At 58.2% G+C, this 113,408-nt stretch carries 106 protein-coding genes, 5 tRNA genes and 1 riboswitch (2 of these 112 running past the window's edge); of the genes, 68 read left to right on the forward strand and 43 right to left on the reverse strand.

Annotated elements, in window-relative coordinates:
• From RCI20_RS04655 to RCI20_RS04665, 3 genes are all read right to left on the reverse strand, one after another.
• Positions 1–845: the 5' portion of a bifunctional diguanylate cyclase/phosphodiesterase gene (locus RCI20_RS04655; RefSeq protein ID WP_306603400.1), read on the reverse strand. 970 nt of this gene lie to the left of the window's left edge; 845 of the gene's 1,815 nt are visible here — the first part of the coding sequence; the start codon lies at positions 843–845; its stop codon lies beyond the left edge, outside the window.
• 91 nt (positions 846–936) lie between these two features.
• The gene (moaA, locus tag RCI20_RS04660; RefSeq protein WP_306603401.1) at positions 937–2,001 is read right to left on the reverse strand and encodes a GTP 3',8-cyclase MoaA; all 1,065 of its coding nucleotides are present in this window, start codon (positions 1,999–2,001) and stop codon (positions 937–939) included.
• Positions 2,002–2,134: 133 nt separating this feature from the next.
• Positions 2,135–2,210: transfer RNA gene (locus RCI20_RS04665), tRNA-Asn, on the reverse strand.
• Between the two features lie 77 nt (positions 2,211–2,287).
• Between RCI20_RS04665 and RCI20_RS04670 the strand changes: the two genes are divergently transcribed.
• Entirely contained in the window at positions 2,288–3,955 is a 1,668-nt protein-coding gene (locus RCI20_RS04670; RefSeq protein WP_306603402.1) for an AsmA-like C-terminal region-containing protein, read from the forward strand.
• 45 nt (positions 3,956–4,000) lie between these two features.
• Here the strand turns inward: RCI20_RS04670 and RCI20_RS04675 are convergent, their stop codons facing one another.
• Positions 4,001–5,206, reverse strand: a complete 1,206-nt coding sequence (locus RCI20_RS04675) for an amino acid aminotransferase (protein WP_306603403.1) — start codon at positions 5,204–5,206, stop codon at positions 4,001–4,003.
• 83 nt (positions 5,207–5,289) lie between these two features.
• Between RCI20_RS04675 and uvrB the strand changes: the two genes are divergently transcribed.
• Together uvrB and RCI20_RS04685 are read left to right on the forward strand one after the other, a co-directional pair.
• The gene (gene uvrB / locus RCI20_RS04680; protein WP_306603404.1) at positions 5,290–7,362 is read left to right on the forward strand and encodes an excinuclease ABC subunit UvrB; all 2,073 of its coding nucleotides are present in this window, start codon (positions 5,290–5,292) and stop codon (positions 7,360–7,362) included.
• A complete protein-coding gene (locus RCI20_RS04685; RefSeq protein ID WP_306603405.1) occupies positions 7,359–7,841 on the forward strand; it encodes a low molecular weight protein-tyrosine-phosphatase in 483 nt (160 codons plus the stop codon). The genes uvrB and RCI20_RS04685 overlap by 4 nt, the downstream gene beginning before the upstream one ends.
• 68 nt (positions 7,842–7,909) lie before the next feature.
• On the opposite strand, the gene RCI20_RS04690 is transcribed toward RCI20_RS04685, so the two are convergent.
• Positions 7,910–10,705 carry an Rne/Rng family ribonuclease gene (locus tag RCI20_RS04690; RefSeq protein WP_306603406.1) on the reverse strand — a complete coding sequence of 932 codons (2,796 nt, stop codon included), beginning with the start codon at positions 10,703–10,705 and terminating at the stop codon, positions 7,910–7,912.
• A 395-nt stretch (positions 10,706–11,100) separates the two neighbouring features.
• On the opposite strand from RCI20_RS04690, the gene RCI20_RS04695 reads away from it, so the two are divergent.
• The 4 genes from RCI20_RS04695 to RCI20_RS04710 are packed head-to-tail and all read left to right on the forward strand — an operon-like array spanning position 11,101 to position 14,042.
• Positions 11,101–12,105: an RluA family pseudouridine synthase gene (locus RCI20_RS04695; protein WP_306603407.1), complete on the forward strand. Its 1,005-nt coding sequence runs from the start codon at positions 11,101–11,103 to the stop codon at positions 12,103–12,105.
• The gene (locus RCI20_RS04700; protein ID WP_306603408.1) at positions 12,102–12,752 is read left to right on the forward strand and encodes an HAD family hydrolase; all 651 of its coding nucleotides are present in this window, start codon (positions 12,102–12,104) and stop codon (positions 12,750–12,752) included. The genes RCI20_RS04695 and RCI20_RS04700 overlap by 4 nt, the downstream gene beginning before the upstream one ends.
• Positions 12,731–13,096: a Rieske 2Fe-2S domain-containing protein gene (locus RCI20_RS04705; protein ID WP_306603409.1), complete on the forward strand. Its 366-nt coding sequence runs from the start codon at positions 12,731–12,733 to the stop codon at positions 13,094–13,096. The genes RCI20_RS04700 and RCI20_RS04705 overlap by 22 nt, the downstream gene beginning before the upstream one ends.
• Complete coding sequence (locus RCI20_RS04710) at positions 13,083–14,042, forward strand: S49 family peptidase (protein ID WP_306603410.1); 960 nt, start codon at positions 13,083–13,085, stop codon at positions 14,040–14,042. The genes RCI20_RS04705 and RCI20_RS04710 overlap by 14 nt, the downstream gene beginning before the upstream one ends.
• Here RCI20_RS04710 and RCI20_RS04715 read toward each other — a convergent pair whose 3' ends face one another.
• Both RCI20_RS04715 and RCI20_RS04720 read right to left on the reverse strand, forming a co-directional pair.
• Positions 14,043–14,750 (reverse strand): SAM-dependent methyltransferase, encoded by a 708-nt coding sequence (locus tag RCI20_RS04715; RefSeq protein ID WP_306603411.1) that lies wholly within the window; start codon positions 14,748–14,750, stop codon positions 14,043–14,045.
• Positions 14,750–15,328, reverse strand: coding sequence for a Maf family nucleotide pyrophosphatase (locus RCI20_RS04720; protein ID WP_306603412.1), 579 nt, complete (start codon positions 15,326–15,328; stop codon positions 14,750–14,752). The genes RCI20_RS04715 and RCI20_RS04720 overlap by 1 nt, the downstream gene beginning before the upstream one ends.
• Positions 15,329–15,366: 38 nt before the next feature.
• On the opposite strand from RCI20_RS04720, the gene RCI20_RS04725 reads away from it, so the two are divergent.
• From RCI20_RS04725 to RCI20_RS04765, 9 genes are all read left to right on the forward strand, one after another.
• Positions 15,367–15,930 (forward strand): DUF177 domain-containing protein, encoded by a 564-nt coding sequence (locus RCI20_RS04725; protein WP_306603413.1) that lies wholly within the window; start codon positions 15,367–15,369, stop codon positions 15,928–15,930.
• A gap of 19 nt (positions 15,931–15,949) precedes the next feature.
• Complete coding sequence (rpmF, locus tag RCI20_RS04730) at positions 15,950–16,129, forward strand: 50S ribosomal protein L32 (RefSeq protein WP_306603414.1); 180 nt, start codon at positions 15,950–15,952, stop codon at positions 16,127–16,129.
• 56 nt (positions 16,130–16,185) lie between these two features.
• The gene (plsX, locus tag RCI20_RS04735) at positions 16,186–17,214 is read left to right on the forward strand and encodes a phosphate acyltransferase PlsX (protein ID WP_306603415.1); all 1,029 of its coding nucleotides are present in this window, start codon (positions 16,186–16,188) and stop codon (positions 17,212–17,214) included.
• Positions 17,215–18,174: a beta-ketoacyl-ACP synthase III gene (locus RCI20_RS04740; protein WP_306603416.1), complete on the forward strand. Its 960-nt coding sequence runs from the start codon at positions 17,215–17,217 to the stop codon at positions 18,172–18,174.
• A gap of 17 nt (positions 18,175–18,191) precedes the next feature.
• Positions 18,192–19,118: an ACP S-malonyltransferase gene (gene fabD, locus RCI20_RS04745; RefSeq protein ID WP_306603417.1), complete on the forward strand. Its 927-nt coding sequence runs from the start codon at positions 18,192–18,194 to the stop codon at positions 19,116–19,118.
• Positions 19,119–19,120: 2 nt separating this feature from the next.
• On the forward strand, positions 19,121–19,861 hold the full coding sequence (fabG, locus tag RCI20_RS04750) for a 3-oxoacyl-ACP reductase FabG (RefSeq protein ID WP_306603418.1): 741 nt from the start codon (positions 19,121–19,123) through the stop codon (positions 19,859–19,861).
• 72 nt (positions 19,862–19,933) lie between these two features.
• Complete coding sequence (gene acpP / locus RCI20_RS04755) at positions 19,934–20,170, forward strand: acyl carrier protein (protein ID WP_028995618.1); 237 nt, start codon at positions 19,934–19,936, stop codon at positions 20,168–20,170.
• Between the two features lie 75 nt (positions 20,171–20,245).
• A complete protein-coding gene (gene fabF, locus RCI20_RS04760) occupies positions 20,246–21,481 on the forward strand; it encodes a beta-ketoacyl-ACP synthase II (protein WP_306603420.1) in 1,236 nt (411 codons plus the stop codon).
• A 24-nt stretch (positions 21,482–21,505) separates the two neighbouring features.
• Positions 21,506–21,946, forward strand: coding sequence for a protein YgfX (locus RCI20_RS04765; RefSeq protein ID WP_306603421.1), 441 nt, complete (start codon positions 21,506–21,508; stop codon positions 21,944–21,946).
• Here the strand turns inward: RCI20_RS04765 and nadB are convergent.
• Positions 21,933–23,501 (reverse strand): L-aspartate oxidase, encoded by a 1,569-nt coding sequence (gene nadB, locus RCI20_RS04770; protein ID WP_306603422.1) that lies wholly within the window; start codon positions 23,499–23,501, stop codon positions 21,933–21,935. The two genes, RCI20_RS04765 and nadB, sit on opposite strands and share 14 nt — an antisense overlap.
• A 162-nt stretch (positions 23,502–23,663) precedes the next feature.
• Between nadB and rpoE the strand changes: the two genes are divergently transcribed.
• Genes rpoE through recO form a run of 10 tightly spaced genes read left to right on the forward strand, consistent with a single transcriptional unit; the run spans position 23,664 to position 31,715 of the window.
• Complete coding sequence (gene rpoE / locus RCI20_RS04775) at positions 23,664–24,263, forward strand: RNA polymerase sigma factor RpoE (protein WP_306603423.1); 600 nt, start codon at positions 23,664–23,666, stop codon at positions 24,261–24,263.
• Between the two features lie 12 nt (positions 24,264–24,275).
• Positions 24,276–24,737: a SoxR reducing system RseC family protein gene (locus RCI20_RS04780; protein ID WP_306603424.1), complete on the forward strand. Its 462-nt coding sequence runs from the start codon at positions 24,276–24,278 to the stop codon at positions 24,735–24,737.
• Positions 24,734–26,155, forward strand: a complete 1,422-nt coding sequence (locus RCI20_RS04785) for a DegQ family serine endoprotease (protein WP_306603425.1) — start codon at positions 24,734–24,736, stop codon at positions 26,153–26,155. The genes RCI20_RS04780 and RCI20_RS04785 overlap by 4 nt, the downstream gene beginning before the upstream one ends.
• A gap of 10 nt (positions 26,156–26,165) precedes the next feature.
• Positions 26,166–26,390, forward strand: a complete 225-nt coding sequence (locus RCI20_RS04790; RefSeq protein ID WP_306603553.1) for a glutaredoxin family protein — start codon at positions 26,166–26,168, stop codon at positions 26,388–26,390.
• A 57-nt stretch (positions 26,391–26,447) separates the two neighbouring features.
• Entirely contained in the window at positions 26,448–28,238 is a 1,791-nt protein-coding gene (lepA, locus tag RCI20_RS04795; protein WP_306603426.1) for a translation elongation factor 4, read from the forward strand.
• 16 nt (positions 28,239–28,254) lie between these two features.
• Positions 28,255–29,067, forward strand: coding sequence for a signal peptidase I (lepB, locus tag RCI20_RS04800; protein ID WP_306603427.1), 813 nt, complete (start codon positions 28,255–28,257; stop codon positions 29,065–29,067).
• 10 nt (positions 29,068–29,077) lie between these two features.
• On the forward strand, positions 29,078–29,428 hold the full coding sequence (locus RCI20_RS04805) for a DUF4845 domain-containing protein (protein WP_306603428.1): 351 nt from the start codon (positions 29,078–29,080) through the stop codon (positions 29,426–29,428).
• A gap of 2 nt (positions 29,429–29,430) precedes the next feature.
• A complete protein-coding gene (rnc, locus tag RCI20_RS04810; protein ID WP_306603429.1) occupies positions 29,431–30,099 on the forward strand; it encodes a ribonuclease III in 669 nt (222 codons plus the stop codon).
• Positions 30,096–30,980, forward strand: a complete 885-nt coding sequence (gene era, locus RCI20_RS04815) for a GTPase Era (protein WP_306603430.1) — start codon at positions 30,096–30,098, stop codon at positions 30,978–30,980. The genes rnc and era overlap by 4 nt, the downstream gene beginning before the upstream one ends.
• A 3-nt stretch (positions 30,981–30,983) precedes the next feature.
• On the forward strand, positions 30,984–31,715 hold the full coding sequence (recO, locus tag RCI20_RS04820) for a DNA repair protein RecO (RefSeq protein WP_306603431.1): 732 nt from the start codon (positions 30,984–30,986) through the stop codon (positions 31,713–31,715).
• Here the strand turns inward: recO and RCI20_RS04825 are convergent, their stop codons facing one another.
• Positions 31,716–32,453: a serine protease gene (locus tag RCI20_RS04825; RefSeq protein WP_306603432.1), complete on the reverse strand. Its 738-nt coding sequence runs from the start codon at positions 32,451–32,453 to the stop codon at positions 31,716–31,718.
• 253 nt (positions 32,454–32,706) lie between these two features.
• On the opposite strand from RCI20_RS04825, the gene RCI20_RS04830 reads away from it, so the two are divergent.
• Genes RCI20_RS04830 through nagZ form a run of 3 tightly spaced genes read left to right on the forward strand, consistent with a single transcriptional unit; the run spans position 32,707 to position 34,876 of the window.
• Entirely contained in the window at positions 32,707–33,474 is a 768-nt protein-coding gene (locus RCI20_RS04830) for a pyridoxine 5'-phosphate synthase (RefSeq protein WP_306603433.1), read from the forward strand.
• Positions 33,471–33,848: a holo-ACP synthase gene (gene acpS / locus RCI20_RS04835; RefSeq protein ID WP_306603434.1), complete on the forward strand. Its 378-nt coding sequence runs from the start codon at positions 33,471–33,473 to the stop codon at positions 33,846–33,848. Before RCI20_RS04830 ends, acpS begins: the two co-directional genes overlap by 4 nt.
• The gene (nagZ, locus tag RCI20_RS04840; protein WP_306603435.1) at positions 33,845–34,876 is read left to right on the forward strand and encodes a beta-N-acetylhexosaminidase; all 1,032 of its coding nucleotides are present in this window, start codon (positions 33,845–33,847) and stop codon (positions 34,874–34,876) included. The genes acpS and nagZ overlap by 4 nt, the downstream gene beginning before the upstream one ends.
• Positions 34,877–34,927: 51 nt before the next feature.
• Here nagZ and arfB read toward each other — a convergent pair whose 3' ends face one another.
• The gene (gene arfB / locus RCI20_RS04845) at positions 34,928–35,332 is read right to left on the reverse strand and encodes an alternative ribosome rescue aminoacyl-tRNA hydrolase ArfB (protein ID WP_306603436.1); all 405 of its coding nucleotides are present in this window, start codon (positions 35,330–35,332) and stop codon (positions 34,928–34,930) included.
• A 47-nt stretch (positions 35,333–35,379) separates the two neighbouring features.
• Positions 35,380–36,282: a LysR family transcriptional regulator gene (locus RCI20_RS04850; protein ID WP_306603437.1), complete on the reverse strand. Its 903-nt coding sequence runs from the start codon at positions 36,280–36,282 to the stop codon at positions 35,380–35,382.
• Positions 36,283–36,383: 101 nt separating this feature from the next.
• On the opposite strand from RCI20_RS04850, the gene RCI20_RS04855 reads away from it, so the two are divergent.
• Positions 36,384–36,983 (forward strand): FMN-dependent NADH-azoreductase, encoded by a 600-nt coding sequence (locus RCI20_RS04855; RefSeq protein WP_306603438.1) that lies wholly within the window; start codon positions 36,384–36,386, stop codon positions 36,981–36,983.
• Positions 36,984–37,031: 48 nt separating this feature from the next.
• The gene (locus RCI20_RS04860) at positions 37,032–37,910 is read left to right on the forward strand and encodes a pirin family protein (protein WP_306603439.1); all 879 of its coding nucleotides are present in this window, start codon (positions 37,032–37,034) and stop codon (positions 37,908–37,910) included.
• 52 nt (positions 37,911–37,962) lie between these two features.
• Here RCI20_RS04860 and RCI20_RS04865 read toward each other — a convergent pair whose 3' ends face one another.
• A complete protein-coding gene (locus tag RCI20_RS04865; RefSeq protein WP_306603440.1) occupies positions 37,963–38,094 on the reverse strand; it encodes a type II toxin-antitoxin system YafQ family toxin in 132 nt (43 codons plus the stop codon).
• A 205-nt stretch (positions 38,095–38,299) separates the two neighbouring features.
• Between RCI20_RS04865 and RCI20_RS04870 the strand changes: the two genes are divergently transcribed.
• On the forward strand, positions 38,300–38,656 hold the full coding sequence (locus RCI20_RS04870; protein WP_306603441.1) for a hypothetical protein: 357 nt from the start codon (positions 38,300–38,302) through the stop codon (positions 38,654–38,656).
• Here the strand turns inward: RCI20_RS04870 and RCI20_RS04875 are convergent.
• The 5 genes from RCI20_RS04875 to earP all read right to left on the reverse strand — a co-directional run bounded on the left by RCI20_RS04875 (position 38,653) and on the right by earP (position 44,098).
• A complete protein-coding gene (locus tag RCI20_RS04875; RefSeq protein ID WP_306603442.1) occupies positions 38,653–39,537 on the reverse strand; it encodes a putative RNA methyltransferase in 885 nt (294 codons plus the stop codon). The two genes, RCI20_RS04870 and RCI20_RS04875, sit on opposite strands and share 4 nt — an antisense overlap.
• An 8-nt stretch (positions 39,538–39,545) precedes the next feature.
• Positions 39,546–41,219, reverse strand: a complete 1,674-nt coding sequence (locus RCI20_RS04880; protein ID WP_306603443.1) for an ABC-F family ATP-binding cassette domain-containing protein — start codon at positions 41,217–41,219, stop codon at positions 39,546–39,548.
• A gap of 52 nt (positions 41,220–41,271) precedes the next feature.
• The gene (argC, locus tag RCI20_RS04885) at positions 41,272–42,222 is read right to left on the reverse strand and encodes an N-acetyl-gamma-glutamyl-phosphate reductase (protein ID WP_306603444.1); all 951 of its coding nucleotides are present in this window, start codon (positions 42,220–42,222) and stop codon (positions 41,272–41,274) included.
• Between the two features lie 171 nt (positions 42,223–42,393).
• Entirely contained in the window at positions 42,394–42,951 is a 558-nt protein-coding gene (gene efp, locus RCI20_RS04890) for an elongation factor P (protein ID WP_306603445.1), read from the reverse strand.
• Between the two features lie 40 nt (positions 42,952–42,991).
• Positions 42,992–44,098 (reverse strand): elongation factor P maturation arginine rhamnosyltransferase EarP, encoded by a 1,107-nt coding sequence (gene earP, locus RCI20_RS04895; RefSeq protein WP_306603446.1) that lies wholly within the window; start codon positions 44,096–44,098, stop codon positions 42,992–42,994.
• Here earP and RCI20_RS04900 point away from each other — a divergent pair.
• From RCI20_RS04900 to RCI20_RS04935, 8 genes are all read left to right on the forward strand, one after another.
• Positions 44,097–44,756: a uracil-DNA glycosylase gene (locus RCI20_RS04900; RefSeq protein ID WP_306603447.1), complete on the forward strand. Its 660-nt coding sequence runs from the start codon at positions 44,097–44,099 to the stop codon at positions 44,754–44,756. The genes earP and RCI20_RS04900 overlap by 2 nt on opposite strands.
• Positions 44,757–44,771: 15 nt before the next feature.
• Entirely contained in the window at positions 44,772–46,583 is a 1,812-nt protein-coding gene (uvrC, locus tag RCI20_RS04905; RefSeq protein ID WP_306603448.1) for an excinuclease ABC subunit UvrC, read from the forward strand.
• A gap of 5 nt (positions 46,584–46,588) precedes the next feature.
• The gene (pgsA, locus tag RCI20_RS04910; protein WP_306603449.1) at positions 46,589–47,167 is read left to right on the forward strand and encodes a CDP-diacylglycerol--glycerol-3-phosphate 3-phosphatidyltransferase; all 579 of its coding nucleotides are present in this window, start codon (positions 46,589–46,591) and stop codon (positions 47,165–47,167) included.
• Between the two features lie 54 nt (positions 47,168–47,221).
• Positions 47,222–47,297 (forward strand) — tRNA-Gly (locus RCI20_RS04915).
• A gap of 51 nt (positions 47,298–47,348) precedes the next feature.
• Positions 47,349–47,422: transfer RNA gene (locus RCI20_RS04920), tRNA-Cys, on the forward strand.
• Between the two features lie 8 nt (positions 47,423–47,430).
• A tRNA-Gly gene (locus RCI20_RS04925) sits at positions 47,431–47,506 on the forward strand.
• 69 nt (positions 47,507–47,575) lie between these two features.
• A tRNA-Leu gene (locus RCI20_RS04930) sits at positions 47,576–47,661 on the forward strand.
• A 9-nt stretch (positions 47,662–47,670) separates the two neighbouring features.
• Positions 47,671–48,135, forward strand: a complete 465-nt coding sequence (locus RCI20_RS04935; RefSeq protein WP_306603450.1) for a DUF1178 family protein — start codon at positions 47,671–47,673, stop codon at positions 48,133–48,135.
• Positions 48,136–48,181: 46 nt separating this feature from the next.
• On the opposite strand, the gene RCI20_RS04940 is transcribed toward RCI20_RS04935, so the two are convergent.
• From RCI20_RS04940 to RCI20_RS04985, 10 genes are all read right to left on the reverse strand, one after another.
• Complete coding sequence (locus RCI20_RS04940) at positions 48,182–48,589, reverse strand: hypothetical protein (RefSeq protein WP_306603451.1); 408 nt, start codon at positions 48,587–48,589, stop codon at positions 48,182–48,184.
• Entirely contained in the window at positions 48,586–49,098 is a 513-nt protein-coding gene (locus RCI20_RS04945) for a chemotaxis protein CheW (RefSeq protein ID WP_306603452.1), read from the reverse strand. The genes RCI20_RS04940 and RCI20_RS04945 overlap by 4 nt, the downstream gene beginning before the upstream one ends.
• Before the next feature lie 10 nt (positions 49,099–49,108).
• On the reverse strand, positions 49,109–50,788 hold the full coding sequence (locus tag RCI20_RS04950) for a diguanylate cyclase (protein ID WP_306603453.1): 1,680 nt from the start codon (positions 50,786–50,788) through the stop codon (positions 49,109–49,111).
• Between the two features lie 16 nt (positions 50,789–50,804).
• Positions 50,805–51,173 (reverse strand): response regulator, encoded by a 369-nt coding sequence (locus tag RCI20_RS04955; protein WP_306603454.1) that lies wholly within the window; start codon positions 51,171–51,173, stop codon positions 50,805–50,807.
• Positions 51,174–51,196: 23 nt separating this feature from the next.
• Entirely contained in the window at positions 51,197–53,437 is a 2,241-nt protein-coding gene (locus RCI20_RS04960) for a hybrid sensor histidine kinase/response regulator (RefSeq protein WP_306603455.1), read from the reverse strand.
• 3 nt (positions 53,438–53,440) lie between these two features.
• Positions 53,441–54,913, reverse strand: coding sequence for a CheR family methyltransferase (locus RCI20_RS04965; protein ID WP_306603456.1), 1,473 nt, complete (start codon positions 54,911–54,913; stop codon positions 53,441–53,443).
• A complete protein-coding gene (cheB, locus tag RCI20_RS04970; RefSeq protein WP_306603457.1) occupies positions 54,910–55,998 on the reverse strand; it encodes a chemotaxis-specific protein-glutamate methyltransferase CheB in 1,089 nt (362 codons plus the stop codon). The genes RCI20_RS04965 and cheB overlap by 4 nt, the downstream gene beginning before the upstream one ends.
• Positions 55,999–56,009: 11 nt before the next feature.
• Positions 56,010–57,926 (reverse strand): methyl-accepting chemotaxis protein, encoded by a 1,917-nt coding sequence (locus tag RCI20_RS04975; RefSeq protein WP_306603458.1) that lies wholly within the window; start codon positions 57,924–57,926, stop codon positions 56,010–56,012.
• Between the two features lie 21 nt (positions 57,927–57,947).
• The gene (gene lplT, locus RCI20_RS04980) at positions 57,948–59,210 is read right to left on the reverse strand and encodes a lysophospholipid transporter LplT (RefSeq protein WP_306603459.1); all 1,263 of its coding nucleotides are present in this window, start codon (positions 59,208–59,210) and stop codon (positions 57,948–57,950) included.
• A gap of 157 nt (positions 59,211–59,367) precedes the next feature.
• On the reverse strand, positions 59,368–59,853 hold the full coding sequence (locus tag RCI20_RS04985; RefSeq protein WP_306603460.1) for a MarR family winged helix-turn-helix transcriptional regulator: 486 nt from the start codon (positions 59,851–59,853) through the stop codon (positions 59,368–59,370).
• Positions 59,854–59,908: 55 nt separating this feature from the next.
• On the opposite strand from RCI20_RS04985, the gene RCI20_RS04990 reads away from it, so the two are divergent.
• The 8 genes from RCI20_RS04990 (at position 59,909) to alr (ending at position 68,703) form a co-directional block, all read left to right on the forward strand.
• Positions 59,909–61,192, forward strand: coding sequence for a cation:proton antiporter (locus RCI20_RS04990; protein ID WP_306603461.1), 1,284 nt, complete (start codon positions 59,909–59,911; stop codon positions 61,190–61,192).
• Positions 61,189–61,971 (forward strand): gamma-glutamyl-gamma-aminobutyrate hydrolase family protein, encoded by a 783-nt coding sequence (locus RCI20_RS04995; protein ID WP_306603462.1) that lies wholly within the window; start codon positions 61,189–61,191, stop codon positions 61,969–61,971. Before RCI20_RS04990 ends, RCI20_RS04995 begins: the two co-directional genes overlap by 4 nt.
• A gap of 121 nt (positions 61,972–62,092) precedes the next feature.
• Positions 62,093–62,848, forward strand: coding sequence for a 4-hydroxy-tetrahydrodipicolinate reductase (locus RCI20_RS05000; RefSeq protein ID WP_306603463.1), 756 nt, complete (start codon positions 62,093–62,095; stop codon positions 62,846–62,848).
• Positions 62,820–64,115, forward strand: coding sequence for a cation:proton antiporter (locus tag RCI20_RS05005; protein WP_306603464.1), 1,296 nt, complete (start codon positions 62,820–62,822; stop codon positions 64,113–64,115). The genes RCI20_RS05000 and RCI20_RS05005 overlap by 29 nt, the downstream gene beginning before the upstream one ends.
• Positions 64,112–65,266 carry a YbdK family carboxylate-amine ligase gene (locus RCI20_RS05010; RefSeq protein ID WP_306603465.1) on the forward strand — a complete coding sequence of 385 codons (1,155 nt, stop codon included), beginning with the start codon at positions 64,112–64,114 and terminating at the stop codon, positions 65,264–65,266. The genes RCI20_RS05005 and RCI20_RS05010 overlap by 4 nt, the downstream gene beginning before the upstream one ends.
• Positions 65,263–66,525, forward strand: a complete 1,263-nt coding sequence (locus tag RCI20_RS05015) for a hypothetical protein (protein WP_306603466.1) — start codon at positions 65,263–65,265, stop codon at positions 66,523–66,525. The genes RCI20_RS05010 and RCI20_RS05015 overlap by 4 nt, the downstream gene beginning before the upstream one ends.
• 187 nt (positions 66,526–66,712) lie before the next feature.
• Entirely contained in the window at positions 66,713–67,615 is a 903-nt protein-coding gene (locus RCI20_RS05020) for a LysR family transcriptional regulator (protein WP_306603467.1), read from the forward strand.
• Positions 67,612–68,703: an alanine racemase gene (alr, locus tag RCI20_RS05025; RefSeq protein WP_306603468.1), complete on the forward strand. Its 1,092-nt coding sequence runs from the start codon at positions 67,612–67,614 to the stop codon at positions 68,701–68,703. Before RCI20_RS05020 ends, alr begins: the two co-directional genes overlap by 4 nt.
• Here the strand turns inward: alr and RCI20_RS05030 are convergent.
• Positions 68,700–69,194, reverse strand: a complete 495-nt coding sequence (locus RCI20_RS05030) for a cyclic nucleotide-binding domain-containing protein (protein WP_306603469.1) — start codon at positions 69,192–69,194, stop codon at positions 68,700–68,702. The genes alr and RCI20_RS05030 overlap by 4 nt on opposite strands.
• A 47-nt stretch (positions 69,195–69,241) precedes the next feature.
• On the opposite strand from RCI20_RS05030, the gene radA reads away from it, so the two are divergent.
• Positions 69,242–70,600, forward strand: a complete 1,359-nt coding sequence (gene radA, locus RCI20_RS05035; RefSeq protein ID WP_306603470.1) for a DNA repair protein RadA — start codon at positions 69,242–69,244, stop codon at positions 70,598–70,600.
• Positions 70,597–73,122 carry an ABC transporter permease gene (locus tag RCI20_RS05040; protein ID WP_306603471.1) on the forward strand — a complete coding sequence of 842 codons (2,526 nt, stop codon included), beginning with the start codon at positions 70,597–70,599 and terminating at the stop codon, positions 73,120–73,122. Before radA ends, RCI20_RS05040 begins: the two co-directional genes overlap by 4 nt.
• Before the next feature lie 24 nt (positions 73,123–73,146).
• Here the strand turns inward: RCI20_RS05040 and RCI20_RS05045 are convergent, their stop codons facing one another.
• Positions 73,147–74,280 (reverse strand): response regulator, encoded by a 1,134-nt coding sequence (locus tag RCI20_RS05045; RefSeq protein ID WP_306603472.1) that lies wholly within the window; start codon positions 74,278–74,280, stop codon positions 73,147–73,149.
• Positions 74,281–74,307: 27 nt separating this feature from the next.
• Entirely contained in the window at positions 74,308–76,878 is a 2,571-nt protein-coding gene (locus tag RCI20_RS05050) for a PAS domain S-box protein (RefSeq protein WP_306603473.1), read from the reverse strand.
• Between the two features lie 259 nt (positions 76,879–77,137).
• On the opposite strand from RCI20_RS05050, the gene RCI20_RS05055 reads away from it, so the two are divergent.
• Together RCI20_RS05055 and RCI20_RS05060 are read left to right on the forward strand one after the other, a co-directional pair.
• Positions 77,138–79,423 (forward strand): YgiQ family radical SAM protein, encoded by a 2,286-nt coding sequence (locus RCI20_RS05055; RefSeq protein WP_306603554.1) that lies wholly within the window; start codon positions 77,138–77,140, stop codon positions 79,421–79,423.
• 26 nt (positions 79,424–79,449) lie between these two features.
• Positions 79,450–79,842 (forward strand): group II truncated hemoglobin, encoded by a 393-nt coding sequence (locus RCI20_RS05060; protein ID WP_306603474.1) that lies wholly within the window; start codon positions 79,450–79,452, stop codon positions 79,840–79,842.
• Positions 79,843–79,869: 27 nt separating this feature from the next.
• Here the strand turns inward: RCI20_RS05060 and RCI20_RS05065 are convergent, their stop codons facing one another.
• On the reverse strand, positions 79,870–81,774 hold the full coding sequence (locus RCI20_RS05065) for a FimV family protein (protein WP_306603475.1): 1,905 nt from the start codon (positions 81,772–81,774) through the stop codon (positions 79,870–79,872).
• Positions 81,775–82,101: 327 nt separating this feature from the next.
• Positions 82,102–82,302, forward strand: a riboswitch (cobalamin riboswitch).
• A gap of 160 nt (positions 82,303–82,462) precedes the next feature.
• On the opposite strand from RCI20_RS05065, the gene RCI20_RS05070 reads away from it, so the two are divergent.
• Genes RCI20_RS05070 through RCI20_RS05085 form a run of 4 tightly spaced genes read left to right on the forward strand, consistent with a single transcriptional unit; the run spans position 82,463 to position 88,909 of the window.
• On the forward strand, positions 82,463–85,273 hold the full coding sequence (locus tag RCI20_RS05070; protein WP_306603476.1) for a ribonucleoside-diphosphate reductase subunit alpha: 2,811 nt from the start codon (positions 82,463–82,465) through the stop codon (positions 85,271–85,273).
• 30 nt (positions 85,274–85,303) lie between these two features.
• Entirely contained in the window at positions 85,304–86,929 is a 1,626-nt protein-coding gene (locus tag RCI20_RS05075; protein WP_306603477.1) for an adenosylcobinamide amidohydrolase, read from the forward strand.
• Between the two features lie 27 nt (positions 86,930–86,956).
• The gene (locus RCI20_RS05080) at positions 86,957–87,760 is read left to right on the forward strand and encodes an ABC transporter substrate-binding protein (protein ID WP_306603478.1); all 804 of its coding nucleotides are present in this window, start codon (positions 86,957–86,959) and stop codon (positions 87,758–87,760) included.
• 15 nt (positions 87,761–87,775) lie between these two features.
• Positions 87,776–88,909: a ribonucleotide-diphosphate reductase subunit beta gene (locus RCI20_RS05085; protein ID WP_306603479.1), complete on the forward strand. Its 1,134-nt coding sequence runs from the start codon at positions 87,776–87,778 to the stop codon at positions 88,907–88,909.
• 9 nt (positions 88,910–88,918) lie between these two features.
• Here the strand turns inward: RCI20_RS05085 and RCI20_RS05090 are convergent, their stop codons facing one another.
• Together RCI20_RS05090 and RCI20_RS05095 are read right to left on the reverse strand one after the other, a co-directional pair.
• Positions 88,919–89,887, reverse strand: coding sequence for a DUF533 domain-containing protein (locus tag RCI20_RS05090; RefSeq protein WP_306603480.1), 969 nt, complete (start codon positions 89,885–89,887; stop codon positions 88,919–88,921).
• Positions 89,888–89,983: 96 nt separating this feature from the next.
• A complete protein-coding gene (locus RCI20_RS05095; protein WP_306603481.1) occupies positions 89,984–90,445 on the reverse strand; it encodes a PaaI family thioesterase in 462 nt (153 codons plus the stop codon).
• A gap of 204 nt (positions 90,446–90,649) precedes the next feature.
• Between RCI20_RS05095 and RCI20_RS05100 the strand changes: the two genes are divergently transcribed.
• A complete protein-coding gene (locus RCI20_RS05100; RefSeq protein ID WP_306603482.1) occupies positions 90,650–91,345 on the forward strand; it encodes a c-type cytochrome in 696 nt (231 codons plus the stop codon).
• A gap of 47 nt (positions 91,346–91,392) precedes the next feature.
• Positions 91,393–92,742, forward strand: coding sequence for a malonyl-CoA decarboxylase (locus tag RCI20_RS05105; protein WP_306603483.1), 1,350 nt, complete (start codon positions 91,393–91,395; stop codon positions 92,740–92,742).
• Positions 92,743–92,818: 76 nt separating this feature from the next.
• Here the strand turns inward: RCI20_RS05105 and RCI20_RS05110 are convergent, their stop codons facing one another.
• The 3 genes from RCI20_RS05110 to RCI20_RS05120 all read right to left on the reverse strand — a co-directional run bounded on the left by RCI20_RS05110 (position 92,819) and on the right by RCI20_RS05120 (position 93,904).
• On the reverse strand, positions 92,819–93,037 hold the full coding sequence (locus tag RCI20_RS05110; RefSeq protein ID WP_306603484.1) for a Nif11-like leader peptide family natural product precursor: 219 nt from the start codon (positions 93,035–93,037) through the stop codon (positions 92,819–92,821).
• Positions 93,038–93,077: 40 nt separating this feature from the next.
• Positions 93,078–93,362 carry a DUF6156 family protein gene (locus RCI20_RS05115; protein ID WP_306603485.1) on the reverse strand — a complete coding sequence of 95 codons (285 nt, stop codon included), beginning with the start codon at positions 93,360–93,362 and terminating at the stop codon, positions 93,078–93,080.
• Between the two features lie 209 nt (positions 93,363–93,571).
• Positions 93,572–93,904, reverse strand: a complete 333-nt coding sequence (locus RCI20_RS05120) for a DUF2917 domain-containing protein (protein ID WP_306603486.1) — start codon at positions 93,902–93,904, stop codon at positions 93,572–93,574.
• A gap of 147 nt (positions 93,905–94,051) precedes the next feature.
• Between RCI20_RS05120 and RCI20_RS05125 the strand changes: the two genes are divergently transcribed.
• Entirely contained in the window at positions 94,052–95,488 is a 1,437-nt protein-coding gene (locus tag RCI20_RS05125; protein ID WP_306603487.1) for a PLP-dependent aminotransferase family protein, read from the forward strand.
• Positions 95,489–95,566: 78 nt separating this feature from the next.
• Positions 95,567–97,444 carry a SurA N-terminal domain-containing protein gene (locus tag RCI20_RS05130; protein ID WP_306603488.1) on the forward strand — a complete coding sequence of 626 codons (1,878 nt, stop codon included), beginning with the start codon at positions 95,567–95,569 and terminating at the stop codon, positions 97,442–97,444.
• 83 nt (positions 97,445–97,527) lie between these two features.
• Here the strand turns inward: RCI20_RS05130 and RCI20_RS05135 are convergent, their stop codons facing one another.
• The 6 genes from RCI20_RS05135 to RCI20_RS05160 all read right to left on the reverse strand — a co-directional run bounded on the left by RCI20_RS05135 (position 97,528) and on the right by RCI20_RS05160 (position 105,818).
• The gene (locus RCI20_RS05135) at positions 97,528–98,982 is read right to left on the reverse strand and encodes a TrkH family potassium uptake protein (RefSeq protein ID WP_306603489.1); all 1,455 of its coding nucleotides are present in this window, start codon (positions 98,980–98,982) and stop codon (positions 97,528–97,530) included.
• A 14-nt stretch (positions 98,983–98,996) separates the two neighbouring features.
• Entirely contained in the window at positions 98,997–99,674 is a 678-nt protein-coding gene (gene kdpE, locus RCI20_RS05140) for a two-component system response regulator KdpE (protein WP_306603490.1), read from the reverse strand.
• 20 nt (positions 99,675–99,694) lie between these two features.
• The gene (locus tag RCI20_RS05145) at positions 99,695–101,311 is read right to left on the reverse strand and encodes a DUF4118 domain-containing protein (protein ID WP_306603491.1); all 1,617 of its coding nucleotides are present in this window, start codon (positions 101,309–101,311) and stop codon (positions 99,695–99,697) included.
• Positions 101,312–101,420: 109 nt separating this feature from the next.
• Positions 101,421–103,157: a SulP family inorganic anion transporter gene (locus RCI20_RS05150; RefSeq protein WP_306603492.1), complete on the reverse strand. Its 1,737-nt coding sequence runs from the start codon at positions 103,155–103,157 to the stop codon at positions 101,421–101,423.
• A 138-nt stretch (positions 103,158–103,295) separates the two neighbouring features.
• A complete protein-coding gene (gene fabI / locus RCI20_RS05155) occupies positions 103,296–104,093 on the reverse strand; it encodes an enoyl-ACP reductase FabI (protein WP_306603493.1) in 798 nt (265 codons plus the stop codon).
• Positions 104,094–104,171: 78 nt separating this feature from the next.
• Entirely contained in the window at positions 104,172–105,818 is a 1,647-nt protein-coding gene (locus tag RCI20_RS05160; RefSeq protein ID WP_306603494.1) for an electron transfer flavoprotein-ubiquinone oxidoreductase, read from the reverse strand.
• Positions 105,819–105,903: 85 nt separating this feature from the next.
• Between RCI20_RS05160 and RCI20_RS05165 the strand changes: the two genes are divergently transcribed.
• Positions 105,904–106,314, forward strand: coding sequence for a thioesterase family protein (locus tag RCI20_RS05165; RefSeq protein ID WP_306603495.1), 411 nt, complete (start codon positions 105,904–105,906; stop codon positions 106,312–106,314).
• 50 nt (positions 106,315–106,364) lie between these two features.
• On the forward strand, positions 106,365–107,717 hold the full coding sequence (gene dgt, locus RCI20_RS05170; protein ID WP_306603496.1) for a dGTP triphosphohydrolase: 1,353 nt from the start codon (positions 106,365–106,367) through the stop codon (positions 107,715–107,717).
• On the opposite strand, the gene RCI20_RS05175 is transcribed toward dgt, so the two are convergent.
• A complete protein-coding gene (locus tag RCI20_RS05175; protein ID WP_306603497.1) occupies positions 107,718–108,023 on the reverse strand; it encodes a hypothetical protein in 306 nt (101 codons plus the stop codon).
• Between the two features lie 126 nt (positions 108,024–108,149).
• Between RCI20_RS05175 and lexA the strand changes: the two genes are divergently transcribed.
• From lexA to RCI20_RS05205, 6 genes are all read left to right on the forward strand, one after another.
• Positions 108,150–108,752 carry a transcriptional repressor LexA gene (gene lexA, locus RCI20_RS05180; protein WP_306603498.1) on the forward strand — a complete coding sequence of 201 codons (603 nt, stop codon included), beginning with the start codon at positions 108,150–108,152 and terminating at the stop codon, positions 108,750–108,752.
• Between the two features lie 28 nt (positions 108,753–108,780).
• A complete protein-coding gene (gene imuA / locus RCI20_RS05185; RefSeq protein WP_306603499.1) occupies positions 108,781–109,509 on the forward strand; it encodes a translesion DNA synthesis-associated protein ImuA in 729 nt (242 codons plus the stop codon).
• A complete protein-coding gene (locus RCI20_RS05190) occupies positions 109,442–110,950 on the forward strand; it encodes a DNA polymerase Y family protein (RefSeq protein WP_306603500.1) in 1,509 nt (502 codons plus the stop codon). Before imuA ends, RCI20_RS05190 begins: the two co-directional genes overlap by 68 nt.
• A gap of 42 nt (positions 110,951–110,992) precedes the next feature.
• The gene (locus RCI20_RS05195) at positions 110,993–111,622 is read left to right on the forward strand and encodes a GDSL-type esterase/lipase family protein (protein WP_306603501.1); all 630 of its coding nucleotides are present in this window, start codon (positions 110,993–110,995) and stop codon (positions 111,620–111,622) included.
• Between the two features lie 234 nt (positions 111,623–111,856).
• The gene (locus RCI20_RS05200) at positions 111,857–113,026 is read left to right on the forward strand and encodes a DUF262 domain-containing protein (protein ID WP_306603502.1); all 1,170 of its coding nucleotides are present in this window, start codon (positions 111,857–111,859) and stop codon (positions 113,024–113,026) included.
• A gap of 9 nt (positions 113,027–113,035) precedes the next feature.
• Positions 113,036–113,408: the 5' portion of a HEPN domain-containing protein gene (locus RCI20_RS05205; RefSeq protein ID WP_306603503.1), read on the forward strand. It continues 176 nt past the right edge of the window; only the first 373 of its 549 coding nucleotides appear in the window; the start codon lies at positions 113,036–113,038; the stop codon falls past the right edge of the window.

A 113,408-nucleotide genomic window follows, 5' to 3' on the forward strand; every position in this document is an offset into this window, starting at 1 on the left:
CCGTTTAGCGGTTCTGCGATGCTTTCCTTGATTGACTGGGCAACTGCCATTGCATCGGCGGAGTCGATCATCGGGTTGAGCAATACGATGAATTCATCGCCCCCTTGGCGGTACAGGCAGCTATTGGCTGGCAAGTTTTGTTTCAGTCTCAGGGAAACAGCTTGCAGCATTTGATCGCCGGCGCGATGGCCAAGCGTGTCGTTAATGTTCTTGAAGCGATCAAGATCAATGAAGAGTACAGCCAGGCGCTGATCATTTTCATATCCATCATTGATCGCGCTTTGCAGATGTTCGGCAAATAGAAGCCGGTTTGGCAAGCCGGTAAGTGCATCGTGTTGGGCAAGAAACTCCAGTTCTTCCTGATGATTTTTGCGTTCGGTAATGTCGGTTACCGATCCGACCATCTGGTAGGCCGTTCCTTGCTGGTCGCGGACCGCCAGCCCACGAGATGCGATCCAGAGATATCTGCCATCGCTGGCCAATACGCGATACTCACAATAAAAATGGTCGGTTTCGCCTTTTATGTGGCGGGATACTGCCCGGTTGTAGTCGGCGACATCGTCAGGGTGTACCAGTTTTAACCAGGCATGAGTGTCGGGAAGGAAGTCTTCCCTGTAGCCGAGTATCTGCAACAGGCGTGTGCCAACCAGCAATTGTTTGGTGACCGGGTTCCATTCCCAGAATCCGTCGTGTGCTGCCAGCATGGCCAGGTTATAGGCGCGTTTGATGGAGCGAAAGTGGCGATATTCCAGATAGCCAAGTCCGGCAAGCGAAAGGCCTGTCAAGGCTAGTGCCAGGCCGGAAATCATGCCCGGTTGGAAAAAATTGAAAATCAGGCTGGCCAATACGGCTGCCAAAGCAAAAGTTGCCAGAAACGGGTGCTGGAGTGATGAGTTCCAGGGAAGGCGTGTGTTTGGCATCGGCTTGTGGCGGTTTTCAGCCGCCTGTCATCGACATGAAGCGGACAACTTGTGGGGCATCCATTTGTTGCGTGAAATCATGCCCAAAGGGTTTGATTCCCATGCTGTCTACGATCGCCTGACGTAGTGCCGCATCATCTGTGCCGGTGCGCAATACGGGCAACAGGTTGAGTGCATCATTTTGCCCCAGACAAGGATAGAGCTCCCCCTTGGCGGTGACACGGACACGGTTGCAGGTGTCGCAAAAGTTGTGACTGTGTGGGGAAATGAAGCCGATACGCGACTCGCTGCCAGGAATTCGCCAATAGCGAGCAGGGCCCCCTGAACTCTCGGTCGATGGAAGCAATTCGAAATGTCGGCCAAGCAGTGCAAGGGTTTCCTCGGACGAGATATATGTGTTGTTCCGGCCATGGATTTCGCCAAGGGGCATTTCTTCAATGAAGGATATATCCAGTTCTTTGGTCATGGCAAAACGGACCAGATCGACGAATTCATCGTCATTGGTACCCCGCATCATGACAGTATTGAGTTTTGTCCGTCGAAATCCAGCGTTTGTCGCCGCATCAATGCCGCGCAATACTTTATCTAGGTCACCAATCCGGGTGATTTCCTTGAATCGTTCAGGCTTGAGTGTGTCGAGACTGATGTTGAGTCGCCGGACACCCGCGGCTTTCAATGGTGCCGCAAAGCGCTCCAGTTGGGAGCCGTTGGTGGTTAGCACTAGATTTTCCAGGCCAGCCAAGGCTCCTAGCCGCTCAATCAGCCACATGACGTTCTTGCGTACCAGAGGTTCTCCGCCGGTAATGCGTAATTTCGTGACACCTAGATCGACGAAGGTTTTTGCGACTTGAAGTGACTCTTCCAGACTCATGACTTCCTGGCGCGGCAAAAAAGTCATTTCTTCAGCCATGCAATAAGTGCATCGAAAATCACAGCGATCAGTAATCGACAGGCGAACGTAGGTTACATGGCGCCCATATTTGTCGACCAGCGTTCCCGTCGCATGGCTGGCATTGCCGACTATTGGCGAGGAAGCAAGCGAGGCCGGGGAGAGTTCTGTATGGGGAGTTTCGTTACGCATGCTGCAGATTATCATTACTCGGCTGGAAGCCAACAAGTGGGTAAATCAAAAATGCTTGCAGGTCGCAGTGTGTTAAACCATATTCTGAAAAGCAAAAAACCCAGTCATCGACTGGGTTTTTTGCTTGAAACTATGGCTCCCCGACCTGGGCTCGAACCAGGGACCTACGGATTAACAGTCCGGCGCTCTACCGACTGAGCTATCGAGGAACAGAAGCGCGCATTATAAGAGTAGAATCCAGCTTCGTCAAACGTTTTTGGTCGATTACGGAATTGGAAATTAGTCGATGAATGCCGGTGTGGTCTATGCGAAAACCCCAATCGGAGAGGAGGCCGTTCGTCAGAGTACGCGGGTTGTTCAGCGTAACCTGAGAATGGTTCTGGTCCAGGTGGATGGAAAGCTCAGCGTCGGTGAGCTCTCGGCCAAAATCGGCAATGCCAATCTGGTTGAAGGTGCGATTTGTGAATTGGAAAAGGGAGGCTATATTGTTCCCTTGGCACAAGCTGAATCGGCTTGGGAGATGGGCTTGCAGGTTGTACGCAAGGAGCAGCTCTCGGCCAGTTCCCAGTTTTCAACTTTCGGTTCCGCCAAAGGACCGGCAAGTCTTGCATCGGCGCATAGTCAGTCGAGTAAATTCTCTTCATTTGGTAAGCCTGTACTTCCAGCGCCGGAAAGTAGCAACAAAAAGTCTGAGAGAGTCAAGGTTGCTGCGCTTAAAGAGTCCAACGATCTTGCGCCATCCGGGAATCATCGTTCCCTAATCGCCATGATTTTTGCTGGCTTGATGGCAATATTGCTGCTTTGTATTGTCGTTGCGGCGTTTTATCCGTATCAACGTCATAAGCTTGGTCTTGAGCAAACGCTTTCTGCTGCCTTGCAGATTCCCGTAAAAATCGATGATGTATCTCTGAAACTGCTGCCACGTCCGCATCTTTCTCTCCAAGGAATTCGTCTGGGGGAGGGGCAGGGCCGGCTTGCGGTGATTCAGATACATGAACCATGGAAGCTCATATTGGGTGGTATGGGTACAGCAGAAGAGATCTCCGTTGTTGATCCTGTGCTTCCCGTTCATTATTTGCTTGCTTTTGCAAACCTGACTACGGCTAAACCCTTTTCATCAAGTATGTTGCGTCGGATTGCCGTAAGTAATCTTGCGGTCAACACGGGGGCGTCGATTATTTTTGGCCCGTTGAATGGGAACCTGGATTTTGTTTCCGGAAAATTTTCCAGTGCAACATTGGAAACACCGGAGCGTAGTTTGCTGCTCAAAGCGCTGCCTGACGCTGCGGGTATTGCGCTTTCGATTGAAGGACGTGCCTGGCGCCCCGCAGGATTGCCGATCAATTTTGCATCGTTGCAGGCCAAGGGGCTTTTACGAGCGGATAAGTTGAGTGTTTCTGAAATTGATACCACGTTTCTTGGCGGCTTGCTCAAAGGGGACTGGACCTTGTCTTGGGGCAGCGAGTTGAGTATGAGTGGCATGGGGTTTCTGGCGCGTATTGATATGCGCAAGGTTTCTGCTGATCTGGCCCCATTGATGAACGTTGAAGGTGATTTGAGTGGAACTTTGCGTCTGCAGAGTCGAGGCGCTGATTGGGGGAGCCTGTGGCGTGCGGCAACAGCACAAATCGATGCAGAAATTGTCCGTGGCGTTATCCATGGGGTGAACTTGGGTGAAGCAGCGCGCGGGGCTGCGGGGACGACTGTACATGCCGGAATCACCAAGTTTGACAAGCTCAATGCTGGTATCAGCATTGATGCCAGCCATGTTGCTGTGCGAAACGTTCAACTGGATGCCGGCGTGATGACAGCAACAGGGCAATTCGTCGCAACCAGAGAGGGTAGTGTGGATGGTCGCTTGTTACTGATCGCCCGTTCTTCCGTTGCGAGTGCGCGTGTTCCGCTGGCCTTGAGTGGTCGTTTGCCAAACTTGACGCTTGTCACGGAAAAGTAAAAAGGGCGGGAAAACTCCCGCCCTTTTGGTTATTTCAGAAAGTTGTTACTTGGTTACAGTAGCGATGGCTTGGGCGACGTAACCGAGGTTCTTGGTATTCAGTGCCGCCAGGCAGATGCGTCCGGTCGACACGGCGTAGATACCAAATTCTTCCTTCATGCGTTCAACTTGAGCGGCGGTCAGGCCGGTGTAGGAGAACATGCCGCGCTGCTGGGCGACAAAGGAGAAGTCCTGAGGGCAACCGGTTGCCTTGATGGCTTCAACCAGACCGGAGCGCATGGCGCGAATACGATCACGCATGCCTGCCAGTTCAGCTTCCCACTGGGCACGCAGTTCGACTGATGCGAGCACGGAAGACACCAAGGCGCCACCGTGGATCGGCGGGTTGGAGTAATTGGTGCGAATGACGCGCTTGACTTGCGACATGACGCGCGCCGACTCTTCCTTGGATGCGGTGACGACGGACAAGGCACCAACACGTTCGCCGTACAGCGAGAAGTTCTTGGAGAACGAGCTGGAGGCGAAGAATTGCAAGCCGGATGCCGAGAAGGCGCGGATGGCCACGGCGTCATCATCGATGCCATCGGCAAAGCCTTGGTAGGCCATGTCGAGGAAGGGTACCAGTCCACGTTCCTTGCAGATGGCGACAACTTCTCCCCACTGGGCGTCGCTCATGTCGGCGCCGGTCGGGTTGTGGCAGCAGGCGTGCAACAGGACCACGGAGCCCGGTGCCATCTTGTTGAGGTCGGCCATCATGCCGGTAAAGTTCACGCCACGGGTGGCGGCGTCGTAATAGGCATAGTCCTCGACGATGAAACCGGCGGCTTCAAACAGGGCGCGGTGGTTTTCCCAGGACGGGTTGCTGATGTAAACCTTGGCATCCGGATTCAGACGCTTCAGATAGTCGGCACCAATTTTCAGGGCGCCAGTACCGCCAATGGCTTGTGCCGTGATGACGCGGCCGGCAGCGAGCAGTTCAGAGTCTTTGCCGAACAGCAGGTTCTGGACAGCGGTATTGTAGGCAGCCGCTCCTTCAATCGGTTGATAACCACGCGGTGGAGCAGCCTTCAGGCGGGTTTCTTCAGCGGATTTGACGGCGGCAAGCAGCGGAATCTTGCCGTTATCGTCGAAATAAACGCCAACACCCAGGTTGACCTTGGTATCGCGGGCGTCCGCGTTGAAGGCTTCATTCAGACCGAGGATAGGGTCGCGCGGGGCCATTTCTACCGCAGCGAAGATCGAAGATGACATAGAGACTCCGTGGAATAATATGAACTGATATGAACTGTTTCGTCCGGCACCTTTGCCGGACGTCAAAACCCTAAAATTTTAGCATGAGCGAAACCCAGACACCCGTCCCAGTTGTGACCTTCGAGGGCAGTCCTTACCGATTGCATCAACCTTTTCCTCCTGCTGGTGACCAACCAGAGGCGATTCGTTTGCTCGTCGAGGGCGTGGAGGATGGCCTTGCCTTCCAGACGCTGCTTGGCGTGACGGGGTCCGGCAAGACTTACACGATGGCCAATGTCATCGCCAGAACCGGCCGTCCGGCGCTGATACTGGCGCCGAACAAGACGCTGGCCGCCCAGTTGTATTCCGAGTTCAAGGAGTTTTTTCCGGAAAACTCGGTTGAGTATTTCGTTTCTTACTACGATTACTATCAGCCGGAGGCTTATGTGCCGTCACGCGATCTGTTCATCGAGAAGGATAGTTCGATCAACGATCATATTGAGCAAATGCGCTTGTCAGCTACCAAAAGTCTGATTGAGCGGCGCGACGTAGTGATCGTCGCCACCGTGTCGTGTATCTACGGTATTGGGGATCGTGACGAATATCACAACATGATCCTGACGATGCGTGTCGGTGACAAACTGGACCAGCGCGACATCGTCAAGCGCCTGACCGACATGCAGTACGAGCGCAACGACATGGATTTTCATCGCGGTATCTTTCGCGTGCGGGGGGACGTCATCGACATCTTCCCCGCAGAACATGCCGAACACGCCATTCGGGTTTCCTTGTTTGACGACGAGATCGAGAATTTGCAGTTTTTTGACCCGTTGACCGGACAATTGCTGCACAAGGCGCTGCGTTTTACGGTTTTCCCGGCGTCGCATTACGTCACGCCGCGTGCTACGGTGGTGCGTGCCATTGAGGCGATCAAGCAGGAGTTGCGTGAACGCATCGATTTCTTCACGAAAAATGACAAGCTGGTGGAAGCGCAGCGCATCGAGCAACGGACCCGCTTCGATATTGAAATGCTCGACCAGATTGGTTTCTGTAAAGGCATCGAGAATTACTCGCGGCATTTTTCCGGACGCAAGGCCGGGGAGTCGCCACCGACCTTGATCGATTATCTGCCCCGTGATGCATTGATGTTTATCGACGAGTCGCACGTCAGTATTGGTCAGGTTGGCGGGATGTTTAAGGGCGATCGCTCGCGCAAGGAAAACCTGGTCGATTACGGTTTTCGCCTGCCATCGGCACTCGACAATCGGCCATTGCAATTCAATGAGTTCGAGGCGCACATGCGCCAGACAGTGTTCGTTTCGGCAACGCCAGCAGATTACGAGAATCAGCATGCTGGTCAGGTGGTCGAGCAGGTGGCACGTCCCACTGGATTGATTGATCCAGAAGTGATTGTTCGGCCGGCAACGACTCAGGTTGACGATTTGCTGGGTGAAATCACCAAGCGTGTGGAAGTGGGGGAGCGTGTGCTGGTCACAACCTTGACCAAGCGCATGGCGGAAGATCTGACGGATTTTCTGGCCGATAATGAGATCAAAGTGCGCTATCTGCATTCAGATATCGATACGGTCGAACGCGTTGAAATCATCCGAGATTTGCGCTTAGGCGAATTCGACGTGCTGGTCGGGATCAATTTGCTGCGTGAAGGACTGGATATTCCTGAGGTTTCGCTGGTCGCTATTCTCGATGCCGATAAAGAAGGTTTCCTGCGCTCCGAACGCTCCTTGATTCAAACCATTGGTCGGGCGGCGCGGCACATTCATGGCACAGCCATCCTTTACGCTGATAGGATTACGCAATCCATGCAGAAAGCCATCGCCGAGACGGAGCGGCGACGCGAAAAGCAGATCGCATTCAACCTTCAGCACGGCATTGTTCCTCGTGGGGTGTCAAAGAAAATCAAGGACATCATCGACGGGGTATACAACGCCGAATCGGCCCAGACCGAGCTGAAGGCAGCACAGCAGCGTGCGGTCTACGAAGCTATGGATGAAAAAACCGTTGCCAGGGAAATCAAGCGCCTGGAAAAGCAGATGCTTGAGTGCGCAAAAAACCTGGAATTCGAAAAAGCGGCGGCGGCCCGTGACGAACTGTTCAGGCTCAGGGAGCAGGTATTCGGCGCGGCGCAGCACGACCCTGATGGAGAGGCAAGGAAATGAACTATCGCGTGCTACTTGTCTGCATGGGCAATATCTGTCGTTCGCCGACAGCCGAGTGTGTATTAAGAAAATTCATAAAAACCAATAGCTTGGGAAGCAAAATTGAAGTTGACTCCGCTGGAACGCACGGTTACCACGTCGGAGAAGCACCGGATTCTAGAACTCAGCGCGCAGCATCAATCCGCGGTTACGATCTTTCCCAATTAAGGGCGCGCAAGGTGGCTGGTCAGGATCTTGACTATTTCGACCTGATTTTGGCAATGGACAAAAGCAATCTTGATAATCTGCAGCGTATGGCAACGCCGGAGCAACTACCCAAAATTCGACTGTTTATGGATTACGCACAAAATTTTGACGACGATGAGGTTCCCGATCCGTACTATGGCTTGGGTCATGGCTTCGATCTGGTGCTGGACATGGTTGAGGATGCCGCAAAAGGCGTGGTTGATGATCTAAAAAAGAAGGTTGCAAGCGGTTGAGCTTGTGGTTTCTACTGCCGTAAAAAAGGGCGTCTCACGGACGCCCTTTTTAATGTGGTTGAAATTTCTTATTTCTGCGTTTCGACCAAAACCAGTGGTTCGGAAACTGATGCTTCATTGCTCTTTGGCTTGCGCTGGCGTCCCAGCTTGACCGGTGCCGGTTCAATCGAGGGTGCGACAAATTGCGATGTAGTTTGCACCATGACCAGACCACTGTCAGACAAGGTGGCTTCGATATCAATCGGAGCGCTGCTCATCTGTGAGGCTGCACGTGGGATTTCTTCGCTGACTGTTTCGATTGCCGTTTGTACGGCTGGCGCAAAGGCCTGAGGTGCGGCAAAGATTTCCTGGGGGGCTACTGCGACAGGCTCGCTGACTGGCAGCGGAGCGGTTTCCACCGGGGTGACGACTGGTGCTTGTTCAGCAATGGTGACAGCCGCTTCAGCGACAGCGACTGTTGCTGCAACCGGCGCTTGAGCTTTAGGCGTTTCGTTGATCTGTTCGGTTACAACGACTGGTGTTGTTGCAACAACCGTCGGATGTGACGTAGCTTCATTGCTTGCTTCTGCAGCGATGCTGGCAACGGTCTTTTCTGCAGCCGGGATGACGACGAGGACGGGTTCCTGATTGGCTGATTCCGCAACAGTAAATGGGAGGCTGGCTTCATTACTGACTCCGCCATCATTGCCGTTGTTTTCCTGCTCATTGCGACGTTCGCTACGGCCGCGTCCACCGCGGCGACCTCTGCGGCGACTGTTGCTTTGGTCATCGCTGGCCGGATTGTCGGTTTGCGTCGGCTGAGTGTTGTTCAGATCCTCTTGTTGTACCTGTTCGACGGCGAGCTTGCTTTCGCTGGCTACGGTCGGAGTGCGTTCGCGGCGTTCCTTGCGCGGACGACGTTCCTGACGTTCTTGGCGTTCCCCGTTCGGGTTTGCGGCCGCCTCTGACTCTTCGCGAACCGGCTTGTCGCCACGTTCGTTACGGTTACCGCCCCGTTCGCTGCGCTCTTCGTCGCGCCGGTTGTTGTTGCGTCCGTTACGACGATTTTCACTGCGACCTTCGCCGCGTTCGCGCCGGCCTTCGCCACCACGGGAGTCCCGCCCCTTGCGGGCAGGTGTTTCCGGTTTTGCTTCGACGATGACGGGCTTGGCCGGTGAGCGGAACCAGGAAACGATCTTGGCGAACAGACCAGCTTCCTGTGCTACCGGTTGCGGCGACTCTGTTGCTTCCTGCTTGTCTGCCATGATCGGCGCAGGCTGGTCAGGAGAAATGCCCTTGATGGCAGCTTCCTGGCGCGGTTTGGCATGTTCTTGCTGTGCGGCTTGCTTGGCGGCCTCTTCGATCGGCTGATCGACCATCTTGTAGGATGGCTCACGCACGTCGTCACCGTTCAGGTCATCATGGCGTAAACGGACAATCGTGTGTGCTGGTGTTTCGAGGTGCACATTCGGAATCAACAGAATGGTGACCTTGTGACGCAACTCGATGGCCTGGATATCCGGACGTTTCTCGTTCAGTAGGAAGGTGGCGACATCGACCGGAACCTGAACATGCACGGCGCCGGTGTTTTCCTTCATCGCTTCCTCTTCCAGGATGCGCAGAATGTGCAGCGCAGCGGATTCTGTGGAGCGGATATGGCCGGTGCCGGTGCAGCGCGGGCAGGAGATGTAACTGGTTTCGGCCAGGGCAGGGCGCAGACGCTGGCGGGAAAGTTCCATCAGCCCGAAGCGACTGATTTTGCCCATCTGGACACGAGCGCGGTCGAAGCGCAGTGCATCACGCAAGCGATTTTCGACTTCACGCTGGTTCTTGCTGTTTTCCATGTCGATGAAGTCGATGACGATCAGGCCGCCCAGGTCGCGCAGGCGAAGCTGGCGGGCCAGTTCTTCCGCAGCTTCCAGATTCGTCTTGAAGGCCGTTTCTTCGATATCGGCACCTTTGGTGGCACGACCGGAGTTGACGTCAACCGCAACCAGCGCCTCAGTATGATCGATGACGATGGCGCCGCCGGACGGCAGGTTGACCTGGCGCACGAAGGCGGTTTCGATCTGGTGTTCGATCTGGAAGCGGGAAAACAACGGCACATCGTCGCTGTAGCGCTTGACGCGATTGATGTTGCCCGGCATGACCGTGCCCATGAAGGCGCGTGCCTGCTCGTACACTTCATCGGTGTCGATCAGGATTTCCCCGATGTCCGGCTGGAAGTAGTCGCGAATGGCGCGAATGACCAAGCTGCCTTCGAGATAAATCAGGAAGGCGCCTTTTTGCTGATTGGCTGCGCCTTCGATGGCGGTCCACAGTTGCAGCAGGTAATTCAAGTCCCACTGCAGCTCTTCGGCTTGCCGGCCAATTGCTGCGGTGCGGGCAATCAGGCTCATGCCGCCGGGCACTTCCAGTTGATCCATGACTTCGCGCAATTCAGCACGTTCGTCACCATCAACGCGACGTGAAACACCGCCACCACGTGGGTTGTTCGGCATCAGGACCAGATAGCGGCCAGCCAGCGAAACGTAGGTGGTGAGGGCGGCGCCCTTGTTGCCACGCTCGTCCTTGTCGACCTGAACGATCAGTTCCTGGCCTTCTTTCAGGGCGTCCTGAATTCTGGCCTTGCCGGGTTCGACACCGGGCTGGAAAAAAGCCCGTGAAACTTCCTTGAAGGGCAGGAAACCGTGGCGTTCTGCACCGTAGTCGACGAAGCAGGCTTCGAGCGACGGTTCGATACGGGTGATGACGCCTTTGTAAATATTGCTTTTACGTTGTTCCTTGGCGGCAGATTCAATGTCGAGATCAATCAGTTTTTGACCATCGACAATGGCGACACGGAGTTCTTCCGCCTGTGTCGCATTGAAGAGCATGCGTTTCATTGTATTGGGGCTCCAGCGCGCTTGTGCACACTGCAACGAAACGCCCATGCAGGCAGCGACAGGTTCAGTTATCGGGTTGCGTCATGTTGGGAGGCAAAGGCGATGATGAATGTGCTGATCGTTAAATAATCGCGAGTCTTTTTGTGAAATGCGCGATCTGGAATTCCTGCGACGGGCGATCCGTGCGTGCTTATGGCGAGCTTATCCGATAACATCACTACTTTTGGTGAGTGAACTTAACCAGTCGTTTTACGTTGGTTTGTCCCGGGCAATTGGCACGGGAGAGACTTCGTAGCCTGCCGTATGGCGGTCGCGCATGGAGCGCGAGGGCGGACGGTCTGACGGTTCGACATCCCTTCAAACCGAGACGTAAAACGCAGGCAGTATATTAGAAAATGAATGGTGCAGGGAACAATTCAGTCACCCATGTTGTGATCGACGAAGAGGCTCAGGGCCAGCGCCTTGACAACTATTTGTTGCGGCACTGCAAGGGGGTGCCGAAAAGCCATGTTTATCGCATTCTGCGTAGCGGCGAGGTGCGGGTAAATAGCGGTCGGGTGGACGCAACCTATCGACTGGTGGCGGGTGACAATATCCGCATTCCACCGATCCGCATTGCCGAAAGGCCACAAAACGAAGTCGACGAAGCAGCCAAGCAGCGGGTTGATTTGCCAATTCTCTATGAGGATGAGGCCTTGCTGGTTATCGACAAACCCGAAGGCATCGCGGTGCACGGCGGCAGCGGTGTCAGCTTTGGCGTCATTGAGGCTTTGCGCCGTCAGCGACCACAAGCGAAATTCCTTGAGTTGGCACATCGCCTGGATCGCGAAACCTCCGGTATTTTGCTGGTCGGCAAGAAACGGCTGGCGCTGGTTGCGTTGCATGACATGTTCCGCGAGCATGGTGCCGGAGCAGACAAGCGCTATCTGGTACTGGTTCAGGGGCGCTGGATGAATACGACGCAGCACGTCAAGGCGCCGCTGCTCAAATACTTGACGGATAGCGGTGAGCGCCGGGTTTCAGTCAATACGGAAGGCAAGGCGTCGCACACAGTGTTTCGTTTGCTGGCCCGGTGGCCCGAAATGAGCCTGCTGGAAGCGCAGTTGAAGACTGGACGTACACACCAGATTCGGGTGCATCTGGCACATCTCGGTTTCCCTATTCTGGGTGATGAAAAATACGGTGACTTCAATCTGAACAAGCGCCTGCGTCCGGCTGGCTTGAAACGTATGGCCTTGCATGCCTGGCGGATGGCTTTTGTCCACCCGCTCAGCGGCGCCCCCATGGAATGCATCGCGCCGTTGCCGGAGGGGCTTCGTCGTTATATTTCTGCGGTCGACGCCCATCGGGGGCGGGAATTCGCCGCGGACAACCTGCAGCAGATTCTGGATGCTCGATGAAATACGAACTTGTGGTTTTCGATTGGGATGGTACTTTGCTGGATTCCGCTGGCGCCATCGTGCATGCCATTCAGGCGGCTTGTCGTGATCTCGATCTGCCTGTACCGGAAGATGCCCGGGCACGTCATGTGATTGGTCTTGGTCTGGCAGATGCCATGCGGCATGCGGTGCCGGACCTGCCGCCGGAAAGCTATCCGGTGATGATCGAACGTTACCGTTTTCACTATTTATCCGGTGACCATGATTTGCTGCTGTTTGATGGAGTTCCGGAAATGCTGGCCCGCCTCAAGGCGGCTGGCCACATCCTGGCGGTGGCGACGGGCAAGAGTCGGCTCGGATTGGAGCGAGCGCTGGATCATTCCGGTTTGCGGCCGCTTTTTTCGGCCTCGCGTTGCGCCGACGAATGTCATTCCAAGCCGCATCCGCAAATGTTGCAAGAGTTGATGCTCGAGTTTGCTATGCCGGAGGCGGCAACGGTGATGATTGGCGATACTTCCCACGATCTGTTGATGGCACAAAATGCTGGTGTTGGCGCCTTGGCAGTTACTTATGGCGCACATCCGCACGATCATCTGCTTGATCATGCGCCGCTTGCCTGTCTGCATAATGTTCCCGAACTTGACGCATGGCTGAAGAAAAACGCCTGATTTGCGCCTCGGGTGCGCTCGAGGATGGTGGAAAAGGGGTGCGTTTTACCGTTGACCGCAATGAACGTGATGTGCCGGCGTTTGTTGTGCGTTACCGTGGGAAGGTCTATGGCTACGTGAACGAATGCGGTCATGTACCAGCCGAACTCGATTGGCAGCACGGAGAGTTCTTTGACTATTCCAAGCTATACTTGATTTGCGCCATTCATGGCGCACTTTACGCGCCGGATACCGGGCGCTGCCTCGGTGGCCGTTGTCAGGGCAGGGGGCTGAAACCTTTGCCGGTGTGCGAGGTCGGAGAAAACATATTCTTACTGCTGGATAAGCCAAATGGACAAGCTTGAACCCCCTGATAACGAGCCCGGCTGGGAGCGCAAAACCTTGGAGAAGCTGGCTTTTGCCACGCTGGAAGAGCAGCGTTCGCGGCGGCGCTGGGGGATTTTTTTCAAATTTCTCGGTTTTGGATATATTGCGATCATTCTTTTTGCGATGGTCGAGTGGAACAAGGAAACCGTCTCGGATCGGCATGTTGCACTGATCGATTTGCAAGGGGTGATTGCCGCCAAGTCGGAGGCCAATGCCGAGGGGTTGATCTCTGCGCTGAATGCTGCATTCGATGCACCAAAGTCCGTTGCTGTGGTTTTGCGCATCAATAGTCCAGGGGGGAGTCCGGTTCAGGCCGGTATGGTCAATGATGAAATTCATCGTTTGCGGACCAAGTTTCCGGACAAGCCGATCTATACCGTGATCGAGGATGTTTGTGCCTCGGGGGGGTATTACGTGGCAGCGGCAACCGACAGGATTTACGTTAACAAGGCCAGCGTGGTTGGGTCTATTGGTGTATTGATGGATGGTTTCGGGTTTACCGGAACGATGGAGAAATTGGGCGTTGAGCGACGTTTGCTGACGGCTGGCGAAAACAAGGGGTTTCTCGATCCGTTTTCACCGCAGGCTGAGGAGCATAAGGCGCATGCCAAAGTCTTGTTGAGCGATATTCACGCCCAGTTCATCGAGGTCGTAAAAACTGGGCGCGGTCAGCGGCTCAAGGATGATCCGGAGGTTTTTTCCGGCTTGATGTGGACCGGTGCACAAAGTATCAAAATGGGTTTGGCTGATGATTTTGGTACCGTTGATTCTGTGGCGCGCGACGTGGTCAAGGTTGAAGATGTGCTTGATTACTCCATCAAGGAAAATATCGCCGAGCGCTTTGCCAAGCGACTGGGTGCAGGTGCGGTCGACAGTTTCTGGCGTGGATTTTCCAGTAGTGGATTTGGCTTTCGCCTGAACTGATTACGCCAGTAGCAGGAAGACTGTCGGACGCCGCTCGATTTCGGGCGGCGTTTGTTTTTTCCACTGGGCAATCGTGCGTGTCTGTATCGACTCGCCGGGTAAGGTCAGGTCTGTTGCGACGCACAGGCGACTTGCCGGTTGGCAGGTTTGCAGGATGGCATCGAACATGGCCCGGTTGCGGTAAGGCGTTTCGATAAATAGCTGCGTCTGTTTGTGCTTGCGCGAATCGGTTTCCAGTTCACGCAGGGCTTTGTTGCGGTCGACTTCCTTGGCGGGTAAATATCCCAGAAAAGCAAAGCGCTGACCATTGAGGCCGGAGGCCATGAGAGCCAGGAGCGGCGAGGAGGGGCCGACCAGCGGTACAACACGGATGTTTTCCTGTTGCGCCAAGGCAACCAGATTGGCGCCCGGGTCGGCGACGGCGGGGCAGCCGGCTTCGGACAGCAGTCCGACGTTGTGGCCGGCGCGTAGTGGTGCCAGCAGGCGATCGAGAGCGTCTGTCTTGGTGTGTTCGTTCAGTTCGTCAAGCTGCAGTTCCTGGAGTGGCAGATCGGTACCGGCGGCTTTCAGAAAGGCGCGGGCACTTTTCGCCTGCTCAACGACAAAGTGGGTCAGTGGCCGGATGGTTGCCAGAATATTGGGGTGCAGGTTGTCCTGGGGAGAGACCGGGCCGAGCGGAACGGGAATCAGGTAGAGCGTGCCTGTCATCACAGTATCCCCGTGCCTTGCTGGCGCAGCATGTCGCATAGGGCAATCAGCGGCAGGCCAATCAGGGCGGTTGGGTCGTCGCCGTGCATGGCGGCCAGCAGGGCAATCCCCAGTCCTTCGGATTTGGCTGAGCCGGCGCAATTGTAGGCGGGTTCTCGGCGCAGATAATTTTCGATTTCGCTGTCGCTGAGGGTGCGGAAGGTGACCAGTGTCGGCACCCCGCGAACGTCGGTTCTGCCGGAGCGGGCGTTATACAGGCACAGCCCGGTAAAAAAGTTGACGGTTTGGCCGGAGAGTTCGCGTAATTGTTCGACGGCTCGTTCGTGCGTCCCGGGTTTTCCGTAAATTTTGCCGTTGACCGTAGCAACCTGGTCACTGCCGATAATCAGTGCATCCGGGTGGGTGTTGGCAACCGCTCTGGCTTTCGCTTCGGATAGGCGTAATGCCAGCGCTTCCGGGGCTTCGCCGGGCAGGGCGGTTTCGTCGGTTTCAGGGTTGGCGGTGATGAACGGGATGCCAAGGCGAGCGAGCAATTCCCTGCGATAAGGTGAGGTTGAGGCGAGGATAAGGTTTTGCATGATGAAAGTTTTTGGCAACAAGGCCTTGCATCAATAACTTGAAGCAGCACTTTGTTTTGACTTGGACAGCCGAAAATAATATCATCTCGCGTTTTAGTCGGACCAGATTCAAATTGAAAAGGATAGCTGACGCTTTTGCCTTTGCTCGGGATGCACGTGTTCTGAAAGGAACGCTGGCGGTTTCGACGCTTGAACGCCTGCATGATCTGCTGGCTGATGTGAGCGGGGAGGTTTCCTGGTGCATCGAAGGTTTCAAGGATGAAGGCGGCGAGTTGATGTTGCAGTTGTCAGTTGGTGGTTGTATTCAACTGGCCTGTCAGCGTTGTCTTGAGGCAATCCCTTTCGAGCTGGATATCGATAGTCTGCTGGAAGTTGTTCCAGCAAGCGCCGATCTGTCGCAAGATGAGCTGGAAGATGATAGCCGGGATTTTTTGCCGGTGGAAAAAGAACTGGATGTGGCTGAACTGGTCGAGGATGAAATACTTTTGTCCCTTCCTGTTGCGCCACGGCACGAAAGATGTGGCTTGCCTGGTGCGGCCGGTGCTGGTGAGCGGGTTAATCCGTTTGCTGCGTTGGCTGAACTTAAAGGTAAGCCGAACTGATTTTTATTGGAGTTACAAAATGGCCGTTCAACAGAACAAGAAGTCCCCTTCCAAGCGTGGCATGCATCGCGCCCATGATTTTTTGACCGCTCCGCCGCTGGCCGTTGAGTCGACCACCGGTGAAACGCATCTGCGTCACCACATTTCCCCCAACGGTTTTTACCGTGGCAAGAAGGTTCTGAAGGCCAAGGGCGAGTAATCGTTCAGCAAAAGGCAGGTGGCTCCTGAGGGGGTAGCCTGCCTTTTTCTTTTGCCATGACAACCCGCATTGCCATTGATTGCATGGGGGGTGACCACGGTCCGTCTGTGACGGTTCCGGCGGCTATCCATTTTCTTGCAGAACACCCGGCGGCTTATCTCGTTCTGGTTGGTCAGGATGAGGTGTTGCGCCCGCTTCTTGGTGGCAAGGCGGATGATCCGCGCTTGCGTATCGTGCATGCCAGTCAGGTCGTTGGTATGGATGAGTCGCCTGCGCTTGCCTTGCGCAACAAGAAAGACTCTTCGATGCGCGTGGCGATCAATCTCGTCAAGGCGGGCGAGGCTGACGCTTGCGTGTCTGCCGGCAATACCGGCGCCTTGATGGCGATTTCCCGTTTCGTGCTGAAAATGTTGCCCGGTATTGATCGCCCGGCAATTTGTGCCCCTTTGCCAACCGTCAATGGGCATACGCACATGCTGGATCTTGGTGCGAATGTCGATTGCGGTCCTGAGCACCTGCTTCAGTTCGGCATCATGGGTGCCATGCTGGTTGCTGCAATGGAGCACAAGGATCGGCCAACGGTCGGCATCCTGAATATTGGCGAAGAAGAGATCAAAGGTAACGAGGTGGTCAAGGCGGCTGCCGAGTTGCTGCGCGCTTCCGATCTGAATTTTATTGGCAATGTCGAAGGCGACGGCATTTACAAAGGAGACGCGGACGTTATCGTCTGTGACGGCTTTGTCGGCAATGTGGCGCTGAAGACCTCTGAAGGTTTGGCGCAGATGTTGGCGTCTTCGTTGCGCAATGAATTCAAGCGTAACTGGCTGACCAAGTTGGCCGCGCTGATTGCCATTTCGGTACTGAATAACTTCAAGAAGCGCTTTGATCACCGTCGTTACAATGGTGCAATCCTGCTGGGCTTGAAGGGTGTTTCGGTGAAAAGTCATGGTTCGGCCGATGAGCTTTCGTTTGGCAATGCCATTTCCCGCGCTTACGATGCCGCAGAAAATCGCGTGGTCGAGCGCATTAGCGATCGCTTGGCTCAAATGAATGCGGCCCTTGTTGCCGCACAGGAGAACGTCTGAATGTACGCACGGGTGAGCGGTACCGGCAGCTATCTTCCAGGTAAGCCGGTCAGTAACGATGATCTTGCTGCGCGCGGGATTGAAACCAGCGACGAGTGGATTGTTACGCGCACCGGGATTCGTAGCCGGCATTTGGCTGAGCCGGGTGCTACGTCGAGCGAACTCGGTCTGATCGCCGCGCAGCGGGCGCTTGAGATGGCTGGCCTTGCGGCTGCTGAACTCGATTTGATCATCGTTGCCACGTCGACCCCGGATTACATCTTCCCAAGTACTGCTTGCTTGATTCAGGGCAAACTCGGCAACAAAGGGGCTGCCGCTTTCGATGTGCAGGCTGTGTGCGCCGGTTTTACCTACGCCTTGGGGATCGCTGAAAAATTTATTGCTTCCGGGTCGCATAAAAAGGCACTGGTCATCGGTGCAGAAGTGTTTTCCCGTATTCTTGACTGGAACGATCGCGGTACCTGTGTGCTGTTTGGTGATGGTGCCGGTGCTGTTGTGCTGGAAGCGACTGAGCAGCCCGGTATCATGGCAACCGCCATGCATGCGGATGGTAGTCAGAGTGGCATTCTGAATGTCCCGGGGCAGATTTGCGGCGGCCAGGTCACAGGTGATCCGTTCTTGCGTATGGATGGTCAGGCGGTATTCAAATTTGCTGTCCGGGTGTTGTCTGAGATTGCCGAAGAAGTTTGTCAGTCGGCTGGCATCAAAACAGCCGATGTGGACTGGCTGATCCCGCACCAGGCCAATATTCGCATTATTGAAGCAACTGGCAAAAAACTGGGTGTTGACCGCAGCAAGGTCATCGTAACAGTGGATCGCCACGGCAACACATCAGCTGCTTCGGTGCCGCTGGCGCTTGATGAAGCGGTGCGCGATGGGCGCATCCAGCGCGGCCACAAGGTGCTTCTCGAAGGCGTCGGTGGCGGTTTTACGTGGGGCGCAGCCCTGCTCGAATTCTGAACCAGGAAACCCTGAAAATGTCTTTTGCGTTCGTTTTTCCCGGCCAGGGCTCACAGAGCGTTGGCATGATGTCCGCTTACGGCGAGGCTGCCGTAGTTCGCGCAACTTTCGCTGAAGCGTCTGCGGCGCTTGGCGATGATCTGTGGGCCATGGTGGCCGACGGACCGGCCGAAGTGCTGACCCAGACGGTCAATACCCAGCCAGTGATGCTGACTGCTGGCATCGCAGCATGGCGTCTGTGGTGCGAAAAGGGCGGTAAATTGCCGGCGGTCGTGGCCGGTCACAGCCTGGGTGAATATGCTGCGCTGGTGGCTGCCGGTGTCATCGAATTCAAGGATGCCGTACCGCTGGTGCGTTTGCGCGCGGCAGCCATGCAGGAAGCGGTACCGATGGGTACAGGTGCGATGGCGGCGATTCTGGGTCTGGATAATGCCGGCATTATTGCCGCCTGCGAGGAGTCGGCGCAGGGCGAAGTCGTTGAGCCGGTTAACTTCAATGCCAATGGCCAGACAGTCATCGCGGGTCACAAGGCGGCTGTTGAACGGGCCATGCTTGCCTGCAAGGCTCGTGGCGCCAAAATGGTCAAGGCGCTGCCAGTATCGGCCCCCTTCCATTCTTCATTGATTCGTCCGGCTGCCGACAAGCTGGCCGCTCGTCTGGCTGAGTTGAGCTTCAAGGCGCCGGCCATTCCGGTGATCAATAATGTCGACGTTGAGATTGAGAATGATCCGGCACGCATCAAGGATGCGCTGATTCGTCAGGCTTACAATCCGGTGCGCTGGGTCGAGACCATCCAGAAAATGGCTGCCATGGGCGTGTCGACCATAGCAGAATGCGGGCCGGGCAAGGTGCTGGCCGGGCTGACCAAGCGTTGTGCGGATGGTGTTGCCGGCGTTGCGCTGGCTGATGCTGCTTCGATTGAAGCCAACCTGGGCCTGGAGTAAGCATGCTGAATGACAAGATTGCACTCGTTACCGGTGCGACGCGCGGTATTGGTCGTGCCATTGCACTCGATCTCGGCAAGCAGGGCGCCACGGTGATCGGTACGGCGACCAGCGAAGCCGGTGCTGGACAGATTTCTGCCTACCTTGCTGAAGTTGGCATCAAGGGCAAGGGTATTGTTCTTAATGTTACCGATGTCGCACAGACGGATGCTGCTTTGGCTGCTCTGGCCAAGGAATTCGGTGCCATCACCATTCTCGTCAACAATGCCGGCATCACTCGGGACAATCTGGCGATGCGTATGGGTGATGATGAGTGGGATGCGGTCATCGATACCAATCTGAAGGCGGTTTTCCGTCTGTCGCGCGGCGTCATGCGTGGCATGATGAAGGCGCGCTTCGGGCGCATCGTCAATATTTCGTCGGTGGTCGGCTATTCCGGCAATGCCGGGCAGGCCAATTACTGTGCGGCGAAGGCCGGTGTCGCAGGGTTGAGCCGTTCGCTGGCCCGCGAACTGGGTAGCCGCAATATTACGGTCAACTGCGTTGCGCCGGGCTTTATTGCCACCGACATGACGCATGCCTTGACCGAAGAACAGAAGGCCGCCATGCTGGCGACGATTCCGCTGGCTCGTGCTGGCACACCTGAAGACGTCGCCGGTGCGGTCGGCTTCCTGGTTTCTCCCGCTGCCTCGTATGTCACGGGTACCACCGTGCATGTGAATGGTGGCATGTTCATGGATTGATTTCACCAAGCCCCGGCTTTTGGTAGAATTAACACGTTTTTTTTCGTACCCCGAGGGGAAGGAGTTTTTCGAATGGATAACATCGTAGAGCGCGTCAAGAAGATCGTCGCCGAACAACTGGGCGTGAACGAAGCGGACATCAAGAACGAGTCCTCTTTTGTGGATGATCTGGGCGCGGATTCCCTGGATACCGTCGAGCTGGTCATGGCACTGGAAGAGGAATTCGAATGCGAAATTCCGGACGACCAGGCTGAGAAGATCACGACTGTTCAGCAGGCTGTCGATTACATCCTCGCTAACAAGCAGTAAACCAATTCCGGTTTCAACCAGGCAAGGCCGGCCACCAAGGCCGGCCTTGCTATTTTTGCTTTCGGAGTGCACATCTTGGCACGTCGTAGAGTCGTCATTACCGGCCTCGGGCTGATTTCCCCGGTCGGCAACAGCGTTGAAGAAGGTTGGCAGAACATCATTGCCGGCCGTTCAGGTATCGCCCCCGTTACCCGCTTCGATACTTCCACCTTTCCGGTCAAGTTTGCGGGCGAAGTGAAGAACTTCGACATTACGCAATACATTTCCGCCAAGGATGCGCGCCGGATGGACCGGTTCATCCATTACGGACTCGCTGCCGGCATACAGGCCGTGCGTGATGCTGGTCTGGATAAAGAAGGTGCCGCCGACCCGGAACGCGTGGGTGTGGCCATTGGTTCCGGCATTGGTGGTTTGCCGCTGATCGAGGAAACCAAGGAAGAATACATCGCGTCCGGTATCCGTAAGGTCTCACCGTTTTTCGTTCCCGGTTCGATCATCAACATGATTTCCGGCAACCTGTCGATCGAGTTCGGCTTCAAGGGGCCGAATCTAGCCATCGTCACGGCGTGCACAACCGGTACGCACTCGATTGGCGAAGCTGCCCGGATCATTGAATACGGCGATGCCGACGTGATGGTCGCCGGCGGTGCCGAGTCGACCGTGTCGCCGCTCGGCATGGGCGGTTTTTGTGCGGCGCGTGCACTGTCCACGCGTAATGACGATCCGACAACCGCCAGTCGTCCGTGGGACAAGGACAGAGATGGCTTTGTGCTGGGCGAGGGGGCTGGTGTACTGGTTCTCGAAGAGTACGAACATGCAAAGGCCCGCGGCGCGAAGATTTACGCCGAAGTGGTCGGTTACGGCCGCAGTGCTGATGCCTATCACATCACCGCACCGAACATGGATGGCCCACGTCGCTCCATGGTCAATGCACTGAAGAACGCTGGTATCGCGCCGTCTGACGTGCAGTACGTCAATGCCCACGGGACTTCGACCCCGCTGGGCGACAAGAACGAGTCGGATGCCATCAAGGCCGCCTTTGGCGATTCGGCCTACAAGATCGTCGTCAATTCGACCAAGTCGATGACGGGCCATCTGCTGGGTGGTGCCGGTGGCGTCGAGTCGCTGTTTACCGTATTGGCGATCCATCACCAGATTTCTCCGCCGACCATCAATATCTTCAATCAGGATCCGGAATGTGATCTGGATTACTGCGCCAACGTGGCGCGGCCGATGAAGATTGATATCGCGCTGAAAAATAATTTCGGCTTCGGTGGGACCAACGGCTCACTGGTTTTCAAGCGCGTCTAAGACGTTTTCGCCAGGAATCGAACGGTGCAGTTTCCGATCATCATCGGGCTGCACCGTTCGCGCTTTCTGGATTGTGCGGTGCTGATGCTGGTTCTCGGTATCAGCGGCGTAATGTTCGTATTTCCACGGTCGACCGCAATATTGGCAGGAATCCTGCTGTTCGCCTGGAGCGGGGCAGTGTTGGTCTGGTGGCAGTTAAAACCGGAAATTGCCTGCTTGCGTTTGCAACGTGACGGGCGTCTTGAAGTCCTGCTGCACGGTGCAACGGAGTTTCTGACCGGTCACTGCTTGCCTGGTGCGACAGTTCATCCCTGGCTGACGGCGGTACGCATTGAACTACCGAATGGTCAGCGACTTACCCTGCTGGCGACTGCCGATACGATGAGTCGTGAAGCATTCCGGCGCCTGCGCGTTTTTTTGCGCTGGCGGGCTGATTTCACTGCATTGCCGCTTAGCGGCCCTTGACAACTGTATCGCGAATTTTTGTACTGGTTTCCGGGTAGTCACGGGAATAATGGAGTCCGCGACTTTCCTTGCGGCGCAAGGCACAGCGCACGATGAGATCGGCAGTGGCAACCAGGTTGCGTAACTCGATCAAGTCGTGACTGACCCGGAAGTTGGCATAAAACTCTTCGATTTCACGCGTCAGCATGTCGATCCGGTGCTTGGCGCGTTTCAGTCGCTTCGTGGTGCGTACGATGCCGACGTAGTCCCACATGAAGCGGCGCAATTCGTCCCAGTTGTGGGAAATGACGACTTCTTCATCGGCATCGGTAACGCGGCTTTCGTCCCAGTGGGGTAGGTCGGGTAGCGTTGCTTTTGGGCTGCTCAGCATGTCGCCGACTGCGGCCTCCGAAAAAACCAGGCATTCGAGCAGCGAGTTGGAGGCCAGTCGGTTGGCGCCATGCAGGCCGGTGCATGAGGCTTCGCCGGCAACATACAAGCCTTCGACATCGGTGCGTCCGCGCAGGTCGCAGACGATACCGCCACAGGTGTAATGGGCCGCCGGTACGACCGGGATCGGCTCCAGCGTAATATCGATCCCGAGTTCCAGACAGCGGGCGTGGATGTTCGGGAAGTGATTCTTGATGAAGGCTTCGCCTTTGTGCGAGATATCCAGATAAACGCAATCCAGGCCACGTTTCTTCATTTCGAAGTCGATGGCACGGGCGACGATGTCGCGTGGCGCCAGTTCTTCGCGTTCGTCGTGTTCGGGCATGAAGCGCGTGCCATCCGGTAGCTTCAGCAGGCCGCCTTCGCCGCGCACGGCTTCCGAGATCAGGAAGGACTTGGCCTTGGGGTGGTACAGGCAGGTAGGGTGGAACTGGATGAATTCCATGTTCGCCACCCGGCAACCGGCGCGCCAGGCCATGGCGATACCATCGCCGGTCGAGGTGTCGGGATTGGTGGTGAACAGGTAGACCTTGCCGGCACCGCCGGTGCCGATCAGCGTATTGGTCGCACCAATGGTCAGTACTTCGCCGGATGCGCTGTTCAAAACATACGCACCATAGCAGCGATTCTCTCCCGTGCCGATTTTCTTGCCGGTAATCAGGTCGACCGCAATATGGTCTTCAAATACCGTGATATTGGGATGAACCCGAACTTTTTCAGTCAGCGTCTGCTGGACTGCCGCACCGGTGGCGTCGGCCACATGAATGACGCGGCGTGCGCTGTGGCCGCCTTCGCGGGTCAGATGGTAACCGGATTCGTCCTTGGTGAATGGGACACCCTGGTCAATCAACCATTCAATGGCGCGCCTGCCGTTTTCAACTACAAAGCGCGTGGCTTTCTCATCGTTCAGCCAAGCGCCGGCAATCAGCGTGTCTTGAATGTGCGCTTCAATCGAGTCTCGGTTGTCCAGCACCGCAGCAATACCGCCTTGTGCCCAACCCGAAGCCGAGTCTTCAAGTTTTCGCTTGCTGATCAGTGCGACGCGTGAGTTTTGTCCGGCAAGCCTAAGCGCCGCTGACTGTCCGGCCAAGCCGCTGCCGATGATGAGCACATCGAAGTTTTGCACTGGTGGGTCTCTAGAAAATTAGTTCCGCGCGAAATATAGCATGCAGGAAACGATCCATATCGTTACAGAAAATCACAATTAAGCCGCATGACTCGGTCGTGAGGTGAAAAGGCCTGCGTTATACTGAGCCTCAACAAGAACATTTCTCGGGAAACCAGAGCCATGAGCGAGCGCGAGGTCGATCAATTGTTGGTCGAGCGGGCGCAAGGCGGCGATCAAGGCGCCTTCGACCAGTTAGTAAGCAAGTATCAGCGCAAGCTGGGTCGCTTGCTGTCGCGTTACATCCGCGATGCGGCTGAAGTGGAGGACGTTTCCCAGGAAGCTTTCATCAAGGCTTATCGTGCCTTGCCATCGTTCCGCGGTGATAGTGCTTTCTATACTTGGTTGTACCGGATCGGGATCAATACGGCAAAAAACTATCTCGTGTCTCAAGGGCGCAGGGCGCCAACGAGTACGGAGTTTGATGCTGATGAGGCCGAAGGGTTTGAGGATGCCAGTCTGCTGCGCGATATCAATACGCCGGAAAGTCTGTTGATGTCGAAACAGATTGGGCAGACTGTGAACAGTGCAATGGATGCCTTGCCGGAAGAGTTGCGTACCGCGATTGTCTTGCGCGAAATCGAAGGTTTGTCCTATGAAGAAATCGCTGGTGTGATGAATTGCCCGATCGGCACCGTGCGTTCGCGAATTTTTCGTGCGCGTGAGGCGGTCGCCGGCAAACTTCGTCCCTTGCTCGACATCGCGCCGGATCGGCGTTGGTAAATTGAGTCAAAAATGAATCAGGAAGTGAATGTTGTCCGGGCTGTCGTCCGGCAGCTTGATGCCGGCGAGGCGCTGGTCGAAGTCGAGTCGGGTGGTTGCGGGCGTTGTCATGAAAAAGGCGGGTGTGGTGGACAGCACCTGACCCAGATGTTTTGCAGCGGTCCACGTCAATATCGGGTGGAAAATGCGCTTGGCGCAGCGCTTGGTGATCATGTGACCGTTGCGGTTGCTGCAGGCTCGTTACGGCGCAGCGCAAATCTGGCCTACGGTTTGCCGGTGTTGGTGCTGCTTGGCGGTGCGCTATGCGGCAATTGGTTGGCCGCTGATCTTGGTGCGATGGTTGGTGGTGTAGTGGGCCTGGTCGTGGCATTTGGGTTGGTCGTGCGAAAATCCGGGCGCGACGCTGGAAATTTTGACCATCGTCCCTACATTATTTCTCGTACGACACAGACACAGGAGGAGTGCAGTCAATGAAACGTTTCTTCGCTCTTTTTTCTCTGCTTTTTGTTTTCGGTTTGGCGCAGGCCCAAATGCGTGGTTTGCCGGATTTTACCGAGCTGGCCGAAAAGCAGGGGCCAGCAGTAGTCAATATCAGTACGACACAAGTAACGCGTGGCCAGACGCAGGCTCTGCCTTTTCCAATGGATCCGAACGATCCGGCATTTGAGTTGTTCAAACGGTTTTTTCCGCGCATGCCAGGTGGCACCGAGCCGCGTGAATTCGAAAATAAATCGCTTGGCTCGGGCTTCATCATCAGTAGCGATGGCTATCTCCTGACCAACGCTCATGTGGTTGATGGCGCTGATGAAGTGACGGTTCGTCTGACTGATAAGCGCGAATTCAAGGCCAAGACCATCGGGGCTGATAAACGGACCGATGTTGCCTTGCTCAAGATCGAGGCCAGCGGCCTGCCGGCGGTCAAGCTGGCCGATGTTTCGCAACTCAAAGTGGGCGAATGGGTTATTGCCATTGGCTCGCCTTTCGGCTTTGACAATTCGCTGACTGCCGGGATTGTCTCGGCCAAGGGACGTTCCTTGCCGCAGGAGAATTACGTCCCGTTCATTCAAACCGACGTGGCGATCAATCCGGGGAATTCTGGTGGGCCGCTGTTCAACATGAAGGGCGAAGTGGTTGGCATCAATTCACAAATCTACAGCCGTAGCGGTGGATATATGGGGCTTTCCTTTGCTATTCCCATCGATGTGGCAATGGAAATTCAGCAACAACTGCGGTCGACCGGAAAAGTCAGTCGCGGGCGCTTGGGTGTGGTCATTCAGGAGGTCAGCAAGGAGCTTGCCGAATCTTTGGGATTGTCACGTCCGATGGGTGCGGTGATCAACTCGGTTGAGCGTGATGGTCCGGCCGAGAAGGCGGGTATCGAAGCTGGTGATGTGATTCTCAAATTTGACGGCAAAGTGGTGAATAACTCAGCCGATTTGCCGCGGATGGTGGCTGTAACCAAGCCGGGTTCTCGCGCGACAGTGCAGATCTGGCGCAAGGGCAAGGTGCGCGATGTGGCGGTGCTTGTGGGGCAAATTGTCGAGGAAAAATCGGCCGCCCGCAGCGCGCGCGGTAATCGTGCGCCGGAACAGGCGGCCAATCGTCTGGGCTTGGTAGTGAGCGAGCTGACGCCGGAGCAGCGGCGGGAGATGCGCCTGGAGGGCGGTTTATTGATTGATGAGGTGCGCAGTGCGAGTGCGCGTGCCGATTTGCGTCAGGGCGACATCATCATTGCCGTGATCAGTAAAGGCGCGACGACCGAGGTACGCAGCGTTGATCAGTTGAACCGGCTGCTGGCGACGTTTGACAAGGCGGCCAGTGTCACCTTGTTGATCCGGCGTGGTGAAATGCAGACCTTCGTGACGATCAAGGGGTTGAATAGTGGGAGTTGAGTTGACCCTGATGAGTCGTGGTTACTGCCATCTCTGCCACGATATGGAGGTGGCATTGGCACCTTTGCTGGCCGAGTTTGGCGCGACGCTGTCGGTGCTGGATGTCGATGCCGATCCGGTGCTTGAAGCGAAATACGACGAACTGGTGCCGGTATTGCTGCATGGCGAAATCGAACTCTGTCACTACTTCCTCGACGAGGCCAAAACCCGTGAATATTTAGCGGAAATCCGCTAGAATTCAGGGTCTTCCGAATTACTAGGGCGCCGTTCGCGCCCTTTTTTACTGGCTGCAATGGACCACATCAGAAACTTCTCCATCATCGCGCACATCGACCACGGCAAATCGACGCTGGCTGATCGCATCATCCATCTTTGTGGCGGCTTGTCCGACCGGGAAATGGAGGCGCAGGTGCTCGATTCGATGGATATCGAACGCGAACGCGGCATCACCATCAAGGCCCAGACAGCTGCGCTGCAGTACAAGGCACGCGACGGCAAGGTGTACAACCTGAACCTGATCGATACGCCGGGACATGTGGACTTCTCCTACGAAGTCTCGCGCTCGCTGTCGGCCTGCGAAGGTGCGTTGCTGGTCGTCGATGCCTCGCAGGGTGTTGAAGCGCAGACGGTAGCCAATTGCTACACCGCGCTCGAACTCGACGTCGAAGTGCTGCCGGTGCTGAATAAAATCGATCTGCCGTCGGCTGATCCGGACAGCGCGCGTCAGGAAATCGAAGACGTGATCGGTATCGATGCGACCGATGCCGTGCTGTGCTCGGCCAAGACGGGTCTCGGCGTCGAGGACATTCTCGAAGCCGTGATTGCCCGCGTGCCGGCTCCCAGGGGCGATCTTTCGGCACCGCTGAAGGCGCTGATCATCGATTCGTGGTTCGACAATTACGTCGGCGTCGTCATGCTGGTGCGCGTGGTTGATGGCGAGCTGAAGCCGAAGGACAAGCTGCAGTTCATGTCGACCGGCACCACCCAGCTGTGCGAGCAGGTCGGCGTATTCACGCCGAAGTCGCTGCAGCGTACTTCGCTGAAAGCCGGCGAGGTTGGTTTCGTGATTTCCGGGATCAAGGAACTGAAGGCCGCCAAGGTCGGCGACACGATTACCCTGGCCGACCGCAAGGCGGCTGAACCGTTGCCGGGTTTCAAGGAAATCAAGCCACAGGTGTTCGCGGGTCTCTACCCGATCGAATCCAATCAGTACGATTCACTGCGCGAAGCGCTGGAAAAGCTCAAGCTCAACGATGCTTCGCTGCAGTACGAGCCGGAAGTCTCGCAGGCGCTGGGCTTCGGCTTCCGTTGCGGCTTCCTCGGCCTGCTGCACATGGAAATTATCCAGGAGCGCCTGGAGCGCGAGTTCGACCAGGATCTGATCACCACTGCACCGACCGTCGTCTATGAAGTGGTCAATCGCGACGGTTCGATCATCCAGGTGGAAAATCCGGCCAAGTTACCTGAACTCAGCAAGGTTGAAGAGGTCCGCGAGCCGATCATCACCGCAACCATCTTCGTACCGCAGGATTACCTGGGCAACGTCATCACGCTGTGTAACCAGAAGCGTGGCAGCCAGGTGGACATGCATTACCACGGCCGCCAGGTCAAGCTGATCTATGAAATGCCGATGGCCGAAGTGGTCATGGATTTCTTCGACAAGCTGAAGTCCTGCTCCAAGGGCTATGCCTCGCTCGACTACGACTTCAAGGAATATCGCGCGGCCGATGTGGTCAAGCTCGACATCCTGATCAACAGCGAGAAGGTCGACGCGCTATCGCTGATCGTTCATCGTTCGAACTCCCAGTACCGTGGCCGTGAACTGGCGTCGAAGATGCGCGAACTGATTCCCCGGCAGATGTATGACGTCGCTATCCAGGCGGCGATCGGCTCGCACATCATCGCCCGCGAGAACGTCAAGGCAATGCGCAAGGACGTGCTGGCCAAGTGTTACGGCGGCGACATCAGCCGCAAGAAGAAGCTGCTGGAAAAGCAGAAGGCCGGCAAGAAACGCATGAAGCAGGTCGGTAGCGTGGAGATTCCACAGGAAGCCTTCCTGGCCGTATTGCGCGTCGATAACTGAGAACCGAACAAACCCGATGAATTTTGCCCTGATCCTCCTTGTCCTGGTTGTCCTGACCGGCATTCTTTATGCGGTCGACATCCTGAAATTCCGGAAATTGCGCGCTGCCAATGACAAGCAGCCATTGTGGGTGGAGTGGGGCGCCGATTTCTTCCCGGTCATCCTGATCGTCTTCGTCCTCCGCTCCTTCCTGTTCGAACCGTTCAAGATTCCCTCGGGATCGATGATTCCGACGCTGCTGGTCGGCGACTTCATCCTGGTCAACAAGTTCGCCTACGGCATCCGCCTGCCGGTGATCAACACCAAGATCATCGACATCAACGAACCGCAGCGTGGGGATGTCATGGTCTTCCGTTACCCGGAAGATCCTTCATTGGATTACATCAAGCGGGTGGTCGGCCTGCCAGGCGATACTGTGGCCTATCAGAATAAGAAGCTCAGCATCAACGGCAACCCTGTCAAAACTGAACAGCTCGCCGATTTTTTGCACACCGAGCGGCTTTATTACTCCGAGCAGTACTCGGAAAAGCTGGGTGACGTCGAACATCGGATGCTTAATGATGCCGATGCGCCAGCGTTTATCCCCGGGGTGAGCGCCTTTCCTCATCGGGAGAATTGCACCTACAATGCAAGTGGCGTGATTTGCAAGGTGCCGGCAGGGCATTACTTCATGATGGGTGATAATCGCGACAACAGCCGTGACAGTCGGGCCTGGGGATTCGTTCCTGAGGAAAATATTGTCGGCAAGGCTTTTTTTGTCTGGTTGCATATGGAATCTCTTATTCCGCCCAGGGATTGGGACTTCTCCCGTATTGGTTCCTTCAAGTAAGGAGAAAATAATGAAAAATCAACGTGGTGTTGCGCTTTCCGGCTTGATGTTCTGGGGTGTTGTTTGCATCATGCTCGCAGTGTTGGGCATGCGGGTGGCACCAAGCGCCATCGAGTTTTACAAAATAAAAGCAGATACCAAGGCGGTGGTTGAGCAAGCTTCGCCTGATGCAACGGTGGCCGATCTGCGCCGTGCTTTTTCAAAGTTTGCCGAAGTTGACCATCTCGATTTCTCTCCAAACCAGCTCGATATTTACAAGGAGCGCGGACAGATCGTTATTGCATTTGCTTACGAGAAGCGGATTCCGCTATTTGCGAATGTCAGTCTGGTGATCGATTACAAGGGGTCCACCGCGGAGTAAGCATGACCGCGCAGACCATAGCCCAAGGTATCGGCCATCATTTTTCCGATCCCGCCCTGTTGCGCACGGCGCTAACGCACCGCAGTTTCGGTACGCCAAATAACGAGCGCCTGGAGTTTCTCGGCGATGGCATTCTCGATTGCGTGATTGCCGCAGCCCTTTACCACCGTTTTCCCGATCTGCCCGAAGGTGATTTGTCCCGGTTGCGGGCCAATCTGGTGCGCCAGGAAACTTTGCATGCACTGGCTTTGCAGCTGGATATCGGCAATCACCTGCACCTGGGTGAAGGCGAATTGAAGAGCGGTGGAGCAAGTCGTCCGTCCATGCTGGCTGATGCGCTGGAGGCCTTGTTTGGCGCCGTTTACCTGGATGCCGGTTTCGATGCGGCGAGCGAAGTCATCATTCGGCTTTACGCGAGCTTGCTGGACTCCTTGAAGCCCGGCCAATTCCAGAAAGATGCAAAGACCCGTTTGCAGGAATTCCTGCAAGGGCGCAAGAAAGCCTTGCCGCGCTACCGGTTGCTTGAAACCAGCGGTGCGGCGCATCTGCAGTCTTTTGTCGTTGCCTGCGAGATCGATCAACCGGCGGTCCGTACGACTGGTACCGGCAACAGCCGGCGTATTGCCGAACAAAATGCGGCCGAACAGGCCCTGAAAGCACTGAATACATGACCCAATACCATTCCGGCTACATTGCCATCGTCGGTCGTCCCAACGTCGGCAAGTCCACGCTGCTCAATCACCTGATTGGTGAGAAGATCAGCATCGTTTCGCGCAAGGCGCAGACGACGCGGCACCGTGTGACCGGCATCCTGACCGATGAGGCTTCGCAGTTCGTTTTCGTCGATACCCCAGGTTTTCAGACCAAGTATTCCAATGCACTGAACCGGGCGATGAACCGTGGCGTGACACAGACCTTGAGTGACGTCGATGTTGTGCTCTTTGTCGTCGAAGCCGGTCGTTACGATGCCAAGGACAAGGCAGTCGTGCGTTTGTTGCCGAAGGACAGGCCGGTGATTCTGGTGGTCAATAAAACTGATTTGCTGAAGGATCGCACGGCTTTGCTACCGTATCTGGCGGAAGTTTCTGCCGACTTCGACTATGCTGCCGTAGTCCCGGTCAGTGCCGCCAAGGGCCGGCAGACCAAGGATTTACTCGATGAAGCCCGGAAACATCTGCCCAACGAGGGCCTGATGTTCCCCGAAGATGATTTGACGGATAAAAGTGAGCGTTTTCTGGCTTCGGAATACATCCGGGAAAAGGTTTTCCGTCTGATGGGCGATGAATTGCCCTACGCCACCGCCGTCGAGATCGAGAAATTTGAAACGGAAGGCAATCTGCGCCGGATTTTCGCCGCCATCGTGGTCGACCGCGAGGGACACAAGGCCATCGTCATCGGCAAAGGCGGTGATTCGTTGAAACGTATTGCCAGTGAAGCCCGGCAAGACATGGAGCGGCTGTTTGGCGGCAAGGTCTATCTCGAAATCTGGGTCAAGGTGAAGTCGGGCTGGAATGACGATGAACGCCTGCTGAAGAGCCTCGGCTACGAGTAAACCATGAACCACCAGCGCAGCAAGGTGGACGGCCAGCCGGCCTTCGTGTTGCACAGTTATCCTTATCGGGAAACCAGCCTGATTGTTGAAGTGTTTACCCGCGACTTCGGGCGCATGGCGCTTTTGGCCCGTGGTGCCCGTCGACCGCGTGCCGCCATCCGCGGTCTGTTGATGGGCTTCCAGCCGCTGGAACTGGGCTGGGCTGGCAAGGGCGATGTGTTGACCTTGATGAAAGCCGAGTGGCAGGGCGGGCAACCCTTGCTGGCAGGTGAGGCGCTGTTTTGCGGCTACTACCTGAACGAACTGCTGATGCATCTGCTACCCCGTGAAGATGCCCACGAAACGCTTTTTGCCCGTTATACCGAGATGCTGCAGCATCTGGCCGCCGATGCCTCAGGCAAGCTACGCGAAGCCGACCTGCGCAGTTTCGAAAAAGCACTGCTTGAAGAGCTCGGCTATGGTTTGACGCTGGAATACGATGCAGCCGGTCAGCCGATCAGTGCCGATGCCTTCTACACCTATCGCATGGAACAGGGGCCGGTACGTCTGGAGCACGCAGCCGAGGCCGCTCAGGTGGTACGCGGCAAGACCTTGCTTGATCTGCATGGCGAAAATTTCTCCGATCCGCGCTCAAGGGCTGAAGCCAAAGCCCTGATGCGGACGTTACTGGCCTACTATCTGGATGGCAAGGAACTCGAAACCCGAAAGATATTCAAGGATTTGCAGGAGCTGTGATCACGCTGGGCGCTCGGTCAGCTTGAGCAGTATGTCGGCGTACCAGGCGCCGTTCAGTCCCAATGCCTCGTCCTTGATCAGATCGCGATTGCCGACATCAAAACGCGAGGAATGAATCCCCAGCAGCATCCAGGGCAAGTCACCGTGTGCTGGCAGCGGTTCGGTGATGCGCATTATCACTGGTGCGCCGCTGCTGCCGCGATGGGTTCGCGCATCGGTCAGGAAGAATCCCTCGCCCTGAAAGCGCAGACCGAATGACGAAGCGATGATGGCATGGCGAACGACTGGCGTGTGATGCAGTGCATCATGGAAGCCGAGTGGGAAACCGACGATAAGCAACGATGAGCCCACCTCAACTTGCGCCAGGCTGCTCAGCAGGTGTCGTGGACTGAAGGCACGATAAACGGCCGTTTTAGGCAAGGCCTTGCGATCAATTTCAACGACAGCGACATCGATGACGCCGGCAGCATCGCTGCCATGACGCCAGAGACTTTTGCCGTCGCGGTACAGCGGGATGGAAAATCCGGTGGATTCGGCGATGTTTTCGGCATTGATGTGCAGCTCGATTTCTATCCGGTCCGGATAATGTTTGCTGCTTTTGCTGAACAGCACATGGCGGCTGGTAACCAGAAACAAGCGCTCGTCACGCTCAAAGAAAAAGCCGCTGGCGTTGGTCAGCAGTGAGCTCTGGCTGTACGTCGAGATGCGGGCAGCGGTTAGCAGAATGGGTTCGATCATTGGCGGGCTCGCAGGCAAAGGGGGAATATTCGGGAGAAACAAGCGATGGCAAGCTTGCCGCAATTGGGGGCAGCGGGGTAACGCCCCAAGCGTAGCCGGAATTTCTTGGTAGCGGGGTTTAGATTGCATGGCCGCATGGCCGCATGGGCGAAATCCCTTGCTCGTCCCACGGCTTATCGACTCAGGCTAAAATGCCGGCCGATAAGTGCGACACAAAATTATTCGTTTCAGACACAAAAGGAATATCTCCCAGATGATCGAACTCGGCGTCAATATCGACCACATCGCAACCATTCGTCAGGCCCGCCGTACTTATGAACCCGATCCGGTCTGGGGCGCTGTCGAAGCCCAGTTGGGCGGTGCCGACGGCATTACCGTCCACCTGCGCGAGGATCGCCGGCATATCCAGGATGCCGATGTCCGCCGGCTCAAGGAAACGACGCAGATCAAGCTCAATCTCGAAATGGCGGCAACCGACGAAATGGTCGGCATCGCCTGTGGCCTGAAACCCGAGATGGCCATGCTGGTGCCGGAGGGGCGCCATGAGATCACGACTGAGGGTGGTCTGGACATCATTGGCCAGGAAGCCCGGCTGAAAGACATCATCGCCCGCCTGGCCGATGCCGGCATCACAACCAGCGTGTTCATCGATGCAGAAATCCAGCAAATCGAGTCGGCCGCGCGGATCGGTGCCCGGGTCTGCGAAATCCACACCGGCCCTTATGCGCACGCTTTCTACGACAAGGGGCGCGATGCCGAAGCGCCAGCGGTGCTTGCCGAACTGGACAAGATTCGCCGGGCCGGCCAGCGGGTGCAAGAACTGGGCATGCGTTTCAATGCCGGTCATGCGCTGAATTACTACAATGTGCAACCAGTGGCCCGGCTGGCCGGCATCCGCGAACTGCATATCGGCCACGCCATCGTCAGCCGTGCCGTCTTCGTTGGCTTGCGTGAAGCGGTGCGCGAAATGAAAGCCTTGATGCGCGAAGGCGCACAGCGGGCAGAAAAAACCGGCGAATGATCCACGGGATCGGCACCGACATTGTCGCGGTCGCGCGTTTGCGCGGCATGTGGGAGCGTCACGGCGAACGGGCGCTGGACAAACTTCTGGCGCCGCAGGAGTTCGCCGATTTTGCCCGGGCGGTGGACAAGGGGCGTTTTCTGGCCAAGCGCTTTGCCGCCAAGGAAGCCTTCGCCAAAGCTTTCGGTACCGGTGTTCGTCCGCCGGTCTTGCTGCCGGCCATGGCCATCGGTCATGACGACCTTGGCAAGCCGGTATTCGAATTTTGCGGTCCACTGGCCGAAATCGTCGAAAAACGCCGGTTGACCGCACATTTATCGATCAGCGATGAAGCGGATTACGCCGTCGCCTACGTGATTCTGGAGCAGGTATGACCCAATTTTCCCCCGACTCGCCAGCTTCGCTGCCCGGCCCGCTGATGATTGATATCGCCGGCACGGCATTGACCGAACTGGATCGCCAGCGTCTGTGCCATCCGCTGGTTGGTGGCATCATCCTGTTCTCGCGCAATTTTGCCAGTCGCGAGCAGTTGACCGCACTGACGGCAGAAATCCACGCCTTGCGCCAGCCGCCGTTGTTGATTGCAGTCGATCACGAAGGGGGCAGGGTGCAGCGCTTCCGTGAAGGCTTCACCCGCTTGCCCGCGATGCGTTCGCTGGGTTGTTTGTACGACCGTGATCCGGCTGCAGCGCTGGCTGCGGCACGTGATGTCGGTTTCGTTCTGGCGGCCGAACTGCGGGCTTGCGGGGTCGATTACTCGTTTACGCCGGTGCTTGACCTCGACTACGGTCCGTCGCGGGTGATTGGCGATCGCGCCTTCCACCGCGATCCGGCCGTCGTCAGCGCGCTCGCCACTGCCTTGGGCGAAGGTTTGAAACAGGCTGGCATGGGCACTTGCGGCAAGCACTATCCGGGACACGGTTATGTCATCCCGGATTCGCATGTCGAGTTGCCGGTGGATGACAGGCCGCTGGCAGCCATGCAGGAAGACCTGCTGCCGTACCGCAACGTGGCGCTCGATGCGGTCATGGCAGCGCATGTGATTTACGAGTGTATTGATTGCAATACTGCTGTATTTTCAAATAAATGGATCGATTATTTGAGAAACGACATCAAGTTTGAAGGTGTCGTTTTTACCGATGATCTGTCGATGGCCGGGGCCGGTGTCGTCGGTGACATGCTGGCCCGGGTCCAGGCGGCCTGGGGCGCTGGGTGCGATATGTTGCTGGTGTGCAATTCACCTGAATCGGTGGCGCTGGTTCTGGATAACTGGCAACCGGTCGCCGATCCAATACGCGGCCAGCGCGTGTTGAACCTGCTGCCTGAGGTTGCTGCGCCCGATCTGAACGCTGCGGTCTATCGCGCAGCCTTGGCCGGTGTGCTGAGTATTCCTGCCGCCTGACGGCAGGAATTTGGCTGACCAACCGGCTGGTCAGCCAACGGCGAGATGCTACTAATCGCTACCAGCGCGCCGACCCGCCTTGATCGCCGAACGACGGCCCTTTTCTTCAAGGCGACGTTTCACTGAACCGCGTGTCGGTTTGGTCGGCCTGCGGGCCTTTTCAATTTCGGCCGCGCTGGCCACCAGCCGCTCGAGACGGCGCAGCGCTTCGGCACGGTTCTTCTCCAGACTGCGAAATTCCTGTGCCTTGATGACGACCACGCCATCCTTGCTGATCCGATGGTCGTTCAGTTGCAACAGACGTTCCCGAACCCTCTCGGGGAGCGACGAGGTTTTGATGTCAAAACGCAGGTGGACCGCATTCGACACCTTGTTGACGTTCTGCCCGCCGGCACCTTGCGCGCGGATGGCGGTAAATTCGATCTCTTCGGGTGGAATGCTGTAGCAGGGATGCATGGCGGGACTCGGTGGACCGGCAACGATTGAAATCAGGGCGCCTGATTTTAATCGTTGCCGGCCAGCGCCGCCTGCAGCATTTCAATGAATGCTCGTGTTTTTGCCGGCATCAGGTGACGGCCGGGAAATACCGCCCAGGCCGTATGGGCAGGCAAGGACCAGTCAGGCAACACCCGGCGCAAGCTCCCTTGGCGCACATAAGGCGCAGCGAAATAATCGGGTACGGCAGCGATGCCGGCGCCGGCGCGTGCCAGGTTGATCAGGATTTCCGGTGAATTGGCGCTGGCCCGGCCGGGTGGCGTGCCTTCCCAGTGCCGGCTGTCGGATTGCAGTATCCAGCCCTGTGTTTCGCCTTGGCGGCCGGACAGGCGTAAGGCCTCGTGCTGTAAGAGGTCATTCGGCGTTTTCGGATCACCGCGCTCGGCGAGGTAGCTGGGCGCTGCGTACAGCCCTCCGGTAAAGCGGGTCAAGGCACGGGCGGCGAGCAGTGTGTCGTTGGGCAGGTCGCCCATGCGGATGGCCAGATCGAAATTTTCCCCCAGCAAATCGACCCGCCGCGGCGACAAGTCGAGTTCCAGCGACACCGCCGGATGCAGCGCGATGAAAGCCGCCAGCATGTCAGTCAGCAGCAAGGTGGCGAAATCGTTCGGCATCGATACGCGCAAACGGCCGCTTGGCCGGGCCTGGCGGAACTCGCTCAAGGCCTTGACGGCATCGACTTCAGCGGCAACCTGGCGGGCGTGCTCGAGCAGCAACAGGCCGAATTCGGTCAGGTTCAGGCGCCGTGTGGTGCGCAGCATCAGTCGCTCGCCCAATTCTTCTTCGAGCAGGGAAATCCGCCGCGATACCGTGGGTTTTGGCAGTCCCAGCCGTTCAGCGGCACGACTGAAACTGCCGGCATCGGCGACGCGGGCGAAGATGAAGAGGTCGTTGGGTTCAAATTGTTCCATAGGTGAAACAATTATATCCAGATAGCTATCTTCTGGAATATATCGCTGCGTAATACAGTGCACTCAACGCAAGACCTGAACCGAAGCCCAAGGAGAATGAAATGAACATTTTGCAAATCAACGCCAGCATTCGCAGCGATGCTGCCAATTCGACCCGTGTCGCCAACAGCATTGTGGCCCGCCTGCAAGCCGCCAATCCGGATGCCAGGGTGACGCTGCGCGATCTCGGCGCCAATCCGGCCCCGGTGCTTGACGGCGCGGCGCTCGGCGCACTATTCACCCCGGCCGAGCAGCGCAGCGCTGAACAGGCCGCCCGTGTTGCGGTCGACGACGTGCTGATCGCCGAAATCCAGGCAGCCGACGTCATCGTGTTCGGCGTGCCGATGTACAACTTCGGCATCCCGGTGCAACTGAAAAGCTGGATCGACGCCATTGCCCGTAACGGCGTGACTTTTCGCTATACCGCGAACGGTCCGGAAGGTCTGCTCAAAGGCAAGAAAGCCTACGTCGGCTTTGCCCGTGGCGGCCGTTACCGGGGTACGGATGCTGATACCCAGTTGCCCTATCTGAAAGCCATCCTCGGTTTTGTCGGGATCAGCGATGTCAGTTTCGTTCATGCCGAAGGTCTCAACATGGGTGAGGAAGCCGCGGCGCAGGGCTTTGCCGAAGCAGAAGCCGACTTGAACCGGCTGTTTTCCTGAGTCAACCCCCAGATTTTTGCGGTCAACCTGCTTTTCAAGGAGTTTTTCATGCCCCAAACGCTTATTCGTAACGCCGAATCCGTTGCCCGTTCCCGCCAGGTGGCGCAGCTGGTTGCCGGCAAGGAAACCTCCGATGGTGCCGGCGTCAAGCTGACCCGTGTGCTCAGCCAGTCGCTGCAGCGCCGGCTTGATCCCTTCCTGATGCTCGACGCCTTTGGCAGCGACAAGCCGGACGACTACATTGCCGGCTTTCCTGACCATCCGCATCGCGGCTTTGAAACGGTGACCTACATGATCGCCGGCCGCATGCGCCATCGTGACAGCGCCGGTCATGAAGGTTTGCTGGAAAACGGCGGCGTGCAATGGATGACGGCCGGGCGCGGGGTGGTCCATTCGGAAATCCCCGAGCAGGAAGCGGGAGTCATGGAAGGCTTTCAGCTCTGGCTGAATCTGCCGGCTCAGGACAAGCTGTGCGATCCCTGGTACCGGGATTTCGCCGCAGATGATTTGCCAGGCTTCAGCACCGAGAGCGGGGTGGCAGTCACCGTGATTGCCGGCACCAGTCATGACGTGACGGGGGCTGTTGTGCGCCAGGCGACGGCGCCGCTTTACCTGGACATTCATCTGCCGGCCGGCAGCCGTTTCGCGCAAGTCCTGCCGGTCGGTCACAATGCCTTTGTTCATGTTTATCGTGGCGACGTCACGATAGCCGGACAAAAGGTCCCGGCCCAGCGCATGGCCATCCTGGAAAACGCTGCCGAAGCGGATGGTGTGATCATTGAAGCCAGTACCCCGGCGCGTGTTCTGTTGCTGGCCGGCCAGCCCTTGAATGAGCCGATTGCCCAGTACGGCCCGTTCGTGATGAACAACGAGCAGGAGATTTACCAGGCGCTGAATGACTATCGCAGCGGTCGCTTCGTCGAATAAGCAGATTTTTGGCGAGGCAATTGCGTCATCCCCGCGTAGGCGGGGAACCAGTCTACTCAAATAGCTCAGCATGCGTACCTGCCCGCACGAAAATCACCAGTCCGTGTTTGCCAACATCCTCAAGCCGGTAGACCAGCAGAAATTCGCCTCCGATGTGACACTCCCCCTCCTTGGGACGAAGCATGTCCTAGCGCCCGGACAGCGTCAGCCGATCCCAATCTTTCCCTGGCCGCCCGGTCAAGCGCATCAGGCCAGCCAGTGTCGGGCAGCGTACAGACCCGCTCTCCCACGCTGACTATTCTTGGTTTGGATGTACTGAATACGTATCCGAAGTACCTTGGTCAAGCCAATTCTGGCGAAACCGTATTCATCAACAGGGAATCATCACCATGCCGCAAAAAGCCGAATACATCGCCAAGATGGAACAACAACTTGAGAAATTGAACCTGAAAATGACTGACCTCGCTGCTGATGCACAGACAGCGAAAGAAGAGGCGCGTGAAGCCCACAAGGAAAAAATGGCCAAGCTACGTCAGCAGTCGAAAGTTGCCGCAACAAAACTCGAAGAGTTGAAAGCCGCCAGCGAAGACTCCTGGGGAACGATGGTCACGGACATGGAAGAAATGCATGATGCATTTACCCATTCCTTTTTCTCGTTGTTTCAAATCCCGGTTGCAAGTGGGGTACAAGAAGCTACCGAGAAAAAACCACAGGCCGCCCATTCGACATCCGTAAAAAAATCTTAGCCCGAAAACTTCTCCAGCACCTGCAGCCGCACATCGACCGTCAGCGCCAGTTTTTTAAGTTGGGCGGCTTTTTCCCGGCCGGCCGGGCTGGCTCGGTAGAAGTGCGGGGTCATCAGCAGCAGGTCGGCGATTTGCGCGGGGTCGTCGAGCGTGATGCCGTAGCGTAGCGTTTCCTGGTGGCGTAGTTCGAAGCCGGATGGCACCTTGGCGGGTTGGTCGGGGCTGGTTTTGACGCAGGGGTAGATGATTTCGCGCAGTTCGCACAGATGATCCGGGCCGGCGTCGATCTGGATGATTCGGCCGCCGGGTTGCAGTACACGGGCGAATTCTGGATAGACCGGGAAGCCGAACAGGCAGAGCACGCGCTGTAACGAGGCGGGCGGAACGGGCAGATGGGCGTTGCTGCCAACAACCCAGCAGGTCGTTGCCGGGCGTTTGCCGCCACCATCTTGTTTGGCTGCGGCGAGAATGGCCCATTTGGAAATATCGAGGCCGAGTAGCGTTAGCGGGTGGTTTTCCTGGGTTGCCCGGCCGGCCAGTTTGCGCAGGTAATAGCCTTCGCCGCAGCCGGCGTCGAGACAGGCGAGGGCGTTTGCGTTGGGGTGAGATGCCGTTGTGTCGTCAGTCAGCGTTGCGCTTGCCGCCAGCTCGGCAATCGGCGCGTAATGGCCTGCCGCCAGAAAGCGCTGGCGGGCAGCGATCATTTCCTTGCTGTCGCCTGGGTCGCGCGAGCGTTTGTGCTGCACCGGCAGCAAATTGACGTAGCCCTGCGCGGCGCAGTCGAAGCGGTGGCCGGACGGACAAACCCAGCTGTTGCTCTCGGCTTGCAGCGGGTCGCCGTCGAGTGGGCAGGTGAGGGCGGTGAACGGCGTCGTGCTCATCGCCGGTGTCAGGCTGCCTTGAGTTCTGCTGCGGCTTCTTCGCGCACCCGCTTGGCTTCGTCGAGCAGGTAGCGCTGGTAGTCTTCGAGGTCGCCGTCGAAGGGTTCGACACCGCCCTTGGAGACCAGCCAGAATTCGTCGCAGACCGAGCGCAGCATGGCGCGGTCGTGGCTGACCAGCATGACCGTGCCTTCGAACTCGTTGAGCGCAACCGCCAGTGCTTCGCGGGTGTTGAGATCGAGGTGATTGGTCGGTTCGTCGAGCAGCAGCAGGTTGGGCCGTTGCCAGACCAGCATGCACAGCACCAGCCGGGCCTTTTCGCCGCCGCTCATGGTGCCGACCGGCTGCTTGACCATCTCGCCGCCGAAATTGAAGGTGCCGAGGAAGTTACGCAATTCCTGCTCGCGCCCCGGCACGTTGCTGCGGCCGTTGGCAATGGCTTCCTTGGCCAGCCGGATCATGTGTTCGAGTGGCGTGTCCTGCGGGCGCAGCACGTCGAGTTCCTGCTGTGCAAAGTAGCCGATGTTCAGCCCCTTGCCTTCCGTGACTTCGCCGGCAATCGCCGCCAGGTCGCGGGCGATGGTCTTGACCAGCGTCGATTTGCCCTGGCCGTTGGCGCCGAGGATGCCGATACGCTGACCAGCCATCACCGAGCGATTGATGCCGCGCACGATGACCGTCGGTGGCGTGCCGGCTGGCGCGTCCTCCGGCGGCGGATAGCCGATGGCGGTATCGACCATCGACAGCATCGGGTTCGGCAGGTTTTGCGGTTCCTGGAATTCGAATGTGAATTCGGCATCGGCCAGTACCGGTGCGATCTTTTCCATGCGGTCCAGCGCCTTGACCCGGCTCTGCGCCTGCTTGGCCTTGCTGGCCTTGGCTTTGAAGCGGTTAATGAAGGACTGCAGGTGGGCGATTTTCTCGGCCTGCTTGGCCATCGTTGCCTGTTGCAGCAGCATCTGCTCGGCACGCATGTCTTCGAACTTGCTGTAATTGCCGCCGTAGCGGACCAGCTTGGCGTTATCGATGTGCAGCGTGACGCCGGTAATCGCGTCGAGGAATTCGCGGTCGTGGCTGATCATGACCAGCGTGCCCTGGTAGCGCTTCAACCAGGCTTCAAGCCAGACCAATGCGTCCAGATCGAGGTGATTGGTCGGCTCGTCGAGCAGCAGGATGTCGGATGGGCACATCAGCGCGCGCGCCAGTTGCAGGCGCATGCGCCAGCCGCCGGAGAAGCTGTCGACCGGATTGTGTAGTTCCGAAACCTTGAAGCCGAGGCCGAGAATCAGCGCCTGGGCGCGAGATTCGGCGTCGTAGTCGCCGGCATCGTGCAGCGCCATGTAGGCTTCCGCCATGCGCATGCCGTCATCGCTGGCTTCGGCATCGTGCACTTCGTTGCGGGCGGCGAGCAGCGGCGTGTCGCCGTCGATGACGAAATCGGTCGCCGACTGGTCGGTTTCCGGCATGTCCTGCGCGACCTGGCCCATGCGCCATTGGCTGGGCATGGAAAAATCGCCGCCATCTTCATGCAGCGTGCCGTTGAGCAAGCCGAACAGCGTCGATTTGCCGGCGCCGTTGCGCCCGACCAGACCGACTTTTTCGCCCGGATTGATGGTGATTGAGGTCTTGTCGAGCAGCACTTTCGTGCCGCGGCGCAGGGTAACGTTTCTTAAAGTGATCACGAGCGATCCTTGGTGAAAGACCGCTCAGGACGATCTACTTCATGTTGAAAAATCAAAGCAGGCCGACACTTTCCTCAACGCCGAGATGCACGTTCATGGCTTGCACAGCCGCACCGGAGGCACCCTTGCCGAGGTTGTCCAGGCGCGCCATCACCAGCATGCGTTCGGCGTTGCCGAAGACAGCGATGTCCACGCGGTTGGTGTCGTTGTTGGCTTCTACGTTGTAGAAACCGCCTTCGGTGGTCGCAGCCAGATCGACCGGCAACACATTGATGAACGGCTCGCCGGCGTAATACTCGGCGATGATCTTTTGCACATCGGCCGGCGTGGCGGCGCGGGTGAATTGCTGCGGCTGCAGGTAGACGGTGACGGCCAGACCCTTGTAGAACGGACCGACGATGGGCTGGAAGATCGGTGCTACGGTCAACCCGGTGTAGGCTTGCATTTCCGGCAAGTGCTTGTGGGCCAGCGCGAGCGCGTAGGGGCGCGGCGCCTTCAGTTGCGTGGTACTGGCGCTGGCGGCCTGGTAATCGGCAATCATCGATTTACCGCCACCGGAATAACCGGTAATGGAGTTCGCAGCGACCTGCGTTGCTGCCGGCAGCAGTCCGGCGGCGACCAGCGGACGCAGGGCCAGGATGAAGCCGGTGGCGTGGCAGCCGGGGTTAGCAATGCGCTTGCTGGCGCGGATCTTCGCGCGCTGCTCGGCGCACAGTTCCGGCAGGCCGAACACCCAGTCCGGATTGACGCGGTGGGCGGTCGACGCATCGATGATGCAGGTATTCGGGTTATCGACCAGGGTGACCGACTCCTTGGCCGCATCGTCCGGCAGGCACAGGAAAGTCACATCGGACGCATTGATCAGGCGCTTGCGTTCAGCCAGATCCTTGCGCTTGTCGGCATCGATCTTCAGCAGTTCGATATCGGCACGTTGTGCGAGGTATTCGTTGATCTGCAGGCCGGTAGTGCCTTCCTGGCCGTCGACAAAGACTTTGTAGGTCATGGGGAGTCCGCTGTTTAGGGGTGGAATGAGGCAGAAATTCTGGCAGAAAACGATGACGGTTTGGCGAAATCGTTGTTTTTTACGGTCGACCGCAGAAATTGAGCAAAAAGTAGCCAAAAAGCAGCAAAGGCAGCCGAAGCTGCCTTTGCGCTACCCGGCAGAAAGCAGGAATTACTTGCTGCGGCTGCGGTATTCGTCGGTACGCGTATCGATTTCGATCTTGTCGCCGATTTCGACGAAAGCTGGGACCGGCAGTTCGAAACCGGTGGAAATCTTGGCCGGCTTCATGACCTTGCCCGAGGTGTCGCCCTTGACGGCCGGTTCGGTGTAGATGACTTCGCGGACCAGCGAGTTCGGCAGTTCGACGGAAATGGCCTTGCCGTCGTAGAACACGACTTCGCACGGCATGTCGGCTTCGAGGTACTTGAGCGCATCGGTCATGTTCTCGGCTTCGACTTCGAACTGGTTGTACTCGGCGTCCATGAACACGTACATCGGATCGGCGAAGTAGGAGTAGGTCACTTCCTTCTTGTCGAGCACGACAACTTCGAACTTGTCGTCAGCCTTGTAAACCGCTTCCGACGGGTTGCCGGACAGCAGGTTCTTGAGCTTCATCTTGACGACGGCGGAGTTACGGCCGGACTTGTTGTATTCGGCCTTCTGCACCACGAGCGGCTCGGTGCCGACCATGATCACATTACCGGAGCGGAGTTCCTGAGCGGTCTTCATGTGAGATATCCAAAAAAATCTGAAAGGGAAAAGCCCAAAATTATACCTTGACAGCGCAAAACCTGACGAGATTTGTCGCTAAATCAGGACTCTCGCTCAAGAAATCGCGCCAGCGGCGGGTGTGTTGGGCAATATTCGTCCGTTGCATCAGGAAGTCCTGCCAGGCCTTGGCGAAGTTGCCCTGGCTGGCGCGGTCATCGTTCCAGGCAGCAAATACCTGGCGCACTACGCTGGCGCTAGGCTCGTCCAGGCCGGCGCAATAGAGATCCAGAAATGCCGTCAATTTATCCAGGTGGGCATTGTCGTCCTGCCGGTAAATCTGCCAGATGAAGGGTTTTCCAGCCCATTGGGCGCGCACGAAAGAATCTTCGCCGCGCACGAAATTGATGTCGCAGCGACGCAACAGGCGGTCGTAATCGTCCATGGCCAGGAAGGGTATCGGTTCGATGCGGGCCATGCCAATTTGCCACGGACCATGGCCGCCCAAATGCGCGCTGACCGCTGCCAGCGGCTTGCCGGGCGGAACATGCAGGCGCACCGGGATGCTGGTCTGCGCAAGCTGGTCAAGCAATTCGCCAACCGGCGCGGTTTCGTAGCAGAACAGGCTGATGTCGAGTTGATTGTCCGGTGTGGCCGGTAGCGCTTGAGGCAAGCCGGATTCACGCAGCAATCCGCCGGTCGACCGCGAAAATCCGGGGAAAAAGAAATGTTTGGTCAGCGCCAGGGTGGGGTGGGGCGAGGCCATGCCGTGACAGCTTTCGGCCCAGGGCTCGGCGGTTAGGTATTCGAGATTGATCCAGCAGGGTGGGCGAGCGGCTTGGGCCATCGCGGCTACATAGGCCGGCGGCAATTCGCAGGCGAAGGCCTCAATAATCACCTCGGCAACCCGGTCGACCGCAAAATCGTTCGTCCAGCGCCGGATTTCGACGCCCTGGACCTGTTGTTGCGCGAGCAAAACATCGGTTTCCGGGCAAATCGGCGACAGGCTGGCCAGATCGTCGACCCACAGGCGCATTTTCTTGCCGTGCTCGCTGGCCAGCTGCCGGGCCAGTCGCCAGCAAACGCCAATGTCGCCGTAATTGTCGATGACCCGGCAGAAGATGTCCCAATGAAGCTGCATGGCCGGCATGTTAACATCTCGCCCCATGTTTACTCAGCCTCCCGCCTTTCAGGACCCATTGTCCTGCACCGCCTGTCCTCGTCTTGCCGAACACCTGGCGATGATTCGCCGGCGTGATCCGGACTGGCACGCCTTGCCGGTTCCCGCCTTCGGGCCACTCGATGCCGAGTTGCTGGTGCTCGGCCTGGGGCCGGGCGAGCGCGGCGCCAACCGGACCGGCCGGCCATTTACCGGCGACGTGGCCGGCGAGTTGCTGTATCCGGCCTTGCATCGTTTCGGTTTCGCGACTGCCGCCGAGGCGCTGGCCCCGGATTCCTGGGCCAATCCGCTGATGCAACTGCACAATTGCCGCATCACCAATGCCGTGCGCTGTCTGCCGCCGGCCAACAAGCCGGTGACGGCGGAAATCCGCCAGTGCAACGGTCATCTGAAGGCCGAACTGGCGGCGATGCGCCAACTCAAGGTCATCGTTGCGCTGGGCACCGTGGCGCATCAGGCGCTGTTGTGGAGCTACGGCCTGAAGCCGAAGGATTTCACCTTCGGCCACCATGTGCGTCATAACTTGCCGGATGGTCGCATCCTGATCGACAGCTATCACTGCAGCGGCTACAACTGGCGGACCGGCCGTTTGAGCCGCGAAAGCTTCGAAGCGGTTTTTGCCGACGTGACGACGATTTTGGCCTGATTGTTAGCGTCGACCGTGAAATTTGACGCAAAAGCCTTTCTCGCCTCGCTGACCGAACTACCCGGCGTTTACCGCATGCTCGGGGCGGACGGTGCGGTGCTTTATGTCGGCAAGGCCAAGAACCTGAAGAAACGGGTTGCTTCCTATTTTCGCGAGAACCTTTCCAGCCCGCGCATCGCGCACATGGTCAGCCAGATCGCCCAGATCGAAACGACGCCGACGCGCACCGAGGCGGAAGCGCTGCTGCTGGAAAACAATCTGATCAAGTCCTTGGCGCCGCGCTACAACATCCTGTTTCGCGACGACAAATCCTATCCCTACATTGTGTTGACCCACGGCAAGTATCCGCGCCTGGGCTTCTATCGTGGGAATCCGGATCGCAAGGCCGATTATTTCGGTCCTTATCCATCAAGCTGGGCGGTGCGCGATAGCATTCAACTGTTGCAGAAAATGTTCCGCCTGCGCACCTGTGAAGACACCGTTTTCGCCAATCGCTCGCGGCCTTGTCTGCTGTACCAGATCAAACGCTGCAGTGGTCCTTGTGTCGATCATATCGATCCGCAGGATTACGCGGCTGACGTGCAACTCGCCACGATGTTCCTGCTCGGCAAGCAACAGGAAGTCACCAAACGTTTGACCCTGTCGATGGAAGAAGCCTCTGCGCGGCTTGCTTTCGAGCAGGCGGCGATCTATCGCGACCAGATCCAGTCCTTGCACCAGGTCCAGGAAAAGCAGTTTGTTTCCAGCAGCAAGGGTGAGGACGTCGATATCATCGTCGCGGCCAAAGAAGCCGGACAACTGTGCGTCAACCTGGCCATGGTGCGCGGCGGCCGTCATCTGGGCGACCGGCCGTTTTTCCCGACCAATGTGGGTGATTCAAGCGCCGCTGATGCAACTGCGGCCTTCATTCGCCAGCACTACGCGGTTCATCCGGCGCCCGCCCGCCTGCTGGTTTTGCCCTTGCCGAGCGAGGATGAGGAGGGCACGACCGCTGCGCTGCTGGCCGAACTGGCCGGGCGTCCTGTGCCGGTCCTGGAAGCGCGCAGTATGAGCCAGAAGGCCTGGGTGGAGATGGCATTGCAGAATGCCCGCCTGGCCATCCTGGCGCGCAACCAGGCCACGGCGCAGCAGGAACAGCGTCTCGCTGCCTTGCAGGAAGCGCTGCAACTGGCGGAACCCATTGCGCGCATCGAGTGTTTCGACATCAGTCATACGATGGGCGAGAAGGCCGTGGCGTCCTGCGTGGTGTACGAAGGCAACAAGATGAAGAAAAGCGACTATCGCCGCTTCAATATTCGCGACATCACGCCCGGCGACGATTACGCAGCCATGCGCCAGGCGGTTACCCGACGCTACGACGGTATCGCCAACGGCGAAGGTATAGCACCCGATCTGATCCTGATCGACGGTGGCAAAGGGCAGGTCTCATCGGCCTGGGCGGCGCTCGCCGATCTCGGCTTGACGCATCTCAACATGATCGGCGTGGCCAAGGGCGAAGAACGCAAACCCGGCCTGGAAAGCCTGATTTTCCCCGATGGCCGGTCGGCGCTGAACTTGCCGTCCGATCATCCGGCCCTGCATCTGATTCAGGAAGTCCGCGACGAAGCGCACCGCTTCGCCATCACCGGTCACCGGGCGCAGCGGGCAAAGGCGCGCAAGACCTCGACACTGGAGAGTCTGCCCGGTGTCGGCCCGGCCCGGCGCAAGGCGCTGGTGGCGCGTTTCGGCGGCTTGGCCGGCGTCCTCGCCGCGACGCCGGAGCAACTGGCCGAAGTCCCCGGCATCAGCAGCGAGATGGCCGAGAAGATTCATTCCGCTTTACACTGACGCCTATGCCTTTCAATCTCCCCATTCTGCTCACCTGGCTGCGTATTGTGGCCATTCCCCTGTTGATCACCGTCTATTACCTGCCGGCTGATTGGGTAAACCCGCACGAGCGCAATCTGATCGCCACGGCGATTTTCATCGCCGCAGCCATTACCGACTGGGCGGATGGCTATCTGGCGCGCAAATGGAACCAGACGTCGGCATTCGGCGCCTTTCTCGATCCGGTTGCCGATAAGCTGATGGTCGCGGCTGCATTGATCATGCTGGTGCAGTTGGGCAGGACGGATGCGATCATTGCAACGATCATCATCGGGCGGGAAATCACGATTTCTGCGCTGCGCGAGTGGATGGCCAAGATCGGCGCTTCCAGGAGCGTTGCCGTTTCCATGCTGGGCAAGATAAAAACTGCGGCGCAGATGCTGGCAATCCCCTTATTGCTGTTTCAAGGCAGCCTGGCCGGCCATGACTCGATGATTGCCGGTAACTGGTTGATTTGGATAGCAGCTTTGTTGACGCTGTGGTCGATGGGCTACTATCTGCGCATGGCCTGGCCGGAAATTGCCCGGCGCAGCGCAGAAAAATAATCGCAAGGTGTTGACAACGCGCATGGCTGGTCTATAATGCGCGCTCTGTTTGACGCGGCAGTAGCTCAGTTGGTAGAGCGATACCTTGCCAAGGTATAGGTCGAGAGTTCGAGACTCTTCTGCCGCTCCATTTTTCTCAGGGAAGCGTAGCTTCCTTGTTGTAGCAAGTGTTAGTAGGCGTGGCGCGATAGCAAAGCGGTTATGCACCGGATTGCAAATCCGTGTAGGTCGGTTCGACTCCGGCTCGCGCCTCCAAGGTTTTTGCGGCAGTAGCTCAGTTGGTAGAGCGATACCTTGCCAAGGTATAGGTCGAGAGTTCGAGACTCTTCTGCCGCTCCAAATAAAAAAAGGGAAAGCGTATAGCGCTTTCCCTTTTTCGTATCGAAGCTTCGATACAATCCAAAACCCGCCCGGGTGGTGAAATTGGTAGACACAAGAGACTTAAAATCTCTCGGCTTATGGCTGTACGGGTTCGATTCCCGTCCCGGGCACCAAGGCTAACGATGATCATCTACGACCTGAGTTGCGACAACAATCACCGCTTTGAAGGGTGGTTTCGCAGTGCTGACGATTTCGAAAAACAGCATGAGCGCCATTTGGTGCGCTGCCCGCAATGCGATAGTGCAACGACCCGACGCATTCCCTCAGCGGTGGCCATAGGTGGACACCATAATCAGGAAGGCCAGGATGGTAATGCGGCATTGCCTGAAGTGTCAGCGAAGGGGGCGACAACCGCATTGATGCCGGCGGGGACTCAGTTTGCTTCAGCCTATCGCCAACTTATCCAGGCTATTGTGAATAGCAGTGAAGATGTCGGAGCTTCTTTCGCCGAGGAAGCCAGGAAAATCCACTACAACGAAGCCCCTGAACGTTCCATTCGTGGGCAGGCCTCTGCTGATGAGTGTGAGGCACTGCGCGATGAAGGCATCGATATCCTGCACCTGCCGATCGTCAAGGATGAGCACTGATCAAAATGGTGGTGGATGCTGGGCGTGTCTGACTGGCAAGCAGGTATTAGGTCGAGTGAGATACCGATGGCACGTCAAACAACAGTACGATTTTGTCGATATCTTCCTGCAGCACCAAGGCACGTAAGCCATTCAACCGAGTGCGGGCGGCAAGCAGGGGGGGCAGGGGATGGATGCTGGCGACTGGTAGTGCCTGTAGTTCGACCGGGCCGGCAACCAGGATTTTTCTGTCTTCAGCAGCGATTTGTTTGATATCCAGCCACTGAGCAGCGGTGGGCGGGCTGTTGTCTGGCGGTAGTCCAAGCAAGGCTGCAATATGCCCTTCCTGCTCATTCGTGGCACTTTGTCCTGCCGGGCGAGCACCGCGCACGCACCTGGCTTCGAAGCCGAGGCGCCATCCTCCGGCCGAAAAGACGACCACATCCAGAGTGTCGCAGGATTCTGTTTCGCTCATCCCAGCCCGCGTGCGTAGTCGGAAAACATCTTGTCCAGGTCGAGTACGGCAACGGGTTGTTCCTGAAACTTGAGCACGCCAAGCACCAGAGCTCGCATATGCTCAGGGAGTGTTGCCGGTGGTGGCTGGATACTGCTTTGTGGCAAATCCACGACGTCGACCATACGATCCACCCGAATGCCACTGCTCATGCCGCCGCCGTGCCCGAGCAGGATGGATGAAGTGCGGGAGGCCGTGCTTTCCGGCAGGTGCAGCATTTCATGTGGACGAATGACTGATTCGATGTCACCCCGGACATTGATAACACCTTCGAGCGAAGCAGGGCTGCCGGGAACGAAAAAGACATCGGCCTGGGCAAGAATTTCGCGGATACGTTCACCGTGAAAGGCAAAATACTGGTCACCCAGCGCAAAAATGACCAGTTTGACTGCCGGTTCATCAACATTGACGATATCTTGTCTGGCTTCGCGCCGTTGGCTGAGTACCTGGTCAAGCGTCGTTTCGCTCATGGGCTGGCTCCTAATCGACAACTACGCAGTTGCGGCCGCTGCGCTTGGCTTCGTAAAGCGCCTTGTCGGCTGCACCGCGCAGCAATTCCAAGCGCAGATGCGCGGGGTAGCTGGCAATGCCGGCGCTGAATGTGCAGTGAAATTCGCCGCTAGCTGAATGGAACATGACCCGACTGAAGTCGTCACGGAGTTCATTGACCAATTTTGCAGCCTCCTCAATCGCCACATCGGCCAGAATGATGGCAAATTCTTCGCCACCGTAGCGACCGACGACGTCCGAGTTACGCAGACGTTGCTGCAGCACGCGCGATAGCGCCAGAATGACCTGGTCGCCAACCGGGTGACCGTGGGTATCGTTGACCGATTTGAAGCGGTCGATGTCGATCATCACGAAACATAGCGAACCATTTTCGCGTTTCGCCGTAGCAATGGCACTGCCCAGCAGTTGCGTGGTTGTGGTGTGATTGAACAGGCCGGTCAGGCTATCGCGTGCCATCAAGGAGCGCAGCGTACGCATCCGCTCGGCGCGGATTGCCACGGCAGCCACGAGGTCTTCCGGAATCACAGGCTTGGTCAGGAAGCCTTCTGCGCCGATGCGCATGGCGGAAAACTGTTTTTGCCGATCGGTTTCGGATGACAGGTAAACAATGGGCAGGCCAACGTAATCCGGCATCTGGCGGACGATTTTTGCCAGATCCCGACCATTGCATTCCGGCATATACATGTCCATCAACACAATATCGGGGCGAAACTCCTTCAATACATCAAGCACACGGGTCGGTTCGCTCAACTGGTAGGTAACCATGCCGGCTTCCTGCAGAATGATGCCGTGATAGCTGGCAATTTCCGGTTCGTCGTCGACGATGAGAATGCGATAGCGTTCATGCTGCTGTTGCCGGGTCAGTTCATCCAGCATGGCCACCAGCTCCAGGGGACGTGCTGGTTTGTGGAAATAGGCTTCGCCGCCGGATTGAACGGCAGCCAGACGGGCGGCAAAATCGTCGCGGGCGGAAAGGACAATCGCCGGTACGGCCTTGCCGGTTTCCTGGCGCAAGGTAGCCAGCATCTCGGTACCGGCACATTGCCCATGCGGAAAATTGATGTCCATGATGATCGCATCAGGCCGCCGCGCCAGAACCGCATCGTGAAGGTTTTGCGGCTCGGTGAAGGTAACGGCTTCGTAGCCGAAGCAGGCAAGCTGGCTGGCCAGTTGCTCTAGCGTCAGGACCTCATCATCACAAATATAGACAACACTGCCGCGCGTGCCTGTGTCTTCTGGCATTGCCGTTGGCATGGTAAAGCTGGGTTCGTCCTTGATGGCATCACCACCCTCGGGTGAGCAAAGAACTCCGGCAATCATCTCGACGTAGTCGAGCGATTCCGTCAGTTTTTCCTGCCACTTCTCTGGCATGGCCTTGGCAGGGACTTCAAGCAGTTCACCGGCCAGGTCTTCGCCATGTGCGGCTGCGGTGCCGAGGTCACGAAAGCCGAAAGAGCGACCAGTACCTTTCAGGCTGTGCAGGAATCGATGTAATTCGACTGCTGCGCCATGGTCGGCCGGTTCGGCCTTCAGGCGTTCCAGCGTAGCCTTGGCCTGAGCCACCCGCATCGGCAACTGTTCAAGGAAAGTCGCACGCAGCTTGGCAATTTTGTCGCGTGCGCTCAGTGGTTTATTTCCAGCGTCGGTCATGTATTCATGGCCTGTGTCATGCTTTGCCGTAGCGCGTCAGTACGTCGTTCAGCAGCTGTGGCAGGCTTTCTTCCAGCGTGAAGTCCTTGAGCAGACAGCCATCGAGCCGTGGTTCCTGACGCAGCAAGCCCTCCGGTTCATCACCGGTGAGCAGGATGAAGGGCAGCGTATTGCCTTGTTCGCGCAGTTCGCGGAACAGGTCGATGCCACTGATCATCGGCATGTTCATGTCGCTGATCACCATTTCGATATCGGGATTGGCATTGAGCTTGTCGGCCGCCTCGATACCATCTTCGGCCAGCACTACGTCATGGCCCATTTCTTCAATGACCGCACCGGTCATTTCAGCCGCCATTGCATCGTCGTCTACTACCAATATCTTCATGTCTCTTGTCCTTTTTCTTTGCTTTAACCCAACAACGCGCGCAGCGTATCGACCAGACCGCTTTGATCGAAGTCACCCTTGACGATGTAGGCATCCGCTCCAACCTGCACACCACGGCGTTTGTCTTCTTCCTTCTCGCGCGACGTGATGATGATGATCGGTTTGCTGCGATATTTTTCTTCCTGGCGCAGTCGTGCCGTCAGGGTGAATCCATCCATGTTGGGCATTTCCACGTCAGTCAGCACTGCATCGAAATCACCATCCATGGCCTTGCGCAAACCGTCCAGACCATCTTCGGCCAGCGTGACATGGTAACCGTAGGCCTCCAGTACGTCCTTTTCGATTTCGCGCGTATTCAGCGAATCGTCCACCACCAGTACCCGGTAATGGCTTTCTTCGGTATGGCTTGCCGCCTCCACGCGTACTGCCTGAGTCCGGGCGCGCCGGGCCATTTCGAGCAGCGCCGGTGCGTGCAGCACGCTGACCAGTTCGTTCTTGCCGGTGGTGACGACGCCGGAAACCAGCGGCAGACGTCGCATGTGTTCCGGCAGGGGCTTGATCACCATGTCGCGCTCGTCGAGCAATTCATCGACCTGCACGGCGATTTTTTCGTTCCGCACCCGCAGCACCAGAAGCAGCATGCCGAGATCGTTTTTGCTCCGGTTTGCGCTGTCGACCGCAGAATTCAAGTGGGCCGGAATGCGTAACAGTTCGGACAGTGGGACAACCGGCACGAATTCGTTGCGGATGATCACGGCGTTGCGCTCGGCGACCGTCAGCATGGCGCTGCTCGGCAAACGCAGCAATTCTCCGACGTATTGGGCGGTGAAGCCGAAGGGCAGCCCGTCGACCTCCACCAGCAGTACCCGCATCACGGCCAGCGACAGCGGCAGGCGCAGTGAGAAGGTGGTGCCGGCGCCCAGGCGGGTTTCGACATTCACGACACCTTGCAGGTCGTCGAGAATGGCCTGCTTGACCACATCCATCCCGACGCCGCGCCCGGACATGTCGGTGATGATGCTGTTGGTCGAGAATCCGGGCAGGAAAATCAGGTCGATGGCTTCCTGATCGCTCAGCGCTGCGCCTTTTTCCGCACTGATCATGCCTTTCTTGACCGCCTTTTCGCGTACCGCGGCGAGCGGGATGCCGCCACCGTCGTCGCTGACGTCAATGACCACCCAGCTGCCATCCTGGCGGGCCGACAGGGTCAGTTTGCCTTGGGCTGGCTTGCCGGCAGCAAGGCGGGTTTCCGGTGTTTCCAGACCGTGGTCGATGGCATTGCGGATCAGGTGAATGATCGGGTCGGCGAGTTTATCGATCATCTGCCGGTCGAGCTCAATCTCTGTGCCGATGACGGCGCATTCCACTTGCTTGCCGAGCGACCTGGCCAGTTCGCGGACCATCCGGGCAGCGGGTTCGAACACGATGGAGAGTGGCAGCATGCGCATCAGCAGCGTCTTGTCGTGCAGTTCATCCATCAGGGCTTCCTGAGCCTGGACGTCGTCCTTGAGCAACTGGGCGAACTGGTGCAGATGGCTGGCCGCGTCCGGACCGGCGTTCTCGCTGAGATCACGTTCGATGCCACCGATGTCGAGCAGGCGCTGGCGCATCCGGGCGTGACTGGAAACCACTTCGCCCATCAGCTTGATCAGTTCATCTAGCTTGCTTAGGCGAACACGCACGGTTTCTGCCGTCTTCAGCTTGGGTTCGCCCAGGGGGGGCGGTGGCGCCGGCTTTGTTTGGGCGGGCAGAATCGCGGGTATATGGGGGGGAATTGGCTGGTTTGGTTTGTCGACCGCAGAATTGGCCTGATTTGGCTCGTTGACCGCAGGAGTGACTGCGTCTGGTGTGCTGGGTAACTGGCTCAACTGTCCGGCGCAAGCCTGCGTCAGGGCCGCGCACAAGATATCGTCCGGTGCGGGCAGGGCAGTTACATCATTGTTCTCGGCCAGCGTGTCAACCAGTCCGGATAGTGCATCGACGGCGCGATAGAGCAATTGTCCCAGCGTCGGGCTGAATTGCAGACTGCCGTCGCGCAGCCCGCCCATCACGTCTTCGAGCTTGTGTGCCGTTTCGGTGATGGTGACCAGTTTGAGCATCCGCGAGGAGCCTTTGATGGTGTGTGCCGAACGGAAAATCGTATTGATGACTTCCGCATCGCCACTGCCGGACTCCAGCGTAGACAGCCCATCGTTCAGACGATTGATATGGTCGCGCGCTTCCTCGATGAAGCGGATGACGAATTTCTTGATATCGATGGCCATGGCTTATTTTTGCCCCGCCGGAAGCTTGCCAGCAGGTAGCTTGGCCAGTTGATGTTCGCACAGGAAACGCACCTCGCTGGCTGGCAGGCCGAGGGGAATATGTCGGATGCCGGTATCCGGTTCACTGCCAGAGAGCAATTGGACGACCACCCGATAAGCGCGGCGGGCCAGTTCCTGTTCGCCGCTGTGACGGTACAGGTCGGCAAGATAGTAGTGGGCTGGCCAGCATTCATGTCGCGTATAGGCAGCCTGCTTGAAACAGCGGATCGATTCAGTGGTCTGTTTGCGCCATTTTGCCGCCAGACCGAGCAGCAACAAGGCGTCAATCGACCAGGTGTCAGCAGCCAGTACCCGCTGGGCCAATGCTTCGGCGGCGCCAAAATCCTTGCGGTTGATCAGTACGTAAGCTTTGAGCAGACGGGCTGCGGCATGTCCGGGGTCTATGCTGAGTACGGCATCAAGTTGGGGCAGGGCTTCGTCGTAGCGCTTGTCGCAAGTCAGTTGGCGAGCCAGTTCAAAATCGCCGACTGGCAAGGTGGAAATAGGGGGGGCTATGGGCAGTGGCGTTAGCGGAACGGCTGATGGGATTGCCAGCGGGGCAGGTGGCAGCGGTGCGGTCAATGCATCAAACGCCGGGCGCGCTACCGGAATGCTGGCAGCCGGCAGGGGGGGCTTGCCTTTGACGAAGTAGAACAGGCCGTTTTCTTCTACCTGCGGCAATACACCGAGGTCGTTGGCCAAGGTTTCTGCGGTGCCGATAACCAGGATGCCATCGTCTTTCATCAGCGAGGCCAGGTTGCGCTGGATGATCTTGCGCGTTGGCGTATCGAAATAAATCGAGACGTTGCGGAAGAAAATGATGTCGAAGTCATGCAAGGCCGGTGGAAATTCGCTGGCCAGCAGATTCAATTCGTGGAAGCTGACCAGACTCCTGACCTGTTCCTTGAGCACCCGGCCCCAACGATCCTTGTCGAAATAGCGCTGCTTGATTTCCTCCGGTACGCCGCGAAACGAAAAATCGGTATAGCGGGCATTCCTCGCCTTGGTCAGCACGGTACTGTCAATGTCGCCGCCAGCGAAAGCGAACAATTGCCCCACGCTGGTGCCGTATTTGTCGAGCAGCGCCATAGCCAGCGAATAAGGCTCTTCGCCTGACGAGCAACCGGCAGAAAGAATGCGTACCGGTGTCTTGCCATCATGTGCTGCGAGGAAACGCGGCGCCAGATGATCGACCAGCAGGCGGATTTGCTCCGGTTCGCGGAAGAAATAGGTTTCGTTGATGGTGAGCAGATTCACCAGCTCCTGGAACTCGCCGTCGTTGCCTTGCAGCATGGCGTAATAAGCCATCGAGGCGAGGGCATGCACCGCCATCCGTTCCTTCAGGGCATGGGCCAGCTTGTCCGTGCTGTCGCCTTCGAATAGCAGGCCGCAGCGTTCCTTGATCAAGACCTTGAAGGGTGAAAGATCGAAGCTCATACCGTGCTGCCAAAGACAAATGGATTGGCCAGCCGGAGCATTTCGGCGGCAATTTCGTCGACCCCCAAGACGCGATAGACCGCGCCAGATTCGATGGCAACCCGGTTCATGCCATAAATCACCGAACTGCTTTCATCCTGGCCGAGTGTCATGCCACCCCGTTCGTGGATTCGCGCCATGCCTTTGGCACCATCGCTGCCCATGCCGGTCAGGATGATGCCGACGGCCTGATGGCCGAATACCTCGGCAACGGCGCCCAGCAATACGTCGCAGCTTGGCCGGTAGACATCCAGCGGGCCGCGTTCGAGCAGCGCCACGCGCCGGGTTGGTGTGATGCTGAAATGACGTTCGGATGGGGAAATATGGATGACCCCAGCCTGTAGTAGTTCGCCCTCGGCCACCATCCGTACCGGCAGTTTGCACAAACGTCCCAGCCATTCGGCCATGCCGCCGGCAAAACCGTCTGAAATGTGCTGGGCAATGACGACCGGGCAGGGAAAGTCGGCAGGCAGAGCCGGCAATATTTGCGCTAGCGCTTGCGGGCCTCCCGTAGAGGAGGCAATGGCGAAAACGCGGGGATAGACGGTAGCGCTGATGCCGGCTGGTGATGGGCTGACCCCGGTTACGGCCGACTCAAGGCTGCTCGGGCTGGCCGGAAGCGGGGGCAACAGCGGCGCCTTGCGTGGCCGCATGCGGGTAATGACGGAAACGCCGGCCAGCAGGCGAACCTTGGCAACGAATTCAGCCGCTTTTTCCGGTGAGTAATCCGGTTTGCTGACTACTTCCAGAGCGCCGCGACTGACTGCATCAAGCGCATTGGCCGCATCGGCGACACTGCTCACGACAAGAATGGGAACCGCCTTGCTGCACATGATTTCCTCGATCGCTTCGAGGCCGTTCATGAGCGGCATTTCCAGGTCCATGGTGATGATGCTGGGTTTCAGTTCGCGCGCCAGTTCGACTGCCTGGCGACCGTTCATGGCTTCGCCAACGACCTCCATGTCGCCTTCGCCTTCCAGGAAATCGCGTAGCAGCCCGCGCGCCAGGCTGCTGTCATCCGCGATTACGACACGTATCTTGCCCATGGCGGCAGGCGTCAGTCTTTGTCGCTAAGCTTGAACTGTCCAACCAGTTCTTCCAGTCGTGCCGAAAGTCCGGACATTTCCTTGCTGATCTGGGAAATACGGGTGATCGAATGCGCCGTATGCGAACTGGCGGTGACAATTTCACGTAGCGCAACGACCACCTGGTTGCTGGCCGTTTTCTGTTGTTGCGTCGATAGCGAGATCTGCTGCGCCGCGCTGGTGGTGTGGGTGGCGGCATTAACGATCTCGCCCAGTCGGTCGGCGGTGTTGGCGCTGGCCGCTGTGCCGGCGGAGATGCCGGCAGCACCCTTTTCGGAGGTGATGACGAGGCGGCTGATCGAATCCTGAATCTCGCTGATCTTGGCTTCGATTTCGCTGGTCGAGTCGGTCACACTATCAGCAAGTCGGCGGATTTCGCCGGCTACCACCGAGAAGCGCTTGCCTGCTTCGCCCGCGCTGGAAGCTTCCAGCGCTGCATTGAAGGCAATCAGCTTGGTCTGGTCAGCCACCGCATTGATGATTTCCATGACCTTGCTGATCTGCTTGGACTTGGCGCCCAGATCGACGATTTCCTGCAGGCTATGCTGATTGTCGCTGCGGATGTCAGCCATCCGGCCGAGTACCGTCTGCATTGCTTCGGAGCCTTTGCGGCTGCCTTCCAGCGTCTGGTTGGCGATATCGACGACAGATTTGGAATGATCGGCAATTTGGGTCGAAGAGGCCGACAATTCTTCCATGGTCGACGTAATTTCGGCCACCGAAGACGACATTTCGGTCGATGTGGCGGCTTGACCTTCTACCGCGCCGGCAATTTCCTGGGCTGCGGCATGGACTTTGGCGGCATTGGCGCCCACCTCGGCGGCCAGATCGTGCAGCTTGCGGCGCATTTCGCGCGTGGCACGGGCCAGGTCGGCGATTTCGTCGCTGCCTTCGAGCGGTATGTCGGCCGACAAGTCGCCTTGGGCAACACGATTGACGCCATTGACGACAGTCGCGATACGGCGTACCAGATGACGGGCAATCAGCATGGCCAGTCCCAGGCCGACGATGATGGAGAGGATACCGATCAGCAGCGCATTGGTCCGCGCCGTACTCAAAGTCGCCTGATAGCTGCTGCTGTCCATGGCAATTTCAATCACACCGATGGCCTTGCCGGAAAAATCAGTGACAGCAGCGGCGTACACCGCGTTGAGCTTGCCGTTGATTTCGCGATGATCGAGTTGCGGCTCGCCGTGCATGGCTTTTTTCAGCAGATCGGTGCTGAGCAGGGGTTCCTTGCCGAAGGTTGCCGCCATGGTGGTGAAGCTGTCGCGGTCGAGAATGTGCAGGCCGGCATCAACGCCATTCTGCATTTTGAAGTTGTCAAAGAAGCCTTGGCCAAAACTCATCCCGAATTCAACCGAGCCGATATGTTTGCCGGCATGGAAAACCGGCACCATGCCACGGGCGCCCAGACCGGCGACACCGCCCTCAAGGCCACGCGTCGGTTTCTGATTTTTGTTGGTGGCGATCACGGTATGGCGGAAAGACGAGAGGTCATCGCCGAATTTTTCCGGCTTGTGTACCCGGAAGAAAGACGTGGCAGGCGGGGTATGAAATTGAAACTGTTCTACGCCGTATTCCTTGGCCAGGTGCTTGAAGCCGGGGGAGAAAAGCTCGGTCAGCGCCTTGCGGTCATCCGTATCGAATTTGCTCTGAACCAGCGGGATATTCGCGACTAGCGAACTCATTGCTTCGCCCAGTCGGCTTTCGGCGGCAATGGCGTTGTTGATCGCCTTGAGGTGTGCATCGAGCGCACTGCGTTCGGCCTCGCGCACCAGGCTGTTCATGCTGTTCAGGTTGGTGAAGGTGAGTACCATGCCGATACTGGCGATGGCTGCACCCATGACCACCGTGATCTTGGCCCACAAACGCAAGTTATGGAACATGGAAAACACCCTTGTTAAATGTTAATGCGGAGAATCATCGAGATGCTGCACATCGTCGCGTTCTTGTTGATTGGCGAGATGGCGCTGGCGGATCAGGTACATGATCGAGCTGACGAACAGTCCGAACAGCGTGAGTACCCAGTAAATTGACATGTCGGCCTTGATCATCACGTAGTACAGGCCGGTCATGATCAGGATGGACAGGTTTTCGTTGAAATTCTGCACGGCAATCGAGTGGCCGGCACCCATCAGGATGTGGCCGCGATGTTGCAGCAAGGCATTCATCGGCACCACAAAGAAGCCGGACAGGCCGCCGATCAGGATGAGCAACGGGATGGCCAGCCACATGCTGTGCACGAAATTCATGATCAACACGATGATGCCCATGGCGATGCCGAGCGGAATCACGCGGACCGATTTGCGCAAGGTGATGAAGCGGGCGGCGATGATTGCACCAGCGGCCACGCCTAGTGCGACCACGCCTTGCAACATTGATGACTGGGAAAGGTTGAGGCCAAGGGCAACCTCAGACCACTTGATGACGATAAATTGCAGCGTTGCCCCGGCACCCCAGAACAGGGTCGTGACGGCCAGCGAAATTTGCCCCAGGCGATCACGCCAAAGTAGTTTCAGGCAGTGATTGAATTCGTGAAACAGGTAAACCGGGTTTTTCTTCAGTGGCTTGTGGTCGACTTCGGTCTTCGGCACATACAAGTTGAATACAGCGGCGGTCAGGTAGAGCAGGGCGACAATGCACACGGCCATTTCGCCTGGGGTGTCAATGCCGGTATCGAGCAAGGGGAAATCGAAGGCCAGCAGTGAGGTCGATATGCCCGGCTGGATGAGCAAACCGCCGATGACGACGCCGAGGATGATGGCGCCGACCGTCAGCCCTTCGATCCAGCCATTGGCGACGACGAGCAGGCGATGCGGCAGGTATTCGGTGAGGATGCCGTATTTGGCCGGCGAGTAGGCGGCAGCGCCGAGGCCGACCACGGCGTAAGCGATCAGCGGATGTACGTCGAAGAACATCAGGCTGCAGCCAAAAATCTTGATCGTGTTGCTGATGAACATCACGCGTCCCTTGGCCATTGAATCGGCGAAGGCGCCAACAAAGGCGGCGAGGGCAACGTAGGAAAGCGTGAAAAAAGTCTTGAGCAGCGGCTCGTATTCGGTCGGCGCCTGCATTTCGCGTAGCGCGGCGATGGCGGCGATCAACAGTGCATTGTCGGCCAGCGCGGAAAAAAACTGCGCCGCCATGATGATATAGAACCCGAATGGCACGGAATTTTGTCTCTTTGATTATGACTTTGGGCGAGGTTTATACCACGGATTTCCCCTATTGATCAGGCTTGGGCATTGCTTTGCGTGATCCGTTTTTGCCCGTTTGCTACGGTCGACCGCAAAAATACCGGCCTTTTCTCACTGCCATGTCCGTGTATCAGTCATGCACCATTTCCGCCAGCGGCGTGGCGGCGAACGCTTCGTTTTTGCCTGGCAGGTGGCAAATCAGTTCAGCTAAATTGATATTCAATGTTTTTAGAGCAACCTCGGGTACCGCTGCCAGCGCTTCGGGGAGTACCCCTTCTGCTGGGCCAGGGAGTGCCGCAAGGGCTTTCAATCCATTACTGGCTAAACAGAGCCCTACACGCCTTTGATCCGCACTTTGCCGTTTTTTGCTGAGACAGTTTTTGGCTACCAGTTTCTCAACCAGCAGGCTGCATGTTGATTGGTGGATGCCCAGTCTTCCCGCAAGTTCGGTGATGCCGATTTCAGGCGTCCGTTCAACTTCCTGCAGTACCCACATCTGCGAACCTGGCAGGCCGCAACATTCTTCAAGTTCCCGAAAATACTGACGCATGGTTCCATAGATCACCCGGAACTGTTGCAAAACTTCAAGCATCAACTGGGGAGAGGCATTATTCATGGTGTAATGGCTTGCGCGAAAGATGGACTCAAATTATATTGATAACCAATGTAGTTTGAACTATTTGTTATACCAATCCTTTTCGACGAGGGTTTTTGGGGGCCTTGCCCCCCTTTTTTTTATGTTCAACTCGATTCAACTTTTTGGGCTGGTGTTGTTGGGTGGTCTGGCAGCCGGCGAGATTTCGAGAAGACTTGTTGCCTTGCCGCGGACGACTGGCTACGTGCTATTCGGTTTGTTGGTTGGTCAGAGCGGCCTGAACTGGGTGACCCTTTTGCATATCGAATCGGCTCAGCTTTTCATCGATTTGGCTCTGGGGTTGATTCTCTTCGAACTCGGCTATCTGGTTCCGCGTAGTGCCTCGCAGGATGGCCTGAATCGATTGCTTGCAGGGTGCGTGCTTTCTCTGCTGGCCGGGGTGACGCTGCTGCTGATTTTTATCTACTGGGGATTTTCAACCGGATCAGCATTGTTTGCGGCAGCACTTTGCGTTGCCACTTCACCGGCAATCACCATTGCCACCTGCAGTGACGTTGGGGCCAAGGGGGAGCGTACCGGTTTGCTTTACACGATGGTGGCGATCAATGGTGCCGTTGCCTTCGCAGCGGTAGTGTTACTCGTCACCTTCTTGGTCGACACTGAGCCGATGAGTGGCCTCGCCAGAATAAGCAGTGCGCTGGGAAGCATCGTTGGCTCGATAGTTCTTGGCGGAGCATGTGCCGGATTGGTCCTGTTGGGGGCCGATAGGCTGGATAAGCAAGCCGAACATCAACATCTTCTGATTCTCGGCACAATCGTGCTTGGTGTCGGAACCGCGATTTATCTGGGGATATCCGTTTTTCTGCCGATGCTGATTTTCGGCATTCTGGTTAGTACCATTGACCGCGAACGCAAAGTCATTGCCATACGAATTGCCAGTGATGCCCGTGTTTTTCTGGTGATTACTTTTGTCCTTGCCGGTGCTGCGCTGGATATTGCCTATCTGCGTGACTATTGGCTGGAAGCTGTTCTGATCGCTGCGGTTCGCTTCGCAGGACAGTTGCTCGCAATATTGCTTTGGCGCAAGTCAATTGGCTTGACTGCCCGTGAAAGCTTTTTCCTGAGCCTCGGTTTGCAGCCAATGTCGAGTATTGCACTGGTTCTTCTGGTGAATACCCAGATGCTTTATAGCGGGATGGATCCTGACCTCGTCGGCATGTTGATGGCAACCATCTTGTTGATGCAGTTGTTTGGTCCTTTGGCAACACAGACCGCAATTAGAGGTTTCGGCGAGGCGACCCGGCTTATCCCGTCAGTTAAAGCTGGGGTACCGGCAAAAAACATCGGAGGCACATCATGAGCAGACGTCCTTTGCGTATTGGTTTATCGGCCCGGATCTACCATCCTCAGCCTGGTGCTACAGGTCTTCAGTCCAAGTCGCTGCAGTATCTTGAGCAGTCTGTGGCGCACTGGGTCATGTCACGGGAGGTGATGGTTTTCATGATCCCTTCGGTGAGTGGTGACGGCATGGTGCACCGAAGCAGTATTCGTCTTTCCGATTACCCGCAATATCTGGATGGACTGGTGCTTCAGGGCGGGGCCGATATCAGCCCGCAAAGTTACGGCGAACAGGCGCTGAAAGTTGAGTGGTCTGGAGACCGCCTGCGCGATGCCTATGAGATGGAGTTGCTGCACGAGTTCATGGAAGCCGGCAGACCGGTGCTTGGCATTTGCCGAGGGGCTCAACTGATCAATGTCGCACTTGGCGGCACCTTGTACCAGGATATCGCCACACAGTACGAACAACCGGAAGTCCATGTGCACGAAGATTACGACAAGTATGCGCACCCGATTCGCTGGGAGCCATCAAGCGGCTTGAGCAAGTTGTATTCAGAAAGTGATGGCGGCAAGGTGATTTCGATTCATCACCAAGCCATCAAGGCTTTGGGCAAGGGCCTGCGTGTCGAGGCGCGTAGTACTGAAGATGGTTTGATCGAAGCGATTCGCCTTGAGGGCAAACCCTATGTGCTGGGTTTGCAGTGGCACCCCGAGTTTCACCCGCCAGGCGCCCCGGATTTGCTGAACTGCAATCCGATTCTTGACGAATTCCTGACTGCCTCCAGAAGTCATCGCTGGTAGTTCTTGGCAAGCGCATTCCCTTGCAGGAATGGGCTCCGTTCAATCTGGCCGAAAATCCCGGCTAAACACATGAGGTGGATATCGACTTATCGAATCCGAATCCGCAACACGAGGGGAAAATATGATTAAAGTTGGACTGGTGGGTTACGGCAAGGCGGGCAAGGCAGTTGCCAACGTACTTGCGCAGGATGAACGATTTGAGTTGTGCTGGATAGCACGACGCTCGAACAAACCGACTGCAACCGAAATCCCGGTCACTCGCCTCAACAAGGCGACATTCTCCGACTGGCTGGAGCAATATCCGGTCGACGCCATCGTGGACTTCTCCGACAGCGAAGCGGTACTGGAATATGGCGATGCAGTTCGCCAGCGCGGCCTTATCCTGGTCAGCGCCATTTCCAGCTATCCACCTGAAACAATGGCCTATATCCGTGACCTTGGCCAGGATATCCGGGTCATGAGTTCGCCCAATATTACGTTGGGCATCAATTTCCTGATGCTTGCCGCCCGCCTTTTGCGGCACATTGCTCCGTTTGCCGATGTCGGCATCGTTGAACAACATTTTCGCGACAAGAGTGAAGTTTCCGGTACGGCGAAGCGAATCGCCGAAACGCTGGAGGTCGATGAAGACGACATCACCTCACTACGGTTGGGCGGCATCATTGGTCACCATGAGGTTATTTTTGGTTTTCCGCATCAAACCGTTCGCCTGATTCACGACTCAATACGCCGCGAGGCTTTCGGCACCGGCGCCGCTTTTGCGCTGACCCTCCTGGCTACGCGTCCGGCTGGCCTCTACTCCTACGAAGAACTGCTACTCGACATGCTGCGCCAGGAATTGCAAGGCAATGGCGAAATTCAGGGTGTCCATGCTTGACAGCCTGATCATGCTGCCGCGCCAGTTGTGGGAGGCGCTACTGGAAAACCTGTTTTTCCTGCCGCCTTTTCCTGAGCGGATCGACTCTCTCGCACTGTTCAGTCTATTGTTGGTCGTCGGCTTGCTGATTGGCGAGTGGCTGCATGCCAGGGTGCGCTGGCCACGAGTGATAGGCTATGTGCTGGCCGGCATGCTTTTCGGCCCATCGTTACTCGGCTGGATCAGCATTGAGGCCTTGGCGCAAGCGCGCCCGATTGCCGATGCGGCGCTAGGTTTGCTGATGATGGAGGTCGGGCGGCGTCTTGACCTGAGTTGGCTCCGCCGCAACCCGGAATTGTTGCGCAGCACCCTGGCTGACATCACGTTATCGTTTGTTTTTATTTTTATTTTTGCCCTTGGGCTGGTTGGCCTGACACCCGCCTGGGCGGCTGCTACTGCGGCCGTAACCATGGCCTCGGCCCCTGCGGTGGTCCTGCTGACCATTGAGGAAACCAGGGCGCAAGGGCAGGTGACAGAACGGATCATCCTGCATACGGCGATTGGTTCCGCTGCTTCCTTTGTCGCCTTCGCCGTCGTGCTCGGCATCGTTCACGCCGAACTGAGTGAAGACTGGTTGAATGCCATCGTGCATCCGTTGTGGGTGATCGTCGGTGCGTTTCTGGTCGGTGGCATCGGTACCTGGCTGGCGCTACGCATTGCCAGGACCTTGCCGAAAGGCTCGCTGGCCCAGGTTTTTGTCTTGATCGCCTGTGCCCTGCTGGCCGTTGGCATCGCGCGCATGCTCGCCGTGCCGGTCTTTTTGACCCTTTTCCTGATGGGGGTTCTGCTCGCTTCGCGTGACCAGCAACAAACCTTGCGTTATACCGCGTTGCCCGAGGGGCATTGGCTACTCGCCATCGTGCTTTTTGTCATTGTCGGCGCTTCCTTGCCCTGGCAGGACTTTACCTGGTTGACCGGGCTGCAGGCGTTTGGTCTGTTGCTGGTTCGCGCAGCGGCCAAAGCCGGGGCGATGACATGGTCGGGCGGTAGCTTACCCTTGCCCAAACGCCTGCTGGTTGGTATGGGTATCCAGCCGCTGTCGGCCACGGCCGTATTCATGGCCTATGAAATTGCCAGTCTGTACCCGGAAGTCGGGCGTTCGGCCCTGACCTTGCCCCTGTTCGCGGCTGCCATGATGGAACTCGTCGGTCCTGCATTGTGCCGTTTGGCGCTACGAAGATCGGGCGAATGTGAGGGCGGCGAGCATACTCGTGGAGGTATTGCATGACTATCAAGCCATTGGGTGATTTCAAGGATAGTGCCGCTTTATCGCTTGGCGTCGAACTCGAACTGCAACTGGTATCCAGGCGGGATTTCGACCTGACGCGCGGGGCAACTGACTTGCTCGGTAGCCTGGATTACGACGAGCGTTTCGGTGAGATCAAGTTGGAAATTACCGAAAGCATGATCGAAATCAGCACGTTGGCACGGTCGACCGTAGATGGCATTGCCGCTGACCTCGGCGGTCTGCGCGACACGCTGCGACAGCATTGCGCACGTAACAACATCGGGATCTGTGGTGGCGGCACGCACCCCTTCCATCGTTGGCCGGAAAGACGTATCTGTCCCGGTGACCGCTTTAATGACATCTATCAACGCTATGGGTACCTGGCCAAACAATTTACCGTATTTGGACAGCATATTCATGTCGGTTGTACTTCGGCCGATGAAGCCATCTGGTTGACCCAGGCGCTCGGCGTCTACGTTCCTGGCTTCATTGCCTTGTCGGCATCTTCTCCATTTGTTGACGGGGTTGATAGTTTTTACCAGTCGGCACGACTCAATTCGGTATCGGCTTTTCCGTTGAGCGGACAATGTCCGGCGTTGGGCAGTTGGCAGCATTTCGGGGAACACTTTGCCTTCCTTCAGGCTTGCGGTATTGCCCAAGGTATCAAGGATTTGTATTGGGACGTCCGTCCCAAGCCGGAATTCGGGACAGTTGAAATTCGGGTTTGTGACACACCATTGACCATCGAGCACGCAAGCTCGCTGGCTGCGTTGGCTCAGTCCCTTGCGCGCTGGCTGCTCAGGACCCGCCCGGTATTGCATACAGCCAAGCAGGCACACGTCATTCGTTACAACAAGTTTCAAGCTTGTCGTTATGGTCTGGAAGCGATGATTTCCGATCCCGTCGCCTTATGCCAAGTTCCCCTGAAACAAAGTCTTGCCGGCTTGCTCGAAGACGTGACCGAAGATGCTCGTGCTTTGAACTGTGAGCGCTGGCTTGATCCGCTCAAGTTGATGCTCAACGAAAATGCCAGCGATGCGGCTTGGCTGCGTAAAAAACAGAGCCAGCATGGAAATTTGAACGATGTAGTACGCGAAGCCAGTGAGCGATTGATGCACCAAGACAACCCACCCCCGGAGACGATACGATGATTCGCCGCATGTCAGTAGTCTCGCTGTTATTGACGCTTGCCACGGGCGCATCGGCAGCGACATCGACCTGTCAATTTGAGCGGGTGCCGGTCGGGGTACAAAAGCAGGGGGCCTGGATCGACAAAAGCAATTGGCTGGCGATCGAGCATCAGCGACTGAGCTTGCAGTTCGGTGAAGTGTTCATGCCAGCCTGGCGGATGGCCCCGTCCGGTGATGGGAAAACCGTTATTGCTAAACAACGTCCGCTTGACGATTTTCCGGTTACCGACCCGCTGGATGGTAGTGGTCGAGATCTCGGCTTTTTGCTTGATAGCCGACTCTACGCGGATGGGCTTGTTGTGCTGCGCAACGGTCGCGTTGTGGCAGAGCGCTATCGCAACGGGATGCTGCCTGACAAACCACGACTGTTACTGGAGGCGACTCGACCCTTGCTCAACCTCCTCGGTGCAATCAGCATCAGTCAGGGAAAACTGGCGGCCGACAAATCAGTCAGCCGTTTTTTACCTAGCCTGACATCCTCAGCCGGTCTGCGCAAAATGTCGATACGGCGTTTGCTGGAGAGCGAAGAGCATGCTGAATGGACGTCAGAAGAACTGGATGCCTGGCGTCGGGCCAGTGGCTGGACGAGTAGTCAGGGGGCGGACAATGTTCGTGCTTGGCTTTCGCAAGGGGGACGTTGGGACAAACCCTTGCGCGAACAGGGTATGAATGGGCTCAGTGCTACCCCGGAAGACGACTTGTTGGCTTGGGTATTGGCAGAGAGCAATGCCATGCCGCTCTCCCGGCTATTTTGTGAACAGCTATTGGTTCGTGCTCGCCCGGAACACCCCGTCCTTTGGCTGACCGACTCGCAAGGGATCGAGTTGGCGACGGGCCTGAGCTTGTCATTACGGGATTTTGCAAAATTGGGCCAGGTGTTGCTCGATACGCGCAACGGGCGCAATCGTGGAAAAATTCCGATGTGGTTTATCGAGACCTTGACTGCTTCATCCGGTTTGCGCACCGCGAAAATCAAGGGGCTGGCAAAGGGCAGTGAGCAACGCTATGGTTTCGTGCATCTCGGCGGGGCATCGAATCGGGTGGCCTTGATTGCACCCCAGGGAACGAGTCTGTATATCGATTTTGATAAACGACTGGTCGTCGCATTATTTGCGACCCGCCCCGGAGATAATGCACCGGGAATGCTGGCAACACTCGAGCAGCTTTGGAAAGGCATCGAGCAGGCAGGCCGCCGACAGGAAAAGGGCAGGAATCCATGAGTCCGAAAATGGCCACTCTACATCTTGTCAGGTAATGCACGAAGCTGACCGGTGATCATGTCTGGCGGCAAAACAGGCGAGGTTGGGCGGGTGTTTTTTTCTGAATTCTGCCTCTCCCGCTGTCTGACGATGCCTCTTAGTGTGGTTGAATATCAACCTCCCTCGAATTGCATACTGGAGTCAATCCATGGCGGACCGGCGCTTGCAGGTTTTTCATGCAGTAGCCAAGCATCTCAGCTTTACCCGAGCGGCAGATGCCTTGTTCATGACACAGCCGGCGGTGACCTTCCAGATCAAACAACTGGAAGAGCAATACGGCACGCGCCTGTTCGAGCGACGGCACGGCAGCATCCTGCTGACGCCGGCGGGCGAGGTGGTGCTGTCCTATGCGGAAAAGATACTGGCGCTATCCGACGAAATGGATACCCGGCTGTCCGAAATGACGGGTGAAATGCGTGGGCCGCTGCTCGTCGGTGCCAGTACGACCATTGCCGAATTCATGTTGCCGCGTGTCCTGGGCGAGTTCAATGCCTTGTACCCGCAGGTCAGGGCGCGGCTGATCGTGGCCAATTCGGAAAGCATCGAAGGCCGGGTGGCCGAATTGACGCTGGATGTCGGGATGATCGAAATGCCGGCCAAGCTTTCCGGTTTGACCAGCCAGATCTGTTGCGAGGACGAGTTGCAGGTGATCTGCATGCCGGATTATCCGCTGGCCGAGTTCGCCAAGCTGTGCCCGAACGATCTGGTCGACTACGAATTCATTTCCCGCGAACCCGGTTCCGGCACCAAGGAAATCACCGACAGTTATTTCCGCCAGCACGGCATTGCGCCGGAACGCTTGAAAACCCAGATGGAGCTAGGCAGCCCGGAGGCCCTGAAAGGCGTCGTTTCGACCGGTCTGGGCTTTGCCATCGTGTCGCGTGCGGTGGTGGCGAAGGAAAACCGGCTCGGCGAATTGCTCAGTATTCCGCTCGATCCACCGCTCAAACGCAATTTGTATCTGGTGCACCCGAAGGACAGGTTCCAGTCGAAACTGGTCGCTACCTTCGTCGACTTTGCCCGGCGAAAACTCAAGGAACAGGCTGAATGAAAACCTCCCGCCCCATCCGCGCATCGATTTCACCGGCGGCCATTCTCCACAATTACCGTCAGGCCAAGGCCTGCGCACCCGATTCCTGGGCTTGGGCTGTGGTCAAGGCCGATGCCTACGGTCACGGACAACAGCGAGCGGTCGATGCCTTGCAAGGCGAGGCCGACGGATTCGCCTTGCTCGAATGTGAAAACGCCGTGGCCCTGCGCGAACGTGGCATTCGCCAGCCCATCCTGCTGCTCGAAGGCATCTTCGGCGACAGCGATGCGCGGCAAGTGGTCAAACATGGGCTGCATACCGTCGTCCATTGCCTGGAACAGATTGACCTGCTGGCCGCCCATGCCCGGGCCGACCGGCCACTGAGTATTTACCTGAAGCTCAACAGCGGCATGAACCGGCTCGGTTTCGACGAAACCACGCTGGCCCGGGCCTGGGAGCGACTGAAGCAGATTCCTGCGGTCAACCTGACTTTGATGACACATTTCGCCGAGGCCGATGGCGAACGCGGCGTGCGTTGGCAACTGGCGCGTTTTCAGGCCATGGCTGGTGAGTGGCACGGCCCGGTCAGTCTGGGCAATTCTGCCGCCATCCTGCGCCATCCGCTGGCCCACGGCGACTGGGTGCGGCCTGGCATCATGCTTTACGGCGCCAGTCCGTTTGCCGATCAGCCGGCCGAAGCCTTCGACCTGTTGCCGGCCATGACGCTGGACAGCCAGTTGATTGGCGTGCAGAACGTCCGCACCGGTGAACGCATCGGTTATGGCGGTACATACACGGCCGAGCGGCCGATGCGCATCGGTATCGTCGCCTGCGGCTACGCCGACGGCTATCCGCGCCATGCGCCAACCGGCACGCCGATTGCCGTTGCTGGCAAGCTGACTCGCACCGTGGGGCGTGTTTCGATGGACATGCTGGCCTGTGATCTCAACGATATTCCGGAAGCCGGTATCGGCAGCCCGGTGACCTTGTGGGGCAAAGGCGCAGCCGGTTATGTACCAGCCGACGCGGTGGCGGCTGCGGCCGGCACCATTGCTTACGAGCTGTTCTGTGCGCTGGCGCCACGTGTGCCGGTGAGTGTCGTCTCTTAAGCGGCGCCGGACGAGGATTGGGTGACATAGGCTTCATCCATCGCACGCAGTCGGCAACTCAGGATGCGCGCGATGTTGCGAAAAATCTTCGCGCCGGCAAGCGGGGCGGACAGGCAGGCGTTTTCATTCAGGCGGAGCAGGATGCACGGGGAATCGGCAATGACAGAGGCCGAGCGTGGGTCTCCATCGATAAACGACATTTCACCGAAGCAATCGCCGGTGTGCAGCTTGGCCAATATTTTTCCGCCACGATTTTCGGATGATTTGAGCACCAACACCTGACCGGCGATAATGATGTAGAGGTAAGCACCGGTACCATTCTGGCGGACGATGGTTTCGCCGCTGCTGAAATTGCATTTTTCAGCATTGCGGAGCAGTTCGATCAATTCTTGTTGGCTCAATCCGTTGAATACGCCAATACGTTCGATAAGCTTGCCCATGAGCCGCTGATCGTCGTGAAAACTGATTTCTTCATTAGTCCAGGTCGGCATAGTGCAATTTACGGTCAGTTAGCCGCGTAGTGTATCCTTCGAACAACATGGCGAAAAGCAAAACCATCTATAGCTGCACTGAGTGCGGCGGCACCAGCCCGAAGTGGCAGGGCCAGTGCCCGGCCTGCAATGCCTGGAACACGCTGGTCGAAAGTATTGCCGAGAAACCCGGCAACCATCGCTTCGAATCGCTGGCGCCAACGGCCAAGCTGTTGAATCTGTCGGAGATCGAGGCGCGCGAAACGGATCGTATCCCGACCGGTATCAGCGAATTCGATCGGGCGCTCGGCGGCGGTCTGGTGCCGGGTGGCGTCGTGCTGATCGGCGGCGATCCGGGGATCGGCAAAAGTACGCTGCTGTTGCAGGCGCAGGCCCAGTTGTCGGCGACGCACAAGGTGCTTTATGTCAGTGGCGAGGAATCCGGCGAGCAGGTGGCCTTGCGCGCCCGCCGCCTGAATCTCGATACGCGCTCTCTGCAGTTGATGGCCGAGATCAATCTGGAACGCATCCTGTCCACGCTGCAGGCGGAAAAGCCGCAGGTCGCGGTAATCGATTCGATCCAGACGCTGTGGTCCGATCAGTTGTCCAGCGCACCGGGTTCGGTGGCGCAGGTGCGCGAATGCGCGGCACAACTGACGCGGCTGGCCAAACAGGCCGGCATCACGGTCATCCTGGTCGGGCATGTGACCAAGGAAGGCGCGCTGGCTGGGCCACGCGTGCTCGAACACATCGTCGACACCGTACTCTATTTCGAGGGCGACACGCATTCCAGCTTCCGGCTGGTGCGCGCAGTGAAAAACCGCTTCGGCGCGGTCAACGAGCTGGGCGTTTTTGCGATGACCGAAACCGGTTTGAAGGGTGTCAGCAATCCTTCGGCGCTGTTCCTGTCGCAGCACGGGCAGGAGGTGGCCGGTTCCTGCGTGATGGTGACGCAGGAAGGCACGCGGCCGCTGCTGGTGGAAATCCAGGCGCTGGTCGATACAGCGCACGGCAATCCGCGCCGGTTGACCGTCGGGCTGGATGCACAGCGCCTGGCCATGTTACTGGCCGTTTTGCATCGCCACGCCGGCATCGTCTGCTTCGATCAGGATGTCTTCGTCAATGCCGTCGGCGGGGTAAAGATTGGCGAGCCGGCGGGTGATCTGGCGGTGCTGCTGGCGATTACATCATCCTTGAAAAACAAACCCTTGCCAGAGAAACTTATTGTATTTGGTGAAGTTGGTCTGGCCGGTGAAATCCGCCCCGCACCACGTGGCCAGGAGCGCTTGAAGGAAGCGGCGAAACTCGGTTTCACGCGGGCGCTGATCCCGGAAGCCAATCGTCCGCGGACGCCGATTCCGGGCATGGAAGTGATTGCCGTCAAGCGGGTTGATGAAGCGGTAACGCGCATCCGGGAATTGCAATGATCTTCGGTTTAGCCTGGCGCATGCTCGGACGCGAATTGCGTTCCGGCGAGATGCGCTTGCTGTTTGTCGCACTGTGCATAGCCGTGGCGGCAGTGTCGGCTGTCGGCTTTCTGGCCGACCGGGTCGGCCGGGCGCTGGAAGTCGAGGCGCGGCAGATGCTGGGGGCCGATCTGGTCGTCGTGAGCGACCAGCCGCTGGATAAAGGCCTTCGGCAGGAAGCAGAAAAACGCGGCTTGCGCACGGCGCAGACGCTGGTCTTTCCGAGCATGGTGCTGGCTGGCGGGCGGTCGCAACTAGTCGAGATCAAGGCGGTCAGCGATACTTATCCCCTGCGCGGTCTGTTGCGCACGGCGACGCAGCCCGGACTGACCGATGTTGCGGTCAACCGGGGGCCGACGGCAAAAACCGTGTGGGTCGATGAGCGCCTGCATGGTGCACTCGGCTTGTTGCCGGAGACGCCGCTTCATATCGGACAACTGGTTTTGCCAGCGACAGCGCTGATCACCCGCGAACCCGACCGCAGCATGAATCTGTTCGCCATGGCGCCGCGCTTGATGATGCATATCGATGACGTGCCGGCCAGCGGATTGCTCCAGTTCGGCGCCCGCGTGCGTTACCGGTTGCTCATCGCCGGGCCGGAAAAAGCGCTTGCCGAATGGCGCGACTGGGCCAGCGGCAAGCTTGCGCGCGGTCAACGGCTGGAAGACATCGAAAATGCCCGACCGGAAATTCGTACTGCACTGGATAAGGCGCAACGCTTTTTGGGCCTGGCAACGCTGTTGACCGTAATACTTTCCGCGATTGCCGTGGCACTGGCGGCGCGCCGTTACATGCAGCGTCATCTCGATGCCTGCGCCGTGCTGCGCTGCCTGGGCACGACACAGGGCCGGCTGCTGCGCCTGCATGCCTTGTCTTTCCTGGCTATGGCGCTGGCCGCTGCATTACTCGGTGTCCTGTTCGGCTTCGCTGCACATTTCGTCCTGGTTTCGGCGATGGCTGATCTGGTGTCGAGCGATTTGCCCTTGCCCGGCATCCGCCCGGCGCTTGAAGGCGCTTTGGTGGCCGGTGTGCTGCTCTTCGGTTTCGCCATGCCGCCCTTGCTGCAATTGGCTCGCGTCCCGACCCTGCGCGTCTTGCGGCGCGAACTTGGGCCGCCGGCGCCGCTGGCGGTCATCGGTTACCTATTTGGTTTCTTGTTGCTCTGCGGGCTGATTTTTCGCGCCGCTGGCGACGTGCGGCTTGGCTCGTTGGCCATTGCCGGTTTCAGCGGGGCGCTGGCGCTGTTCTGGTTCCTCGCCTGGCTGGCGATTCGTCTGGCCAGTCGCTGGCGCGGCGGTATCGGCTTCGGCTGGCGGCAGGGACTGGCGACGCTGGCTCGTCACGGCACGGCCAATACCCTGAAAATCGTGGCGCTGGGCATCGGCTTGATGGCCTTGTTATTGCTCGGTGTGACCCGGCTGGAACTGGTCGATGCCTGGCAGAAATCCGTGCCGGCCGACGCGCCGAATCGGTTCGTGATCAATATCCAGCCCGAACAGCAGGTTGGCGTGGCGCAGTGGTTGGCCGGGCAGGGCATTGCCGCCGAGTTGGCGCCAATGGTCCGGGCGCGTTTGCTGCGCATCAACGAACGTTCGGTCAGTGCGGCCGATTTTCCCGATGATGATCGGGCGCAACGCTTGATCGAGCGCGAATTCAACTTGTCCTGGCGGGCGAGCTTGCCGGACGGCAACGAGGTCACCGCCGGTCGCTGGTTTGCTGCGGCAGCCGCCGGCAACACGGAGAAATCCGGGAAGCGTGGGGCCCAAGCAGAGGGCGAAGCATCGGTCGAAGCCGGATTGGCCAAAACCCTCGGCATTGCCTTGGGTGACCGGCTGGTTTTTTCGGTGGCCGGCGAGGAAAAAAATGTGGCTGTGACCAGTCTGCGCAAGCTCGACTGGGATTCGATGCGGGTCAATTTCTTCGTGCTGACGCCACCCGGCGTGCTCGACGATGCGCCGGCCAGCTATATCACCAGTTTTCATTTGCCGACAGAGCGACGCATGCTTGCGTCGCAACTGGTTGAAGCCTTCCCCAATCTGACCGTGATCGATATCGACGCCATCCTGGCGCAGATTCAATCGGTGGTCGGGCAGGTGGTCGGCGCAGTCCAGTTCGTCTTCCTGTTCACGCTGGCCGCCGGGGCGGTCGTGCTGTATGCCGCTTTCCTGTCGGCCATCGACGAGCGGCGTTTCGAACTGGCCGTCATGCGCGCACTGGGCGCCCGGCGTGAGCAATTACGCCAGGCTCTGCTGGTTGAACTGGCGGCCGTCGGAGCGCTGGCCGGGATGATCGCAGCGCTCGGTGCCGCCGGACTCGGTCAACTGCTGGCGCGTCAGGTTTTCCAGATCGAACCGGAATTTTCCCTGACTTCGCCGCTCATTGTGGCCGCCGGCTGCGCGCTGGCTACGACCTTCGCCGGCTGGCTGGGTATGCGCCGCCTGCTTGGCGTGCCGCCGCTGGAAGCCTTGCGCCAGGGCAATTAAGGGATTGCCCGGGCGCCAAGCCAATCATTCATTGCGCCCGATCAACTGATTCAGTTCTTGACTGATCTGCCGCAAGGGTTCGTGGGCTTCGGCACTGCTATCGAGGATGTGTACCATTTCTTCGGAGAAGCGGCTGATTGTGTCGCTCAGTTCGTGTTCCTGATCGTCGGTCAATCCCAGGCTGACAAAGGATTTGGCTAGTGCCTGTTCCAGACGCAGCATCAATTCCGAGGTTGCGGTGACTTCCTTGAGATAGGTTTGGGTCAGGCCGCTGGTGACGCTCTGGATGCGTTCGAGTACGTGCCGGATGCCGGAATCCTTGCGGTTGTTCGCGCTCTCGGTCTCGATAGCCTGGATGCGCGCTTCGGCCGACTCCAGTGCGATGCACAGGTGGTCGCGCAGGCGGCCGCAGTATTCCGGGTCGTGCAGCGGCAGATTGTTGATCATCAGCGTGATGTGTTCGAAATTGTGCACGCCGCGATTCTTGAATTCGAAAATACGGTCCATGCCGCGTACATGACCCAGCACCGACTCCTCCAGCGGCTGATTGGTCCCGCGCGGGCTGATGGTGATGGTCGTGGCCCGGGTGCGGACCTGGATCGCACCGTCGAGGTTGTAGCGCCGGATCATGTCCAGCGTGCAGTTGGCGATGCCCGTTTCGTCTTCGCAGGAAAGCAGTTCCCGCAGGAAGCGAACCAGTACGGCATATTCATCCATGTTTGCCATGACCAGTGAGGAAAGCATTTCTGCATCGTCGAGTTGCTGGCGGATCTGGCTGGCATTCTGTTCGAACTGGCGGGCGACCCGGACTTTGCGCTCAAGTTCTTCTGCCGCGAATGGCTTGACGATGAAATCGTCGCCACCGGCATCGTAACCGGTCAGACGGGCTTCGATGGTGTCCTGAGAGGAAACGAAGGTGACCGGCAGGGTGCGCAGGTGGTAGTCATCCTTGATTTCGCGGCAGAAATCGTAACCGTTGATACCGGGCATGCGGACATCGAGCAGGAACATGTCCGGCTTTGTCCCCTCCAGCCGAGCCTTGCAGGCTTCGACCGTCGGAAAGGTCTCGACCAGGCACTGACCTGCGAGTACAGAACCGATCAGGTCGAGTGCCATCGGATCGTCATCGACGGCAAATACAGTGAAGTCTTGTTTCATACGAGGTGTTCTCCAGGCAAACGTATTTTAGGTTGTTGGTGTCGCAGATCCGGTTGGTGGAATGGCTGTAGCTAGGGCGGTGTGGGGCAATTCGACTGCCTGCCGGATGTTCTCGCACATCGTTGCGGTCAAGGCGGTCAGTTCCTCAAGCAGCGCATCGGCAGGCTGGCCTGCTTCAATCGTCGTTTCGAGGTTGGCCGAAACCTGATGCAGGCGGCTCATGCCCAGCAGACCGCAGCGCCCCTTGATCATGTGGGCCGTCATGCTGGCCGTTTCCCGATCTTCGTCAGTCAGCGACTGGCGAATTTTTTCCACGGCAGCCGGACCTTCGGTCAGGAAATTGCGTAGCCAGTAAACGAAACGGTCCGCATCGTTGCGCATCAGACTGCGTACTTGAACCAGATCAATCCCCTCAACTTCCGGGAAATGGCCTGTTGTTTCGGTGGCGTCCGGGGTTTCCGGACTGCTGGATATGACAACCTGTTTCTCTGCCCCAATCCAGCGAGCGAGCACGCGGTAGAAAGTCGGTTCATCGAATGGCTTGCCAAGATGGTCGTTCATGCCGGCCTGCAATGTTCTCTCCCGTTCGTGCACCATGGTATGTGCGGTCATTGCGATGATCGGCAAATCCTGGAAGTGCGGTTTCTTGCGAATTTCATGCGTAGCGGTATGCCCGTCCATGACTGGCATCTGAATGTCCATCATCACGAGATCATAGTTTTTTTTGCCGTTGAACAGCATGTTCAGCGCTTGTTCGCCGTTGCGTGCCAGGTCGACCGCAATACCCACGTTTTTCAACAGAATCTCGACCAGCTCACGATTCATTGCCTGATCGTCGACCACCAGAACGCAGGTGTCGCGGTAGCGAATGTTCAGCGGGGTATCCGCTTCCTCATCCTGGTGCTGCAATTGTTCGCTATCGCCTTTGGTCAGCCACAGCCGGACGTCGAAACGCGATCCAATGCCGGGCTTGCTGCTGACTTCGATATCGCCATCCATCAGTGCGGCCAAGCGGGCACAGATGGCAAGGCCCAGCCCGGTGCCGCCAAAGCGTCGGGTGACCGAGGCATCGGCCTGCGAGAAAGGTTTGAAGAGCAGGGGAATCGACTCCTGATCGATACCGATGCCGCTATCTTCGACCGATATATCGATGCAGGCGCGCGCTTCGCGCATGGCGACGAGATTGATCCGGGTCCGGATATGGCCACGTGAGGTGAATTTAATGGCGTTGCTTAGCAGATTGAGCAGAATCTGCTCAATGCGCAGCGCATCGCCGATCAATACGTCGGGGACTTCCTCGGCGATACTTTCCTCAAGGATCAGGCCTTTTTCGCTGATCCGGTAGCTGATGACTGTATTGACGCGGCTAAGCAGGCGACGAATGCTGAATGGTTTTGCGTCGAAAGTGATGGCGCCGGCAACGATTTTCGACAGGTCGAGCAGATCGTCGATGATGTTGCCCAGCGTTTTCCCGGCCTCGATGACGCTATCCAGGTACTCGCCTTGCGTAGTCTGGTTGCACAACGGGCGGGCCAGCCGGGAAAATCCGATGACCGCCGCCAGTGGCGTACGCAGTTCATGCGTGATATTGGCCAGAAATTCGTCCTTGGTCCGCTCGGCCACGCGTGCTGCTTCAAGAGCCCGGCTCAGTTCGGCAGTCCGCGCCGCAACCTCTTCTTCGAGATGGGCGCGATGCTTGGCCAGTTCGTTCTCGATCTGCAATTTGGCCGTCACGTTTTCCTTGGTCGTGATGAAATGCGTGATGGTTTGTTCGGCATTGACGATGGGGGCAATCGAAGTGTCTTCCCAGATCAGTTTGCCGTCTTTCGTCCGGTTGCACAGCAAACCACGCCAGCTTTTGCCGGCCGCCAGGGTGCGCCAGAGATCCTCGTAAGTTTCCTCGGTCGTCAAGCCGGACTTCAGGAAACCCGGCCGCTGGCCGATGATTTCCTGTTTGTCGTAACCGGTCAATTGCGTGAAGCGCGGGTTGACGTATTCGATGACGCCTTCACGGTTGGTGATGAACATCGAGGTCGGGCTTTGTTCGAATGCCTGCAACAGTTGCGCCGATTGATGTTCGGCTTGCTTGGCTTTTTCTTCGGCTGCCTTGGATTGGCTGATGTCGACGTGCGTGATGACTGCGCCATCGGGTAGGGCGTTTTTGCCGGGGAGCGGCCTGGCCGTCATCGTAAACCAGCGTTTTTGCCCTGCCGAATCGCAGGTGTATTCCATGCTGAACACTGGCAATCGACCATCGAGTACCGCCTGGATGCCCAGTCGCGCCCGGCTGGCATCGTCGTCGTCCAGCCTGTCGGTCTGGCCAGTCGAAAAGTAGTTGGCCCCGGTCAGCGTGTTTGGCGTCGCCACATCCGGGAACTTGGCATTTTCCAGGGAAAAGCGGCGCCAGGGCTCGTTGACCGCAAGAATGACGCCTTGGCGGTCGATCACTGCGACTTCCGCTGCAACCAAGTCGAGAATGCTGCGCAGCAGCGATGCGTTATCGGCGCGCTTCGGTGCGCTGCTGAGCAGGTGCTGCAACGCCTGCGCTCCGGGCAGATAACGAAATATGCGAGCGACAAACGAGGTAGATCCCTGCATGTTGTTCCCTGTTGTTTTATCGCTTGGCGATGCCTTGTGAGGGCAACAGTATACGGTGTTTGGCTAGTCAATTGGTCGAGCGGCTTGGGCGCATAGACCTTACCCGGGAAGGCGCTATTGCGCCAGTTTGGTGCATCTCTTATCTTGCCATCGGGTAAAATGCCGCATGCTCAATCACGTACCACAGGCTGCACCGCGGCCACTCTTCTCCTATCGCAAGTTCTGGGCGCACCGTTTCGGTCCGGCACCTTTCCTGCCCATGTCGCGCGCCGAAATGGACCAATTGGGCTGGGACTCCTGCGACATCATCATGGTCACCGGCGATGCCTACATCGACCATCCCAGCTTCGGCATGGCACTGGTCGGGCGGCTCCTCGAAGCCCAGGGTTTCCGCGTCGGCATCCTGTGCCAGCCGGACTGGAATTCTGCGGTCGACTTCCGCCAGCTGGGCAAACCCAATCTGTATTTCGGCGTCACCGCCGGCAACATGGATTCGATGGTCAATCGCTACACCTCGGACCGCAAGACCCGCTCCGACGACGCCTACACGCCCAACGCCGAACCCAACAAGCGGCCGGATCGCGCCGTCACCGTCTATGCCCAGCGCTGCCGCGAAGCCTATCCCGGAACGGCAGTGATCATTGGTTCCATCGAAGCCAGCCTGCGCCGCATCGCGCATTACGATTACTGGTCGGACAAGGTCCGCCGCTCGGTGCTGCCGGATTCCAAGGCCGATCTGCTGATTTTCGGCAATGCCGAACGCGCGCTGGTCGAACTGACGCACCGCCTGGCGCGCGGCGAAAAGATTTCCGACATCCGCGACCTGCGCGGCACCGCCTTCATGGTGCCGACTGGCTGGCTGCCCGGCGACGACTGGGATGTGATGGATTCGACCGAAGTCGATACGCCAGGACCGTTGATCCAGCATGCTGATCCTTATGCGATGAACGATGCTGGCGCCGGCAAAAATGGCCAAAATTCGCGGTTGACGCTGGGGCCAGCCGTTGGTTCTATGGTCCCAGAAAATGGCCAAAAAACCGAACACGTCGTGCGCCTCGTCTCGCGTGAGGAACGCCTGGCCGCCCGCCGTGAGCGCCGCGCCCACACCGTGGTTCGCCTGCCATCCTACGAGCAGGTCAAGGAAGACCCGGTGCTGTACGCTCACGCCTCGCGCACCTTTCACCTCGAATCCAACCCCGGCAACGCGCGGGCTATGGTGCAGGCGCATGGCGAGCGCGATGTCTGGCTGAATCCGCCGCCGATTCCGCTGACCACCGAAGAGCTCGACGGTGTCTACGAACTGCCCTATGCCCGCCGGCCGCATCCGAGCTACGGCGACGCGAAAATCCCGGCCTGGGAAATGATCCGCTTCTCGGTCAACATCATGCGCGGCTGCTTCGGCGGCTGCACCTTCTGCTCGATCACCGAGCACGAAGGGCGCATCATCCAGAGCCGTTCGGAAGACTCGGTGATCCGCGAAATCGAGGAAATGCGCGACAAGACGCCGGGCTTCACCGGCATCGTCTCCGACCTCGGCGGGCCGACCGCCAACATGTTCCACCTGACCTGCAAGGACCCGCAGATCGAGTCCGCCTGTCGCCGCTTGTCCTGCGTCTATCCGGACATCTGCGAAAACCTCGGCACCGACCATTCGAAGCTGATTTCGCTGTACCGCAAGGCGCGTGACGTGAAGGGCGTCAAGAAGGTGCTGATCGGCTCCGGCCTGCGCTACGACCTGGCTGTGCGCTCGCCGGAATACATCAAGGAACTGGTCACGCATCACGTCGGCGGCTATCTGAAGATCGCCCCGGAACACACCGAAGCCGGCCCGTTGTCGAAGATGATGAAGCCCGGCATGGGCGCCTACGACCGCTTCAAGCAGTTGTTCGACCGTTTCTCACGCGAGGCCGGCAAGGAGCAGTACCTGATCCCGTATTTCATCGCCGCCCATCCGGGAACGACTGACGAGGACATGCTCAACCTGGCGTTGTGGCTGAAGAAGAACAACTTCCGCCTCGACCAGGTGCAGACCTTCCTGCCAACGCCGATGGCACTGGCAACGACGATGTACCACTCCGAAAAAAATCCGCTGAAGAAGCTGCACCGCACTGGCGGCGAGCATGTCGGAGCCGTGCGCAACGGGCGCCAGCGCAAGCTGCACAAGGCTTTCCTGCGTTACCACGACGCCGAAAACTGGCCGTTGTTGCGCGAAGCCTTGAAGGAAATGGGGCGCACCGACCTGATCGGCAATGGCAAGAAACACCTGATTCCCGCCTGGCAACCGGCGGGTACGGGACTGAAAAGCGGTTTGCTGCACAGCGATGCTCGCAGCAGTGCTCAACCGGCCGCAAAGCATGTGGGCAAAAGCACTGCGGGGAAAACCGGTAGTGGCAAAACTGGCCCACAGATGGCGTCGACCGCAGCAGTGCGTCGAGCCTCGCCAAGTGGACGGAGTGATGCCACCCGTCCGGTTAAAGCAGGCTTTGCTGCAGGAAAAAGTGCCAAACCGAGCAGTGGACCGCGGAAACCCGGTCCGAAAAGATAAAAACCAGCATAAAAGCAGGAGAGAAAATGGAAAGCAGCACCGTCACAACCTACGAAAAAATCGGCGGCGATGCCGCCGTCGGCAAGCTTTGCGACCGCTTCTACGAATTGATGGACACCGTCCCGCATTTTTCCGAATTGCGCGCCATGCACCCGGAGAGCCTGCAGGGCTCACGCGACAAGTTGTACATGTTCCTGTCCGGCTGGTTAGGTGGCCCGGACCTGTTTGTCGAGAAGTTCGGTCATCCCCGCCTGCGCGGTCGTCACATGCCGTTTGCCATCGGCATCAAGGAGCGCGACCAATGGGTTGCCTGCATGGTGCTGGCGATGGAAGATACCGGTGTCGAGGAGAGCATCCGCGCCAAGTTGCTGGAGAATTTCTTCAACACGGCGGATTTCATGCGTAACAAGGAAGGCTGAAAGCCCTCCTTGCGTGCGGCGGATGGGTCAAATGATCCGTTTGGTAGTTGATCCCTCGCTTTGCAGTATTTGCATCAACAGGATGACTTCCTGGATGACCGGAAGCGACAGGCCATCTCTGTCGCCACCCCGGTTATCGCGCAACAGATCCTCAAGATAGCGATAGCATGCCGGCGTTCCCCATAATTCGCCGATCTTGCGACAGACATGCGGCATTGCCTCAATGCTCTGCGCGCCATCCTGGGTAGAAATGAAGGAATTGCCGCCAAGAACGCGCTCCAGTTGTTCCGGGCCATCTTCCCAGCGGATCTCGTTAACATTGAAGCGTTCTTTCAGTTGCTGGGCAACCCAGCGAAACTCGGCTTCACTCCCCAAGCGCTGATAAGTCAGCAGCAGTTTCAGCCAAGGCGTCAAGGCAGCTTCCGGTGTGGCATCGACAAAGTCCCGGAAAAACTCGGCAGCGTGTGCCATGTGGCCGGTTTTCAGCAGGAAGTCAGCAATATCCGAATATGCCATGGGATCGGCGATCTGGACATCCGGGAGCGTGCCGGTTTCGGAAGGGGACGAAATCGTATCGAGAGCAGATCTCCTGGGGCTAGCCGGTGGCTTGTTCAAATTGATTTCCAGCCCCGTTTCATCAACCTGGCCTGACGCTGGCCGACGACGCCAACGTGTCAGCATGTTTTGGCCCAAATAGGCGAACGTGAGGCCCAACACGATACCCAGTGTGCCTGTCCCGACACCAAGGATGAGCTTGTCCCGGTTTGTCGACAGCGCCGGATTTTTGTTGGCAGGCAAGATGGCTGTCTCCGGCAGCGCAGTTCTTTCAAGCGGCATCTGCTTGACTTCGGCGACTGGTGGCAGGGGGCTTGACGGTATTTCGATCCTTTTTTCAGCAAGGCGAATTTGTTCCAGCGTTTCCTGCAGTACGGCCATTCGACGTTGCAAGGCAATCAATTCTGCTGTGTCGGTGTCGTTGCTCGGCGGTAGCGCCGTGTTGATGAAACGATGTAATTGCAGCAGCTCTTGCCGGCTTGCCTCGGCACGTTCATGGACCACCAGGTCACCTGGATAGGCGGTCGCATCGGTGACCTCCGAAACAACGAGGCGGTCACTGCTGCGCTCAGGGAGCTGTTGGGCGGTATACCTTTGGTCTGGTACTGGCAGTCTTGATGCAGGGAGGTCGTGTGCCGGCTTGATGATTTCGCCGCTGCTGGCTGCTATTGCAGCCGGGCTGTTGGCCAGATTCTGCAAGTCAGGCACAACCAGCACCAGCCCGGGGGGGAGCAGGTCACGGCTTGAATATTCCATGACCAGATCCGGGTTAGCCTGAAAAACAGCCTGGGTGAAAGCCTTGCGCATCTTTGCATTTTCCGGATACAGCGCACTGGCCAAGCCGGAAACCGACTCCCCATCGCCAATGATCCAGGTATGCGTTGGGTGTGCCTGTTTGAGCGGTTTCTGACTGGTTTTTCCTGCAATGCTGCTATCCGGTGGTGTTGCTGCCCGGGAGACTGCCTTGGCAGGTGTCAATTCAGTTGGCTTTGTGCTCGGCGCCGGTGAAAGCATCAACAGGTATTCGCGGGTGACATCGATACCGCAGCCAATCTGGATTGCCAGCGCGAGCATGGGTTCGTCGATGGATTGCGACGAAGTCAGCAACAAGCGGGCTTGCCCGGTACGCCTTTGCAAATTGACATGAATTTTAGCCAGCCACGGGAGATTCTGGCTTGCAGCATTCTCCGGCTTCACCGCACGAAAACAGCTGATCGGTAAATCCTGTCCGACAGGCTGGATCAACTCAACCGTACCGGAAAGGCGTTGTCCAAGGAAGGATGCAACATTCAGGTCACCCAGTGCCGCAGCAAATCCTGATGTCGAAATACTCCCGAAAAGACATGCACATATGGGCAGTATTAGCGTTTTTTTCATCTTGCCCCCAAGCAAAACTTTGGTGTCAGTGTGATGCTCACCAAACCAATTATTAACTACGCCTTTAGTCTTAGTGTAGTTGAATGGCCTGAGTGAAAAAATACAAAACTGCAAAAAAACTCAAAACCATTGCGCCAGATCAAACCTTGATGCCATGAAAGCAACACTGAACTTTTTGCCTTGTCTGGATTACGCTTGATCCCGGAATCAGCAATGGCTGTAAGTGAATGATTGAATCGGCAAAAATCACTACCAGTAGTGCAAAAACCCATCATTTGAACTACAGGTTGTGTACTGATTTATTGACAAGCCTTGTCCGCTGCCCATAGACTGCGTTCCATTGAAGGTTCCCCGCAAGGGGATTGAAAGGGAATCCGGTGCCAGGTCTTCGACCTGAATTCCGGGGCTGCCCCCGCAACTGTAATCGGCGAGCGTTTCGCCAACTCATGCCACTGGATGCGTCCGGGAAGGCGGGTGAAACGCGTTGAGCCGAGAGCCAGGAGACCTGCCTCAATGTGTCCTTTTCATTGATTTTGGGGCGGGGTGTCCCTGACGAGAGGTTGTTGCGTGGTTTCTTGCCGTTGCTTCGTCGTATCGCGTGTCTGCCGGGTGGTTTCCGGTGGCGTAGGTACGCGTCTGCCGGCCGCGCAAGTTCCCGGTTCTCCGCCCCCCGATACGGAGAATCGCCTTGTCACCCACCGCTCAGTCCGTCGTTCACGTTCATTCCGCTGCTAACGAGTTTGCGGTTGCCGCGCTGCAGGTCATCCGCCGCAACGGCGCGCTCGTCGCTTTCGATGCCGACAAGATCGCCGTCGCGCTGAGCAAGGCCTTTCTCGCTGTCGAAGGCAGTCAGAGCGCGGTGTCGTCGCGCATCCGCGAGGTCGTTGCCCGGCTGACGCAGACCGTCGTCCGCTCGCTGACGCGGCGCATGCCCGATGGCGGCACGGTGCATATCGAAGACATTCAGGACCAGGTCGAACTGGCGCTGATGCGCGCTGGCGAGCACGACGTAGCGCGGGCCTATGTGCTCTATCGCGAGCGTCGGGCGGCCGAGCGGGCGGCCAGCCATATCGAGGAAATCAGCGTTGCCGAGTTGCACGTGCTCGACGACGGCGTGCGCAAGCCGCTTGATCGGGCGTTGCTGCTGAAAAACTGCGAGGCTGCCTGCGCCGGCTTGGGTGAGCGGGTTTCACCGCGGACCATCTTCGAACACGCGCTGCGCAACCTGTACGATGGCGTGCCGCTGAGCGATGTCTATCAGGCGCTGATCCTCGCCGCACGCACGCTGATCGAGCGCGAGCCGGCCTACAACCAGGTCACCGCCCGCCTGCTGCTGGCCAGCCTGGGGCGCGAGGTACTTGGTCGGCTGCTGGCGCTGGATGAGCTTGCTGCCCCCCAAGGGGGCTTCCTGCGGGGCGCGGTTCAAGCCGAGTATCTGCCCGTTTTCATCAAGCAGGGCATCGCTGCCGAACTGCTCGACCCGCGTCTCGCCAGCTACGACCTGCCGCGCCTCGCTGCCGCCCTGAAACCCGAGCGCGACCTGCAGTTCGGCTATCTCGGCCTGCAGACGCTGTACGACCGTTATTTCCTGCACATCGAAGGCCGGCGCATCGAGCTGCCGCAGATTTTCTTCATGCGTGTCGCGATGGGGCTGGCGCTCAACGAAATCGACCGCGAAGTGCGCGCCATCGAGTTCTACGGCCTGATTTCCAGCTTCGATTTCATGTGCTCGACGCCGACCCTGTTCAATAGCGGCACGCTGCATTCGCAACTGTCGTCGTGCTACCTGACCACCGTCGCCGACGATCTCGAAGGCATCTATCAATCGATCAAGGAAAATGCCTTGCTGCAGAAATACGCCGGCGGGCTGGGCAACGACTGGACGCCGGTGCGCTCGCTGGGCAGCCGGATCAAGGGCACCAACGGCCAGAGCCAGGGCGTCATTCCCTTCCTGAAAGTGGTCAACGATACGGCGGTGGCCGTGAATCAGGGTGGCAAGCGCAAGGGCGCCGTCTGCGCCTATCTCGAAACCTGGCATCTCGACATCGAGGAATTCCTCGACCTGCGCAAGAACACCGGCGACGAGCGCCGGCGCACGCACGACATGAACACCGCCAACTGGATTCCCGACCTGTTCATGAAACGCGTCATCGAGAACGGCGAATGGACGCTGTTTTCTCCGGTCGACGTGCCCGATCTGCACGAAAAGTTCGGTGCTGCCTTTGCAGCGGCTTATGTCGGCTACGAGGCGCAGGCCGCCGCTGGGCAACTCAAGCTGCACAAGAAAATCCCGGCCGTGCAACTGTGGCGCAAGATGCTGACCATGCTGTTCGAAACCGGCCATCCGTGGATCACCTTCAAGGATGCCTGCAACCTGCGCTCGCCGCAGCAGCATGTCGGCGTCGTCCATTCGTCCAACCTGTGCACCGAGATCACGCTCAATACCTCGGATGCAGAAACCGCCGTCTGCAACCTTGGCTCGGTCAATCTGCTGGCGCACCTGAAGGACGGCCGGCTCGATCAGGAAAAGCTGGCGCGCACCGTGACCACCGCGCTGCGCATGCTCGACAACGTTGTCGACATCAACTTCTACGCGACGCCCAAGGCGCGCAACGCCAACCTGCGGCATCGCCCGGTCGGCCTCGGCATCATGGGTTTTGCCGATTGCCTGTACGAAATCGGCCTGCCGTACGCGTCGACCGCAGCAGTCGAATTCGCCGACAAGACCATGGAAGCCGTCTGCTACCACGCCTATTGGGCGTCGAGCGAACTGGCCCGCGAGCGCGGCCGTTATTCGAGCTTCACCGGCAGCCTGTGGGATCAGGGCATTTTGCCGCTGGATTCGATCGGCTTGCTGGAGGCAGGGCGGGGTGGTTATCTCGACGTGAATCGTGAATCCAGTCTCGACTGGGCCGCGCTCAAGGAACGCATCGCCCGCTACGGCATGCGCAATTCCAACTGCGTCGCCATCGCGCCGACGGCGACCATTTCCAACATCGTCGGCGTCTCGGCCAGCATCGAGCCGACTTACCAGAACATCTACGTCAAATCGAACCTCTCCGGCGAGTTCACCGTCGTCAACGACGCGCTGGTCCGCGACCTGAAAGCGCTCGACCTGTGGGACGAAGTGATGGTCTCCGACCTCAAGTATTTCGACGGCTCGCTGGCCCGCATCGAGCGCGTGCCGGAAGAACTCAAGGCGCGCTACGCGACGGCCTTCGAGATCGACCCGGTGTGGCTGATCGAAGCGGCCGCGCGCCGGCAGAAATGGATCGATCAGGCGCAGTCGCTGAACCTCTATCTGGCGCTGCCGTCCGGCAAGAAACTCGATGAAATCTACAAGCTGGCGTGGACGCGCGGCCTGAAAACCACCTACTACCTGCGCACCCTCGGCGCCAGCCAGGCCGAGAAGGCGGGCGGACGTGACGATTCGGTGGTGACGGAAGAAGTGCCGAAATTCTGCTCCATCGACGATCCCGAATGCGAGGCCTGCCAGTAAGCTTGCGGTTTTTCGCCTGACCGGAATCCGATGATGAAATCCAGATTGCTCCGTTACCTCGCCCAGGCTGCCTGCCTGTTGCTGGCCCTGCCCGTGCTGGCCGAAAGACCCGCCGTGCCGCTTCTGCCCGAAGCGGTGACGGCGAGTGCTGAACTCCTCTACGGCGAGCGCGACGGCTTCTGGGAGAAGACGCTGCTGGTCCGATTCCCGACGCCGCGCCGCGCGCTGTCGACCAGCGATGGCCTGGTCGACGCCCGCGCCGCGATCAACCACGCCGGGCATCCGCTGCTCTGGGTCAAGCTCGGCGCCGCCGGCAAGGCCTACAGCGAGGGCGTACGCGATGCGCTGGCCGAGCGGCTGGGCGTCGCCCACGCGGCGGTGGCGCAGATGGCGACGGCTGCCGACATGGACAACCTGGCGGTCGTCACGCGCAGCCATGGGCCGCTGACGGTGACCGTGCTGGCCACCGCCGGCGCTCGCAGCAATGCGATCCGCACCGGCGTCGACAGCGGCAGCCATATCGAAGGCTGGGACGAGGACAACAAGCCGGCCGGCACCATCAACATCCTGGTGCTGACCAACATCGAACTCAGCGACGCGGCATTGGCCCGCGCGCTGATCACCGTCACCGAAGGCAAGACGACGGCGCTCGCAGACCTCAAGGTGGAAAGCACCTACACGCCGGGCGTGCAGGCGACCGGCACCGGCACCGACAGCATCATCGTCGTTTCCGGCACGGCGGCCCCGCGCGCCAGCTACACCGGCGGCCACAGCCGCATCGGCGAGCTGATCGGCAAGGCCACCCACGCCGCGGTGATCGAGGCGCTGGGCAAGCAGAACGGCTATTTCCTGCCCGGTGCCAAACGCTTCCCCGATGCCGGCGGCGGCCCGGCCAAGGCCGATGGCGACCTGCGCATCGCCTTGCTCCATCTCGATCCGGTGCCCGGCGACATCGCCGGCAACCGCGCCCGCATCGAAGCCGGCATCCGCGCCGCGGCACGCCAGGGCGCCGACTGGGTAGTGACGCCGGAGCTGGCCGAAACCGGCTACAACTTTGTGAAGCACGTCGGCACCGGCTGGATCGCGCCTTTCCCCGATGCCTGGATGCACACGCTGGCGGCGATCGCCCGCGACAACGGTATCGCGCTCTTCGTCGGCTTCGCCGAACGCGAGAAGGGCAGCGGCACGCTGCACAACAGCGTCGCTGCCATCGACCGCGCCGGCAATATTCTCGGCAGCTATCGCAAGCAGCGCCCGGTCGGCCGTGCCGAGGCGTGGTCGGTGGCCGGCGGCGACGGCAAGCCGTTTACCGTCGATGGCATCCAGGTCGGCACGCTGATCTGCGCCGACGCCTGGCGCCCCGACACCGCCGCCCAGCTCGCCGGACGCGGTGCGCAGATCCTGCTGTCGCCGGCCAACTGGCCGCCGGTCGACGGCATGGGCCCGGGCGACGTCTGGGAACAGCGCAGCCGGGAAACCGGCCTGCCGCTGATCGCCGTCAATCGCGGCGGCAAGGAACCCGAACTCGATTTCTCGACCGGCGTCAGCGCCGTGTCGGTCGATGGCCAACGGCTGTTCAGCTTCAGCGCGCCGGCCGGTGGCATTTTTTACGTGGACTGGGATCGCCGTCAGCGCTTCCGTGAAGTCCGTCCCTGATCTTTTCGTCAAACAGGATAGAAACTCATGAAACTCCGTCACTTCCTGGCCGTTTGCACGCTGCTGCTCAGCACGCTGGCCCAGGCTGCCGATTGTCCGCGCATCGTCAGCCAGTCGCCCTATATCACTCGGACGCTGGAGTGGCTGGGTCGTGGCGACTGTATCGTCGGCGTCAGTCGCTACGACCCGCTGCCGCTGGCGCGCACTGGCGGCGTAATCGATCCGGACCCGGTAGCGATTGGTGACCTCGAGCCAGATGTCGTCATCTATTCCGAATGGACCTCGGCCGATACGGCAGCGCTGGTCACACCGTCAGGTGCTGTGGCGCTGCGAGTTGGTGGTTTCAAGGGGATGGCCGGGGTCGAAAGCATGCTGCGCGAGATCGGGCGCACAAGCGCTGTCGGCGACATCGAAAAGCGTGTCACGGCGTTTGCAGGGGACTGGCGTGCCGCCGCCGCTCGTGTCGACAGTCGACAGCGTCGTATCCTGATCCTGTCGGCGTGCAGCAATGCGCCGTATTCCTTTGGTCGGGGGACGACGCTGTTCGAACTGTTTACCGCCGCCGGCTTCGTGGTCGTCGCCGACCACGAAAACATCCGCAATTTCCGTCCCGAGCAGCCGGATGGCGACGTTGCCGCGTGGATTGCCGAACGTCGGCCGGACCTGCTCTTTGCCTTGCAGGACCGCCGCTCGGAGAGTTGCAACCCGGCGATTGCCCAGCCCGGCGTCCCGATCCTGCCACTGACCGGTGAACACTTCACTCACCCCGGTCCGGGTTTTCTCAAGGGGCTCGAGGAACTGCGCCAGATGATTGCCGAATTCGGCGCCTGAACCAAGGAGAAGAGCATGAATGCAGCTTACCGTTTCGACGACTGGGAAACACCGGCCCAGGAAAGCGCCGCCACTATGCCTGCGCTCGATAGTGGAAAAACGCCAAAAACCGGGGTTGACCGCAACATTCCCGCGACGCCAGCGTTGCCGCCGATCAATGCCGCCGACAAGCGCATCGTCAACGGCAAGGCCGACATCAACCAGCTGGCGCCGTTCAAATACCCGTGGGCCTGGGAGTTTTTCCTCAAAGCCAACCGCAACCACTGGACGCCGCTGGAAATCGGCATGGCGCAGGACGTGCACGACTATCACCACAAACTCAGCCCGGCCGAGCGCCACGTTTTCGAGAATGTGCTGGCGTATCTCACCACCTCCGACATCCTGGCCATGCGCAACATCGGCCTGGCGGTGATGGAGAAGATGACTGCGCCCGAACTGCAGATCTACCAAGCCCGCCAGGTTTATGAGGAAGCCTTGCACACCTGGACCTACCAGCACTGCATCGAAAGCATCGGCCTCGACCAGCAGGAAATCTACAACCGCTACCGCGTGGTACCCGAAATCCACGGCAAGATCGCACTCGCCAACCGCCGGCTGGAGCGCGTCATGCGCGCCGATTTCGATCTGGAAAACCGTGCCAACCTGCATGAATTCGCGCTGTCCTACTTCTTCTTCGCGGTGATCTTCGAGGGCTGTTGGTTCTACAACGGCTTCACGCCGATCTTCGCGCTGCAGCGGCGCGGCCTGATGAAAGGCGCCGCCGAGCAGTTGCAGTACATCATGCGCGATGAAGTGCTGCACTGCGCCTTCGGCATCCGCGTCGTCCGCGAACTGCTCAAGGAAGAAAACCTGACGCTCGACCCGCAGGCGCTGCGCGAACTGTGGGACGAAGCCGAAGCCGCCGAGCGCGCCTACGCCGGTTACATCCTGCGCGAACCGATTCTCGGCTACAACGCCGAACTGCACGTCCAGCAATTCCGCTTTGTCGCCAACCGGCGGGCCAGACAGGTCGGTGTCGAGGAACCTTTCCCGAGCGCCGAGAACGTCCTGCCCTGGCTCGACGAACAGGCCAATCTGCGCAAGGAGAAGAACTTCTTCGAGACGCGCGTCACCGAGTACCAGACGGGCGGGGCGCTGGCCTGGGATTGATCGGTGATGTCAGAGCCCGTTGCCCCGCACCATGTTCATGATCTCGCTTGCGTCCAGCGTCTGGGCGCGCTGCTGGATCTGCGGCAGATACTGGCTCTGCATCTGCTTGGCCGGGCCGAGCAGCCCCTGGAAACTGTCCTGCAGCAATTGCGTGCTCATCTGGCGGCCACCAGCGTAGTAGCGTTTGGCGACTTGGCCCAGCGCGTAGGTCGTGGCAAATGAAAAGGCCATGCCGGTTGCCGCCTGCCCAAGCTTGCCAGCAGTTTTTCCGGCCATTTTTCCGAGCAGGCCGCCAAGCAGCTTGCGGCCGAATTGTTCGAGGTATTGCGAGGTCAGTCCGACGCCGACGGTGGCCAGAAACTCCTTGATGTGCCCTTTGTCGAGTTCGTTGCCATAGGCTTTGCCGATGCGGTAAACCATCTTGATCTGCAGCGGGATGATGGCGACTGAAGCCCACGACTGCGGCAGCAATTCCAGCGCGCCGTTGAGGATGGCATGGTTGAGGATGGACTTGTCGAGTTCGGCATCGCTGATGTTCGCTTGTGCGGCGACAGGGGCTTGCGCGGTGGGGGGGCTGGATGCTGCGCTGGCAATCCCGGCCGTTGCCGCAGCGGCGGCCAGGGTATCGGCCTGCGTGGCAAAAGCCTGGCTCTCGGTATCGCCATCAAGGGTGAGCAGGGTTTTCAATTCAGCCAGGAAACGCTGTTCGCTGGCGCTTTGCACGCCATCTGCATCGCAGACACAAACGGCCATTTCATAGGCAAACTGGCGCTGGCCGAGTTCACTGAGCGCCTGAACTGCATCGCCCAGTTTGACGCGCTTGAACAGGACATCCTGATACAGCTTCGGTAAATCCGGGGCTTCGGTCCCCATCGATTCAGCGAAACGACGGATGTGTTCGCGTTCCCGGTCGTCGTTGCTGCCGTCGGCGAAAGCGGCAAGGAGGCTGATGGTCAGGATGGCATTTTCAGGCGTCATGGTCATGTTTCCGCGAATTGAGATCGCGCCATTGTGCCGTCAGGCCCCCGGTTTTTACAGGGGCTTGATGTAACGGTGTGTTGCAGTTCTGCGGCTTCAGCGGGTAAAGCTCTCCGGCATCTGCACGGCAACGACCTCGCCGCGCGCCGTGGCGACGCCTTCAGCGTAAACGGTGGCTTCGACGATGACCTTGCGGCCGCGAATTTCCTTCACCTTGCCACGGATTTCCAGTTCCGGGCCGAGCGGTGTCGGTTTCAGGTAATCCACATGCAGCGATCCGGTGACGAAACGAAAGGCCGGTTCACTGTCCATCGGCCGATTCTCGGCACGGTACATCGCCGCGGCCGCAGTGCCGGTACAGTGGCAGTCGATCAGCGAAGCCAGCAGGCCGCCATAGACAAAGCCGGGAATGGCGGTGTGCTCGGGGCGTGGCGTATAGCGGGTGACACTTTCATCGCCTTCCCAATGCGTCCGGATCTGATGGCCATGGCCGTTCAGCCGGCCGCAGCCATAGCAGTGGGCGACGTTGTCGGGGTAGAAATCCTGAAATGCGGTCATTTGAGTCTCCTTTATGTTGTGCCGGCGATCATAGAGGGGGCAGGGCGATTCGGCGATTGTCCAAGCCGCCAGCCTGCATGCAAAACCCGCCAGTCGTTTGGCGATTGTTGCGGTCAACTGCCTTCAACTGGGCATTCTTGATGGAAATCAATCACTTGATCGATACCCCGTCGATATAATCCGGGCAAAGCTCAAGGGGGATTCATGCTTAAAATCAGTCACTTGTTGTTCAGTCTGGCGATGCTGGCAACACCACTGGCCGCGACAGCGCTGGATGTTGAGAAAGCGAAGGAGGTTTATGGTCCTTGTGCGGCCTGTCATGGTCAGTTCGGCGAGGGCGGCAAGAAAGGGGAATACCCGCGGATTGCCGGTCAGCATGCCCGTTACACGATGGAGCAACTAAAAAACTTTCAGAGCCAGCACCGCCTGAACTTGCCGATGTTCCCTTACACCAAGGAACGCGAGTTGCCGGATGAAGACATGAAACTACTCGCCGAGTGGCTGGCTGGTATCGAGTTACCGACCAGGATGCCGACTTTTCGCGGCGACGAGGATGCGCTGACCCGCCTGAAAATGGTCGAAAAAGTCATGATTGTTCCTCGTGCCGAGGGCAATGTTGAAGCGGGTGGCAAGGTTTACCAGGAAAATTGCGCGACTTGTCATGGCAAACTGGGTAAAGGGCGCGGGATGTTCCCGATGATTGCCGGGCAATATTCCAATTACCTGAAAAAACAGATCGATGCGTATTTGCGGGCCGAACGGCCACATGAGGAAGAAACAGCAGCGGAAGGCATTCTTTATGAACTGTCAGCCGACGATGTCCAGAACATCCTGGCTTACCTGACGACCCTGCAGAATCCGGACGAATCGACGGCCAAGCCTGTGTCGGCGGGGGACTGACGGCGCCGGGCTTCTCGGGCACAATGCCGTTTAAGGAGGAGCTTGCGATGGGAAACGGCAGTCTGGTCAGTAAATTACGTTCATTGATTGGGCCGGAAGCGCGGCGTTCGTCGCTGACGGCCAAGGGTCTGGAGCGCTTGCGGGGACAATTGCACGAATGTGCGGCGGGCCAGGGTGGCGAAGTTTCGGCCCGAACACGGGCTGCACGCCTGGCCGAAACCTATCTGGCGCTCGACGATGCCGGGCGCCAGCAATTTCTCAAGCTGATCGCGCTGGAATTCGGCCCGGACCCGGCTAAGGTAGCGGCAGCGCATGCCGAGTATCAAGCTGCCGTCGGTACGCCGGGACAATGGAAGGCGGAAGCCGCCTTGCGCACCGCCATGCGCTCGTCGCGCATTCGCATCATGACCCAGTTCAACGCCATTCCGCAGGGCGTGAAGTTTCTCGTCGACCTGCGGGCCGACTTGCTGCGCTACCTGGAAAACGACCGCGAACTGGCGGTGCTTGACCGGGAACTGGAGTCGCGTCTCAGCGCCTGGTTCGACGTCGGTTTTCTCGAATTGCAACGCTTGACCTGGCATTCGCCGGCGGCTTTGCTGGAGAAGTTGATCGAATATGAGGCGGTACATGAAATCCAGTCGTGGACCGACCTGAAAAACCGTCTTGACGCTGACCGCCGGCTTTATGCTTTCTTTCATCCGCGCATGCCGGCCGAACCCTTGATTTTTGTCGAAGTCGCACTGACCGACCATCTGGCCGGCAATGTTCAGGAATTGCTCGATGAGAACGCCCCGGTCTTCGATCATCGCAAAGCCGACACGGCAATTTTTTATTCCATTTCCAGTACGCAGCTTGGCTTGCGCGGCGTGTCCTTCGGTAATTTCCTGCTCAAGCGTGTCATTGATGATCTGAAGCGAGATTTTCCCAAACTGGACAAATTCGCCACGCTGTCGCCGATTCCGGCACTGGCCAGTTGGGTGAAGCGCAATCCGCAGGTCTTGGCCGAGGTGGGCGTGGATTTGACGCTGGAACAGTTGTCGACCGGAGAATGGGCGGCCGAGCGCGAACAGGCGCGTCGCTTGCGCGATCCTTTGACGCGTCTGGCGGCGCGTTATCTGGCATCGGCCAAGCGGGGCGGGCAGAAGGCTAGCCAGGACAACAATCAGGATAGCGGCCCGCCTTATGATCCGGTGTCGCGCTTCCATCTTGGCAACGGTGCCCGGGTCGAGCACCTGAATTATCTGGCCGACACATCAGCCAAGGGATTTGCCCAGTCGTTCGGCTTGATGGTCAATTACCGTTACGAACTCGACGAGATTGAAAGCAATCTTGAAGCCTTTACGGGCAGCGGGCGTATTGCCATGTCCTCGGCAATTCGACGCCTGGCCCGGGCCTAGTGAATAGCGCGCGGAAAAAACAGCAATAATGATTCGGGCCGGACAAGCCGGCCCGAATCATTGGCTGCATTACGCTTCAGACGCGCAGCAGCGCCTTGACCAGGCGTTCAGACAATTGCTCTTCGGTAAATTGCGGCTCGTTGGGCGGGTAGAGTGAGTTTTCATCGATCTCGAATCCGTGTTCCTGAGCCAATGCACGCAGTTCCTTGATTTTCTGGCAAGCACGCAACTGCTCCCCAAGTGCGGAGTCGGTTCTGGCTTTATCGGAAAAAGCCTTGATGGGGACGATCGACATCGGTAGTTCTCCTGGTCAACGTTGTTGTAAAAAAAAGGATTCAGGCGGGGTAATCAATGATCTGTGGTTCGCCGCTGCCATCGTCGATCTCGGCCTGGGCCAGACGACCATCCGGGTGGTAGCTGTAGCGATGGCGGAACTCGGTTTCGCCGTAGACGATCTTTTCGCAGCAGACCAACTGGCCGGCAGGGTCGTAAGTGCCGCGAAAATAGGTGTTGCGATTGCGCATGTCGGCTTCGTCCAGTTCGCCGACCAGCTTGAGGGGTAACTTGATGCCGCTATAACTGGTGAAATGGCGGCAATCTTCAATAAGCGCTGACATCATGGCCTCGTTGATTTGTTGGATAAACGGGAGGCATGCGTCTAGCTTGTCGCGTTGTCGACAACAAAGCAGGTGATTTCCCCTCGTTCTTCAGAGCAAAGCAATTCCAGGGCCAAAGCGTATTCGCCGCTTGGCTGCACGATGTTGCAACAGGTCTGGTGACTGATTTTCCGGGGGCGAAAACCGGGGCGATTGGCCCCGGCATTGGCGGATCAGGCGCTTAGTCGGCCCGAAGGGAGGTTGATCTTCGCCATGGCATGGCGCAACTTGCGGCTCAGTGCGGCGAGTATTCGGGCAATGTGTTCGACGGTGTCGGGCTCAAAACGCACACGGGCATCACCGCCGATGCTTTCAATGACGACGCGGCCAGCGCTGCGAATTCGATGGCTTTCACCGGGGATCAGAAAAATGTCGCCGGTTTCACCGGTAATCGTCAGCCACAGACTACCTTGGGTACAGCGTACGGCAATACCCGACGCATCCGACAGACGAAGCGGGGTGTTTTCCCGCAGGTAGAGCTCACCATCGCGCAGATCGATTTTCATGTTTCTTTCTCCTTTCATATCGCCTGCACAGTTTAGGGGTGGGGAAAATACTGATACAGTCACACGGAAACAAAATTGTGACCATTACAGTTTGCTGTATTCAAAACTGTATTGCTCGCTTTGAATGACAACTGTATCGGTGAGTCCATGTCCGAAGAATTGCTGCGTTACGAAAAGCTGGCCGGTGAATTGGCTGCCCTGATTGGCGATGGTGTGTTGACGCATGGGGACCGATTGCCGTCGGTCAGGCGCTTGGCCCAAGAGCGGCGCCTGTCGGTATCGACCGTGGTCCAGGCTTTGCGCCAGCTTGAAGAACGCGGCCTGGTCGAAGCCCGACCGCAATCCGGTTATTTTGTCTGCCAGACGCTTGCGCCACGCTCACAGCCACAGGCACGTCCGACACCGGATGCACCAATGCCGGTCGACATTTCCCAGCGTCTGGTCCATGTATTGCAGGCTGGCGCCCGCCCTGGGGTCGCCCCTTTATCGGCCGCCTTGCCAGCCAACGAACTGTTACCGATCGCGGCCTTGCACCGGCTTTATGCTGGCGTGGCGCGGCGTCATCCGCGCTTGCTCGAAGCCGGTAGCCATGTGCACATGGACCAGCCCGCCCTGGTCCGGCAGTTGGTACGCCGTTCACTCGCCTGGGGCGGACCGCTGGCAGCAGAAGAGTTCGTCATCGTCAATGCCTGTACCGAAGCACTGAGCCTGTGTCTGCGTGCCGTGACCCGGCCGGGCGATACGGTGGCAGTCGAGTCGCCAGCTTATTACCTGATGTTGCAGTTACTGGAAATGCTGGGCTTGAAAGCGCTGGAAATTCCCTGCGATCCGCAGACCGGGATGTCGGTCGAAGCGCTTGAACTGGCTACCCGCAACGGTGGTGTGGCGGCTTGCCTGTTGGTCGCCAACGGTAGCAACCCATTGGGCAGCGTGATGAGCGACGAGAAAAAGCGCCGTCTGGTCGCGTTGACCGCAACACGGGGCATTCCAGTCATCGAGGATGATATCTATGGCGATTTGTTCCTTGGTAACGAACGGCCCTGGCCGCTCAAGGCTTTCGATACCAGCGGCAACGTCATGCTTTGTGCCTCATTTTCGAAGTGTCTATCGCCATCGCTGCGTGTTGGCTTTGTCGCCGCCGGACGTTACCGCGCCGCCATTGCATTGCAGAAAACGATTACCAGCGGCGGCACCAACCCACTGACCCAGATCGTCCTGGCGGAATATCTTGAGTCTGGCGCCGTGGACCGTCATTTGCGCAATCTGCGCCGCCACTACCAGTCCCAGGTAAAAGCCATGCAGGCGGCGGTTGCCCGCTATTTTCCACCGGCCACCCGGATCGCCCAGCCGCAGGCTGGTTACGTGCTGTGGGTCGAACTTCCCGAGGGAGTCGATACCACGGCCATGCATGCCGCAGCCCTGCGCGAACGCCTGTCCTATGTGCCGGGTGAGCTTTTCTCGGCCAGCGGCATGTATCGCAATTGTCTGCGCCTGAATTGCGGCAATCCCCACACGCCGGAAATCGACGATGCGATACGTCGTCTTGGATTGATTTTCGGCGGAGGCGAAGCGGGCGGGGGATGACCAAGTACGGTATCATTGCACCCTTTTTGGGCAAGGTTTGCCTTGCCTCTCTGAACGTATTCGAAGGATTTTCTGCTCATGTTCGACGCAGTCCGCAACAACAAGAAGATCGTCCAGGTATTTCTGGTGCTGATCGCCCTTCCTTTCGCCTTTTTCGGTCTTGATTCCTACGTCAATAGTGGCGGCATGGGGGCCGATGTAGCCAAGGTGGGTGACATCTCCGTCACCCAGCAGGATTTTCAGCAAGCCATGCGCGAGCAGCAGGAACGCCTGCGCAGCCAGTTGGGACAGATCGATCCCAAGGCGATCGACACGCCGGTTTTCCGCAAGGCCATTCTCGACAACCTGATCGATCAGCGGCTCCTGGCTCTGGAAGCGTCGAAACGTCGCCTGTTCGCGACGGATGATGCGGTTCGCCGGACCATCGGTTCGATAGAAGCCTTCCAGCAGGATGGTCGTTTCTCAAATGAGCGTTACGAATCCCTGCTGCGTGCCCAAGGCATGTCACCGGCCGGTTTCGAAGCGCAAATTCGTCAAGACATGACCTTGCAGCAACTGGCCGGCACGATTGGCCAGACCGGCATGCTGCCGCGCACGGTGGGTGAGCGCATTCTGGCGCTGCAGACCGAGCAGCGCGAGGTACAGGAAGTCCGTCTGTCGATTGAAGATTACCTGGGCAAGGTCAAGCTGGCCGATGGTGCCGCACGGAAGTTCTACGATGACAACGCCAAACAGTTTGAAACGCCGGATCAGGCCCGTGCCGAGTTTATTGTTCTGTCGATGGACAGCCTGGCGATCAAGGTCAGCGAAGAGGAAATCAAGGCCTGGTATGACGGCCACAAGGATCGTTACCAGCAACCCGAAGAGCGCCGGGCCAGCCATATCCTGATTGCTTCGGAAAAGCTCGGTAAGGACAAGGCCCGGGCCAAGGCCGAAGAAGTGCTGCAGGAAATCCGGAAAACGCCGGCAGCCTTCGCCGATCTGGCGAAAAAGCACTCCAATGACCCCGGTTCTGCCGCTCAGGGTGGCGATCTGGGTTTCTTCGGTCGCGGCATGATGGTCAAGCCGTTTGAGGACAAGGCTTACAGCCTGAATGAAGGGGAGATCTCCGACGTGGTTGAGTCGGATTTCGGTTTCCACATCATCAAGCTGCTCAGTATTCGTGCCGCCAAGGAAAAGCCGCTGGCCGATGTCCGTGGCGACATCGAAGCCGAGTTGAAAACGGCCGCCGCCTCGCGCAAATTTGCCGAAGCTGCTGAAGCTTTCAGCAATGTGGTGTACGAGCAGTCCGATAGCCTGAAACCGGCTGCCGAACAGTTCAAGCTCAAGGTTCAGCAAAGTGCATGGCTGGGGCGTCAGGCCAATCCGGCCAACGGCCCGCTGGCCAATCCCAAGCTGCTGGCAGCCTTGTTCTCCGATGATTCGGTGAAGAGCAAGCGCAATACCGAAGCGGTGGAAATTGCACCGAATACGCTGGTTTCAGCCCGTATCGTTGAATACAAGCCGGCAGCCCTGCAAGCTTTCGACAGCCTGAAGGGCAACATCGAGCAAATGCTCAGTCGTCAGGAAGCCCTGAAACTGGCCAAGGCCGATGGCGAAGCTCGTCTGGCCGGTTTGAAATCCGGCGAGGATAAACTGGCCTGGGGCGCCGCCAAGCGGGTGTCGCGCATGGATGCTCGGCAGTTGCCGCCGTCGGCTGCGCAGGCCGTGTTCCGTATCGATTCGAGCAAACTGCCGGCCTACGCCGGTGTCGAATTGCCGGGTAGCGCGTATGTCCTCTATCGCCTGAACAAGGTCAGTGCCGGTGAAAAGCTGGATGATGTCCGTCGCCAGGGGCTGCTCGGTCAGTTGAGTTCGCTGGCTGCGCAGGAAGAGGTACAGATGTACCTGAGCGCTCTGCGTAGCCGCTACAAGGTGGAAATCAATCAGAAGGCACTGGAAAGTGGCGACAAATAAGCCGCGATAACCAGTCTTTCGACTGCTTCGACTGCTTCGACCGCAAGCGGGCCCTCGGGTCCGCTTTTTTATCGCCGGGAAAATTATCGCCGCCAAAAGGCCGGCGTCAGGACGACGAGCAAGGTGAAAATTTCCAGTCGGCCGAGCAGCATGCCGAAGATGCAAATCCAGGTCTGGAAATCGCTGAGCACTTCGTAGGTGGTCGATGGGCCGACCTGGCCGAGTCCGGGGCCGGTATTATTGACGCTGGCGACGACGGCGGTAAAGGCCGTGGTTATCTCCAGGCCGCTGAAGGCCATCAGCAAAGTCAGCGAGACGATGCTGACCATGTACATGAAGCCAAAAGCCAGCACGGCGAACAGAATCGATACCGGGGCCGTCTGGCCACCGATGCGCACGTTGTATACCGCGCGCGGATGGATGGCCAGCACGATTTCGCGATATACCTGCTTGTAGAGTAGTAGCGCGCGCACCATCTTGATGCCGCCGCCGGTCGATCCTGCACTGGTGACAAAACTGCTGAGAAACAGCATCCAGAGTGGGGCAAAGATCGGCCAGAGCGCATAGTCGACGCTGGCATAACCGGTGGTTGTGGCGATCGATATGACATTGAACGTAGCGTGCCGCAAGGCTGTGCCGAACTCATCGTAAACATCGTTGCGCCAGATGAAAATGGCGATAACGAATACCGAACCGAGGCAGATGGCGAGGAACCAGCGAGCTTCCGGGTCATCGATATAGGGCCGTATGGAGCGTTGGTTGATGGTCAGGAAAAGCGTGCCGAAATTCATCCCGGCGATCAGCATGAAAATGATCGCAACCATTTCGATAGCCGGCGAATCGAAATAGCCGAAACTGGCATCGTGCGTTGAAAAACCGCCCAGACCCATGGTCGAGAATCCGTGACAAAAGGCGTCGAACCAGTTCATCCCGGCTTGCTGGTAGCTGACGATGCAGGCCGCCGATACCAGAACATAAACGAGCCACAGGCCTTTTGCCGTTTCGGCGATGCGCGGCGTCATCTTGGTGTCCTTCATCGGGCCGGGGGTTTCCGCCTTGAACATCTGTCGACCACCGATGCCCAGCAAGGGCAGGATGGCGATGGCCAGCACGATCAGGCCCATGCCGCCGACCCAGACCAGCTGGTGGCGCCATAGATTGATCGACATGGGCAACTGGTCCAGTCCGGAAAATACGGTGGAACCAGTCGTGGTCAGGCCCGACATGGCTTCGAAATAGGCATCGGTCGGACTGGCTCCCAGATACAGCATGAACGGTAGCGCAGCAAACATGGGCAGCACGGTCCATACCAGGACGACCATCAGGAAGCCATCGCGTACGTTGAGTTCGCGCTGGGTATGCCGGAAGCGATACCACAACCAAAGCCCGCATAGCATGGTCAGAACAAAGACTTCGTCATAAATAGTCTGGGCACCATCGTCGACCACGTAAGACAGGGTCAGCGGCACCAGCATGGTCAGCCCGAACAGCATGATGATCATGCCAAGCGCCCGAAAAACGGGAGAGAAACGATTCATGGTAATTATTCTGGTTAATTCTGGAAGCGGTAGCCGACGCCGGTTTCCGTCAGGAAATACACCGGTTGCGTCGGATCGTTTTCGAGTTTTTGTCGCAGGTGGCCGACATAGACGCGCAGGTAGTGGCTGCTATCGACATAAGACGGTCCCCAGACTTCGCGCAGCAGGGTGCGTTGCGTCATGACCTTGCCGGGCTGACTGATCAGCAGGCTGAGCAGGCGGTATTCGATGGGTGTCAGGTGAACCTCCTGACCATTGCGCAAAACTTGCCGGCGCGACAGGTCGACCGCAATATTGCCGAATTCGATCAAGGGGTTGTCGTCGCCGCTGCGTTGCCGGCGGCGCAGCAGGGCGCGGACGCGGGCGCGCAATTCGCCGACGCCGAAGGGCTTGGTCAGGTAATCGTCGGCACCGGCATCGAGCGCTGCGATCTTGTCGGCTTCCTGCAGGCGGGCGGAAAGAATCAGTACCGGCATGTCCGACCAGGTGCGCAGATTGCGGATCAGGTCGATCCCGTCACCATCTGGCAGGCCGAGATCGACGATCGCCAGATCGGTTTTCCGGGCGCCGGCTTCACTCAGCCCGCCAGCGACGCTATCGGTTTCGACGACCCGGCAGCCTTCTTCCTCGACGGCGGCTTTGACAAAACGTCGGATGGTCTTTTCATCCTCGACCAACAGGACAACGGGCATTTCCGTGGGGGTTTCCGGAATCATTGAATTTCGGCCTCAAGTTCTGGCGGAGTGCCGGCAGGCAAGGTGAAACGGAGGCAGGCTCCGTGTCCGGCCGACGGATTTGGGGGGGGGGCTGTTTTTGCGACTTGTATCGTGCCGCCATGGGCTTCGACGATACTGCGGCAGATCGCCAGGCCGATGCCGCTACCAGCGGGCTTGGCTGATTTTCTGGCGGATAGACCGGCTGTTGTAGCATCCCCGCGCACGAATAGATCGAAAATAATCTCCTGCTCGTGTTCGGCAAATCCCTGGCCACTGTCGCAGACGTCGATTTCGACAAAATCCCCGGCCTGGCGGGCAGTAATCAGCACCGGGCTACCGGCTGGCGCGTACTTGGCGGCATTGTCGAGCAAGTTGCAAAAAACCCGTTCGATCAGCACGGCATCGAATTCGAGTAAAGGCAGGTCGTCGGGCAGGGCGACGCGCACGGGATGCTCAGCCAGCGCCGCGCCCAGCAATTTGATACTGGAGCCGATGACTTCTTCCAGTGGCTGCCATTCGCGGCGCAGGCTGATCCGGCCGGCATTCAGGCGCGCCATGTCGAGCAGGTTGCCGACCAGCCCGGCCAGACGCAGTGCTTGTTCGTGCATGGCCTGGGCCGTATCCAGCGCGACTTGCGGCAAGGGCGGCTTGATCAGGAAGAGGGATTCGGCCAGCCCGCCGAGCGCCGTCAATGGCGTTCTCAGGTCATGCGACAGCGCGGACAGGATGGAACTGCGCAGGCGTTCGGTGACCATGTCGAGCTGGGTGCGCTGGGCCACGTCGACGTAATGCAGGCGTTCGACCGCGATGGCAATCAGCGCAGCCAGCGCCTCCAGCAAAGCAATATTTTCCGGCTTGCGAGCAGCTTCAGGCAGCGCCAGGGCGAGGACGCCGCGCACTCGCATCGGCGCGCAGAGCGGCAGGTACAAAGTGGCATAGGCCGCTCGCCCGGCCTGGTCTTCGATGGTGCGGCGCGACGCTCTCGCCCGTTCAACCAATACCGGATCAGTTCGCAGGACTGCTTCATGGATGGTTTGGGCCGACTTGATGGGCAATTCAACGGGTAATTCGCCTGTGGCAGACGTGTCATCGCAGAGCATCAGATGGGCGGCCATACCGAACTGGTGGTGCACAAAAGCATTGGCAATTCCGGCGACCTGTTCAATGGCGAGTGCCCCGGCCAGTTGGCCGGCGGTTTGATAAAGCGCATGCGTCCGCTCTTCGCGAATTTCAGCTTCCCGTGCCTTCTGCTTCAGACCCGCCGCGAGGTGGGTTGTGATCAAGGCTGTGGCGAGCATCACCACAAAGGTGATCAGGTACTGCAGATTGCTGACGGCCAGCGAAAAATGGGGGGGCACGAAGAACACATCGAACAGGACGACGCTGAGCAATGAGGCGAGGATGGCGGCCTGACGTCCGAGACTGACGGCAACCAGCAACACGGTGAGCAGGAAAAGCATGACCATGTTGGCCAAGTCGAGCACGCCGCGCAGCGGTGCCGCGAGGAGCGTCGTGCCGGCGCACGCCAGTACGGCGAGGATTAACCGCTGGCCGAGCGTGTAACGATCTTCGCTATCCAGCGCTTTCCTGCTTTCCAGCTTTTCCCTGTTCATCGCCCGGCTCCGGTGGGGTGCAATGCATTATTGCTGCGCATTGTGGCAAGCCGAAGATAAAAATAGTGTAAAAATCGGGCGGCAAAGGCGATGCCAGCAGGGCTGGGGATCAGATTTCCTGCTGCGGCCCTGATGCCGCCGCGCCGGAAAGTGTCTCGAAAGCGTCGTTCACCGCAAGAAAGACCTGCCCGGAGAGCGCGGGCCACAGCGGCGAACGGCTCAGCCGATCCTGCACCGGCCCCTTGATTTCGGCCAGATGCAGGCGCCGGCCACGTTCGGCAAAATCGCGATTGATATCGCTTAGGACCTCCATGGCCGTCGCATCGACGCGATTGACCGCGCTCATGATCAGTACCACGTCGCGGATTTCCTCGGACTTGTCGCCCGATTTATCGAGTTCGGCGGCCAGGCGGGTTTCGACGGCATTCAGATTGCCAAAAAACAGACTTTCGTCGATACGCAGAAAAAGTACGCCGGGTATCGTCTCAACCGCATGGCGTTCGACATTGCGGAAGTGCTCGCTGTGCGGAATCCGGCCGAGGACGGCAATGTGCGGCGTGCTGGCGCGATAGAGCAAGGTCGCCAGCGAAAACAAGATGCCCAGTGCGATGCCCGCTTCCAGCCCGAGTGCGCAGACGCCGGCCGCTGCACCCAGCGCGGCCAGGCCATCGGCCCGGTCGTAATCCCAGGTTTGGCGCAAGGCGCGCAGGTCGATCATGCTGATCGCGGCAACGATGATGCTGGCGGCCAGAACGGCCAGCGGCAAGCGGGCAAACAGCGGTGCGGCACCGGCCACCACGGCCAGCATGGCAAAAGCCGAAACGATGCTGGCCAGCGGCGTTTGTGCCCCGGCGGCGACGTTGACCGCAGAACGCGAGACCCCGCCACCAACCGGCATGCCGCCATAAAAGGCAGCGACAATATTGGCGCTGCCCAAACCCAGCAGTTCGGCATTGGCATCGATCCGTTCGCGACGCTTGATGGCCAGTGCCTGGGCCATCGAAATATTCTGCACCATGCCGATCAGCGCCATCAGCAGAATGGGGACAACCAGCAGTTTCAGTTCGGCCAAACCGGGCAGGAAAAGCTGAAAACCGGGCAGGCCTTCGGCAATGCGGCCGACCACGGCTACGCCGTAGCGGCTGTCGAGTTGCCAGCCGATGACTGCCAGCGTGCCACCAAGGACGACAAAGAGCGGCATCAGGCGCACGATGAATGCGGTCGACGTGGTCGACAGGCCGATTTTGCCGAGCAGACTGGCCATGCCCCAGCGGGCAAAAGCCAGCAGGACGATGGCTGCGAAGCCGATGGCTGTACTCGCGTCGATGCGGGTTTCTGTCAATAACGCACCAGCCAGATGCCAGGCATCCGTACTGCCGCTCGTCAAGCCAAACAAGTGCTTCAACTGGCTGAACACGATCAACACTGCCGAGCCGGAAATGAAGCCACTGATCACCGGCCGGCTGAGCAACTGGGCGAGAAACCCCAGGCGTAGCAGGCCGCCGGCCAGCAATAGCAACCCCGAACCCAGCGCCAGCGTGGCGGCCAGGACAAGGTATTCGGCCGAGCCCGGCGGCGCCAACGGGGTGAGCACCGAGAAAGTCATGATCGCGGTGATCGCCACCGGGCCGACCGCCTGCACCATGCTGCTGCCGAACAAGGCATAGGCAATGACGGGAAAAATGCTGATATACAGACCGGTTTGCGGCGGCAAACCGGCCAGCAGCGCGTAGGCAAGACTTTGTGGAATGACCAGGATGGTCACGATGATTCCGGCCAGCACATCGCTGCCCAGGTGCTGGCGCGGGTAGGGTGAAGCCCAGTGGGGCAGCAGGCGGCACATCATTCGTCTGGCTGGCGCGCCCGAATTCGACTCAGGCTATGTGGCAAGATAGTGGCCAAGAAAAACGCCGACCGGGCGATACCGGGTCGGCGTTTTGTGCTGCATTTGCGCAAATCTGGCGCGTTGACCGCAAAATTTCGATCAGGCTGGCAGCGGTTCGGCGTTGCCGAGTGCAACCGTGTTCATGCCGCCGTCGACGTACATGATTTCACCGGTGATACCGCTGGCCAGATCGGACAGCATGAAGGCTGCGGCATTGCCGACTTCATCAATGGTCACATTGCGGCGCAGCGGCGCATGGTGCGAGTTGTACGACAACAGTTTGCCGAAATTGCCGATACCGGAAGCCGCCAGCGTCTTGATCGGACCGGCCGAAATGGCGTTGGCGCGGATGCCTTCAGGGCCGAGGCAGAATGCCAGGTAGCGGGTGGCCGCTTCCAGGCTGGCCTTGGCCAGGCCCATCGTGTTGTAGTTCGGCATCGTGCGTTCGGCACCGAGGTAGGACAGGGCGAGCGCAGCGCTCTTGCGTCCCTGCATCATCGGCCGGGCGGCCTTGACTAGCGCCGGGTAGCTGTACGACGAAATTTCGTGGGCGATGCGGAAGGCATCGCGCGAGATGCCGTCGAGGAAATCGCCCTCAATGGCTTCGGTCGGTGCGTAGGCAATGGAATGCATCAAGCCGTCGAGGCCATCCCAGTGCTTGCCGAGTTCGACGAACACATTGGTGATTTGTTCGTCGCTGGCGACATCCAGCGGAATGGTGATGTCGCTGCCAAACTCGGCGGCAAACTTCTTGATGCGGTCTACAAAACGCTCGTTCTGGTAAGTAAAAGCCAGTTGAGCGCCTTCGCGATGGCAAGCCTTGGCGATGCCATAGGCGATGGAATGCTTGGACAGCAGACCGGTGATCAGAATTTTCTTGTCGGCGAGAAAGCCCATGTGTTGTTCTCCCTGAGGGGTTTAGCCGCGAGATTATAAACCGAGAAAGTGCCGTTCGCTGCGTTGCATCAATCCGGTTTACATATTCGGATAGGTTGGCCCTTCGCCGCCCTGCGGTACGACCCAGTTGATATTCTGGCGCGGGTCCTTGATGTCGCAGGTCTTGCAATGCACGCAGTTCTGCGCGTTGATTTGCAGCCGGGGATTGTTGCCGGCTTCGTCGCGCAGGATTTCATAAACGCCGGCCGGGCAGTAACGTTGTTCCGGTGCGTCGTACACAGCCAGGTTCACATTGATCGGCAGCGTCGCATCGCGCAATTGCAGATGGCAGGGCTGGTCTTCTTCGTGATTGGTGCTGGACAGGAATACCGACGACAGGCGGTCGAAGGTGATGACGCCATCCGGCTTCGGATAGTGGATCGGCGCAAAATCAGCAGCCGGTTTCAGTTTGGCGTGGTCCGGCGTGCTGTGGTGCAGCGTCCACGGTGCCTTGCCGCGCAGCAGTAACTGGTCGATGCCGAACATCAGCGAACCCAGCCACAGCCCCTTGCTCATCCACGGCTTGAAATTGCGTGCTGCATGCAGCTCGTCGTACAGCCAGCTGTTGCGGAAGGCTTCCGGGTAGGCCGTCAGTTCGTCGCGTTGGCGGTTGCAGGCGAGGGAGGCAAAGCAGGCTTCGGCAGCCAGCGCACCGGTCTTGATCGCGCAGTGCGAACCCTTGATGCGGGCGGCGTTGAGATAACCGGCGTCGTCGCCGATCAGCACACCGCCGGGGAAAATGGTTTTCGGCAGCGATTGCAGACCGCCAGCGGTCAGCGCCCGGGCGCCGTAGGCCACGCGCTTGCCGCCTTCGAGAAATTTGCGGATCGCCGGATGCGTCTTGAAACGCTGGAATTCCTCGTACGGCGACAGGTGCGGATTCTCGTAGCCAAGCCCGACGACGAAGCCGACGGCGACCTGGTTGTTTTCCAGGTGGTAGAGAAAACCGCCGCCATACGTATCCGATTGCATCGGCCAGCCACCGCTATGCACGACCAAGCCCATCTGATGCTGTTCCGGCGTGATGTCCCACAATTCCTTGAGGCCGATGCCGTAGGTTTGCGGATCGGCATCCTTATTCAGGTCGAAACGCGCCATCAACTGTTTGCCAAGGTGGCCGCGACAGCCTTCGGCGAAGAAGGTGTATTTGCCGTGCAGTTCCATGCCGGGCTGGAAATTCGGGCCTTCCGAACCATCGTGCAGGCGGCCCATGTCGCCGGTGGCGACGCCCTTGACCGCACCGTTTTCATCAAACAGCACTTCGGCGCCGGCAAAACCGGGGTAAATCTCGACGCCCAGCGCTTCTGCCTGTTCACCAAGCCAGCGGCAGACGTTGCCGAGCGAGATGACGTAATTGCCTTCGTTATGGAAGCAGCCGGGGAGCAGGGCGTTGGGAATTTGCTTGGCGCCGGTTTCCGACAGGATCAGGAAGCGGTCTTCCGACACCGGGGCGTTGAGCGGTGCGCCATCCTGTTTCCAGTTGGGCAGCAGTTCGTCGAGGGCGCGCGGATCGATCACCGCGCCGGAAAGAATATGGGCGCCGATTTCGGCGCCTTTCTCGATCAGGCAGACGGCCAGTTCGCTGCCGTTTTCCGCCGCCAGTTGTTTCAGGCGGATGGCCGAAGCCAGTCCGGCCGGGCCGCCGCCGACAATGACGACGTCGAATTCCATTGATTCGCGTTCCATGATGTCTCCTCGCTTCGTTGTGAGCTTTTTTTCAATACGGTACAGTATGGAAACTTATTGATCAACCCCTTTTGAATTCAACATCATGGAACATAAAAAGAAGCTGATTCACGTCACCAAAATGCCCATCCGCTGGGGTGACATGGATGCCTACGGGCACGTCAATAACACGGTTTATTTCCGCTACATGGAGCAGGCGCGGGTCGAGTGGGTCGAGGGCATGCAGGTGCCGGTCCGGCCGGGCGGCGATGGGCCGGTCATCATCAACGCCAGTTGTACTTTCCTGATCCCGATGAACTATCCGGGCACGGTCGAGGTGCGGACTTTTGTTGGCGCGATTGGCCGTTCCAGTTGCGAAACCCACGTCGAAATGCGCCTCGAAGGTGATGAGCGCATCTATGCCGAAGGGGCAGCCAAGGTGGTCTGGATGAATATGCAAACCGGCAAGTCGGTGCCTTTGCCCGATCATGTGCGGGCTTTGCTCGAAGCAGAGTAAACTCGCCGGCCATAGAACAAACCACGACGCCTTCGTCGGACAGGTCAAGCATGGACAAACGAAAAATCTGGGAAAAACTGCTGTCGAGTGAGCGCCTGGGCGCCGGCAAGGCGCCGGGATCAGCCGAACGCACGGCCTTCCAGCAGGATTACGACCGCATCGTCTTTACCTCGGCCTTTCGCCGGATGAAGGACAAGACGCAGGTTTTCCCGCTGTCGAAAAGCGACTATGTGCGTACCCGGCTGACCCACAGCCTTGAAGCCAGTTGCGTCGGCCGTTCGCTCGGTGCCGTGGTCGGCCGCGAGATCATCGCCCGGCACGGGCTGAAGGATGTCGAATCCGGTGATTTCGGCGCCATCGTGGCCGCTGCCTGCCTGGCGCACGACATCGGCAATCCGCCGTTCGGCCATGCCGGTGAGGATGCGATCCGCGAATGGTTCCGCACCTCCGGTTTGCTCGACCGGCATGATTTCACGCCGGCCCAGCGCGCCGATTTCGAGCGTTACGAAGGCAATGCGCAGGGATTCCGCATCGTTTCGCGCCTGCAAAGCCCAGCCAATCCGGGCGGGCTGCAACTGACCAGCGCCGTGCTGGCCACCTTCACGAAATATCCGCGGCCGTCGCATCTGGCCAGCGAGCTTGATGGCAAGAGCGGCAAGAAATTCGGCTTTTTCCAGCAGGATCTGGACAATTTTCGGCGCGTTGCGCGGTCGACCGGCCTTGTCGAGCGAATTCCGGATACCGCGTGGCGCCGCCATCCGCTGGCTTTTCTGGTCGAAGTGGCGGACGACACCTGCTACCTGATCGTCGATCTGGAAGACGCCGCCCGTCTCGGTTTCGTGCCTTACAAGGATGCCGAATGCCTGCTCGCCGATCTGGCCGGCAATAGCGCCAGCGGTGGCCGGCTGGATCGCCTGCACGATCCGAAGGAACGTCTGGAATACCTGCGCGCCAAGGCCATCGGGCGTTTGCTGGAAAGTGCCGCTGGCGTCTTTCTGGAAAACGAGGAAGCCATCCTCAAGGGCGAATTCGACGACGAACTGCTCGCCCAGTCGCCGGTTTCCGTCCCCTTGCAGGCGGTCCTGCATGTCGCCAAGGAAACCATCTACACGGCACGGCCGGCGCTGGAAATCGAAACCGCCGGCTTCGAAGTCCTCGGCGCCTTGCTGGCCTTGTTTACCCAGGCGGTCGAAGCCGGGGCCGGGGTTTCCGGCACCCGCTGCACGACCCGCGAAAAGATGTTGCTGAAGCTGTTGCCGACCCAGTTCCTCGGCCACAACGGCCAGCCTGACGCCGATCCCTACGTGCGTCTGCTGCAGGTTGCCGATTTCGTGGCCGGCATGACTGATTCGTACGCGGTGGACATGTATCGCAAGCTCAAGGGTTACGCCTTGCCAAGCTGATTATTTCAGCGCAGCAAAAAACTCGTCGCGCGCCTTTTCCAGTTCGGCATGGGCGGCCGGGTCGGTCAGGCGCTCGCTGGTCCGGTAAAAACGGTCGAAAGCACTGCGCACCGTGGCTTCGGTCAAGCGGCCGCGCAGCGCGTTTTTCGTTTCAGCGACCGGCACATCAAGCGGTTTGAGCACGGCATAGCGGGGAATGAGCTGTTGCCCGCCGGTGTCTGAAGACGCGGTCAGCGGGCCGGTTTTGACGAAAATCTTGCCTTCGTATTCAAAGCGGTCGCCGACGGCGAGATGCTGGAGTTTCATGGGGAGTCCTGTTGCGGTTCAAGTCCGGATCACACCGGATATTAGTCGATTTTCCGTGCAATCTCCGCTTGCCAAAACACGATTACTGTACAAAAATACAGGCAACCGAATTTGCCGGAGCAAGCCATGAAACTCACACCGCGTCAGCAGGAAATCCTCGACTTCATCAGGAATACGGTCGAAGTACTCGGCGCACCGCCGACCCGCGCGGAAATCGCCACGGCCTTCGGTTTTGCCTCGCCGAATGCGGCGGAAGATCACCTCAAGGCACTGGCCAAAAAAGGCGCCATCAATCTCGAACCCGGTTCGGCACGCGGCATTCGCCTTGTCGAACAGCTTGGCCTGCCGCTGATCGGTAGCGTGGCCGCCGGTTCGCCGATTCTGGCGGTAGAAAACGTGCAGGGACGCTATGCGCTGGATGCCGGGATGTTCAATCCGAAAGCCGATTTCCTGCTCAAGGTGCGCGGCCTGTCGATGATCGACGCCGGCATTTTCGACGGTGACCTGATCGCCGTGCACAAGACGAATCAGGCGCGTGACGGCCAGATTGTCGTCGCCCGGCTTGACGAAGAAGTGACCGTCAAGCGCTTCGAGCGCAGCAGCAACCAGATCCGGCTGATTGCCGAAAACCCCGATTTCGAGCCGATCATCGTCAATCCCGGTGAAGTCGAGTTCGCCATCGAAGGCATTGCGGTCGGTCTGATTCGCGGCGCCATGTCGAAACTCTGACCAACGCCGAGTCCAGCCGGTGCTTGCCGTGGCGTCGTCGAGTTTCCCCGCCCCGGCGCTGGCTGACGTGCTGGCACGTGGCGATATCTGGCGCGGCGATGCGCTGGCCAGCTTGCCCGAAACAAGCATTCCGAGCGGCTATCCCGAACTGGATGCCGAATTGCCGGGCGGCGGCTGGCCAAGGGGAAATCTGACCGAATTGCTGGTCGACCGCAGTGGCATCGGCGAAATCAGCCTGCTGCTGCCGGCCTTGGCGAGTCTATCTGCTGCAGGTGGCTGGCTGGCCCTGGTGGCGCCACCGTATTTACCCCATGCGCCGGCCTGGGCGGCGGCAGGCATCGCGCCGGAACGTTTGCTGATCGTGCGTTCCGGACAGCAGACGGCGTGGTGTCTGGAACAGTTGCTAAAAAGCGGCGGTCTGGCGGGTGTGCTGGCCTGGCCGGACGCCGGGATTGATGCCCGGGCTTTGCGGCGTCTGCAGGTGGCGGCAGAAGGCCAGCCGGTTTTTGCCGCTTTGTGGCGGTCGACCGCCGCCGCCGCCATGCCGTCGCCAGCACCGCTGCGCGTGCAACTGGAAAAGGGCGAGGCAGGGAAGGAAGAAAGTTTGCGCGTGCGTATTCTGAAACGCCGTGGTCGCCCGGCATCGCAGGCTTTGGCGCTTACGATTGCGCGTCCGGGAAGGAACAAGCGTGTTGTGGCTGGCCCTGCATTTTCCGTTATTGACGCTGGAAGCCCTGCCGCTGCGGCAGTCGCCTGAGGGTTCGTCCGCCTGCGCCGTCGCGGCGCGTGGGCGCATTCTGCTGGCCGATCCGGCAGCTAGCAGCGCCGGCATTTTGCCCGGTCAGAAGCTGTCGACCGCACTCGGCCTGCTGCCCGGATTGCGCATTTTCGAGCGCGAACCGGCGCGTGAGACGAGGGCGCTCGCCGATCTCGCCTGCTGGGCCGGGCGCTTCACGCCGACCCTGAGCCTGGCGCCGCCAGCCGGCCTGTTGCTTGAAATCGGCGGTTGCCGGCGGCTGTTCGGCGGCGTTGCGGCGATTGTCGAATCCGTGCTCGACGGTTGCCGGGCACAAGGCTGGAGCGCCGACTGGGCAGTCGCGCCAACGCCGCTCGGCGCTCGCTGGCTGGCCCAGGCCGCAGCCGCTTGCACGCTCGAATCGATAGCCGCGCTGGCCCCGGCACTGGCTGCCTTGCCATGCACCGTGCCCGGTTGGCCAACCGATACCGTCGCCCGCCTCGAGTCCTTCGGCCTGCGCCGCCTCGGCGATCTGGCCGCACAACCGGCCGCCGGCCTGCATCGGCGCATCGGCAATGGACCGCTTGATGACCTGTTGCGTGCGCGTGGCGAAATCCCCGATCCACAGCGCGCTTTCATCTTTCCCGAGCATTTTGCCGCCGGCCTCGAACTGCCGTCGCGCGTCGAGTTCGCCGAAGGCCTGGCCTTCGCCGCGCAGCGCCTGTTCGCCGCATTGGCCGGTTGGCTGCAGGTTCGCCAAGGGCTGCTGCGCGCCTGCACGCTGCACCTGACCCACGACGACGGCTCGCTCAGCGCGTTGCCGCTGCGCTTCGGCGAAGCTTGCGCCGACGAAAGCCGCTTCCTGCGCCTGCTGCGCGAACACCTCAGCCGCCTGCAACTGGCCGCGCCGGTCGAAGCCCTGCACCTGACCGCCGACGAAGTGATCGCCCGACCCGGCGCTAGCGCCGGCCTGTTCGAACAAGCGCCGAACGGCGAAGGCGCCGCCGCCTGCATCGAACGCCTGCGCGCCCGGCTCGGCGACGATGCGGTACAGAGTCTGGTGCTATACGCCGACCATCGCCCGGAATGCGCCACGCAGCCCCGTGATCCCGCGAGCATTTTGACCGCAAAAACGACGTCGACCCGAGAATCGGCAGGTGTTTCAACAGCCCTGGGGTCAGCAGTGGTTTCTATGGTCGCAACATGCGCCGCGCCGCGCCCACTGTGGTTGCTACCCGCGCCGCAGCCGCTTGCCGAACGCCCGGACGGCCCGCACTGGCATGGTCCCCTGCAACTCCTCACACGCGGCGAACGCTTGGAAAGTGGCTGGTGGGACAGCGGCGAACCGGGAGGGATCGGAGACATCCGCCGCGACTACTTCGTCGTCCGCAACGGCCAGGGGCAGTGGGCCTGGGTTTTTCGCGATGCCCAGGGCTGGTATCTACAGGGGGTGTTTGCGTGAATAATGTGCGCTGACTCATCCCGCTCAGTGGAGCATGCCTGCATGAATCGACGCCATATCATCCTCGCTACTCTATTCGCCGTCGTCTTGCCTGCCTGCGGCAAAAAGGCCGCTTACAGCCCCGTGCCGCCCGGCAGTACGGTACTGGCATTTGGTGACAGCGTGACCTTCGGTACAGGAGCCGGCCCCGGTGAGGATTGGCCGACCCGGCTCGGTGCTTTGACCGCTTGGCAAATGATCAATGCAGGTGTGCCGGGTGATACGGCACAAGCCGGGCAGGCGCGGATTGGAGCGTTGCTGGGCGAACATGCGCCGGCACTGGTGATAATCGAAATCGGCGGCAATGACTTCCTGCGCCGGCGTTCCGCCGCATCGGTCAAAGAGGATTTGCGTCATTTGATCCGCGTGAGCAAGGCCGCTGGTGCCCTGGTCGTGCTGGTGGCGGTTCCCGAGTTGTCCTTGCTTGCCGTCGTCGCGGGCAAACCGGATGATTCACCGATCTATCGGGCGCTTGGCGAGGAGGAGGGCATCCCGGTAATTGCGGATGTTTTCTCGGATGTTTTGTCGAAACCCGAACTCTGCGCCGACAAAATCCACCCCAATGCCCGAGGCTACGAGGTGATGGCAACGGGGATGTTCGAAGCGCTGAGAAAGTTTGGGCTGGTGGGGTGAGTGCTTGCATCACGGTGTGGACGGGTAAACTCCTTGGTACATGTAAGTAGGGATGGCACAATTGTGCTTCTAATGCTGTTCGGGTGAAGTTAAGCCTATCCGATTTGGCAGAATCACGCAAAAATACGAGCCTGCCCCCTTTATTTCGAGCTTTAATTTTATGGGTTTGGTATTGATTAATATCAGCGATATAATATATGTTCGATATCGCTATACACAACAAAGAAGGAAAATATGTCTCAGGAAAAATCGGATTGGTTCGATGATTACGCTGAAGGCGCAGATGATATTCAAATTGGAGAGTACGATATTACAGCTACTCCAAATGATTTCAACGTAATGACACTAAATAGTTTTGTTGAGTCAGGAGCGGTAAGAATTCCAGGATTTCAGCGAAATTTCGTATGGGATATAGGGAGGTCTTCTAAATTGATAGAGTCTCTCTTGTTAGGGTTACCTGTGCCCCAGTTATTCTTATACGAGCAAGATAGAAATAAATTCCTCGTAATTGATGGACAACAAAGACTAATGTCCATTTTCTACTTCATTAAAAAGCGCTTCCCTCGAAAGGAGAAACGGACGGAGTTAAGAGCCATCTTCGATCAATATGGTGGCATTCCTGATGAAGTTCTTCATGATGACACCTATTTTCAACCTTTCAATCTGAAACTGCCTGGACAACTGCCGAACCATGAAAACAAGTTTCGAGGATTGAATTACTCTACGCTTGGTGACTATAAGACGCAGCTTGATTTGCGGCCAATAAGAAACATTGTCGTCAAGCAAAATTCGCCATCTGATGATGACTCTTCTATGTATGAGGTCTTCAACCGATTAAATACTGGGGGAGTTAATTTGAGGCCTCAGGAAATACGTACAAGTATGTATCATTCAAGATTTTACGATATGTTATATCACGTAAATATTAATGATAAATGGCGGAAACTTATAGGTTCATCTGAGCCTGATATTCATATGAAGGACATTGAAATATTGCTAAGAGCATTTGCAATGTTGATTGATGGTGAAAAATATAGCCCATCAATGGTTAAATTCTTGAATCAATTTTCGAAAAAGAGCGAAGCAAATACAAAAGATCAAAATGATTACCTTTCTGCTCTTTTTGAATCGTTTATTTTGGCTTGCAATGATTTTCCTGACGATATTTTCTTAAATAAGACAAATAGGAGATTTAATATAGCCGTTTTTGAGGCCGCATTTAATGCTGCCAGCAAGTCAGCGTTTGCTGAACGAAAATTGATCGAAAAAAATATTAGTGAAGAGAGTATTCGCAGATTAGCCGCTGATCCGGAATTTTTAGAGGCCTCTCAAGAAGGAACAACAAGAAGCACGAATGTCGAAAAGCGACTGAACAGAGCGCGCATAATAATAAATTTTGAATAGAGGTTGTCAATGTCGAGCACTTCAATTGACCGCATATACAGAGACATCGACCAATTATTGTCGCTTTTAGCCAGTACGGGAGAAATATCGCTTAGAAGTTCTGCGGATGACACCTATCGAAAGTCTCTTCTGCTTTCGATAGCAAGTTATTTTGAGTCACAGCTAACGCAAATAGTTATACAATTTGCGGAAGATAAGACATGTAAAAGGCATATTCTTGTGTCCTTGGTTAGAGCTAAAGCTATTAGCAGGCAGTACCATACTTGGTTTAACTGGGATGGAAGTAATGCAAATACATTTTTTTCATTATTCGGCAACGAGTTTAAGGATATTGTTTCCAAGGTGGTAAAGGAGGATCAGGGTCTCGAGGCTTCAATTAAAT

The sequence above is a fragment of the Azonexus sp. genome (assembly GCF_030824335.1).
GTDB lineage: Bacteria > Pseudomonadota > Gammaproteobacteria > Burkholderiales > Rhodocyclaceae > Azonexus.

What these genes read in the sequence shown, in the direction of transcription:
- RCI20_RS04685 (WP_306603405.1), top strand. Translation starts at nt 7,359, where the DNA reads ATGAACTATCGCGTGCTACTTGTCTGCATGGGCAATATCTGTCGTTCG.
- era (WP_306603430.1), top strand. Translation starts at nt 30,096, where the DNA reads ATGACCCAATACCATTCCGGCTACATTGCCATCGTCGGTCGTCCCAAC.
- RCI20_RS04900 (WP_306603447.1), top strand. Translation starts at nt 44,097, where the DNA reads ATGTTTACTCAGCCTCCCGCCTTTCAGGACCCATTGTCCTGCACCGCC.
- RCI20_RS04780 (WP_306603424.1), top strand. Translation starts at nt 24,276, where the DNA reads ATGAATCAGGAAGTGAATGTTGTCCGGGCTGTCGTCCGGCAGCTTGAT.
- RCI20_RS05020 (WP_306603467.1), top strand. Translation starts at nt 66,713, where the DNA reads ATGGCGGACCGGCGCTTGCAGGTTTTTCATGCAGTAGCCAAGCATCTC.
- RCI20_RS05130 (WP_306603488.1), top strand. Translation starts at nt 95,567, where the DNA reads ATGTTCGACGCAGTCCGCAACAACAAGAAGATCGTCCAGGTATTTCTG.
- RCI20_RS04705 (WP_306603409.1), top strand. Translation starts at nt 12,731, where the DNA reads ATGGCTGAAGAAAAACGCCTGATTTGCGCCTCGGGTGCGCTCGAGGAT.
- radA (WP_306603470.1), top strand. Translation starts at nt 69,242, where the DNA reads ATGGCGAAAAGCAAAACCATCTATAGCTGCACTGAGTGCGGCGGCACC.
- RCI20_RS05060 (WP_306603474.1), top strand. Translation starts at nt 79,450, where the DNA reads ATGGAAAGCAGCACCGTCACAACCTACGAAAAAATCGGCGGCGATGCC.
- RCI20_RS05000 (WP_306603463.1), top strand. Translation starts at nt 62,093, where the DNA reads ATGATTAAAGTTGGACTGGTGGGTTACGGCAAGGCGGGCAAGGCAGTT.
- recO (WP_306603431.1), top strand. Translation starts at nt 30,984, where the DNA reads ATGAACCACCAGCGCAGCAAGGTGGACGGCCAGCCGGCCTTCGTGTTG.
- RCI20_RS05080 (WP_306603478.1), top strand. Translation starts at nt 86,957, where the DNA reads ATGAAACTCCGTCACTTCCTGGCCGTTTGCACGCTGCTGCTCAGCACG.
- RCI20_RS04870 (WP_306603441.1), top strand. Translation starts at nt 38,300, where the DNA reads ATGCCGCAAAAAGCCGAATACATCGCCAAGATGGAACAACAACTTGAG.
- lepB (WP_306603427.1), top strand. Translation starts at nt 28,255, where the DNA reads ATGAATTTTGCCCTGATCCTCCTTGTCCTGGTTGTCCTGACCGGCATT.
- RCI20_RS05075 (WP_306603477.1), top strand. Translation starts at nt 85,304, where the DNA reads ATGATGAAATCCAGATTGCTCCGTTACCTCGCCCAGGCTGCCTGCCTG.
- rpoE (WP_306603423.1), top strand. Translation starts at nt 23,664, where the DNA reads ATGAGCGAGCGCGAGGTCGATCAATTGTTGGTCGAGCGGGCGCAAGGC.
- RCI20_RS04955 (WP_306603454.1), bottom strand. Translation starts at nt 51,173, where the DNA reads ATGAAGATATTGGTAGTAGACGACGATGCAATGGCGGCTGAAATGACC.
- RCI20_RS04865 (WP_306603440.1), bottom strand. Translation starts at nt 38,094, where the DNA reads ATGCTTCGTCCCAAGGAGGGGGAGTGTCACATCGGAGGCGAATTTCTG.
- RCI20_RS04975 (WP_306603458.1), bottom strand. Translation starts at nt 57,926, where the DNA reads ATGTTCCATAACTTGCGTTTGTGGGCCAAGATCACGGTGGTCATGGGT.
- acpP (WP_028995618.1), top strand. Translation starts at nt 19,934, where the DNA reads ATGGATAACATCGTAGAGCGCGTCAAGAAGATCGTCGCCGAACAACTG.
- RCI20_RS05045 (WP_306603472.1), bottom strand. Translation starts at nt 74,280, where the DNA reads ATGAAACAAGACTTCACTGTATTTGCCGTCGATGACGATCCGATGGCA.
- RCI20_RS05005 (WP_306603464.1), top strand. Translation starts at nt 62,820, where the DNA reads ATGGCGAAATTCAGGGTGTCCATGCTTGACAGCCTGATCATGCTGCCG.
- kdpE (WP_306603490.1), bottom strand. Translation starts at nt 99,674, where the DNA reads ATGCCCGTTGTCCTGTTGGTCGAGGATGAAAAGACCATCCGACGTTTT.
- argC (WP_306603444.1), bottom strand. Translation starts at nt 42,222, where the DNA reads ATGACCTACAAAGTCTTTGTCGACGGCCAGGAAGGCACTACCGGCCTG.
- cheB (WP_306603457.1), bottom strand. Translation starts at nt 55,998, where the DNA reads ATGGGCAAGATACGTGTCGTAATCGCGGATGACAGCAGCCTGGCGCGC.
- fabD (WP_306603417.1), top strand. Translation starts at nt 18,192, where the DNA reads ATGTCTTTTGCGTTCGTTTTTCCCGGCCAGGGCTCACAGAGCGTTGGC.
- RCI20_RS04950 (WP_306603453.1), bottom strand. Translation starts at nt 50,788, where the DNA reads ATGACCGACGCTGGAAATAAACCACTGAGCGCACGCGACAAAATTGCC.
- RCI20_RS04860 (WP_306603439.1), top strand. Translation starts at nt 37,032, where the DNA reads ATGCCCCAAACGCTTATTCGTAACGCCGAATCCGTTGCCCGTTCCCGC.
- RCI20_RS04940 (WP_306603451.1), bottom strand. Translation starts at nt 48,589, where the DNA reads ATGAGCGAAACAGAATCCTGCGACACTCTGGATGTGGTCGTCTTTTCG.
- RCI20_RS05145 (WP_306603491.1), bottom strand. Translation starts at nt 101,311, where the DNA reads ATGAACAGGGAAAAGCTGGAAAGCAGGAAAGCGCTGGATAGCGAAGAT.
- RCI20_RS04960 (WP_306603455.1), bottom strand. Translation starts at nt 53,437, where the DNA reads ATGGCCATCGATATCAAGAAATTCGTCATCCGCTTCATCGAGGAAGCG.
- RCI20_RS05150 (WP_306603492.1), bottom strand. Translation starts at nt 103,157, where the DNA reads ATGATGTGCCGCCTGCTGCCCCACTGGGCTTCACCCTACCCGCGCCAG.
- acpS (WP_306603434.1), top strand. Translation starts at nt 33,471, where the DNA reads ATGATCCACGGGATCGGCACCGACATTGTCGCGGTCGCGCGTTTGCGC.
- lexA (WP_306603498.1), top strand. Translation starts at nt 108,150, where the DNA reads ATGAAACTCACACCGCGTCAGCAGGAAATCCTCGACTTCATCAGGAAT.
- RCI20_RS04715 (WP_306603411.1), bottom strand. Translation starts at nt 14,750, where the DNA reads ATGACAGGCACGCTCTACCTGATTCCCGTTCCGCTCGGCCCGGTCTCT.
- RCI20_RS04690 (WP_306603406.1), bottom strand. Translation starts at nt 10,705, where the DNA reads ATGAAACGCATGCTCTTCAATGCGACACAGGCGGAAGAACTCCGTGTC.
- RCI20_RS04805 (WP_306603428.1), top strand. Translation starts at nt 29,078, where the DNA reads ATGAAAAATCAACGTGGTGTTGCGCTTTCCGGCTTGATGTTCTGGGGT.
- RCI20_RS05165 (WP_306603495.1), top strand. Translation starts at nt 105,904, where the DNA reads ATGGAACATAAAAAGAAGCTGATTCACGTCACCAAAATGCCCATCCGC.
- arfB (WP_306603436.1), bottom strand. Translation starts at nt 35,332, where the DNA reads ATGCATCCCTGCTACAGCATTCCACCCGAAGAGATCGAATTTACCGCC.
- fabI (WP_306603493.1), bottom strand. Translation starts at nt 104,093, where the DNA reads ATGGGCTTTCTCGCCGACAAGAAAATTCTGATCACCGGTCTGCTGTCC.
- RCI20_RS04850 (WP_306603437.1), bottom strand. Translation starts at nt 36,282, where the DNA reads ATGGAACAATTTGAACCCAACGACCTCTTCATCTTCGCCCGCGTCGCC.
- RCI20_RS05015 (WP_306603466.1), top strand. Translation starts at nt 65,263, where the DNA reads ATGATTCGCCGCATGTCAGTAGTCTCGCTGTTATTGACGCTTGCCACG.
- RCI20_RS05040 (WP_306603471.1), top strand. Translation starts at nt 70,597, where the DNA reads ATGATCTTCGGTTTAGCCTGGCGCATGCTCGGACGCGAATTGCGTTCC.
- RCI20_RS05105 (WP_306603483.1), top strand. Translation starts at nt 91,393, where the DNA reads ATGGGAAACGGCAGTCTGGTCAGTAAATTACGTTCATTGATTGGGCCG.
- RCI20_RS05090 (WP_306603480.1), bottom strand. Translation starts at nt 89,887, where the DNA reads ATGACGCCTGAAAATGCCATCCTGACCATCAGCCTCCTTGCCGCTTTC.
- pgsA (WP_306603449.1), top strand. Translation starts at nt 46,589, where the DNA reads ATGCCTTTCAATCTCCCCATTCTGCTCACCTGGCTGCGTATTGTGGCC.
- RCI20_RS05135 (WP_306603489.1), bottom strand. Translation starts at nt 98,982, where the DNA reads ATGAATCGTTTCTCTCCCGTTTTTCGGGCGCTTGGCATGATCATCATG.
- RCI20_RS05100 (WP_306603482.1), top strand. Translation starts at nt 90,650, where the DNA reads ATGCTTAAAATCAGTCACTTGTTGTTCAGTCTGGCGATGCTGGCAACA.
- RCI20_RS04875 (WP_306603442.1), bottom strand. Translation starts at nt 39,537, where the DNA reads ATGAGCACGACGCCGTTCACCGCCCTCACCTGCCCACTCGACGGCGAC.
- RCI20_RS05175 (WP_306603497.1), bottom strand. Translation starts at nt 108,023, where the DNA reads ATGAAACTCCAGCATCTCGCCGTCGGCGACCGCTTTGAATACGAAGGC.
- RCI20_RS04825 (WP_306603432.1), bottom strand. Translation starts at nt 32,453, where the DNA reads ATGATCGAACCCATTCTGCTAACCGCTGCCCGCATCTCGACGTACAGC.
- RCI20_RS05125 (WP_306603487.1), top strand. Translation starts at nt 94,052, where the DNA reads ATGTCCGAAGAATTGCTGCGTTACGAAAAGCTGGCCGGTGAATTGGCT.
- RCI20_RS04700 (WP_306603408.1), top strand. Translation starts at nt 12,102, where the DNA reads ATGAAATACGAACTTGTGGTTTTCGATTGGGATGGTACTTTGCTGGAT.
- nagZ (WP_306603435.1), top strand. Translation starts at nt 33,845, where the DNA reads ATGACCCAATTTTCCCCCGACTCGCCAGCTTCGCTGCCCGGCCCGCTG.
- moaA (WP_306603401.1), bottom strand. Translation starts at nt 2,001, where the DNA reads ATGCGTAACGAAACTCCCCATACAGAACTCTCCCCGGCCTCGCTTGCT.
- RCI20_RS05120 (WP_306603486.1), bottom strand. Translation starts at nt 93,904, where the DNA reads ATGAAAATCGATCTGCGCGATGGTGAGCTCTACCTGCGGGAAAACACC.
- RCI20_RS05195 (WP_306603501.1), top strand. Translation starts at nt 110,993, where the DNA reads ATGAATCGACGCCATATCATCCTCGCTACTCTATTCGCCGTCGTCTTG.
- RCI20_RS05065 (WP_306603475.1), bottom strand. Translation starts at nt 81,774, where the DNA reads ATGAAAAAAACGCTAATACTGCCCATATGTGCATGTCTTTTCGGGAGT.
- RCI20_RS04945 (WP_306603452.1), bottom strand. Translation starts at nt 49,098, where the DNA reads ATGAGCGAAACGACGCTTGACCAGGTACTCAGCCAACGGCGCGAAGCC.
- RCI20_RS04985 (WP_306603460.1), bottom strand. Translation starts at nt 59,853, where the DNA reads ATGAATAATGCCTCTCCCCAGTTGATGCTTGAAGTTTTGCAACAGTTC.
- RCI20_RS04695 (WP_306603407.1), top strand. Translation starts at nt 11,101, where the DNA reads ATGAATGGTGCAGGGAACAATTCAGTCACCCATGTTGTGATCGACGAA.
- plsX (WP_306603415.1), top strand. Translation starts at nt 16,186, where the DNA reads ATGACAACCCGCATTGCCATTGATTGCATGGGGGGTGACCACGGTCCG.
- RCI20_RS05030 (WP_306603469.1), bottom strand. Translation starts at nt 69,194, where the DNA reads ATGCCGACCTGGACTAATGAAGAAATCAGTTTTCACGACGATCAGCGG.
- dgt (WP_306603496.1), top strand. Translation starts at nt 106,365, where the DNA reads ATGGACAAACGAAAAATCTGGGAAAAACTGCTGTCGAGTGAGCGCCTG.
- RCI20_RS04935 (WP_306603450.1), top strand. Translation starts at nt 47,671, where the DNA reads ATGATCATCTACGACCTGAGTTGCGACAACAATCACCGCTTTGAAGGG.
- RCI20_RS05110 (WP_306603484.1), bottom strand. Translation starts at nt 93,037, where the DNA reads ATGTCGATCGTCCCCATCAAGGCTTTTTCCGATAAAGCCAGAACCGAC.
- RCI20_RS04740 (WP_306603416.1), top strand. Translation starts at nt 17,215, where the DNA reads ATGTACGCACGGGTGAGCGGTACCGGCAGCTATCTTCCAGGTAAGCCG.
- RCI20_RS05115 (WP_306603485.1), bottom strand. Translation starts at nt 93,362, where the DNA reads ATGATGTCAGCGCTTATTGAAGATTGCCGCCATTTCACCAGTTATAGC.
- RCI20_RS04830 (WP_306603433.1), top strand. Translation starts at nt 32,707, where the DNA reads ATGATCGAACTCGGCGTCAATATCGACCACATCGCAACCATTCGTCAG.
- RCI20_RS05055 (WP_306603554.1), top strand. Translation starts at nt 77,138, where the DNA reads ATGTCGCGCGCCGAAATGGACCAATTGGGCTGGGACTCCTGCGACATC.
- RCI20_RS04790 (WP_306603553.1), top strand. Translation starts at nt 26,166, where the DNA reads ATGAGTCGTGGTTACTGCCATCTCTGCCACGATATGGAGGTGGCATTG.
- RCI20_RS04720 (WP_306603412.1), bottom strand. Translation starts at nt 15,328, where the DNA reads ATGCAAAACCTTATCCTCGCCTCAACCTCACCTTATCGCAGGGAATTG.
- RCI20_RS04995 (WP_306603462.1), top strand. Translation starts at nt 61,189, where the DNA reads ATGAGCAGACGTCCTTTGCGTATTGGTTTATCGGCCCGGATCTACCAT.
- lepA (WP_306603426.1), top strand. Translation starts at nt 26,448, where the DNA reads ATGGACCACATCAGAAACTTCTCCATCATCGCGCACATCGACCACGGC.
- RCI20_RS05095 (WP_306603481.1), bottom strand. Translation starts at nt 90,445, where the DNA reads ATGACCGCATTTCAGGATTTCTACCCCGACAACGTCGCCCACTGCTAT.
- RCI20_RS04785 (WP_306603425.1), top strand. Translation starts at nt 24,734, where the DNA reads ATGAAACGTTTCTTCGCTCTTTTTTCTCTGCTTTTTGTTTTCGGTTTG.
- RCI20_RS04710 (WP_306603410.1), top strand. Translation starts at nt 13,083, where the DNA reads ATGGACAAGCTTGAACCCCCTGATAACGAGCCCGGCTGGGAGCGCAAA.
- rnc (WP_306603429.1), top strand. Translation starts at nt 29,431, where the DNA reads ATGACCGCGCAGACCATAGCCCAAGGTATCGGCCATCATTTTTCCGAT.
- RCI20_RS04675 (WP_306603403.1), bottom strand. Translation starts at nt 5,206, where the DNA reads ATGTCATCTTCGATCTTCGCTGCGGTAGAAATGGCCCCGCGCGACCCT.
- uvrB (WP_306603404.1), top strand. Translation starts at nt 5,290, where the DNA reads ATGAGCGAAACCCAGACACCCGTCCCAGTTGTGACCTTCGAGGGCAGT.
- RCI20_RS05085 (WP_306603479.1), top strand. Translation starts at nt 87,776, where the DNA reads ATGAATGCAGCTTACCGTTTCGACGACTGGGAAACACCGGCCCAGGAA.
- RCI20_RS04965 (WP_306603456.1), bottom strand. Translation starts at nt 54,913, where the DNA reads ATGAGCTTCGATCTTTCACCCTTCAAGGTCTTGATCAAGGAACGCTGC.
- RCI20_RS05200 (WP_306603502.1), top strand. Translation starts at nt 111,857, where the DNA reads ATGTCTCAGGAAAAATCGGATTGGTTCGATGATTACGCTGAAGGCGCA.
- earP (WP_306603446.1), bottom strand. Translation starts at nt 44,098, where the DNA reads ATGGGGCGAGATGTTAACATGCCGGCCATGCAGCTTCATTGGGACATC.
- efp (WP_306603445.1), bottom strand. Translation starts at nt 42,951, where the DNA reads ATGAAGACCGCTCAGGAACTCCGCTCCGGTAATGTGATCATGGTCGGC.
- RCI20_RS04855 (WP_306603438.1), top strand. Translation starts at nt 36,384, where the DNA reads ATGAACATTTTGCAAATCAACGCCAGCATTCGCAGCGATGCTGCCAAT.
- RCI20_RS05050 (WP_306603473.1), bottom strand. Translation starts at nt 76,878, where the DNA reads ATGCAGGGATCTACCTCGTTTGTCGCTCGCATATTTCGTTATCTGCCC.
- rpmF (WP_306603414.1), top strand. Translation starts at nt 15,950, where the DNA reads ATGGCCGTTCAACAGAACAAGAAGTCCCCTTCCAAGCGTGGCATGCAT.
- RCI20_RS05160 (WP_306603494.1), bottom strand. Translation starts at nt 105,818, where the DNA reads ATGGAACGCGAATCAATGGAATTCGACGTCGTCATTGTCGGCGGCGGC.
- RCI20_RS04670 (WP_306603402.1), top strand. Translation starts at nt 2,288, where the DNA reads ATGAATGCCGGTGTGGTCTATGCGAAAACCCCAATCGGAGAGGAGGCC.
- fabG (WP_306603418.1), top strand. Translation starts at nt 19,121, where the DNA reads ATGCTGAATGACAAGATTGCACTCGTTACCGGTGCGACGCGCGGTATT.
- alr (WP_306603468.1), top strand. Translation starts at nt 67,612, where the DNA reads ATGAAAACCTCCCGCCCCATCCGCGCATCGATTTCACCGGCGGCCATT.
- RCI20_RS05010 (WP_306603465.1), top strand. Translation starts at nt 64,112, where the DNA reads ATGACTATCAAGCCATTGGGTGATTTCAAGGATAGTGCCGCTTTATCG.